Origin of the sequence: Dyadobacter jejuensis, assembly GCF_003149085.1 — a bacterium.
Taxonomy (GTDB): domain Bacteria; phylum Bacteroidota; class Bacteroidia; order Cytophagales; family Spirosomataceae; genus Dyadobacter; species Dyadobacter jejuensis.
The window spans coordinates 1-115,343 of the sequence record NZ_QGDT01000011.1 but is presented as its reverse complement, the minus strand read 5'-3'; the positions used below and the strand labels follow the sequence as shown (position 1 = coordinate 115,343).

Here is a 115,343-nt window from a genome sequence, read left to right as displayed (position 1 = left end):
CCCCGCCCGCCAGCTGCTCGGCCGATAGGCTGGCCATTTTGTTGTAGGCTCCTCGTATTTTATAAGAGCGAACGGTCTGCAGGTCCTCCCTTTTGAGGTAAATATTGGCTTGATATTGCTCGGAAAGGTGCTGGTTATGCAGCAGAGGGGTATGGTTGATAATTCCCCGAAGGCGCTCGGCGGCTTTGAAGATATGGTCCAGCGAAGGGCTGTGATTGGTTTTCATGGTATGAAGCAAAAAGGCCTTACGGTAACCGTAAAGCCAATTTTATTAGAAAAACCCGTAGCAGTAAGTACTGCTACAGGCCAGATAGTCATGCTTAGTTGTTTTCAGGACGTAGGCTACGTACTGTTTTACCAGCTCTCCACATTTCTGATTCGCGAAGTTCGGCAAGCTCTTCTTCCAACTTCACACGGTAGTCGGGCTGAGAGTTACGAGTAATCGATATTTTAGCTTCGTTACCAGTCTTCACAGAGTTGTAAAGTTGTTCGAAAACGGGCTTAGTAGCGTCACGGAAAGGCTTCCACCAGTCTAGTGCACCTCGTTGAGCAGTAGTAGAACAGTTGGCGTACATCCAGTCCATTCCGTTTTCGGCTACCAAAGGCATCAATGATTGAGTCAATTCTTCGACGGTTTCGTTGAAAGCTTCCGATGGAGAGTGGCCGTTCGAACGCAATACTTCATATTGAGCGGCAAAGATACCTTGGATAGCACCCATCAAAGTTCCACGCTCACCAGTAAGGTCAGAAGTTACTTCACGGTAGAAATCCGTTTCGAATAGGTAGCCAGAACCTACGCCAATACCCATAGCGATACATTTTTCGCGGGCTTTGCCAGTAGCATCTTGGAAGATGGCGAAAGAAGAGTTCAAGCCTTTTCCTTCTACGAACATACGACGAAGCGAAGTACCAGATCCCTTAGGAGCTACCAAGAACACGTCTACGTCTGCAGGAGGAACGATACCCGTTTGGTCTTTGTAGGTAGCACCGAATCCGTGAGAGAAGTAAAGAGCTTTCCCAGGAGTAAGGTGTTTCTTAACGGTAGGCCACAATTCGATTTGTGCTGCATCCGAAAGTAGGTAGCAAATAACGGTTCCTTTAGAAAGCGCCTCTTCGATTTCGAAAAGGGTTTCGCCTGGTACGAAGCCGTCGGCAACTGCCTTGTCCCAAGACTTACCGCCTTTACGCTGACCAACGATAACATTGAATCCGTTATCGCGCATGTTAAGGCTTTGGCCTGGGCCTTGAACACCATATCCGATCACAGCGATGGTTTCTGAGGAAAGTACTTCGCGTGCTTTTTCTAAAGGAAACTCTTCACGGGTTACTACTTCTTCTTCGACCCCGCCGAAATTTAATTTTGCCATTGGTTATTGATTGAATTATTGATTACAAATGAATTAAAAAACAATACTACTAAAAATTGTGCACTACTGATAATATTCCAGGTCGGCCTCGGGTAGGTAGTCGACAAGGGTCTGGGGCGATTTGCTCACTGCCACCCTTCCTGAGCGAACGAACTCTAGGATACCATGGGGTTTTATGTAGTCGAAAAACTCGAAAATTTCTTCTTCTGTACCCGTTTTTTGGATAATGACATAATTGAGGTGCCAGTATACCACCCAAGCTTTATGCACCTTGTTGATGGTCTCGATATCGATGGGCTTGGCATCGATAGGGGTAGGGATTTTGAACAGTGCGATTTCGTTATAGGCGATTTCGTCGTTGAGGTAACCGAATACCGCCAGGACTTCTATCACTTTACGAATCTGACGAACGAGTTTTTCAACCACCTCACGGGAGTCGTGGCGGATCACGATGGTAAATCGGGAGATTCCCTTTCGCTCCGTTTCCGAAACCGTAAGGCTTTCTATATTGATGCGTCTACGGGTGAGAATCGTGGTGATTTTGTTCAAAATCCCAAAGGTATTCTCCGTAAATACACAAATGGTGTAGGTAGTCATGTTGTTCTTGAATAAATTTTGAAAATACTGAAGTGCTGGCCTTAAGGGTACACACTCCTGATTATTCCAGTCTGATTTCCGATACACTAGCACCTGTTGGTACCATCGGGAATACATTCTCTTCTTTTTCTACGAGAACCTCCAGCAGATAGGGCTTGTCGGAGGCGATAAGCGTATCTAAAGAGGCTTCCAGGTCTTGGCGGTGGGCACAGGTGTGGCCGTCAATGCCAAAGCCTTTGGCTATGGTAATAAAGTCGGGATTCTGGAGTTCTACAAATGAGTAGCGTTTTTCAAAAAACAACTGCTGCCATTGGCGCACCATTCCCAGGTAATTATTATTTAGGATAATGGCTTTCACGGCCAATCCACTTTGAGCGATGGTACCCAGCTCTTGGAGGGTCATCTGGAAGCAACCGTCGCCGATAATGGCTACCACCTCGCGGTCGGGGGCTCCTACCTTGGCGCCAAAAGCTGCCGGAAGGGCATAGCCCATGGTTCCTAAACCTCCCGAGGTAATAAAGGAATTGGCCTTCTTGAATTCGTAGTACCTAGCCGACATCATCTGATGCTGGCCCACATCGGCCACCACGATGGCCTCACCCTTGGTTTTGTCCGACAGTTTACGAATGACCTCGGCCATTTTTATTTTTTCGGTAGTTGCCGACAGTTCGGGCTGAGTGATTTTTTCAAATTCCTCTTTTTCATATTTCTTGAACTCCGCTCTCCATTCCGAATGGTCGTTGGCCTCTACTAGAGGCAACAATTGTTCGAGCGCTACCTTGGCATCGCCAACAACGGGAGCCTCCGTTTTCATGATCTTGTTGATTTCGGCGGGGTCAATTTCAATATGCACGATCTTGGCTTGCTTGGCATAGCGGCTCAAGTCGCCCGTTACGCGGTCGTCGAAGCGCATCCCCACCGCCACGATCAGGTCGCATTGGTTGGTCAGCACGTTGGTACCGTAGTTGCCGTGCATACCTAGCCAGCCTACATAATTGGGGTGGTCGACCGACACCGACGATAGGCCCAGAAGGGTAGCGGCTGCGGGCATATCCGTTTTTTCTATAAACCGCAAGAGCTCATCTTCCGCTTTGGAAATGTTAACACCATGGCCAAAGAATAAAAAGGGCTTTTTGGCCTCGTTGATCAACTTGGCAGCCGCTTGCAGCTGATCGGCCTTGGGCACAAGCCTCGGGCGATAGCTCCGCAGACTCACGCAAGGCTTATAGTTGAAAGGCTTGCTTAGGAGCTCATTCTGAGCATTTTTGGTGATATCGATGAGTACGGGCCCTGGTTTTCCCGATTTGGCAATATAAAAAGCCTTGGCCATGATCTCCGGGATTTCGTCGGCCCGGGTAATTTGGTAATTCCATTTGGTAATGGGGGTGGTAACGCCTATGATATCAGTCTCCTGAAAGGCGTCGGTACCCAATAAGCCTGCCACTACCTGGCCTACAATGCAGACCATAGGGGTGGAGTCAATAATGGCATCGGCAATGCCCGTCACCAAATTGGTGGCTCCGGGGCCGGAAGTAGCCAAACAAACACCCACTTTGCCGGTGGCTCTGGCAAAGCCTTCAGCGGCATGTGAAGCGCCTTGTTCATGACGTACCAGAATGTGGTTGATCTGGTCCTGGTAGTCATAGATGGCGTCGTACACGGGCATGATGGCCCCACCAGGGTACCCAAATATGGTTTCGACCCCTTCCTTTATGAGTGCTCGAATCACGGCATGAGAGCCGTTGATCAATTCTGGGGTAGTGGTCGATTGGGTTTGTTGTTCCATTTCGGCCGTGGCTATTTGTTTTTCATTAAATTCCATGACTTGCTTATTAATTAGTCTGATGAATTTTCAAATATTATTTTTAAAATCCTTAGGCTTCGTCGGTAACACAGCCTTCGCTGGCCGACTTCACGGTACGGATATAACGTCCTAGCATCCCTTTTGTAAAACGGGGCTCGGGTTGTACCCAAGTGGCTTTCCTGCTGGCGAGTTCCTCATCGGAAACATGCAGCTTGAGCTCGCGGGTATCGGCGTCGATGGTGATTTTATCTCCATCTTTTACTAGGGCTATGGGTCCACCGTCGAAGGCCTCAGGGCAGATATGCCCTACTACAAAGCCGTGTGTCCCCCCAGAGAAGCGCCCGTCGGTGATCAGGGCTATTTTGTCGCCTAGGCCCGCTCCCATAACGGCCGAGGTAGGCTTGAGCATTTCCGACATTCCGGGTCCTCCTTTAGGGCCGGCATTGCGGATCACTACGACATGTCCTTCCTTGATTTCACCTTTGGCCAAGGCCTCAATGATTTCCGATTCATGCTCGCAGATTTTGGCCTCTCCTTCGAAACGCAACCCTTCTTTGCCGGTAATTTTGGCTACCGATCCTTCAGGGGCCAGGTTACCATACAATATCTGGATATGGCCCGAAGGTTTGATGGGGCTAGTAAGGGGGAAAACGATTTTCTGAGCGTCGAAGTCAAGACTTGGAACGTCGGCAAGGTTTTCAGCTACGGTTTTACCGGTTACGGTAATACAGTCGCCATGAATAAGCCCTTGTTCGAATAAGTATTTCATAACCGCCGGTACCCCACCGATTTCCAGCATATCCTCCATGTAATATTTACCGCTAGGCTTCAGGTCGGCAATGAACGGTACCCGATCCGATATTACCTGAATGTCGTCGAGGGTTAAGGGGATTCCCGCAGCCCTTGCGATGGCCAGGTAATGTAAGGTGGCATTCGTAGAGCCTCCTAAGGCCATTACTACCGTCAGGGCGTTCTCTAGCGATTTGCGTGTAATAATTTCTTTGGGAGTGATGTTGAGTTCCAAGAGTTTTTTCATGGCTTCGCCAATCTTCTTGCACTCCTCTTTCTTGCCTTCGTGAGTAGCCGGATAGCTGCTGCCAAATGGAAGGCTTAAGCCCATAGCCTCAATAGAGGATGCCATGGTGTTGGCCGTATACATCCCGCCACAGGCACCTTGGCCAGGGATAGAGTTCTGTATAACTCCTTTATAGTCTTCGTCAGAAATGTTATTGGCAAACTTTTGTCCTAATGCTTCAAATGCCGAAACGATATCGAGTTTTTTACCCTTATAATGTCCCGAACGAATGGTACCTCCGTAGACCATGATGGCTGGTCGGCCTATTCGTGCCATGGCCATGATGGCTCCAGGCATATTTTTATCGCATCCTACCACGGCGATTACCCCATCGTACCACTGCGCAGATACTACCGTCTCTATGGAGTCGGCAATGATGTCGCGGCTGGGTAGGGAGTAACGCATCCCGTCGTTTCCGTTAGTCATACCATCCGATACACCAATGGTATTGAATATAAGGCCAACCATATCGTTATTGGCTTGTACCCCCTGCTTTACGTAGACCGATAGTCCGTTAAGGTGCATGTTACAAGGGTTTCCCTCATAGCCTGTGCTGGCAATGCCTATTTGCGGCTTGGCAAAGTCTTCCTCTTTAAAGCCTATGGCATAGAGCATGGCCTGAGCGGCTGGGTTAGTGACCTCCTGGGTAAGGGTTTTCGAGAATTTGTTTAATTCGTTCGCCATGATATTTGAAAAGGATAAAAGTAAAACACCTCACTCTGGTTGGGGAGTGAGGTGCAAGTATTTGGTACTCGACGATCCCACTCGGCCTTAGTGCGTGACTGTAACGACTGGAAGTGGAATTATCTTAAACATTGTTCAGCGTAAAATATTTTGACAGCGAAATTTCGCTAATTTGTTTTTGGTCTTACAAAGTAGGAGGGTAACTTTTTATTTTCCAAATATTAGGGCACTTTTTTGAATGAAAACTTAGACAAATGCCAAATAATTATTAACAGGCCCACGGTAATAGGAAAAGAATTAATTTTGTTTCAAGCAATAATCAAAGACTATGTTAACAACAGAAGCGAGTTCGTCCTATACGGATCTGGAAAAGATGCCCATCCACGAACTGTTAAGTTCGATTAATAAAGAGGATCAAACCGTTCCTCAAGCGGTAAGCAAAGCGCTGCCGCAGATAGAGGCCCTGCTAGCCCAAATAGTCCCTAGAATGAAGGCCGGTGGACGGCTATTTTATATTGGGGCGGGTACTAGTGGCCGTTTGGGGATCCTCGATGCCTCCGAGTGCCCTCCCACCTTCGGCGTTTCACCCGGCTTGGTAGTGGGGCTTATCGCTGGCGGTGACCAGGCCATCAGGAGTGCGGTAGAGAATGCCGAGGACGATTGGGACCAGGCCTGGGTAGATCTTCAGGCCTACAAGCCTAATGAAAGAGATAGCCTAATAGGGCTAGCCGCTTCAGGGCGTACGCCTTATGTAATTGGTGGGCTTAATGAGGCGCATAAAGCGGGCTTACTTACGGGCTGCATCGTTTGTAACGAAGGCTCGGCAGTAGCCGAAGCGGCAGAGTATCCGGTAGAAGTGGTGGTAGGCCCAGAGTTTTTGACTGGCAGTACCAGAATGAAGTCGGGAACGGCACAAAAACTGGTGCTCAATATGATCTCTACTGCTGCCATGATCCAATTGGGCAGAGTAAAAGGGAATAAGATGGTAGACATGCAGCTGACCAACGAGAAATTGGTGGGCAGGGCGATTCGTATGATTATGGAAGAAGTGGATGTGTCGCCGGATGAGGCCGCTTCTTTGCTCGACGAGCATGGTAGTGTACGGGCGGCGATAGAGGCCCTTCAAGGCAAGAAATAATAATTGGATACTTCTTGCTGGACGGCGAGAGGCTTCCCTCACGCCGTCCAGCAATTCCAGCGCTATATATTCAGCATGATTTTCCCAAACTGCTGACCTGACTCCATATATTGAAGCGCCTCTTCGGCTTGGTCGAGCGTGAAGGTTCTGTCAATGACGGGAACGATCTTCTTTTCGGAGATTAAGGCGACCATGTCGGCGAACTCGGCATCATTACCCATGGTGGTTCCTTTGATATTCAACTGTTTAAAAAATATCTTGGCAGGTACCAGATCGGTGATATTGCCTCGGCCACCTCCGTAAAAGCAAATATTGGCTCCAGGAGCGGCCAGATCGGTGAGGAACGTGAAGCCTGCCCCCCCTGCACTGTCTATGATTACGTTGAAATAGCCAGTTTTGGGCCCTCTGGCCTTTACGAGAAGGTCGCGGTACCAGGTAGGATTTTTATAGTTGATGCCCCCTTTGGCCCCCATATCCATGGCTTTGGCTATTTTGTCGTCGGAGCCCGAGGTAACCCATACTTCGGCCCCAATAGCTACGGCCATCTGAATGGCCAGCAGGGCCACTCCTCCACCCGCACCCGTGATAAGCACCTTGTCGGTAGGCCGGAGCCCACAGCGTGTAAACAAGGCTCGATAACCTGTAAGGCCCGCTAAGGGCAAGGCCGCCGCCTGTTCAAAGGATAAATGTGCTGGCTTTTCTACCAAATATTTGGCTTCGATTTTGATATATTCGGCGAAGGTACCGTTGTCGGGCATACCCAGTATTTTATGATCGGCTCCATAATAGTCTGGATTGTCGCCCCAGTTATGGGAAGGGTTCATGATGACCTCCTTATGAAGCCATTCGGAGGCCACCCCTTCTCCTAGGTCGGTAACTACTCCTGCCCCATCAGAGCCCACCACCAGTGGGGTGACGATACGGGGGTACAACCCCTTCTGGATCCATAAGTCGCGGTGGTTGAGGGAGGCCGACTTTACCTGTACTACCACCTCTCCAGCACCTGCTGTAGGCTTGTCTATATCTTGAATTTCTAGCGCTTCTCTTAAATTTTGCAATACGGCAGCTTTCATATCTCATTTATTTTGTTGACTTAAAATAAAAAACCCTTAGCTAGGCCACTTTCCAGTGATGGTTTGTGGCGCCGACTAAGGGTGGAAATATAGTTAAATACGATTAGATATCGGAATATTCTGTCGGGAAAAGGAACTTCTGAATATTCTTGGAAACGTTGTGCTGAAACTCAGGAATTACTTTTACTTTAGCCCATTCGGCATCGTCGGTAAAGGCTTTCCAATGGGCATCGCGGGAGGCCTTATTGTCGAAGGTAGTCATATACATCAGGTTAGGCATGGTTCCCCCAGATACTACCTCTCCATAAAACACGGCATTGAAGCCTAAGCGATCGAAAATACCTACTTCGTTGCCATCGTTGAACATCCTAACCTTGTTGAGGTGGAGCTTTTCGGTAGCACTTTCATAGCTACGAAGTTCATAGATGCGTTCGGCTTTGCTACCCGATAAGGCCGGTTTGCTTATAAAGGGGTGTCCTTCAAATGCCCGAAGTATGGTGGTTTCTATCCGTTGATAGGGGGCGTTATTGTATGCTGCGTCGAGGTAGTCCTTGCCTGCCGAAAGATATTGCTTGTCTTTCTCCAAAGTGGAGGGGAGCTGTGCCAGCTGATCCAAAGATTTGAAAGGCGTAAGCACATAAATCTGTTTTCCTGAAAGGCTATCGGAAGTTACGGGCTTAAATACCCCGATATTCTTGATGCCTATCCGGTGCATGGCGGGGATATAGGCGTCTTTGAGGTACTTTTCTACTCTATCGCCTTGTTCGCTACTATTAATACGGTAAATTTTTATTTGATAAAATTCTCTTTTGGGGGCCTTAGCCCAGGAGAGGGAGGTTATTAAGGCCAGGAAAAGTAAGGCAAATGGCTTCAGGCTGAAATGGTACATAAAATAGCAGGCTTAATGTTTGTAAAAAAATAAAGACTTTATAAAAAGTCGAAGTAAAGGGACTTATACCCTTATTGGGCAATAGACTTTATAACGACCGGAGGCGTCGGCAGTCGGGTTGGGTGATCAGACATTTTCTGAAAACGATTTTCTAATTTTTGGCGGGGGTATCTATGCCGATGGTGAGCAGGTTGGTTCAAGATTATTCGGGATACGGTCTCCTATAAAATGATCATCATCCAAAAGTTTTAGGTTTAAAATTTAGGACAGGAAAGCTCTCTTTTCCTAGCCTTGGAGCGTTTCTGTTTTGGTGTTAAGGGATCGAAAACATAGGAGAGCGAGATTTCGTGGGCCCCACCACTGCTGGCACCCAAGGTCGAAATGGTGAGGTCATAGCTGTAACCTATAGAAAAACGGTCCTGTCGAAAGCCTGCGAGCAGGATAAGCGCCTCATGGTTGTTGATTCCGGCGTCATATTTTTTGAAGGGGATACCACGGTACCAAGCCCCCAGTACCAAGGGTTCCAGGGTCATGTACATGCCAAGGTCGAGCTGGTCGTATTTTCCTTGTTTCTTGTATAATATGGCAGGAGAAATAGTTTTTTCCTTGTCAATCTCGTTTCCCAAATAGGTGTATCCAGCAAAGGGTATGCGCAAACCGGCCTGAAAACTCGTTTTGATGGGTAAACGGGCCTCTACATTCGAGAAGGCCTGGTTGGGGCGGTTGAGGTGATGCGCGGATAGTCCGGCCCAGTACCAGTCGGAGTAGATCATCATGCCAGCGGAAAAGTCGGCGTAGTTGACGTTAGGGCCCCCTTGGGCGAAGGGGTCGGAAGAGGGGTTGCCGGTGAGTCCGCCGTTGGTAAATTGGTCACCAAAAGTTAAACCATAATAATCGAGCGTCCTAGAGGCAAATCCCCCTTGGATGCCAAATCTTAAGGACGTAACTTCATCCAGCCCTATTTGATAGGAGTATTGCAGGGCCGCTTCTGTCGATTTTAAATTGCCCAGTCCTTGGCTATCCATGGTAACTAATACACCCAGACCACTGTTATAGTTGGGAAGGAAAACGTCGGCACCGAAAGTGGTGGTAACGAAGTTGGCCGAAAGAGAAGGCCATTGGTTGCGGTAATTTATGGTTGCTCTAGGCGCTAAGGCTCCTCCAGCTAAGGCGGGGTTCAGATATAGCGGATTGGCATAAAACTGTGAAAATTGTGGGTCTTGAGCCCAACCTTTCAAAGTAAATAGTGTCAATAAGAGTAACAGCAGTACTTTTTTAAGCATAGGAATGGATATTGCGAACCGTATAGTGAGGTGTATGATATGGATAAACTAAGCCAATTAGAATATGAATATCACAAATTATCATCAATTTGCGTACTATTATTTGAATACCCGGCAATTTTCTAACGCTAGCGGGCAAAATTTACGCCTCTAATTTTCGTTAGATGCTTATATATTCCGCTACTATTGCAATGGGTCTGGTAAGGGGCGCTTGAACTATTAACGAAACATGGGTCAAAATTATATCATATACAGGCAACAATTTTTCACCTTCCTGTTCCTAAGCTTGCTTTCAATAGCTGGTGCAAGGGCGCAGTTTGTGGTGGAGGGGCCATGTGTACAGGATCTCGATTGTGAGGACGATATGACTCTCTTCAGAGATACGTTGAGCACCGGGGTGGCGTGGAGCTGGGAGTTTGGCGATGGAGTGGGTACGGGTACGGGAAAGAATGCCCTATATTCCTATCTGACACCAGGAACTTATACGGTAACTTTAAATCGGACCCTATCCGATGGAACCACTCAAACGGTAAGTAAGCCGGTGGAGATCGGGGAGCTCCCTCCTGCATTTCAGGAGTGGAAAACAGACTCTACCATCTGCCCTGGAGACTCTATCTTACTAGATCCTTATCCCAATGGAGCACCAGCTGGTGCTCGATATATCTGGTATCCTAAAGGCGATACCACCCAGACCATTACGGTCGATAGTTCTGGGTGCTATTCCGTAGAGGTCATTATGCCCAATGGTTGTACCATTCAAGATCGAATTAATGTAAAAATTTGCATGGAACCTTCCAATCAGGAAGGGGCAAAATGGTATTTTGGAGCCAATGCGGGGTTAGACTTTAACAATAATCCCCCAACCCCCCTGACCGATGGAAACTTAAATACTACAGAGGGGACTTCTTCCATATCCAATTCGAAGGGGGAGCTGCTATTTTATACCGATGGGATCACCATTTATAATAAGGATGGGGACAAAATGAATTGCTATGACCTGACCACCTGCGTCGACCTAAAAGGAAGCCCCAATTCTACTCAATCGGTGCTGATTGTCCCACAGCCTACTTGTAAGGGCTGTGAATATTTGTACAACGTCATTACTACCTCCGACATCAACGGGGAGCAATTGTTGACGCTCAGTGTGGTCGATATGCGCCGGAACGACGGGAAAGGAGCGATCATAGAACAGAATACTACCTTACAAAAGCCCACTACCGAAAATATTGCCTCCGTTCGTAACGACCGCGACAGTACCTACTGGGTTATTTCGCATGATTATGGGGACAATACCTTTCGCATTTTTCATGCTACTAACGCGGGTTTTATTCAAGAAAGCACGGTCCAATTAGGAATGCCTAGAGATACTACCACCGAAGCGGAGGGGTATATGAAATTCTCTGCTCCCGACTCATTAACAGGGGAGCGTACCTTGGCCGTGGTGGTACCAGGCCCTCCACAGAACTTTGTGGAATTGTATAGTTTCAATGATTCGACTGGCACCTTGTCGCTAACAAAAACCTTGGACCTTGGCCCTGCTCCACCTACGGCCTACGGGGTGGAGTTTTCGCCTAGTGGTGAAAAAATGTATGTATCCTTCCAAGGAAAGGATGGGGAGAGCAGCTATCTGCTACAATACGACCTCACTTTGCCCGATAGCCTTATTATAGAAACGGCCATCGCCCTCGATAGCTCGGCAACGGAAACCTTCGGTGCCCTACAAATAGGCCCGGATGGTAGGATTTATATGGCTATTGAAGGCAGTGAATATTTGGCGGTTATAGGGGAGCCAGAGGGAAACTCCATTACTGGAGTGGAATATGAACGTGAAGGCGTAAGCCTGGGGGGTAAAGTAAGTGAATTAGGACTCCCCAATATGGTTCAGGACTTTACCCAGGAAAGTTCGGGGCCGGGTTTTGAAGCCGAGGGTTTCTGTACCAATGAACCCACCAGCTTTCAGGCCAGCCCCATCTGTGACCCCATAGAGGATACCTATTCCTGGAGTTTCGACTATCCAACAGGTGGTTTTACTCCTCCTTCTAGCGAACAGCAAACCACTTTTACCTATACCACGCCCGGGACCTATCAGGTGGCTTTGAGAGCCATGAACAAATGTACCGATACGCTGATTATCCAGGAAATTACCATTTACGAAACGCCTACTGGGTTGGACCTTGGGCCCGACAAGGATACCTGCGGGGCCTATGTGCCGCTAAGTGCCAATGTACAAGCACAGGGTTATGTGTGGATCCATGCAGGCAGAGTGGTAGGCCGTGAGAAGGACTATCGGGCCTTAAATACAGGCCAATATATAGCCTTGGCCTATAATGGTCCTCAAGCCGATTGCTATGCTTCCGATACGATTCAGATTACCTTACGCCGCCCACCGGCCATCGATATTGGGCCCGATACCACCCTCTGTAGAGATAGCTCTATAGTGCTTTCCGTGCCTAGTACTAGGTGGATAGAGTTCAATTGGAGCAATGGGGAGTCTACCAAAGATATCACCGTTAGCCAGCCGGGCGAGTATTTTGTGGTGGTAAAAGACCGTAATGATTGTTACAATTCCGACACCCTTGTAGTGGGTGAAAGGCCTTCACCCATTCTGAATCTTATACCCGAGTATTCCTTATGTATACCCGACGGCCAATCGGTAATCGTGGACGCCAATGGGATAGGTTCACTAAAATATCTTTGGTATCCTACTGGAGATACCACACAAACCTTTACCACGAATACGGCTGGCGTGTATACCGTAAGTGCCACCAACCCAGAAGGCTGTGTTACCTCTCAGTCTACAACGGTTATTGACCGTTGCGAGCCCCGATTCTTTATCCCCGATGCCTTTACGCCCGACGGGGAAGGGCATAATGAGACCTTTCAAGTCTTTGGCGCTTATTTTACCAATTTTACCATGCGGATATACAACCGTTGGGGAGAGGTGATATTCGCCACCGAAGATGTCGACAACCTATGGGATGGTACCTATAAGGGCGTTTTGGTGCAGCCGGGAGCCTATCCCTACGTGCTGTCCTATGAGGCCTTGTATTTTCCGGAAAGGGCCCCGATCGTGAAGCGGGGATCGGTCATGCTGATCCGCTAGGCTCTGGGTAATTCGGGAAAAATAGGTTATTTTTGAGCCGTAGAGGGCTCTGTTTGTCCTTAAGAAAAATAGCTAGTGTATGCGCCAAGACTATCTGTCGGGAGATAAGGAGAATCTATCCAATACGGAGAAGGAAATTGAAAAGGCCCTAAGGCCCCTGACCTTCGACGATTTTTCTGGACAGGATAAGATATTAGAGAATTTAAAAATATTCGTGCAGGCGGCCCGTCAAAGGGGCGACGCCCTGGACCATGTCCTGCTACATGGCCCTCCGGGGCTAGGCAAGACCACCCTCTCCAATATTGTAGCCAATGAGCTGGGAGCAGGGATCAAGATCACGTCGGGGCCGGTACTGGACAAACCCAGCGACTTGGCAGGGCTCCTCACCAACCTCCAGGAGTTCGACGTCCTGTTTATCGATGAAATCCACCGGCTCAATCCCGTCGTGGAAGAGTATTTGTATTCGGCCATGGAGGATTATAAGATCGACATCATGCTCGACAGCGGCCCCAATGCCCGGAGTATTCAGATAGGACTCAATCCCTTTACGCTAATAGGGGCTACCACCCGCGCCGGAATGCTTACCTCTCCGCTACGGGCGCGCTTTGGGATTAACGCCCGACTAGAGTATTATGATGCAGCGCTTTTGTCCAAGATTTTAAAGCGGTCAGCAGCCATCTTAGAGACCCCTCTAGGCGACGATGCCGCCTTCGAAATAGCCCGACGCAGCCGCGGTACCCCTCGTATTGCCAATAACCTGCTGCGCCGTACCCGCGACTTCGCCCAGGTAAAGGGCGATGGCAGTATTACCGTAGCCATAGCCGAAATGGCCCTGAAGGCCTTGGACGTAGATCAAAATGGGTTGGATGAGATGGATAACCGTATCCTATCGACTATCGTAGAGAAGTTTAAGGGTGGCCCTGTAGGGCTATCGACCATCGCTACGGCCTGTGGTGAAGAGGCCGAAACGATCGAGGAGGTCTATGAGCCCTTTTTGATCAAAGAAGGCTATATGAAACGTACCGCCCGAGGTAGAGAAGTCACCGAAAAGGCTTTTCACCACCTAGGCGTACTGCCCAGGCACAGGGCCGGGGAGCTTTTTTAGGTAATAGTTTTTTAGGCAATAGGCCGTAGGCATGATGCAGGAAGCCTTCTGGGCTGTATGCCGTAAGCTGTATGCATTAAGCAAAATGCACTAAACTAACGGCCTACAAGGCTTTAAGCCGTAAGCAATAAGCTTTAAGCAAATTTCACCATACAAAAGGCTTACGGCATACTGCCTATCGCCTATTGCCTACGGCCTACAAGGCTTTAAGCTGTAAGCAATAAGCTTTAAGCTTTAAGCAATAAGCTTTAAGCAAATTTCACCATACTAAAGGCTTACCGCATACTGCCTAACGCCTATTGCCTAATGCCTACGGCCTGCAAGGCTTTAAGCTGTAAGCAATAAGCTTTAAGCAAATTTCACGATACAAAAAGCTTACCGCATACTGCCTATTGCCTACTGCCTACAAGGCTTTAAGCTTTAAGCAATAAGCTTTAAGCAAATTGCACCATACAAAAGGCTTACCGCCTACCGCCTATTGCCTACGGCCTGCAAGGCTTTAAGCAATAAGCACTATACAAAAGGCCTACGGCCTATCGCCTGCAAGGCTTTAAGCAATAAGCACTATACAAAAGGCCTACGGCCTATCGCCTGCAAGGCTATAAGCAAACTGCACCATACAAAATGCCTAAAGCCTACGGCCTACTGCCTAAAACCTAAAACCTAAAACCTAAAACCTAAAACCTAAAAAATCCCCAACAACCCTATAATTGGAATAGTTATTGTACTTTTGCGGAGAATTTTGATCGACCGTCTCTGCATGGATACTTATTGTCCAATAAAATTAGTAGTTCGCGTACCTTGTGCTATCATTGAGCATGAGGGGCTGGTACTTGCCGCCCAGCGTAGTGCGCATCTTTCCTTTCCCTTAAAGTGGGAGTTTCCGGGTGGCAAACAGGAAAAAAATGAAACCGATGAGCAGACCCTTTACCGCGAAATCAGGGAGGAACTGGACGTGGACATAGAGATAATCCGCCCATTGCCCGAGACCGTCAAGGACCAAGGCTGGCGTGAAATTGTCCTGGTGCCTTTCATTTGTCGTCTCAAATCCTTTGAAATGACCCTTTCAGAGCATGAAAAGATACTCTGGCTGGGACCGGAAGCCCTCACTGAACTGGACTGGACAGAAGGCGATTGGGATATTATCCGTCATTATAACGAATATTTATCGGTCAAACGATAGCCTCTGGCCTTTTTTAGACTCGTCGAACTGGCCCTTATGATAGGCCAGGTGGCCCGACACAAAGGTATGGGTCACTTCGGAATGGAACTCGGTACCTTCAAAGGGGGACCAGCCACATTTGGCATGGAGGTTATCGGCCTTTACCACCGTCTTAGCATTGAGATCTATTAATGCCAAGTCGGCCCAGTAGCCTTCGCGGATATAGCCTCTGTCGGCAATCTGGAAGCAGTCGGCCACGGCATGGGTCATTTTTTCCACCGCTCTTTCCATTGTTATTTTACCTTGTCGGCTCATCTCTAGCATTACATTTAGCGAGTGCTGTACCAATGGCAGGCCCGAGGGCGACTGCCAATACGGCTGTGCCTTTTCTTGGGCGGTATGGGGCGCATGGTCGGTGGCGATCACGTCGATGCGGTCGTCGAGCAAGGCCTGCAGGATAGCCTCTTTATGATGCGGCGCTTTAATGGCTGGGTTACACTTAATGTTATTGCCCAAGGTCTTATAGTCTTCGGCGTCGAACCATAGATGGTGTACACAGGCTTCGGAGGTTATCAGCTTGGGAGTGCCATTGGCCAAGCGTATTTTCCCTTCTTTCCGAGTGCCCACTTCGAAAAGGGAGGTTTCGTCACCCGTAGAGATGTGTAAGATATGCAGCCGGGTTCCATGCTTGCGGGCAAGGTCGGAGGCAAACCGCGACGATATTAGGCAAGCTTCTTCATTGCGAATCAGCGCATGAATATTATAAGGTACATTTTCTCCATATACTTCTTTAAAGTGCTCCATCCGTTGGCGCACCGTGGCTTCATCCTCACAGTGTGTAGCAATGAGGCAGGGGGCGTTAGCAAATAATTTATTGAGTACTTCAGGAGCATCTACGAGCATGTTGCCAGTAGAGGACCCCATAAACACTTTTATTCCGCATACATTTTTGATGTCGGTGCGCATTACCTCTTCATAGTTGTCGTTGGAAGCTCCCATAAAAAAGGAGTAATTGGCCAGCGACGACTGGGCGGCAATCTGGTATTTATCCTCTAACAAGGGTTGTGTAAGGGCATTGGGCACGGTGTTGGGCATTTCCATAAAGGAAGTTACCCCTCCCGCTACGGCCGCACGTGCTTCTGTAGCGATATTGGCTTTGTGGGTAAGCCCTGGTTCCCTGAAATGTACCTGGTCGTCGATCACCCCCGGAATCAGGTGTAGTCCTTTGGCATCGATGATATGGTCGGCGGGGGTATTTTGCAAATCGGCTCCTAGCTTCAGTATTCGACCATCGGCGATTAGTACGTCTAATTCTTTTGTTGTATTTTCATTTACGACTAAGGCATTCAGGATAAGCGTTTTCATAGGGGCCGATTTGTTTTTTGAGGCTACAAAGGTATTGAGCGAAATTATATTAGCACCAATATAAAGCGTTAAATTATGAAATGGCAAGTTATTTGGTCCGATTTTGTCGATTTACTTTTCCCCCGCTGCTGTGAGGCTTGTGATACCGATTTGGTAGGTAACGAGCAGCTTCTCTGTACCAGTTGCCGGGTGAGCCTACCGAGGGTGGGGCCCGATAGCCTATATGCCGACCAAGCTGCCAACAGGTTTGTACATCTTCCTGCGGTGGGGAGTGTTCAAGCATTTTTGTTATTTGCCAAGAGAGGGAAGGTGCAAAGACTGTTGCATGCATTGAAATACCGTGGTGCTCGTGACTTAGGCCTTGAAGTAGGGCGGTGGTTTGGCCATGAAATGAGCGCCCAAGAGAACTTCCCTTCGGTGCAGCTGATCGTAAGTGTTCCGTTGCATGATAGAAAACGAAGGCGTAGGGGTTATAATCAGAGCGATTTATTAGCGGAAGGCATTTCCCTCGCCACCGGTATTCCTTGGTCGGGGGGGCTTTTGAAAAGGACCAAGTATACCGAAACGCAAACTGGAAAAGATAAGTGGGCCCGCAGGGAGAATGTCCGGGGCGTATTCGAAGTGGCTAAAAGGCTCGATTTTGAAGAATTGATGCTGGTGGACGACGTGCTGACCACCGGAGCGACCCTCGAAGCTTGTGTGGAGGTATTGGTATCGGCTGGGGCCAAGGTCATCCATATCCGAACCCTGGCTTTGGCGCAGCATTAATGCTACAGTAAAAAGGGCGACTCCGTCCGGAATCGCCCTTTTTACTAACAACCTATTAAGACTTACTTGCGACTTCCTGTGGCGATCATCGCACAACGGAAGCCTACCATAGCAGTAGCTGAGTCTTGATCCATATACCGGCGCGTTCCTGGCGACAGCCAGTAGGCTACGTCGGCCCATGAGCCACCTTTGTATACTCTTAGCTTATCGTCTACTAAGGAGTTGTTGTTTTTGGTATCGTAATTTTTTGCCTGATCTTGGTATCCATCTCTACGGAAGGAGTTCAAGTCGTTGACGTCGCTGTTGGACAAGGGGCGGTACACGTCGTATACCCACTCGCTTACATTACCAGCCATGTCGTAAAGGCCATTGTCGTTGGCAGGGTAGGAGCGTATCTCTTGGGTAATAATGGCTCCGTCGTTAGACTTCCCAGCAATACCGGCATAGTCACCAGGGCCCCGCTTAAAGTTGGCCAACATAGTACCTTGCTTACGGCCTCTTGGCTGACGCATGGTAGAGCCATCCCAAGGATAAATCCGTGAATTGGATTGGTTTTCGTCCGAATATTGAGTTCCTATCATCCCCATAGCGGCATATTCGAACTCAGCCTCTGTAGGTAGGCGGTAAGGAGGCATCACATAGCCACTTTCGATGGTTTGTGCTGGCGCCATTTCGGCAGAGGCCACCTCTGCTTGAGCTTCAGCCTTCTTCTTTTTGCCAAAAGAGATTCCTTTTTTCTTTCCAGCGCTTTGTCCCATCGAATTATTGGCCATCTGAACGGCAGCCGTTCTCCAGTTACAATAGTCGTTGGCCTGTACCCATGAAACCCCTACTACCGGATACAACCGGAAGCCTGGATGGCGCAGATACATGGTCACGTAAGAGTCGTTAAAAGAAAGTTCGTTGAACCAGACGTTGGTGTCTGGCAGCGCCCTGCTATAATATTCCTCGGAGGAGTCGCGTTGAACGGCGTTAAGATATTCCAAATAATGGACGTTGGCTACCTCGGTTTGGTCCATATAAAAGGACTGAATACTGACGGTACGTTTCGGATTGTCGCGACGCATCATCACATCCTCTTCCAAGGAGCCCATTGTAAAGCGTCCTCCTTCTATATACACCAAGTCGGGACCTGCGGGCAAAGCTTTATATTGCTTTACCTGAAATCCATCTTTGCCGTTATAGGCCAAGCCGGTTTTAGAGCTCGTTTTACCGGGCTTTAAGCTGGTTGGCTTTTTATTTTTACTACAAGAAGTAGCCGCTAATAACACAATCAGAATCAGCGTGATTGACCGGATACCCATCTTTTGCATGCAAATCATTGCTTTAAAGTGACTTAAGTGTTTCTTAATTATATAGTATGTCAAATGGCAAATGTATGAAATCAATTGCAAATAATTTCTTACAATCCCAGATTAACTCGTCATTTCCATCAGAATTGTCCGGGCTTGTTCTATATTTTTGACGTTTTCACAAATCAGGATCAGCTTACCCTTCTGATCTTTCAGAGAACTGACTTTAGGATAGGTCTTGATATAATCGATCACCTTGCCAAACTTGGCCGACTGAAAGAAGGCATCGTTCTGCGAAGTAACGAAGTATCCTTTTAAAGTATTGTTTTTCAGGGTCAGTTTTTCCATGTATAGGCTCTCTGCCTCCCACCGAAGACGAACCGTCTTGAGCAGATCTTGAACTTCAACAGGCACGGGACCAAAGCGGTCCAATATTTCTTTTTCGAATTTTGCCAGCTCTTCTTCGCTCTCAATATTGTCTAGACGAGTATACAACGAAAGTCTTTCCGAAATATTCTTTACATATCCGTCGGGGATGAGCGTGGCGGAGTCGGTTTCGATCTGGCAGTCGGGCATAAGTTTGCTCGGCAGGGCCATGGAAGTGGCGAATAAATCTTTAAATTCATTGTTTTTGAGCTCTTGCACCGCTTCATCGAGCATTTTATGGTACAGTTCATAGCCGAGGTCGTTGACGAACCCACTCTGTTCGGCTCCGAGCAGATTTCCAGCTCCTCGAATATCCAAATCGCGCATGGCTACTTTAAAGCCATCGCCGAGGTCCGAGAATTCCTCTAAAGTTTGGAGTCTTTTTCGCGACTCACTGGCCAATGTAGAGATACTCGGCGTTAGCAAATAGCAGAAAGCCTTGCGGTTAGACCGCCCCACCCGGCCCCGCATCTGGTGCAAGTCGGACATGCCAAACATATGCGCCGAATTGATGATAATGGTATTGGCATTGGGAATATCGATTCCAGACTCTATGATATTGGTAGAGACCAAAATATCGTATTCCCCTTCTATAAAGTTCACCATCACTTTCTCCAGTTTATCTCCTTCCATTTGTCCATGGGCCACTCCTATGCGTACGTCCGGTACCAGGCGCATGATGATGTTGGCGATCGATTCGATGTCATTTACCCGGTTATGGACGAAAAATACCTGTCCGCCCCGCTGGATTTCGAAGCTGATAGCGTCGCGGATAAACTCTTCGCTAAAGCTATGGACCTCGGTGGTTACAGGCTGGCGGTTGGGAGGGGGCGTGGCGATCACCGACAAGTCGCGGGCGCCCATCAAGGAAAAGTGCAAGGTACGCGGAATGGGCGTAGCTGTGAGCGTCAGCACATCCACATTGACGCGCATTTCTTTGAGCCGATCCTTGGCCTTAACGCCAAATTTTTGCTCCTCATCCACGATAAGCAGCCCTAGGTCTTTGAAATGCACATCCTTATTCAGAATTCGATGGGTCCCTATCAAGATATCAATTTTCCCTTCTGCGGCCTCTTTTAGGGTTGCCTTAATCTCTTTGGTGGTTTTAAAGCGGTTGATATACCCCACTTTGGCAGGGAAGTCGGAGAGTCTTTCGCTAAAGGTTTTGTAATGCTGCATGGCCAAAATAGTGGTGGGCACTAGTACGGCCACCTGTTTGCTGTCGCATACCGCCTTAAAGGCGGCCCTAATGGCAATTTCCGTTTTCCCAAAACCCACGTCCCCACATACCAGCCGGTCCATGGGGTGTGCTTTTTCCATGTCTTCTTTAACGTTGGCTGTAGCGGTGGCTTGGTCGGGGGTATCTTCGTAAATAAACGAGGATTCGAGCTCCGCCTGCAGGTAGTTGTCCAAGGAATAGGCAAAGCCGGGGGCCTGCCGCCGCTTGGCATATAAGGATATCAACTCATGGGCTATGTCCTTTAGCTGTTTCTTAACCCTCGATTTTTTGGCCTCCCAGTCTCCAGAGCCCAATTTGCTCATGGCGGGCGGGGTGCCTTCTTTACCGGTATATTTGGCTATTTTATGCAAATTGTGAACACTTACATATAAGAGGTCGTTATCGCGGTATATTAGCCTAATGGCCTCCTGCTGCTGGCCATTGACGTCCTTACGTTCCAGGCCCGCAAATCGGCCGATACCATAGTCGACATGGGTGACAAAGTCGCCGGGTTGAAGGGTTTTCAGTTCCTTCAGGGTGATGGCCTTGGACTTGCTAAACTTGTCTTTTAACTTGTATTTGAAGAACCGGGCGAAGATCTGGTGGTCGGTGTAGCAAGCTACCTTGAGGTTTTCGTCCAAGAAGCCTTCACGCAAGGAAACGTGCATGGGCTGAAACTTCACGAAGGGGTCTAGGTCTTCAAAAATTCTTTCGAGCCTATCGAGCTGTTTGGGTTGTTCTGAGGCAATAATGTTGACATACCCCTTGGATTGGTTGTCGCTAAGGTCGTCCAAGAGCCTTTTGAAGTCCTTGTTAAAGGACGGTTGGGGCTTGGTCGTATAGGGGAATTTAGAGGCTGTTTTAAAATAAAACCGCTTGCCAAACTCTACCGTTCTGAATTGCTTGATTTGATTGAGAAATCCGCGTCTGGTTTCAAAGAGGTTTTGAGGGTCCGACACGATTTGTACCCCGCCACCAGTAACCTCCAACAAGGCTTTTTCGGCTTTTTCAAAGGTATTTTCGATTACTTCCAATACCAGTTCGGCATCTTTTAGCCAGAGGGTAGCCTTGGTACCTACGAAATTAAGAAACGATTCCCGTGATTCGTTAACGAGCTTCTGCTGAATATCGGGTACAATATTTATTTGTCGGACGGCATCGCTGGATAGTTGGGTGTCGGGGTCGAAGGCACGAATGCTGTCGACTTCGTCGCCAAAGAGCTCGATGCGGAAGGGCTGCTCATTGGCATATGAGAATACATCCAAAATACCTCCCCTGACGGAAAATTGGCCCGCTTCAAAAACGAAATCGGTGATTTCGAACCCATAGCTATTAAGGAATTCGGTCAGAAAAGCGGGATCCAGTTTTTCTCCTACCTTCACCGAAAATGTATTGGCCTGTAAACTTTTTTTGTTGATCACTTTTTCAGAAAGAGCCTCAGGGTAAGTGACGATCTGGAAGGGGCCGGGTTTGGGCACATTGAGCTTATTGAGGATTTCACCCCGCATCAATACGTTGGCATTGTCTACCTCTTCATAATGATAAGGCCTTTTGTAGGAGGTGGGGTAGAACAATACCTCAGCCTTTCCCAGCATATTTTGTAAATCGTTTTGGAAATAGGCGGCTTCTTCCCGGTCGTTGAGGATGTAGAGTGCAGGGCCTGGGTGTTTCTTCTGCACGGCGGCGCATAAGATGGCGTCGGCACTTCCTACGAGGCCTTTGATCTGTACATGCGGATCGGCCTGGTCTTTGGCCGACAACTGGGAAATAATGGTCTCCAGATAGCTATCTCCGGCATAGAGCTTTAGTAAGTCTTGAACTTCCAATGGTTATCTTTATTATGTCATCGGTTCCCTGTCGGGAATATGAATGAATGAGCTATTCTTTAATATAACGCTGTGTTTGTCGTACTTTCCTGTTGGCTATTCCAAACACAAAAAGCCGTACCAGGGCATTTGTCTGGTTCGGCAATTACTGATCAGGGAAACGATAAACCCTGTCGATCCACAAAAATAGGGCTAAAAAAGATAGAGACAAAGTAGGAGATTAAGCAGGGGCTCTAGTATTTGTTCTTATTGAATCCTCGTAACGATTTCAGGAGTGAAAATACTTTCGTTCAATCGTTCACAACTTACTCGTAGCCCGTCTTTAAAGACCTCAGGAAGTCCGTGGGCATCCGTATGGAGCCTACTGGTAACCTGTAAGTCGGCCGCTTGAATGGGGGCATTGTCTAGTCGTAGGACGGTCTGTACCGAAAAGTGTGCATTTAAACGCGCTCTAGGGTTAAGGCCTGGGTCGTTTTGCTCCCACGAAGGGTGAATGCTGGTAAGGATAAGGGTAAGTTCGCGCTCGGGGACGCTATCTACGAAATAGATGGTTTGAAAGTTTTTGGAGAAAGTGGCTGAAAGGGCATCTTTAACTGACATCCGAAAATTGGTGACTCTTAGCTTCTGATCGGAGGTAGCCCCTATGGTCAACTCGTCGGCCACTCCTTTTTGCAAAACGATATACAAAGGGGTGAGAATTTTTTGAGCGTAGGGAGGGGAATCGGGGTTTACCAAAAAATGACCTAAAGGGCGGCTACCACCACATCCTGGGGCCAGCAGTAACGTTGCTAGAACGAGGGTAGCGATTGAACATTTTTTCATAGCGATAGCTGGTTAGGACAAAATGTGTGCAACTCTTTCGATAAAATAAGGGCAGCGTGGCAGGGGGTGGCCTTCTGATGTTGCTTTGAATTTAATATATAAAATGGACAAAAACGGAATATTTTAATTTCTTTTGCCCTCCTAATCACCCTAATGACTGCTAACTAAATGATGGATTGGCTGAACCAAAGCATTGTATTTTTCGGATTTCCTACGAGCCCGCTAGAGATTTTAGGCTTTATTACTGGTGCCATTTGTGTGTACTTAAATACCCGTCAGAATGTCCTAGGTTGGTTCTTTGGTATTATCAATGCGGTGCTATATGCGGTGGTTTTTTGGCAGGTACAGCTCTATGCCGACATGGGTTTACAGGGGTACTATTTCTTTACAAGCATCTATGGCTGGTATATGTGGCGGTTTGGGGGGAAAAGCCACGATGGTATTTCTGTAAGCACAACACCGCCCGGGCTATATGGTGTGTTTTTAGGGATTTTCGTCGTCGTTACCTTGCTTTGGGGCTATTTGCTGGGGACTTACACCAACGCCAGCCTTTCCTACGTCGACTCCGCCCTGACCATCGCTAGCCTCATTGCTCAATGGATGATGGCGCGCAAATATTTGGAAAACTGGCTGATCTGGATCGTCGCCGACGCCTGCTATATGGTGATGTACTGGCACAAAGATTTACACCTGACCGCCTTGCTCTATCTTGTTTTCCTTGTGCTGGCCCTCATGGGCTACGTAAGCTGGAGGAAAGACTACAGAGCCAAAGGGGTAAGTTCTGCTGGCCACTAAGCGTTGGTGTTACCGAGCCGTTGCCCGATTATATTTCACCAAATGGTATTTCTTGTTCTTCCAATAGGGCTCTAATCCTGGGGGAGTCCTCTAGGATTATCTTCAGTTCTTTTTTGTCCACTCCCTCTTCTTCATCCATCCATTTCCAATCTTCGGCGGTGGCATCCATGATGTCGATAATGGTAAGGATTTTATCGATCGACTTTTCGTTGCTTAGCCAATCGTTGGACTGGCTAATGAGGAGTATGACTTGCTCTTGATCGATCCACCCCAAGTCGTTTAACATTTCGTCCAAGGCATCGAGGTTGGTACCGCTCTCCTCTGGGAAGTTTAGTGCCTGGGCAATTTCCTCGAAAAAGGCCTTGGTATGGGTGGCCTTTTTCCCATCCAAAAGGCCTACAAAAGCATTAGGGAACTGGGTGTTTACCGTTTCAGGATTTTTGGTTAATAAAAAATGGGTATTTCTCATGCCCTATAAGGGTTTCAAGATTTGATTAATGGAATGATCGCAAATATAAAATGGTTAATCTGAAACTCTTAACAAAGGCCTTAAAGAATTCTAAAATAGTAATTAAACGAGGATCGCACAGCCTTGGAGACTATTCTATTTCTGTAAAGGAGGCGTAATGATCGGAGGTGTACCAAGCCCTGTTGTTTTTGCTGGTTACCAGCCGTTGAGTGCCTCTGTTTTTGCCTTTTATTTGGGGGTTTACGTCCCATTCGCGGTACTGCATAGGGCGTCCTTGTGCATCTTTTAGCGGCAGCAATTTTTCAAAATTTCCAAAACGACGGCCTCCTACATAGCCGTCAGGGGCCTTGTCGTGGTTTCGTACATACTGCAGCACTTCCAGTACTTTTGGGGGGATGGACGCGTTAGTGGGGGCAATAGCGGCTTGGCTCTGGGTAGTGCTGCTGGCCTGCTGGCTAGCCTGCTCGGTGCGCTGCTCGGAGCGACAAAAAGTGAACATGAAAACCAGTAGGCCCAACAGTAGGCGTACCAGGAAGGAAGGAGTGTTTTTCGGGTGCATAGGACTGGGTCGTTTAAGGGGTAAGAAAAACCCCGAAACGATTCGAGATGAAGGGTTTCGGGGTTGTTTGATTAATCAATTAAAAATTAAATGGGTTAAACAGGACTCCACGGTCCTAATTTAAGGAGAACATGGGTAACCGTAGTGCTACCACGTTGTTAAACATTAATTTGCTGATTTTGGGGTCCATAAAATCGATCAACGGAAACTCCGAAATAACGGTCATGACCTCAAACTCACTCTCTCCTTTTACCACACACCAAAGTTTGGAATAATCGTCGGCTAAGGCATAGGACATTAACAGTCCTTGTTCCATCATCTCGTTGATTTTTTTCCTTTGGGCGGGAATTTTACCAGTAAACTCCTCCGACATCACGGCCGGAAGCATAATTTCAACCATGTATTGGCTCATGATACGATAGAGGTTAGGTGAAACAATAATTACCCTGGCTTTATCTGACTGCCTCTTATTAAAAGGTTAACGGAAAGATAATAGTTCCGAAGCCTTAGGCTGGCCTACATAGATACGAATTAGATTTTATTTTCAAACAATTCCAACTAATTTATTACCAATATTGTCATGCTATGGAACGATAGGTAGAAAATATGTCGGAATTAGCGTTAACAGACGACCCTGAGGTAAGACAAGATAACTTATTGAAAAACCGAAAGAAGCACCCCTTAAATCTTCGGATGACCTTTAATGAACAAGAACTAGTGGCAGGTTGCAAGCGACGCGACCGAACGGCCCAGAAACAGCTTTACGATGTTTTTGGAGGGAAGTTGTTTGCTATTTGTTTACGTTATACTAAGAATAAAATCGATGCGGAAGATGTACTTCAGGAGGCCTTTATCAAGATTTATGAGCATATAGGATCGTTTCGGAGCGACTCGCCGGTAGAATACTGGATGCGGTCGGTGGTGGTTAACACCGCCCTAAACCATCTCCGACAGCAGAAGCATTGGAAGGAGCTCGGCGACTTGGAGACATACGAAGCCGGCCTGGCCGATGGAAATGTTACCTTGGCCGATTTCCAACACCAACAGTTATTAGAAATTGTCCAGGAGCTCCCTACCGGCTGTCGCACCATCTTTAACTTGTATGCTATCGAAGGTTTTCAACATAATGAAATAGCCGAAAAACTAGGAATATCGGAGGGAACCTCCAAGTCACAATATGCAAGAGCCAGAAGTTTACTTCAACAAAAACTAAATAGAGAAAATCGATTGGACAATGAAACCATCCGAAAAAAATAACTTTGAAGAGCAGTGGAAACGGGCCCTCGAGGACGCTTCTGTACCGCCTCCAAAATCGGTTTGGGACGCGATAGAGGCTAAGTTGGAGGAGCAGGAAGAAAAAATTGTTCCCTTGGCTTGGTGGCAGGCGCGCAGGGTGTGGCTGGTAGCGGCGTCCTTAGCTACCCTTATGCTGGTTGGAGGGGGTATATGGTACCAGCAACAAGCTTTTGAAGTGGCCCCTCTCGCTGGGATAGAAAAAGTTACTAAAGCTTCCAAAATGGCGAATTCAGAAACGGATGGGCCAATAGCTTCCTCAGACACCAGGATTGAAGATCCACAGGAAACCTTAGCCCCTTTGGCAAAGGAATCGGCTAGGGCTGCTGTAGCGCTGAAGTCGAACCAGAGTCGTCACCTACAGCCTGAAAGTGATGCTTCGGTCACGCAACCTGCTGGGATCAATGCCTTTGTTCAGGGGGAAAGCCCTACAGATGTTGAGGCCTTTTTAAAAGGGAAAGGGAATGCTCTGGATCGAGTAGCGAGTAGCGAGGGAGTAGGAACCGTACCAGAGCTTTCGGAAAAAGGAGTGACAGACCTAAAAGAAATCGCAATAAAACCTGTTGAGGAGCTGGAGGTACTGATGCAAAAGCGTTATGTATTCTTTAGGCCGGAGCTGCGAGAGGAGCCCGTTCTATTGGCTAAGGAACCCCGAGAATACTGGGCGGGACTAAGTTTTATGCCTGCATCTTTTAACCCCGACCTCAAGGTCGTATCGGCACCGGAGTCCTTTCAGTCGATGTCCTATGCACGTCAGAGTGCCGTGTCGGGAGGTAGCAAAGCGGGGGCTTCCTATGCCTTCCAAACCCAGGCAGGCCTGAAGGTATCCAAGCATTGGTCCCTTGAAATGGGGTTGAGTTATCTACAAGCCAATTCACAATATGAAGGGGGAGGCTATCTGTTGAGTGCATCTTCTACCAACCTATCGACCAACGTAGTAGAGGCGGCCCTTGCCGATGCCAATAGCAATAAAGAGTTTGGTTATAATTCTCCCAACTCCTCTCTGGTCAATAATAATCCCAATAAGCTGTATATCGACGTCAATAATGTTATTTCCAACGACTACCGCTATTTGCAGCTTCCCGTGCAGGCTGGGTTTACCCTTAACCCAGAAGGGAAATGGAATTATGCCATCTTGGGGGGAGTGATGACCAACTTTTTCTTGAAAAATGAGTTGCAGTCGTCCACCGGGGGCATTATCACGACCAAGCCAGGTGATGAGGTATATCGTTCGGTAAACTTGTCTGCTACTACGGGGCTAAGGGTTCAGTATAAGCTCTCGGAAAAGTGGCGCGCCAACCTAACGGGCTCCTATCAACAAGGCCTCACTTCTGGGTTTTATAATACGGTAAGTCTGCAATCGAAGCCTCATTTATATGGCGTTGCCTGGGGAGTTCGCTATAGTTTTTAGGGTCTCGTTTTTTATACATTCACACCATAATCGATTAGTCATGAAAAATATCCTGGTAAAAGGAATCTTTGGTATCGGCCTTTGCACTGCCGTGTTGGCCGGATGTACTAATAATAGCGTAGCACCCAGTACGAAAGTCACCCCTATTGAAATTCCAGAGTCGGTAGCTACGGGGAGTGGTCAGTTTGCCTTCGACTTCTTTAAAAATCTACAAGCTACCCAACCAGCAACCGAAAACCTGTTTGTGTCGCCATTGAGCCTGCATATGGCCATGGGGATGCTCCTTGCTGGAGCTCAGGGAGAGACGGCTAGCGAAATAAAGACCGCCTTAAAGCTTAACGACATTAGTGAAGACGATCTCCAGCAGGCCTATAAGGTGTTGATCAGGGACTTGCCCATAGCCGATTCACGGGTAAAGGTTGGCCTGGCCAACTCGATGTGGTACAAGGAAGGATTCCCCGTCAAGACGGACTATACCCAAGGCTTAAAGGACATTTTTAATGCCGAGGTAACGGGTTTACCATTCGATGCGACTGCATTGGCTAAAATTAATCAGTGGGCTTCTGACAACACTAATAAGAAAATCGATAAAGTTCTGGACAGTATCACCGCCGACCAGGTGATGTTTTTGCTCAATGCCCTATATTTCAAAGGGAGCTGGCAATCGGAATTTGACCCCAAAAACACCAAAGAAGCCGCTTACAATTTGGAAGATGGAACTGGGAAAACGACGACGATGATGTTTCATGAAGGGACCTTCGATGCAGCTAGCAACGATACTTATAAAGCCTTGCGTTTGCCATATGCCAACGGACAATTTAATATGACCCTTATTCTTCCCAACGATGGAGTCAAGATTGGAGATGTTATGAGTGCCATGAAGTATACGGACTGGGAAGACCTGCAGAAGAGTCAACTGCATGGCACTAAAGTAATGGTTGGACTTCCCAAGTTCCAATTGAAATATTCGGTAAAACTAAACAAGACCTTATCGCAAATGGGGATTCAAAAGGTCTTTCTTCCAGGAGCCGAGCTGCAGGGAATTAGTAGTCAGAATAACCTTTTGGTGAGTTTTGTGAAGCAAGATACCTTCCTAGGCGTGGATGAAGAGGGCACCGAAGCCGCGGCCGTAACCACCATCGGCATCGAGGTGACGAGCCTTCCCATGGTTCAAAAGTTTATCTGTAATAAACCATTCGGCTTGGTGATCAGTGAAAATACTTCAAATTCCATTTTATTTATGGGTCGGATTATGAATCCTACCCTCCATTAAAATATTGTAGGAAGGACCAGTATGCGCAGGTCCAACCTACTCAAGAGCACGACGCCGGTTTCGGCTGGCGTCTGGGGTGCGTTATCGTTCGGAGGTTTTACTTCCGGACGATTTTTTTTATTCAGCTACAACGGTAAGAAGGAGTTCTCTAGGCAGGAGGAAGTATCTCGCAGTATCCAAACCTGGGCACCACCGGTATTATGGAATGGCAAGCCATGCAAATTGTAGTGACCGACTAGCGATGGTACACTTTTGAGGATTTATTTTCGGGCATGGGCCTGTTGTGGCTTACCGTGCCATGGCCAAAGTCTTCGATGGCATTCAGAAACATGTTGTCGCCTTGCATATACCAGCTTCTAAAACGGGCCGATTGATCCTGGTGGCGAGGGAGGTAGTCTAATACTATGGATAGGTCAAAAGACTTGGCCGATATACCCGCTCCAGAAATGACCCCGTCCAGGGCGTTGCATTGCTGTTCAAAATGCTTGGGAACTGGAACCATCATTACCGGTTTGCCCAAGTACATCGCTTCACATACCGACTCAAAGCCCGCTGTGGTTACCAATGCCTTGCAGCCCGCTAGCAAATGGAGGTATTTTTCGGCATTTATTTGGTGAAAGACCAAATTGCGGCCGTACTGTACTGTTTCGCCTTCGTGGCGATTGTCCCAGAAACACACAAGCTTTACCTCCGGATGTTTTTGATGCCAGTCGATAATATGCTTGCTTAGGCTGTGGTGAGTCATATACACCAGGAGGTAGTCGCCCTGATGAGGCTCCAGCAACCGAACTTCACGCCGGAGCAGGGGGGGCACTACCAGGTGTTTTTTAGGATCCTGTACGGGCATGGGCCTAAAGGACAACGATAGTTTGCGCTTACAAAGCCAGGAGGTGGCTTGGGTGTTGAAGTTTATAAACTTACGATCGATCGAACTTTTGGGGGGGAAGGTAAAAGTGGGGTTTTGTAGCAGGTACTGATGTGCAATGCATACCATCGGTATTCCGCTGCGGAACAGCACGTTGTATAAGCCTCCATAGATCTCGTAAAAGTTGACGATAAGGTCGGGTGTTAGGGACTCAATGGTCTTGTGAATACCATGCAAACTCTTCAAATAATGAGGCAAAGAACCCAAATGGGTCATGATCGTTTTAGGTAGATTAATACCCCGACCTTTCTTATTATATATGATGTTGGGGGCGTCGTGTAGGAATACCGGAGCGCCTATTTCTCGCTCAAAAAATGATGGGATGGTCCTATCGGGCGATTTCCCTACGAGGGCACCTACTACCTCGTGGCCCGCTTCCGTAAGGATTTGCCCTAGCGATATCGCCTGGGTAAGATGTCCTTTTCCTTCACCTTGAACTAAAAATACGATGCGCATACTTAACCTATTTTTTTATTGGGCTTTGGCATGAGGCCCGTAAAGGCCACTTGCTTGTCCACTACCTTGAAGCTCGTCTCTCGAAAGGGGGCGTCTACTTCGCTTTTTTTTTCGTCTTCGAGCACCTGGTTGTAATAAAGCAGGTTCCAGTTGCCCTCATGATCCTCTACCAAAGCACTGAGCGTCTCTACCCAGTCTCCAGAGTTCATATACATAATGCCGTCGATCTCGCGAATGGCCGGTTGGTGTATATGCCCGCAGATGATGCCATCACAGCCCCGGGACCTGGCTAGCTCGGTCAGCTTTTCTTCAAAATCGGTCATGTAATTCACTGCAAATTTGACCGACTGCTTAATCTTTTGCGAGAGAGAAAAGTAAGGTAGACCCCGCCAAGCTCTGTATTTATTATATTGTTTGTTGACCCATAAGAGGAAAGTGTAGCCGATATCGCCCAGATACGCCAGCCACTTTAGGTGGGTGGTAATGGAGTCGAACACATCGCCATGGGTTACATAAAAACGCTGATCTCCAGAGTTCAGAATGTAATCGGTGCGAATCTGGAAATGCTTTCCCAGTCGCAAGGGCAGGATCTGATCGAGAAAATCGTCATGATTTCCCCGTAGGTAGATCACCTTGGTGTTATTTTGCTCGATCATGCGTAGCACCCGCTTAAAAAACAGGGTATGCTTACGCTTCCATACGCCATATTTTTTGAGCTGCCATGCATCGATGATATCCCCGTTCAGAATAAGTTTCTTACAGGTGTACATCTTTAAGAAGTTGGTCACTTCTTCGGCCTTGGAGCCGCTGGTTCCCAAGTGAATATCAGAAATAATAATCGTCTTGAAATCTGTTTTCTCTGCCATGTTACAAATTTTCACATTTCATATTACCTAGCTGTTATTTGCAGGTTATCAGTTGATTAAGATTTTGTAGAAAACATTATAAACGATTTGTTACTTTAAGTGAATAAATTTAAGTTCAGGACTAATTTTCAAGTTCTGATTTTTGCTGTACATGAAATTGACAGGAATTATTTTAGGCCTCTTGGCATGCCAGTTGAGCTATGGACAAGGGGTATTGGAAGCGCAACAGACCGACTCCCCAGCCGTTCCTGCTGGAGGGATGGAAAGGCTGGGCGCCTATGTACTAGCCAATCTTCAGCTGCCCATCGCCTCGGCTGCTCAGGGCCTTGATGGCCGCGTTTTTGTGCAAGGAACGGTAGAGCCCGATGGGCGGATGACCGACCTTCAGGTCCTACGCTCTATGAGTCCTGAGGTAGACCGCGAGGTTGTGCGGGTCCTTTCATTATATAAGGCCTGGAAGCCAGCAGTGAAAGCAGGGGCTCCTGTAAGGCAAAAGGTGGTGTACCCCGCCTATATTCGGACTGAGGCCATTCCTGGATATGACGGTCAAGAAGGTGTTTTGATCGAGTATTTCAATAAAAAAAATGAGGCTACCCGAGTAGCATCCGATATAAAATACCGCAATTATATTCCGGTGGATGCGCTGGGACATGCCCGGAGCAACCTACTTTATCAACAGAAAAAAGGAGATGGGTGGAAAACCATAAAAACGGTACCATTTTCTAAAGATACCAGCTGGGTCCATTTGGCTGGGGCTGCCGATTCATTATTGGCTATCGTAACGAGCACCAAGGAAACGATGGTAGGCTCCCCGTATGAGAAAATTACCCGATCTGTCGAGGGGGAGCTTCTCGCCTTTGAGGCTTTCGATGGGAAGGCGGCCATGCCCCTATTGGCTCGTTATTACTATCCTAATGGGAGTATCCGCCGTCTGTACCAACGCCAAGAGTCTTTGGTGCAGCGGACCGACTGGTACGAGAATGGACAGATTTGGAGTATGGTACGTGTTTCAGAGAATTTACAGGCCGATGCCGACCGGGAAGCCCTCCGGATCATCAAGCTAATGGAAGGGAAATGGGAGCCCGCTCTATACAAAGGGCGAGCCATCGCCGCACCCATGCGTATCCCCATTAACTTTCAAGTGAATTGACGGCGAGGAATCATAAGAACGAACACGACCTCTATGGTTTAAAAAGCTTCAACGATTTTCGGAAGTCTTCGGCCGATAGTCGGTAGATATAAGTTCCTGAGGGCAGTGCCGATACGTCGATAGCCATGCTATGCCACCCCTTATCATAAACTCCCTGGCTCAAAGCGCGAACCTTAATGCCACGTATATCGAAGAGCTCCAGCTCCATGGGTTGCTCAATGGGCGTGTAAAAATCAATTTTGCTGATGGAAATGGCTGGGTTGGGGCTGTTTTGTAGCAGGGTAATCTGGCTGGGGTGTTCTACGGTAATGGCCTGCTGAGGGGAAATCGCACTGCAGCCTTCGGCATTGGTAATGCGTACCCGATAATTCCCGTCCTCATAAGCCATGAGTATGGCGGCCTTTTCACGTGCCAATAATTCCCCATCCTTAAGCCATTCATATTGAAAACCCTTTCCTTCGGGAGCTAGCAAAGGGGTCGCATAGGGGGAGACAGCTCCTAAGGCAATGGATGCCTGAGGGAGCTGGGATACATAAAACTGCTCACTTACTGGACTTCGTAGGTCCGGATGCTCTAGGACCGTTCTAAGTCTATAGGTCCCAGGGGCTATATCTTCGGAAAGTAAGAATTCAGGAGTTCCGGAACGGCCCCTAAATGGAAACAGCCTGATGGCTTCAGAAGCTAAAATTACTGGGGGCTGCGGTGCCTTTTCGGGTAGCAGTTCTATGCTTAAGTCGGTGGAAGAAGCCTGGGTGGAATTGCTCGTCAGGCTCACGGGTAGCTTGTCGCCTATACAGTAACTAGCTTGAGGGTCAAAGCGTTGAATATTGGATTCGTCGAAGCTATGGAGCTCTGCCCCAGTGGTGAGTATATACAGTTTGTTTTTGAAATAGGCGATATCGAAAGGCTCACGTAAGAAGGCCAGTCCGTCGTTATATACCGTGGTTTGGCCTTGTGAAAGCTTTATAAGGGCCTGATCTTGAACGTTAACACCTACTACCTTGTAGCTAGCGGCCCATAGGCTGGCAGATGAATCGAGCAACATTTTTGCGATGGGGTAATTGGCCAGGCCCGCTACCTGTTCCCAGGCTTGCTGGTTAGGGCTAAGTCGGCTGGCGCCCCAGGTACCATAGGCGTAGGCTTGCCCATTTGGGTCGAATAATAGGCCTTTTATTCCCTGCCATTGGGGTAGGGAGGGCCGCTGTACCCACTGATTCTGTTGGAAGCACCATACCATCCCCCCTTCCATGACCGCCCAAATCCCCGATTCGGAGTTGGCCACCACCAAGGCATTGTCGGAGCCGAGCAGGGCCTTACCATACAATTGCCAACTTCCATTCTTAAAATGGGCAACTCCCTTGGTTCTTGAAGAGAAGAATACCCCATCAGACTCAGAGATAGCGGCATTGGATAGCCCGCTAGTATAGAACCCTTCGGGGCCGGGGAAGTTTTGATAGGTACCTGTCATTCGCCGGGTCAGTACATTGGTTTGGTCCAGGGTGTAAGTAACCGACTCATCGGTGGCAGCGAATTGACGCAGAAAATCGGGGGACTTGCCCTTGGATTTACTTACGGTAACGTCCTCCCAATTCTTCATGTCTGCACTGGCATAATACCCCATATTGGCAGTATATACATAGAGGTACCTATCGGTTTGGAAAAAACGACAAGAATTATTTTCCAGAGAGTAGCTGTTGGTAGGCATGGGCTTGGGGGTTACCGTTCCCAGATATTTGAATCGGCTGTCGTTCCAGCCGGTCTGAAACCGTGTGCTGTCCCAGGGGGTATATTGCCCAGGGGCGTATTGCAGCCTGGTGCGGGCATAATAAACGGTATGTTCGGCTAGCTGCGGACTAAAGTTTATCTTGTTGGAAAACCGTTCCTGCATTTGATTGATGGCGCTGGAGTCGGAGTAGACGAGCCTTTGGAAGTTTTTATCCGTAGCGATTTCAATACTTTGCTGTAGGCCGGCCGAGGTGGTGGGCTGAAAGTACGTGGTGGCAATCAGGGGCCGGGCCGTGGCGTTAGTTAGGGTGTTTCCTTCCAAAAAGCGGCCATTCCAGGGGTTGGAAAGATAGCGCAACTCCCCCCAGTCGGTCCAGACCCCGGCTTTCCCCACACGCAGCTTCACTCCATACCAGCCATAAAGGGGCATGTTGAGGGGTAGGCTAAAATATTGAGGGCCGTTTTCCTGCATCGCCCGTTCGTAGATGGTGAACTGCTGGGTATAATTGAGGTTAATGAACATGACCTGGTAGGAGTCCGTCTCTGGATATCCCTTAAATGTCCCCGTGACCAATCCTTTATTGTCCAATTCGGCTTGCAGCATTAAAGGGGCTTCGCTGCCGGCGCTGAAGGTACGAACAGTAAAAGGCGATGCTGGGGACCAGGCACCCGAGCCATGGGTGGTTTGGATGCGGTAGCGGGCCATGTATTGCCCTTGCCCTAAGCCTGTGGAGCGGTAGAAGGCTTGAGAAAGTAGCGTGTCCGCAACTATGTTGGTGAAGGCACCGTCCTGGGCGATCTGTAGCTGGAAACGATAGGCCCCTAGGGTTGCAGGCCATTGAAAAATGGGCAGATTGTCGTTACTCTGTACGATCTGTAGATCGGCCGGAGGAGGAGAGCTGTCCATGGTTTTCAGCCGGAAGTTGGTAGCGATTTTCCCTTCGGCATAGGAGCGCATTAGGCTTTGGCATAAGGGGTGGAAGCGCAGGACGCTACGGCAATAGGACATCAGGGTGCCATTCGTATATTCTTTAAACTGGCTCTGGCAGTCGGCACCATTGCTCTCTACGATCTCGCAGTAGTCGATGGGGCCTCCCGGCCAGGAACAGCTATGGGTATGTGGGGAGCCCAGGGTATGGCCTAGCTCGTGGGCTAGTAAATCTACCGAAAGGGTAGGGTTGGTGGGGCCGGGGAAATTGGAGGTACACATCCTGTAGCCTCCATAAAACCACCCTCCACGTACCGAAAGACTCACTACAGCATCGCGGGGTTCGCTGCGATGCATGTTCCAATAGGTGAGGATATTGTTGTAATAGTCCATGTCTGTGGAGAGGGCATAGGGCTCAGGGCTTTTCCATATGTGGATAGTACTTACCGTCAGCTTCACTCCGATGTCTCGTTCGAAAATGGCGGATGCCTTGTCGATAAAGCCGTAGGCCACGCTTTTGATCAGGGCGGTGTCTCCCTTATATTGCTGGTAGGTCTGGTAGTTAATGTCTAGTGCCAGGCGGTATTCGAGGAGTTCTTGTTGTGCCGTGCGCAATCGGCTGAGGTCGTGCTGTTGGGAAAAGGTACGTAGGGTAGCGGCATTGGTATCGTCTAAGGTTCCACAGCTAGGTGGTGGAACCTGAGGCCAGGCTACTGGGCTCCACAGCAGGAGTAAATAGCTGACGCAAAGCCGTATGGTGGAGGCTGAGGACATATTCAAATTATTTTTGATGGGTAGGGTTTACTTTATTACGAAAAGTTACGCAATGTTCACTGAATACTACGAAGAATGATTATTAATGTGGGTAAAAAGTTAGTAATCGGTAAGAGGCCCTGTTTACGTATATTCTAGGAGACCCTGATACGAAATAAATGTAGTAGGAAGGAAAACCCCTCAAATGCATGCTTGCTAAGGGGGAATGGTACTATCGGCCATGGGCTTTACTACCCTTCTTCCTTATTTCATTCATCGCTGCAATAAATGGTGAAAATTTTGTAGCTTAACGAAGTAATATTTGACTTTTTGGTATCGATGAGTCCGGCATGGCCGGGTAGTTTTTTATTAAAACCATCAGAAATTATGGAAGACAGTGCACAAAAGAACACGGAAGGGAGCGAAGATCGGTCTACTCCCAAAGTGACGGGGATAGGTGGGATATTCTTCTTTTCGGAGGATCCCGAAAAAACAAGGTCTTGGTATGCTCAGCATTTGGGCTTGGTAACCACCGAGTGGGGCTCTACCTTTGAGTTTAGGAATACACACCGGCCCGAGGAAATCAATTATTTGCAATGGAGCCCTTTTAAATCGGATAGTGCCTATTTTGAGCCTTCCAAAAAGGAGTTTATGATCAACTATCGGGTTCAAAACCTGGAAGCACTCGTCGATAAGCTGAGAAAGGAGGGCGTGACAATTGTGGATGAAATCGAAACGTACGATTATGGTAAATTTGTCCATATCCTCGATGAGGATGGCCATAAAATAGAACTCTGGGAGCCGATCGACCGGGTACTCACTGCCATGGGCGGTGAAACGACCCAATAAATCCTATTCTTTACTTCATCTAAAATGGCCCGATTAAGGAAGTTGACCCACAACAGGAAATAGGTTTTTGTTAACAGGATAGGTGCGGACTCTTTAAGCCGGTTATCGGAATTTGTCGGTCAATTTGTTAACATTGTGGTTTAATATGTGGTCCAACCTTTCAATTAGCCTTTTTTATGAAGATAGTATTTAAATTCATCTTTCTATTTCTGATTTCTTGTCAGATTTTCGCTCAGGTGCCTGCCAACTTTCAGTGGCTGGCCGACGGCTCCGGTTATCGCGATGTGCAGGAAGGTGAAATTGTGCAAGTGAGTATGCCCAGCGGAGAGCAAAAAACCTTGGTAGGCAAACTGTTGCTCACTCCAAGAGGCATGGGGGCTTCATTGCCTATCCGTAGCTATACCATGACGAGCTCTGGCGACAAAGCCCTTATTTATACCAACACCCGCAGGGTATGGCGCTACGATACCCGGGGAGACTACTGGGTGGCAGATTTGAAATCCAAATCTCTCAAGCAATTGGGGAAAGGTCTGCCGGAATCGTCGTTGATGTTCGCCAAGTTTTCGCCCGATGGCCAAAAAGTGGCTTATGTCAGCCAACATAATGTATATGCCGAAGACCTAGCGAGCGGTAAGATTACCCAGCTTACTCAGGATGGTACCGAGCGGATCATCAACGGAACTTTCGACTGGGCTTATGAAGAGGAGTTCGATTGCCGGGATGGATTCCGCTGGAGCGACGACAGCCAGCAGATCGCCTATTGGCAACTGGATGCTCGTAAAATCCGTAACTTTTTGATGATCAACAATACCGACTCCATCTATTCCTTTAATGTACCCGTAGAGTATCCTAAAGTGGGAGAAACGCCTTCGCCTTACAAAATTGGGGTGGTGTCGGCGGCAGGGGGCAAAACCAGCTGGATGGATATCCCTGGCGATCCTCAGAATACCTACTTGCCCAGAATGGAATGGTCGGGTAAGCCCAACGAGCTGGTGGTGCAGCAACTGAACAGGAAACAAAACCATAGTACCTTGATGTACGTGAATACCAAAAATGGTAAGGCCAAAACCTTTTATACAGAATCGGACAAGGCTTGGATCGATATCAAGAGCCGCTGGGACAACGATCCCGTGGGATGGGATTGGATAGCCGACGGCAAGGAGTTTCTATGGGTGAGTGAGAAAGACGGCTGGCGCCATACCTACCGGGTAAGCCGCGACGGAAAGAAGGAGACCTTAATTACCAAGGGCGATTTTGACATGATAGAACCCGTACGCATCGATGAAAAAAATAATACCTACTATTTTATGGCTTCGCCAGACAATGCTACCCAGAGCTATTTGTACAAAACGGCTTTGGATGGTACTGGTAAGGCGGTACGGGTGAGTCCGAAGGAGCTTAGTGGTACCCATCGCTACGAAATAGCTCCCGCAGGGCGCTATGCCATTCACTCGTTCTCCAACGCGCGTACGGCCCCCATGATGGAGTGGATCACCCTGCCCGACCATAAGGCTGTGGATGCAGAAGGCTCCATAGCCAATAATATGGATAAGGTAAATGCCATCAAGAACAATATTGAGTTTTTCCGTGTCACTACGGCCGAGGGCGTAGAAGTGGATGCATGGATGGTTAAGCCCAACGATTTTGACCCCAACAAGAAATATCCTATCGTGTATTTTGTGTATGGAGAGCCTGCGAGCAGTACCGTTAAAGACACCTATGGGACGGGGAGAAATAGAATATATGAAGGAAGTATGGCCGCCGATGGCTACATATATGCTTCCATGGACAACCGCGGAACGCCCTCGCCAAAGGGAAGTGCCTGGAGAAAAGCTATTTATAGGAATATCGGTAGAATCAATATCAGAGATATGGCTGGAGCGGCTACGGCGATGTTCGAAAGGTTCCCTTTTATCGATACCAGCAGAGTGGCTGTACACGGCTGGAGTGGAGGGGGCTCTTCAACGCTGAACCTCTTGTTCCAATACCCTAAAATATTCAAAACGGGTATTTCCGTCGCTGCCGTTGGCAATCAGCTTACCTACGACAATATCTATCAGGAGCGCTATATGGGTATTCCCCAAGAGAATCGGGAAGATTTTGTACTAGGATCGCCCGTTACCCATGCGGGCAATCTAGTAGGTAACTTGCTTTATATCCATGGTACCGGCGATGATAATGTGCATTATCAGAATGCGGAGATGTTGCTCAATGAGCTGATTAAACATGACAAGGTATTCCAGTTTATGGCCTACCCCAACCGCTCCCATAGTATTTCGGAAGGGGCCGGTACCAACCGGCATTTGCGTACCCTATGCACCGAATACTTAAAGAGAAACTGCCCTCCTGGAGGAAGGTAAGATGCTGCTATAGGCAAAAAAATCCCTCAAAGATCCATATCGGTTTTGAGGGATTTTTTTGTTCAGGGATCAATAGCGATATGCTACCCGGCTATTTCGTAGACCCTTTTCATAGACTTTCAATCGGTCGTATTGCTTGGGCGTTAGCACTGCAATGATATCCTTTTGCTTTTGGAGTTCCAATTGCCCCTGATTTTTTGCTCGGCGGTTGCGTGCTAGCAGGTCGTACTCGCGTTCAATTTTAAGGATCTGCGATTCTTGTTGGCGACTCAACTTTACGATACGGTCCAGGGTAGCTACATTGTAATTCACTACCGGCTGACTAACAACCTTAGGCTGCTGCACGACGATCACCTTTGCTGCACGTTGTGCAAAGCTGTTTCCTAATGATAAAATGGTTAGGGCTGCGATGGTTAAGATGGCTTTTTTCATGGCTTATATGGTTTGTTTATGTTTCGTTTGTATAGGTTAGAAGCCCTGGGAAGGGAGAAGTTTAACGCCTTCTAATGCTAATCTACGAATGGCCACTTATACTCGACAGAATTAGGGTTTTTAGGGATTAGGGATTTTTTAGGGGTTAGGGAGGCGCCGTGCGGTTAAAGGTTAAATGTTAAAGGTAGCGCTGGCTTATTGCTTACAGCCTATGGCCTACTGCCATCAGCTACTTCCCATACAAAGCATTCCCTGCTTTTTCATACTTGTCTCCTTCGCTCCAGAAGGGTGCCGTTTCTTTATCGGCAATCAGTCGAGCGGCTAAGCTAAAGGCTTGGGAAAAGCGATGGAGGTAGTCGAAGTTGATACTTTCAGGATTGTCGATAGCCTGATGATAATACTTCATAATATCGCCGCTAAAAGAGGTAAAGCCTGGCGAAAAGGTGGGTGCCGGAATACCTTTTTTAGCGAAAGAAACATTATCGGAGCGGTCGAAGAGCCCCTGTTCGGGAGAGGGGTCGGCGAAGACCCCCAGGCCAAACGTTTTGGCGGCTTTCATAATTTCTTTTTTTGCTCCCGTCCTATCGAGGCCCATAACGGCCACAATGGTGGTATCGCTATAGCCGGCCCCATCCGAGTTTAGGTTAAAGATGCATTTGTTGAGGGGTAGCAAGGGGTGTGCCGAGTAATACTGACTTCCCAAAAGCCCAATTTCCTCGCCCGTAAGGGCCACTACGAGTACCGAGCGTTTTGGAGGGTGCTGCGATAAAGCCTGAGCGGCTGTCAGCAGGGCTACCGAGCCAAAGGCATTGTCGCGAGCGCCGTTGAATATGCTGTCTTCTGGGCTATAAGCCTGTCCACCTTGTTGGCCAACTCCCACGTGGTCATAATGTGCCGATAGCAACACATATTCATCTTTTAGGATGGGGTCGGTGCCGGGGATGTGCCCCACCACATTGGCACTGGAGATAAGCTGCCGCTGCCGACCGCTGGTTTTAAAACGAATATTTTCTACTCCCCGCAAAGAGCGCACAATATTGGCTTCTTTGCCGTTAATCCAGGCGTGGGGAATCACCTTGGAGTCCTTATTTTGGGATTGAGCGAGGGCTATTTTTTCTCCGCTAAAGTAGTTGAGGACGATGTTCCAGGGCATAGGAGCGTCGAAGAGCTCAATGACCCCAATAGCTCCTTTGGCGATGGCCAGGTTTCGTTTTTCTGTTGAGCTAGCGATAATTTCACTAGGAGTTTGGACGTCGGGGGTACCACTTTGTACCAATACGATTTTTCCGGCGACATCGATGCCTTTGTAGTCGTTCCATCCCTTATCTTGGTTTTCGAGGCCAAAGCCGGCATACACCAAGGGTGCTTCCAAGTCGGCCGCCTCCCCACTCATCAGGATCCAGTCTTTACCACTTACGAAACGGTCGGCCTGGGCGAGGATCTCGCCGGAGCCGTTCCTTCCTAATTTTTCGAAGGCCACTTCCTGGAAATAGGCATTAGGAGCATCGGCATCTATGCCTGTAACTGGGACTATGCCTAGTCGGCGGTATTGCTCAGCAATATATCTGGCAGCCACCCGGTTGCCTTGCTCGCCAGTACGACGCCCCTGTAGCTCGTCGGAGGCTAAGAAACGCATATGGGAGGCTGTTTCAGCCTGAGTAATAATGGTCTCGGGGAGTTCCGTTTTCTTCCGTTTCTGAGCGGCTACGGGTTGAGAAATAAGTAGTGCCGTGAAGGCCGCTAGGGCGAAGGATTGTAATTTCATAGTACTGGTATCAGGCAATGACTAGGGATGATAAAGGGTAATTTTGTTTTTGGGGACAGTTAAATTTTGATACCCATCCCATCGAAAGGCCGTATGGGTGCCAGAGTCGGTAACCAAGAAGCATTTCGATGGGTGGAGTGGTACTTTATACCAAAGGGATGAAAGACCTATTATCTTTCGTTTAAGACCTTGGCTGCATCTTTGGCAAAATAAGTGAGTATGCATTTAGCACCAGCGCGACGGATGCTCATCAGGACCTCCATCATGGTTCGTTGGCCATCGAGCCAGCCATTTTGTGCTGCGGCCATTACCATGGCGTACTCTCCCGACACGTTATAAGCCGCAATGGGGATATTGAAGTGGTCGTCCAAGAGTTTGATGATGTCCAGATAAGCCAAGGCAGGTTTTACCATGAGCATATCGGCGCCTTCTTCGAAGTCGAGTTGGGCTTCGAGCAGGGCTTCCTGGACATTGGCAGGGTTCATTTGATACGTTTTTTTGTCGCCGAATTTAGGGGCCGACTCTAGGGCGTCGCGGAAAGGGCCGTAGAAAGCGCTGGCATATTTGGCCGAATAGGACATGATGCTCACGTCGGTATACTGTGCCTCGTCGAGCAGGTCGCGGATATAGCCTACTCGGCCGTCCATCATGTCGCTGGGGCCTAGTATATCGGCTCCTGCCTTGGCTTGTGCCAGGGCCATCTTGCCCAAAATATCGAGGGTGGCATCGTTGAGAATCACGCCATTCTCTACCAGACCGTCGTGTCCGTCGGAGCTATAGGGGTCCATGGCGATGTCGGTCATAATGGCCAGGTCGGGGAACTTCTCTTTAATGGCCGTAATGGCTTTCAAGTAGAAGGTATCTTCTTGATAACCTTCGGTAGCATGGCGGTCTTTTTTGCTCTCCGGATAATTGGGGAAGAGGTCTATAGCCCTAATTCCGAGGTCGGTAACCTCTTTCAATTCTTCCAGAAGAGTGTCCAACGAAAAGCGGTAGATTCCCGGCATGGATTTTACCTCCACCTTTTGGTGGCTGCCTTCTTGTACGAACATGGGGAAAATGAAATCAGAAACCTGTAGGTTGGTTTCCTGAACCAAGTCACGGATGGCCCCGGACTTTCTATTGCGGCGGGGACGGCGCCGGTTTAAATCAATCATTTTATATGGGCTTAAGCCCCGGCGCAGTCAAGGCCTGGGCTGTGATCTAATATTTTTGTAAAAACAACCGGCAAGGTATTCAAGTTCTTTCAATTTACCTGCTTTCACCTTATTTATCCATTTTCAGTTACCCAACCATCAGCTTAAAGCCTTCTCCATGGAGGTTCATGATCTGGATAGAAGGGTCCTCTCGGAGGTATTTACGGAGCTTGGTAATATAGACGTCCATGCTGCGGGCGTTAAAATAGGAATCGTCGCCCCAGATGGTTTTGAGGGCGAAGCTACGGCTGATGGGCTGATTCAGATTCTGACAGAACAGCAGGAGTAATTCCGACTCTTTGGAGGTCAGTTTGGCCGTTTTTTCGGGGCATATTAGCTGCTGGTGGGCATAGTCGAAAGTTAGCGAGCCGATGGGGTATATCTGAGTATCGGGGAGGGGAGCCGATTCTTTTTTATAACGCCTTAGGATAGCCTCTATCCGTAGCACGAGTTCCTGGCGGTCGAAGGGCTTGGTAATAAAGTCGTCGGCACCTACCCGGAAACCTTGTAGGGTATCTTCTTTCATAGATCGGGCGGTTAGGAAGATGATGGGCGTATCCCGACCGCTCATTCTGACCTCTTTGGCCAAAGAGAATCCATCTTTTTTGGGCATCATGACATCGAAAATACACAGGTCATAGCTTTGGTCGACGAAGGCCTGCCAGCCCTTCTCCCCGTCGGTAGCCAAGTCGGTAGGGAACCCCTTGTCTATGAGGTACTCTTGGAGTAGTATTCCAAGGTTTGCGTCGTCTTCAACGAGTAATAGGTTGGCCATAGCGGATGAACTCTTTCGAAATTTTAAAAAATGCGGGACTTGTCTTCTAGGTGGGTTTCACCCCCATCACTAGTACCCTTCGTGGAGGGTGTGAGCAGGAGGCAGGTCCACTGATATCAAAGATAACCCTTTCTTTTTTTGTTAAAATGGTAAATACATTGGATTTTTATCCAATAAAATGCTTAAAACTAGTGAACTTTAAAAAGAAAGAAACTTTTTACGCTCTTAATATATGTTAAAAATAATTCTCTGGGTCATAGGATTCTTCGCCCTATTGGCCGTTGTTTATTTTGTGGGTCCCAAGCCCACACCTGCTCAGTTAGATGCCAGCCTGCCAGCCGTTGCTTCGGATTTGTCCCAGTTAGAGTCGGATATTAATCGTAAAGAAAGGCAGGTTCAGGATCTTAAGCCCGACAATGCGGCCCGAATCGTATGGGCCGATACCGCCAACAAGGTAAAAACCCCGTACAGCATCGTATACATCCATGGCTTTGGGGCGAGCTGGGCCGAAGGAGAGCCCGTGCACAAGGAGTTAGCGGCACGTTATGGGGCCAATCTGTATCTGGCCCGTATGCATGATGCCGGTATTGCCGACTCCAACGCCTTCGACGATCTGACCCCAGAAAATTTTGTGGCAGGGGCCAACGAAGCCTTGGCTATAGGCAAGCAATTGGGCGACAGCGTCATCGTTATCGGTACTTCTGCCGGTGGGCTGCTCACCGTATTCCTGGCCTCCGAGCATCCGGAGCTCAAAGGGGTGGTGCTATACGCTCCTTGTATGGCGGTGGCCAATCCGGCCCTTAAGCTCACCACCGGCCCCTGGGGTAAGCAAATTCTGAAAACCGTGATAGGGGAGCATAGCATTTCGAAGGATGAGGACCCGCTGCAGGCTCAGTATTGGCTGCAGGGCTATAATACCAATGGGTTGCTGACCTTGCAAAAGACGATGGATGCAGTAGCCCGTCCCGACATTTATGAGAAGATTACCGTGCCCTTGTTTTTGGGGTATTATTATAAAAATGAAGAGGAGCAGGACCCCGTAGTTTCGGTAGAAGCCATGCGCAAGATGTTCCCCCTGCTAGGGACTCCCGAGGCCCAGAAGCGCGAAGTAGCCTTCCCCGACGTAGCTGACCATGTGATCGCCTCTTATATTCGCTCCAAGGATGTGGAGAGCGTATATCAGGCTACCGATCAGTTTTTCCAGGAAATATTGGGGCTGACACCAGTAGAAAGGGAGACTGTCCTTCCTTGAAATAGATAGAGCCGATAAAATGGGGGATTTTTTTAGTAGAATTACCTATCAAAAATTCGTTACTTTGCTGGCTCAAATAGGCTTAACATTCAATAACAATAGACAATAACCATGGCTTACGGGTTACTTAAAGGAAAAAGAGGAATTATATCAGGAGCTTTGGACGAAAACTCCATTGCATGGCAAGTGGCCCTTAAAGCAAAGGAAGAGGGCGCCATTTTTACCTTAACCAATGCGCCTATCGCGATGCGTATGGGGGCTATCAATAACTTGGCCGAGCAGTGTGATGCCCAGATTATCCCTGCCGACGCTACTTCTGTAGAAGATATAGAAAATCTTTTCTCCAAGTCCACTGAGATTCTTGGAGGTAAAATCGACTTCGTTTTACATTCTATAGGCATGTCCTTGAATGTTCGCAAGAACAAGGAGTACGGCGACTTGAACTACGAGTGGATGCAAAAAGGGCTGGATATTTCGGCTATTTCGCTTCATAAATTCCTGCAAGTAGCCGAGAAGCAAGATGCCCTCAATGAGTGGGCTTCGGTAGTGGCTTTGTCTTATATTGCCGCTCAGCGGACCTACTCTTTCTACGGCGATATGGCAGAAGCCAAGGCCATGCTCGAGAGCATTGCCCGCAGCTATGGCTACCGCTATGGAAAGGCCAAAAACGTACGGGTTAACACCATTTCACAGTCTCCTACCGTTACCAAAGCCGGTTCAGGAATAGAAGGCTTTGATGCATTTTATGAATTTGCTCAGAAAATGAGTCCATTGGGTAATGCCAAGGCGGAGGACTGTGCCAATTATGCCATTTCGATGTTCTCTGACTTGACACGCTACGTGACCATGCAAAACTTGTATCATGACGGCGGTTATTCGGCAACGGGTATCTCCGAAGATCTTGTACAGATGATCCAGCAACAGAATCAATAGTTTGCATCAGAAAGCTATATAGTCCCCTGGATCTTCGGATTTAGGGGATTTTTTGTTAAGTCCCAAAATAATGCGTTTAAAACCTCGTTTTTTGTGCTAAAGTGACTGATGGCGAGTCTTTTTAGAAAATTATAAGCGATACTCCGATCCTTGGCCTTTGTGGCCAGGTATCTATTTTGAAACCCTACCATTTATTTAGCCCTGAAAAAAAATACCTATGAAGCAAACTAGCAAACTGGCACTCCTCTTGTTGCTGTTGGCCTGGAGCTGTACCTCTAATAAGGACCAGGCGCCCACCACACCCGATGCCCCGTCCTACACCCTTGTTTTTCTAGACAAGACCCAAAGTGTGAATGTAAACAAGGCCTATGTGGCTGAGAAATATGAACAGGCCCTCACCGACATATTGGAGGGGAATATGAAGAACAAGGGCGATAAGCTTGAAGTCTATTTTATACATGAAAACACGGCCAAAGCCAAGGCACTTTCCCTTACCGTACGCAGTGAAAAAGACGATGATTATGGAGCGAGCCCTACCGATAAGGAGGCCATAGAAACGGCCTACGGACTCTCCTTGCAGAAGGAAAAGAGGGTGTACTTAAGACAACTTTTACTAAAGCTCAATCAGCAAAATACCGGGGCGTCTAACCAGTCGACCGACATACTAGCTTCTATTCCTATTATTGCTAAGGCCAATGAGTCGGGAGCCGAGCTGAAGGTATACTACTTTAGCGATATGGTGGAGAGTATGCATGGCCCCGGCCGTCACGATTTTCATAAGTCTCCGCCTGTAAGCGACGAGCAGGCCGCCACCGAAGCCAAGGCCGATGCCAAACGCCTGGAGGAATATTTTATAGGAACGCCACAGGTGACGGTCATCTCGCCGTTTGAGCCTACGGCGTCTAGCCGCGAGCATAGTCCCCATCTTTCCTATTACTGGCAGACTCTCTTTCAGGAACTGGGAGGGGTGTCGGTCGAGGAGCAATAGGCTCCAAAAAAATGACGCCAGCCTGCGAAGTGCAGGCTGGCGTCGTTGATGTAAGCACCGATATAAAACTATTTTAGTTTGACTTCGGCGGTATTAAACTGGTAGGCATCACCTACTACTTTCTGCATGCCTTCTTTCATTTCTTCCAGCTTCTCGGGCATTTCCTGGGCTAGGTTTTTATCCTGACCAGCATCTTTTGTGAGGTCGTAAAGCTGGTATTCAGCGCTAACACCGGTTTCAATATTTACCATCTTGTTGAGGGCCTCTCCCTTATAGGGGGGGATCAACACATAAGCCCCGTTGCGGTAAGCTAAGCGCCCGGTGGCCTCCAGCACCAATTGGTCTCTGCCTTTTTCTGATTTGCCCATTAAGGCATTCAACATATTCATGGAGTCGTCGGAGGGGTTGGATTGGCCCACTAAGTTGGCGATCGATGAGAGGATGTCGATCTGGCTTACGAGGGCATCGGAAACCTGAGGCTTAATTTTTCCTTTCCAGTAGGTAATAAAAGGAACTTTGGTGCCAGCGTCAAATAGGCTGTATTTTCCACCTCGTAACGGACCAGCAGGCTTATGATCGCCTAGTTTTTCTACGGCGTCGTCGTAGTATCCGTCGTTGAGCACGGGGCCGTTATCGCTGGAGAATATCACCAAAGTATTTTCATCTAAGCCTTCGGCTTTCAATTGTTTCATGATTTCGCCTACACACCAGTCGGCCTCTATGATAGCGTCACCTCTAGGGCCCATTCCCGACTTGCCTACGAAGCGCTCGTTAGGCACACGCGGTACGTGGGGTTGTTGCAAGGCATAGTACATAAAGAATGGCTTGCCAGTCTTGGAAGGGTTATTGTCACTGATAAAAGCCTTGGCCTTGTCCAGAAACAAATCGGCCATGTCCTCGTCGTGCCATAGGGCCGACTTACCCCCTTTTTGGAAACCAATGCGGGGGATGCCATTATGTACCGAATTGTTGTGGCCATGATGCCATTTTTGTTTGGTCATCAGTTCGGGATTGGTAATGGCGGTAGGCTCCCCTTCGAAGTTCTCCTTATAGCTAACTTGGATAGGGTCGTCGGCCGACAGGCCTACTACTTTGCGGTTTTCGATGTATACGGTAGGAACCCGGTCGGTGGTGGCAGCCATAATGTAGGAGTAGTCGAAACCAACGTCATTGGGATTTTTTTGTAATTCTTTGTTCCAGTCTACCTGTCCATCGCCTATTCCCAGGTGCCATTTCCCTACTACGGCGGTCTTGTAGCCGGCCTTTTTCAGCATTTTGGGTAAGGTTACTAAGCTGGTATCAATCAGTAAGGGGGCGTCGCCCGGAAGGATACGAGCGTTTTTATTACGCCAGGGGTATATCCCCGTCAAGAAGGCATAGCGGCTGGGGGTACAAGTCGCCGAGGAAGCATACCCGTTGGTGAACCTCACACCCTCATTGGCCAACTGGTCAATATTGGGGGTTAATAAGGTAGTCTGCCCATAGGCACTCACATCGCCATAACCGAGGTCGTCGAGATATATGACCAAAATATTCGGTTTAACGGCCTCTTTTTCTGAGGATTTTGTTGGACTACAGCCCATCAGTCCGAGGATTGCCAGGCAAAAACAACTGATCATTTTTTTCATTTGCGTATTATTTGATGTAGAGAATGCCAGAAGTCAAAGTAAGCTCAAATTTACCGATCCCTTGCCAATAAAATTATTGGAAAAGTCTAAAAAGGAATGAAAGGCCTATTAGCCCGCCCAATTTTCCCGGTCCAGGCTGCGGTATTGTATGGCTTCCGACAGGTGCTCTACGAGGATATGATCGCTTTCGGCAAGGTCGGCTATGGTACGCGACACCTTCAGGATGCGGTCGTAGGCCCTGGCCGAGAGGCCCAGTTTATCCATAGCCGTGCGCAATAGGCCCATTCCTTCCTCTCCAATCTGGCATACTTCCTTCACTATTTCGGGAGGCATCATGGCGTTGGAGTAAATGTCGTCGTGGTCTTTAAATCGCTCCGTCTGGCGCTCCCTGGCTCTGATGACCCGAGCCCTGATCTCGGAACTGCTTTCGGCTTTACGGGTGGAGGCGATCTGGTCGAAGGACACGGGGGTAACTTCTACATGCAGGTCGATGCGGTCGAGCAGTGGGCCGCTTATGCGGTTGAGGTACTTCTGTACCACCCCTGGGCCACAGACACACTCCTTGTCGGGGTGGTTGTAATAGCCACAGGGGCAGGGGTTCATACTGGCGATCAGCATAAAGTTGGCGGGAAATTCCACCGCCATCTTGGCCCTGGATATGCTCACCCGTCGTTCTTCTAGGGGCTGGCGCATCACTTCAAGAACGGTCCTTTTAAACTCGGGGAGCTCGTCCAAAAAAAGGACGCCATTATGGGCCAGGGATATTTCTCCTGGCTGGGGGAAACTACCACCACCTACCAAGGCGGCATCGCTAATGGAGTGGTGGGGGGAGCGAAAGGGGCGGCGAGAGACAAGCGTCGCCCTTTTCCCTAGCTTTCCCGCTACGGAGTGGATTTTGGTGGTCTCTAAGGCCTCTGGCAGGCTCAATGGGGGGAGGATTCCCGGTATACGTTTGGCAAGCATGGTTTTCCCGGATCCTGGTGGTCCTATCATGATGACGTTATGTCCCCCGGCGGCGGCAATTTCTAGTGCTCTCTTGATATTCTCCTGGCCCTGGACATGCGAAAAATCGGAAGGGTAGTCGTTTTGAGTCGTAAAAAATAAGTCACGGGTGTTGACGACCAGGGGTTCTATGCCGCTCCTGCCCTGAAGGAATGTGATGGCGTCCTCCAGGGTTTCTACGGGAATAACATCGATATTGTTCACTATGGCGGCTTCGTAGGCGTTTTCGGCGGGTAGTATAAAGCCCTTGAAGCCCTGTCGACGTACCTCTATGGCAATGGGGAGCACGCCTTTAATAGGCCTCAGGATGCCGTCTAAGGATAGTTCGCCCATGATCACGTATTCGTCAAGGTTTTTGTGGGGTTGTAGTTGTTCGGAGGATTGCAGGATGCACAGGGCAATGGGAAGGTCATAGGCCGAGCCCTCCTTGCGAATATCGGCAGGGGCCAAGTTGACGACTATCTTCTGTCGGGGCATCTTATAGCCGAAATATTTGAGAGATGCCTCTACGCGCTGCTGGCTTTCCTTCACGGCGCTGTCGGCGAGGCCTACCATAAAAAATCCCAGGCCTTGGCCCACCGTTACTTCAATGGTGATCATGGCGGCATCGACCCCATATACGGCACTGCCATAGGTTTTTGCTAGCATGTTGATAAACCCGAAGGTGTTTAACCACTAAATGTATATCAAGCTATTAAAAAAAAGGGAGAAAATGGCACTTTTTTATGGAAAGTATGTAGAGTACCTTTTTTCTTAGGGGCTATCTTCCCCGACGAGCACCCGTCAGGGAAGATAAAAGGGTCGTTTATTCCACTACAGCCGAAGTACAGATATAAGTAGGGATGATGCCCGTGCTTCTAATACGCACCTCGGCGTCCTGTGCTTGGGTATTTCCGGAGAGCACCAGGGCAGTGTCGAGACCAAACTTGTTCCCGCCCAAAATGTCGGTATGCAGGGTGTCGCCTACCATCAATATATCGCGCTTGTTCACGTCGGGATAGTCTTTGATATGCTGATAGGCGAAGATAAACATTTGTGGATCGGGTTTCCCGAAACGGATAAACTGCCGGCCGATGGTATCCTCAATCATTTTGGCCAAAGCACCTACTGCTATCGATAGCCTGTTTTGGGAGGCGGGGTAGGTCTTGTCCGTATTGGCCACGATGACGGGGATGTTACGTTTCCTCAACAAATTTAAGGTTTTGGTAAGATCGGTATTCCAGTCGAAGCCCTCGTCGTCCAAGAATACCAGAGCGGTAATATGATCGACGTCGTCGAGGTCGAGGTCGTTGATAGAAAGGGTGCGCAAGTCGGCGGTTTCTACGTATTTGGCGGAGGCTTCGGTGCCTACATAGGCTACAGTTCCCTTCCGTACCTTGTTTTCGAGGAAGTCGCGGGCCAGCATGCCCGAAGAGATGATCTTATCGGGAGTGACTATGTCTACTCCTAAGCGCACATAGGACTCTGCCAGCTGCTCGGGCCCTCGGGAGGCGTCGTTGGTAACTACGTAGAAATCCTTACCGGTGCGGTTTAGGTAATCAAAAGTCTCTTCTATGCCTGGGATAAGGCCGTTATAATTTTTTAAAACACCAAATGCATCGAAAAAAATAACTTCATATTTGTCTAATACTGATTTAAAATTGTTTAGTTGCATAGGCGGCTTTGCGGAGTGAAAATGTGAATTGTTTATAGATTAAGGGCCTTTAAAATTTTGTCAGCATCGAAACCCTCTATGGCTGGGAAATACAACTCATAGGCTTCCTTCTGCAGTTTATTACAATAGGCCCGGTGGAAAAAATATTTTCCGTATTTAATTACATAATTTAAGATAAAAAAACGATATGCTTCTTTCATGAAGTATACTTCCTTGACAGTCAGCGGGTAAACTTTGTGGTATTCCTGCAAGAAAATTATAAATCGGTCCTCTGTGAGTGTCGACATGAGGTAGCTGAATACCGTACGGTCGCCAACATTGGACACCACCCTACTGAAAAAGTAAAAGTCCATTACCCTCGAAGATACTCGGAACCAGTCGTAATCCCAACGCGAAAACAGTTTTTGATCCTTGGTAACGGAAAAATTTCCTATGTTCCAGTCTACAAAAACAGGCATAAGATCGAACGAACTTACGTTAAGCCGTTGAATATTCTTCATAAAAGTCTCACACTGCTGTTTCAATATATGGATATTTCCTCTATGCTCATATTGACCATTATCGGTCTCTAATATGTCCAATAGGTGGTTAATATCCGTGCGTAGATTCTTGGAAGACTTGGGCAGGGACTTGCTTACCCGGTAGCACGCCAGGTGGAATTTGGCCATTTCGTGACCCAGCTTGCGAATATGGTCTTCATTGAGTCGCTTAGGAAGCCTCTTCATGACCCGAATGGGGTTGTAAAATACGACCCAAGTGTCAATAAAATCTTCCTGATAGCGATAGGTATATACCTGATTATTTTTGACCAAAGACTTGGCCATTACGTTCTCGAATGGATAGAGCAGATTACTGGACATAGCATGTATAATGCGGTGGTCCTCTTTGAAATGCTCATATTTGCCGAAGTAGGATAACTTGGCAATCACTTGGTCGTCGTTCTCGAGGGTAACACGAAAAACATGGTTGGTAGATACTTTGGCACTGATATCCTCAACCAATTTTACTTCGATGGAAGAATCGAAACCGGCCCAGGCTTTCCGGATAATCGCTGGATAGTCTTTAAGACGCATTATAAAATCAACTTTACTGGTACGAATAATTTCGGGGGCTACGGCACGGCTCCTTACATTCCCCTACAAAGGTAAGGGAATGTTGGTGGGCATAAAGAAATACAGGAAATTCTGTATATTTTTTGGAAGGCTGTGCCCCATGATGTACTATAAAAAATCACACCATATCCGGCCATAACAGGAGCGAGACAATTACAGTTTACCGATTTTTAAAACTTTTAAATTATTTTTGCAGCAAAATCTAATGAATTCATCTTGGTATATTATATTTCTCGCTTCCTGATACGTTTGGCCCTGCCTATATTTTTAAAAAGACTTTTGGTCCAAGGCCATAAAAAGTTGCATCCGAAAAGTCCTTATTTGCTCGCTTCCAACCATCCCGATTCCTTTTTCGATGCGGTAGTGATAGGCTCCGTACTCGACCAGCCCATCCATACGCTTACCCGTGGGGATGTGTTCCGGAAGCCTAAAGTGGCCTTTTGGTTACGGCAAATCAACTTGATACCCGTTTTTAGGGGTTCCGAAGGGCGGGAACATGTGAAGAAACACGATATAACCACTCAGGAAAGTATAGAAAGCCTCAAGGGTGGAGGCACGGTGGTGGTGTTTTCGGAAGGGATCTGCAAAAACGAATGGAACCTGCGCTCACTTGGAAAGGGTACGGCACGTATGGCCTATGAGATATGGTACGGCACCGACGGCATCCCCGATATGCGGGTTGTACCTACTGGACTTAACTATGAAACCTTTAGAGGACCTGGCAAAAGGGTCGTACTGAACTTCGGTACTGAAATGTCCCCTAACGATCTTCAAACGGACCCAAAGGAATACGAAAAATGGTTAAGGGAGTTTAACGAAATCCTTACCGAACGTATGAATGAGGGAATATTCTCCGTTTCCGATGACCTGCCCTTGGCCGAGCAAAAACTGGCCGTACGTCAGTATTTCGATCGGGAGTGCCCCGCTCCTGACCGTAGCAATGGATTCCTCAAGGCGATAGGGAGCATTGGCAGGGGCTTGCATGCCCCCCTTTATCGTTTCTTTAGCGCCAAAGCCGCTAAGCTTACGGCTCGCTCGGTCTTTTACGACTCCGTTCTCTTTGGCTTTCTGGTCTATTTATATCCCTTATTGGTGGTGATCCTATCCATGGTGATCGGAGCCCTGGCGGGATGGCCCGCAGCCCTGGCCACCTTTATAGCCCTGCCGACTTTGGCATGGCTGGGGGCGCAGTATCGGTAAGTAAGGGTGAAGCGTGCGAGGGATCCTGTTTTTTATAATTTAATGTGGGGTTGCCATAGTCCGTGTTGGCGCTTCGAAGGGCATGACCTTGCTTAACCTTACCTTGTATTGACTATGCTTCGACAGGCTCAACATGACATTTTTTTGACGTAGTTTCAATAATTCACTAATGTCACCCAGGGCGCTTCGAAGGGCATGACCTTGCTTAACCTTACCTTGTATTGACTATGCTTCGACAGGCTCAACATGACATTTTTTTGACGTAGTTTCAATAATTCACTAATGTCAACCAGGGCCCGTCGAAGGGCATGACCTTGCTTAACATTAGCTTGTATGGACTATGCTTCGACGGGCCTTTAGCCTAAACCAATCTTTAAGGCTAGGTTGGGAGGGGGAATGAGCGAGTTTACTTTTTTCTTAGGGCGTCATTTTCTCTTTGGAGCACCTCGATGATCCGATCTTTGGATTTTAATAGTTGCTCATAAAGCCTTATTACATCCGACATGGTGAGGGTATGTTGGCTATTGGGTACGTTTTCGTCGGGGGAGGGCTGGAGTGTCGTTCCCATATCCAATAGATCCGCCACGCCAACTTTAAGGTATTCGCTTATCTGTATTAAAAGTTGTGGCTTAATAGACTTCGTTCTGTTATTTTCTATTCTGTTCAAAGTGGCCAGATCGATATCCAGATAATCGGCCATTGCTTTGGCAGTAATCCTCCTTTCTTCCCTTATAAGGCGTATTTTATTTCCAAAACTCATCGTGTGTAATAGCTAAGTTAACCTCTAGTTATTTTGCACAAAGTATTGCATAATTTTAGTATTTTTATGCAATTTGTAAGATAAATTGATAGCATTAAAGAAGTAATATTGCAATTGTCCTGAAGTTATTGGTGGCGCTATTTGATAATTTTAGTCCTTTTTTGATATTCAAAAAGTATGAATTTATACCTTATATTAATGCTAGGATTAGGCTTTAGCACGCCCAATTTCCAGGTCCGGTATAGGCTAGTTTATCAGCCCGATTCTACTAACCTCAACAATATCAAAGAGGAGGCTTTCCTTCTTACGATTAAGGAAAACAAACAGTCTTATTTTTGTTCGGAAGGGTTCTGGAAGGCCGATTCCATACAGGGATTGAGACGAACGGGACTTCTGTCGGCTGCTGAATTTATGGGAGACCCCAAATATAGATTCCGAACGGCTTTTAGAAAGTTTATTACGAAGTCGCTTGAAACGAAGGAAAGTCGAATTTTTGAAAAAATTTCCTTCGATCAATTCGAATTTTCAGTACCTAACCATTTGAAATGGGAAATGGGCATGGAGGAGGATACCATTGCCGGGTATGCTTGTGTGAAGGCTACCACCTCCTTTGCCGGTCGGGATTATGTCGCTTGGTTTGCCCCTGAACTTCCAATTCCGGATGGGCCCTATCTGTTTTGGGGCTTGCCGGGGTTGATTGTCAAGATCGGAGATACCCGAAACCAGTATGTATTTACCCTAGAACGATTCGGCGCCTACACGGGACTCATCAAAGAGTGGCCCGAGTATGCGAGTCGCCGTAAGGTTATGGTGGCCAGTGCCTATAAAGTTTTTGACTATCGGGAAAAGGATAGAAAGGATCCTTTTGGAGAAATAGAACGCCGTCTTGGTCCAGGGACCCTTGGTGGAGTGCCTACATCGGACCCCTCGATAAGGAATTCTAGAGCCTGGGATAATAATCCGTTGGAATTGAAGGTAATAGGGGAATAGGTTTTTTGAATTTAAGCGTGCAATTGATAGAAAGACTAAGCTAACCATAGGGGTATTATGAAAAAATATAATTTTAGTCGTGTTTAGTTTATGAACCTATTACTAGCCGTAATCCTATGCTTCTTAATCCCCGAAACCCCCAATTTCAGGGTGCAATACCATCTTGTATTTAGTCCTGACTCCACCAATATCAATCGAAAAATGGAGGAAAATTTCTATTTGGATATCAAAGAAATGAAGGAATCCTATTTCTATTCTGAGAATTTTGGAAAGTCAGACTCCATCAAAGCACTCATTAATTCTGCTCTGCTATCGCCTCAAGAATATATGGCGGATCCTAAATATCGTTACAAAACGATGTTTGATCAGTTTACCACGAAAAAATATGATGATCGCTCCATACAGGTATACGAAAAGCTGGTGCTGCATCAATATGTATATCCCTTAGAAAATACACTAAAATGGACCATTGGAGGGGAGCAGGTTACCCTAGCCGGTTTTAATTGTACTAAGGCTACCACGCATTATGCAGGCCGAGATTATATCGCCTGGTTTACCGAGGAAATTCCCATACCGGACGGCCCGTATGTCTTTTGGGGTTTGCCGGGGCTGGTCGTAAAAGTGAGCGACACCAAGGAAAATTATGTATTTACACTTACAGGCTTCTCAAAAAATGTGTCTAAAATAAAAGAGGCGTGGGTGCCAAGTCGTAAAGGGGCGGTCATTTCCACGCATAGAGATAAGGTATTTAGCATTCGCGAGGCGAACAGAAGGGATCCATTGGAAGCCCTTACCAGGGCAACTGGCCGGTCTATGGAGCATATGACTTTCAATGGAGAAAAGACCGACAAGGAGGCCATGCGGCGTAAAAGAGCCTGGGATAATAACCCATTGGAATTGGAATGATTTGCCATAGTTTTTCCGACCAATTAGGATAAAAGTACCGTTATTTAAAAACATGATCTGAGCTATACCATGCACCTACTCTTTGCGATATTCCTCTTCTTTGCTGTAGATAGCACGCCCAATTTCCAAGTCCGGTATAAGCTAGTTTATCAGCCCGATTCTACCAACCTCAACAATATCAAAGAGGAGGCTTTCCTTCTTTCGATTAAGGAAAACAAACAGTCTTATTTTTGTTCGGAAGGGTTTTGGAAGGCCGATTCCATACAGGGATTGAGACGAACGGGACTTCTGTCGGCTGCTGAATATATGGGAGACCCCAAATATAGATTCCGAACGGCTTTTGATAAGTTTATTGCCAAGTCGCTTGAAACCAGAGAAAGTCGAATTTTTGAAAAAATATCCTTCGATCAATTCGAATTTTCAGTACCTAACCATTTGAAATGGGAAATGGGCATGGAGGAGGATACCATTGCCGGGTATGCTTGTGTGAAGGCTACCACCTCCTTTGCCGGTCGGGATTATGTCGCTTGGTTTGCCCCTGAACTTCCAATTCCGGATGGGCCCTATCTGTTTTGGGGCTTGCCGGGGTTGATTGTCAAGATCGGAGATACCCGAAACCAGTATGTATTTACCCTAGAACGATTCGGCGCCTACACGGGAGTCATCAAAGAGTGGCCCGAGTATGCGAGTCGCCGTAAGGTAAAGGAGGCTAGTGCCCAAAAAATTTATGAATATCGGGAAGAAGTACGAAAAGATCCTTTTGGCGTCATTGAACGCCGTCTTGGCCCAAGCACTTTTAATGGAGTACCTACATCGGATCCATCCATCAAGAATTCTAAGGCTTGGAATAATAATCCGTTGGAGTTGAAGCTTATAGAGTAGGCAGATGGCAGCGTTAGGATGCGACATGCTGCATCCAACTCGGCACAGGCTTATCATCCAAAATATAGTAGCATGATGCGTTTCGTAACTTTTAATGAGGTAAGCCTGTGCGATTAGGTCTATTATTTATATTTCTTGTTTGGGCTCCAGCACCATCATGGGCCCAAGTAATTTTTAGTGGACAGGTGCAGCAAATGGACGGAGAAGCCATTCCCGGCGCCAGTATTACCATTCATGACTTGCGGAGCTCAAAAATTGTTGCTTTTGGGATTTCCGAAAAATCGGGCGCCTATAGCATTCCCTGCAACGAGCGGGTAGACTCCGTTTTGATTAGGGTGCGCACCCTGGGCTATACCCTTGAGGAAAAAAGGGTGGCAAATATTTCTCAGGTTACTATTTTTCGGCTGTCGGAGGAGAGTATAGCGTTGAGAGAGGTAGCCGTGCGGCCCGACCCCATCACACGCCATGGCGACACCCTATCCTACTCCGTGGATGCTTTCAAAAGCAAAGGGGATCGGGTGATTAGCGATATTGTGGGGAAGCTCCCGGGCGTGGAGGTACGTGGAGACGGACAAATCCTATACCAAGGGAACCCCATTAATAAATATTATATTGACGGGTTGGATCTGCTAGGGGGGAAATATAAATTGGCCAACGACAATCTGGCCGTTGATGCCGTAACATCGGTAGAAGTTCTGGAAAACCACCAGCCCATCCGGATGTTGGATAGCCTGGTGTTTTCGGATAAGGCGGCCATCAACATCCGGCTCAAAAAAAAAGTGACCACGAGCGGCTCCGCGCAAGTGGGAGCAGGGGTGGCCCCCATGCTATGGAACGCCAACGTGACGCCCATGCTTTTCACCAAGGCCAACCAGTTTATAGGGTCCTATCAGTCCAATAATATAGGAGCAGACGTGGCCGGCCAAATAAAAATGCTGTCGTCCATGAGCACGATGGGCAGAGAAAACGACGATAGTAAAACCGACCGGGTGCAGCTGGTTCCCATAGCCACCCCCTCCTTTTCCAATACGCGTTGGCTCAACAATCAAGCCCATTTGGGGAGCCTCAATTACCTTAAAAAGATGGGCCGCGATTATCAGATCAGAATCAACAGCTCATATCTGAACGATATTCAAAAACAAAGGGGTAATACAGAGACGGTCTATTATACCGGAGTGGACACGGTGGCCCTATTCGAAGAGAAGTACAACCGACTTTATAACGAATCTCTGGAGGTGACCGTAAACCTGGAAAGGAATACCAAAAATAAATATTTGAAAAATGTGCTGGCCGGAAAGGGGTATTGGGACAAACAAACCGGCATACTGAGTCGGAACCACGTGCCCTTAGAGCAAATGCTCCGCAATCCATATTTTACGATTTCAAATACCCTCAGCAATATATTTAAGGTCGGAAAACAGCTGATGACCTTCGAAAGTTACACCTCCTTGAATAGACTTCCCCAGTCGCTGGCGGTAACGCCAGGCCCCTTTTCCAATTTGATCGCCCATACCGATAGCCTGGAGTCTATCAAACAGCATGTCAATCAGCGTGCATTTTATACCAATAATGCCCTAAGTTTTACCAGAGGGGTTGGCTTTTTTACCTTCATGCCTAAAATAGGGTTTCAATTGGAGCAGCAGAAAATGAATTCATATTTTGAATTACCCCATGGAGAGGAGGAGGTGGTGCTCGGGGGGGAATTGGAAAACGATTTGAATTGGTTGAAAATGAAGCCCTATGGAGAGTTGAAAATACAATGGAAAAAGGAGAGCTGGCGCCTAGGGTTGGACAGCCCAATCAGTTATAATATTTTTAAAATAGAGGATCAAGCGCTTGGAAGAAATGAAAACCTGAACAAGCTGGTCTTCGAACCACGTTTTACCCTACGCTATGAACTGAATTCGTTTTTGGCCGTGCATGCCGCCATGGGTTTTAAGAATCAGTTCGGAGAAATGGAAGACATTCATTATGGCTATCTCCTTAAAAATTACCGAAACATACAGCTTAGAGACGTACCCCTTCAGCAAAGTAAGGTATGGAGTGGCTCGACCGGAGTACAGTACAGAAATCCCCTGAGCGCCATTTTTGGCAGCGTTTCGGTATTGGGTAACTATGGAAGTCGCAATTTGATGTACGGCAGTACGGTGTCCGACGAAGGTTCCATAGCATATACGGCACAGGCCCTGGAGAATACGACTTATGGAGGACTGCTCACTTCCAATTTTGGCAAGTACTTCGCCGACGTGAAGACCAATATCGCTGCTGGCGCGACTGTGAACTGGAATACTAGCCAACAGCTGATCAACGGAGCGCTTAGCCAGGTAGTCAACCGGAGCACCAGTCCATTTGTCCGCATCAATACCAATTTTAACAAGCTGATAGATTTTGACTATTCCTACAAGTTGAACGCCTTCGGCAACAGCGTAGCCGGCAACAAAAATAAGGCGACCGTACAACAGATAGATAACCTGAAGATTTCCATATATCCTTTTACTGGAGCCTATATCACCATTCAGAACGACTATTACAGGAATAACTTTGGCGGTGCTACCCAACGGAATCAAATATTTACGGATGTGGCTCTGCGGTATAAAATCGCTAATTCACGCATTGAACTGCAGCTGAACTGGAACAATGTCTGGAATACGACTTCGCTGTCCACTATGTCGACCAATTCGTTCTCTTATATCCGGTCCGAATACTTTTTGCGGCCCACCCAGGTGCTGGCGAGTGTTAAGTTTGGGTGGTAGAACGGACTGCATCGATTTCCTAACCAAGCGGCCCAACCTTCCTAGGAAAGATTGGGCCGCTTGGTTATTTTGATGAATGGGTCAGTCCTTTACCCGACTAAAGGACATGGTTTTGATCATCCAGTCGGGCAGTGGTTTTTGGTGTTTCCGCTTTTGGATATCCATAAACCATCCGATTTTCTTCAGGATGGGCACCTTATGTGTTTCTACGAGCTCGATGAGCGTACCGTCGGGATCTTCCAGATAGGCAAAGCGGCCGGCCGCCGACTCCATGCCAAAGGACGATTCGCTGTCTACCGTAAAAGGATAGCCCTTTCCTTGTAGCTCGGTCTTGAGGGTATTCATATCGAGGGCATCGAAGCACAGGTGAATATAGCCACAATCGCCCCAGAAACGGTTTTTAAAGAGTTTCTTCGGGCTACGGTCGAGGGCTTGTAAGAGCTCTATTTGGGTGTTGCCCAATAATTTGGAGAACGCACCATAAGGGGTAAAGCTTTTGCGAAGGAGCACGCGTCTATAATGTTGGCCCGCGATGGTGGTGGGCAGGTCGTCGAACACGCCCGATAGGTCGTAGACGGTCTCGAGGCCACCGAGCAGGTCCTCATAAAAGGCGATGGACTTATCCATATCCGAAACGCCGACAACTACCCCAGCTACGCCGCCAACAGGATGGCTGGTTTTTTGAAACCAGGTGCTGTCGCCGGTAACTTGAAAGATATTTCCGTAGGGGTCCTGTCCCCAAAAGCCTTCCCCTTCCGGGAGTTTTAGTAATGGACCTATCGGTTCCTGGGAGTTGGCTTTGATATGTGCATAGGCCTTATGGATGTCAGGAGCCTTAAATCGGATGGCATTGATACCCAAGTCGCCTAGTTCCATCTTAAAAGAGAGGGGCTGGGAGACCCTGCTGGTAAAGGACCATATCTCCAGCCCGCCGCCGCCCGCCATATTCAGGACCAGGGCCGCCTGGCGTTTTTGAACGATTCCCCCCGTATATGGGGTCATTAAAGGGGCTTCCGCTTTTTCGTCGAATACGGGCACATCGAAACCCAGTACCTTCCGGTACCACGTCCATGCCTCGGGTACATTTTGTACGCCAATACCCACCTGTTGGATACCCGCTATTAAAGGATTATTACTCATAATTGATTAATATTACATAGTGTTGGCCTCCCAATTGAAGGGATAAGGGGCCATTTTACGAAAATAGGGAAGAAAATGTGAATCCACTAAGAGAATTGTATGTTTTACTCCCAAAGCGCCCTTCAAAAAAATAGAATATAAGTATTTGAATATATAAAACATTATTTTTTGTATATTTAAACTTGGATTTCAGTATAATATTTTATTTTTCGGGACGCATCCATAACCGATGAGTTTTCGTATTTATTAGGAGCAGGCCTCCATTTTTTTTAGTGTTAATGAACCAATCCGTAGTTATAGCGCCAATTGGCGAGAGTTTGAAGGCGTTTTTAGAGGGAACGGCTTATTCTAAAGTTTTTGTAGTAGCCGATAAACAAACGAAAAAGTACTGCTATCCACATATTAAAGCCCTGCTTCCCAAGCACCCTTTGGTGGTGGTAGAGGCGGGAGAGGAGAACAAGAATCTCGCTTCCTGTGAGCAGATCTGGGAAGCCATGACCGAAGCCGAGCTCGATCGCCATGCTTTGGTGATCAATATAGGAGGAGGAGTCGTTGGGGACATGGGGGGCTTTTGTGCTGCCGTGTACAAGCGGGGAATCGACTTCGTCCAGATCCCTACCACCTTGCTGTCGCAGGTCGACGCTAGCGTAGGGGGGAAATTGGGCATCGATTTCCATGGTTTCAAAAACCATCTAGGGGCTTTTAACATCCCCAATAGTGTGCTGATCGACCCCCTGTTCTTGCAGACACTCCCAGAGAGGGAGTTGCGATCGGGATTTGCCGAAATCGTTAAACACTGTCTGATCGCCGATGCCGAGCGCTGGGGTAAGATCAGGTTTGTAGACTTTGAAAGACAGAATTGGCCGGAGCTGATAGCGCATTCGGTAGCGATAAAAAAGAAAGTGGTGGAACAAGACCCTACCGAAAAAGGGTTGAGGAAGATTTTGAATTTTGGACATACCCTAGGGCATGCTGTGGAGACCCATTTTTTGGGAAAGGCTCCCTCCAAAAAACTTTTTCATGGGGAGGCTATCGCAGTAGGCATGATTATGGAAAGCTATCTTTCGTTCAGTAAAAAGATGATTGATAGGGAGTTGCTTACCCAGATTGAGGAATTCATTTTTGCCACCTATGGCAAGGTGGCTATTGCCGAGGAGGATATTGCGCCTATATTGGCCCTTACCCGCCAGGACAAGAAAAATAAAGGAAAGGAAATCCGGTTCTCCTTATTGAACGGACCCGGAAGTTGTGCATTCGATGTGGTAGTAACGACCTCGGAGATGCGCAAAGCAATAGATTATTATATGGCCTAATAAACCGTCATGAGGTAATTCTGTTGCGCGTTTTTATTTGAAACAACCATTTTATTCACCTCATACTCGATTTATTATGCATAAATTAGTTTTACCTTTCGCCTTGCTGGTTAGTGTTATGTTGGCAGCGGGGTGCTCCAGTAGTCGGAAAGTCTTTGTTGAGCACGATTACAGTTATGAGACCAATTTTAAGGACTACTCCTCCTACACTTTCCTGGAATGTGAAAGGGACACCAATAATCTTTGTACAGAAATATATGAGGCCATTCGCCGTCAAATGCAGGTGAGAGGATATAAACTGACCGCAGAGCGTCCTACCTTATTGGTCAATTATGGGATATTCTACGATAACCTCCGTTATCAGGGCTATATGCAGCCTGTAATACGGAACTGGGTGGATACCGAGAATGATGGGTTCCGCTATGAGCCTATCAAATATGCTTTGGAAAAGGGTACGCTCATCGTTTCTTTGATCGACGCAGAGAGCGACCAGGTGGTATGGAGGGGCTATGCCTCGGGAATTTTCCACGGCGAAGAAACCAATAACCACTACCGGAGCGTAGTGCGCAAGATATTTGATCAATATCCTCTATTCGCCAAGGGCTATGACCCGCGTAGGTATAGCGAGCAGGTAGGGCGATAAATTTAAAATATGTAAAAAAGCGTGTGTACTAAGCCCGATTGGGGAGAGGACACACGCTTTTTATGTGGAAATATTGCTACTATCTATCTCAGTTTCAGCGTTACCAAGGTAACGATGGCCAGGATGATGCCTACAATCCAAAACCTGGTTACGATTTTCGATTCGTGAATACCCTTTTTCTGATAGTGGTGGTGTAGGGGCGACATCAGGAAGATGCGCCGGCCCTCCCCATAGCGCTTTCGGGTATACTTAAAATAGCTGACTTGTAGGATTACCGACACGTTTTCGGCTAAGAAAATACCGCACATAACCGGTATGAGTAATTCCTTGCGTATGGCGAGGGCTATAACGGCGATGACGCCCCCTAGCATCAGGCTGCCGGTGTCGCCCATAAACACCTGGGCCGGATAGGCGTTGTACCAGAGGAAGCCGACACAAGCCCCTATGAAGGCGGCACAAAATATCACCAGCTCGCCAGAGTTGGGGATATACATGATGCCAAGGTATTGTGAGAACTTGGTGTTTCCCGAGAGGTACGCCAGTACCCCAAGGGTAAGGGCTATAATCCCCGACACTCCCGCCGCCAAGCCATCGATGCCGTCGGTAATATTGGCACCGTTAGATACCGCCGTGATGATAATAATAGCCACAATGGTATAAATAACCCAGGTATATTCCTCGGGTAGCCAGCCAAAGAGTAAGGTGCGGTAGTCGAACTCGTTGTTTTTTGTAAAAGGTATGGTAGTAACCGTAGGGTGCAAAACGTCGGTATACCGTTGTACTTCGCCCAGATTGGAGTCGAGCACGGGTTTGTCGTAGACCCTAATCCGAACATGTTCATTAAAAGAGAGGGTAAGGCCCACAATAACGCCTAAGCCTACCTGGCCAACAATTTTAAATCGGCCATGAAGGCCTTCTTTATTATTTTTGAATTTTTTAAGGTAGTCATCTATAAAGCCAATCATGCCGGTCCAGAGGGCTGCAATGATCAGCAGGACAATATAGACATTGGAGAGCTTGGCAAATAGCAATACGGGGATCAGTAAGGAAGCCAAAATGATAAAGCCACCCATGGTAGGGGTTCCCGCTTTTTCCATTTGTCCTTCCAGTCCCAAGTCCCGGATGCTCTCGCCCATCTGTTTTTTACGTAAGTAATTGATGATGGTTTTGCCATAGGTGGCCGCAATAAACAGGGAGAGCACGGTGGCACCCAGTGCCCTGAAAGAGATGTACTGAAACACCCCAGCTCCGGGGAAATTGAATTGTTTGTCGAGATAGTCGAATAGATAATATAGCATGAAGTAGGTAATTGGGGTATCGGGTGCAAAGTTGCCTTTTTTTAAAGACAGTACAAATGCCTCGTATTTAATTTGGCGACATATCTTTCTAAGTTTCTGGTACTATTGTGGCTGGCCAAAAGCCTTCAGTAGTTCTTCCTTATCGTCGAAGTGATGCTTGGTACCGGCTATATCCTGATAGTTTTCGTGACCCTTTCCGGCAATCAGAATAATATCGTCGGGCTGGGCCTCGCTATAGGCTTTCTGAATGGCCTCACGGCGGTCGGGGATCACCAGGGTTTTTTTATAGTCGAGGGGAGGGACGCCTTTCCGCATCTGGTCGAGTATGGTCATGGGGTCTTCGAACCGCGGGTTGTCGTCGGTAAGGATCACCTGGTTGCTGTATTTACAGGCGATGGCTGCCATTTTCGGCCTTTTCTCTTGGTCCCGATTGCCTCCGCATCCCACCACGGTTATCACCTTTTCGTTGCCATGGCGGAGCTGGGCGATCGTTTCCAGCACATTTTCTAGGGCATCGGGGGTGTGGGCATAGTCGATAATCCCTACCACGTTGGTGGGGGATATATGCTGTTCGAAGCGGCCAGGAGGGCTCAATAAGTTGGATAGTTCAGTGAGTACGGTTTCTGGTTTTTCTCCTAATAGCAGCGCCGTGCCATATACCGATAGTAGGTTATAAGCGTTGAAGCGCCCGATAACGCGAAACCAAACCTCCTGATCGTTGATCTCCATATGCATACCCGTCAACGTGTCCGAGATGATCTTCCCTTTGAAGTCGGCCAGGGTCTGTAAAGAATAGGTAGAAGTATGCGCCTTGGTATTCTGTACCATTACGGCCCCCCTGCGGTCGTCGATATTGACCAGAGCAAAGGCCGTTTTCGGTAGGGCGTCGAAGAAGCCTTTTTTTGCCTGGATATAATTGTCAAATGTCTTGTGAAAGTCCAGGTGGTCGTGGGTGATATTGGTAAAAATCCCCCCAGAAAACTCGAGCCCGGTGATTCGGTGCTGCGCCACGGCATGGGAGCTTACCTCCATAAAGACATGGCTGCAGCCTTTTTGCAGCATCTGTGCCAGTAGGCCGTTCAGCGCTACGGCGTCGGGAGTGGTATGGGTAGCGGGTATTACCTGGTCCTCTATTTGGTTCTGTACGGTCGAGAGTAGTCCGCAACGGTAGCCCAAGGCCCTAAACAGTTGAAAAAGGAAGGTCGCTACGGAGGTCTTACCGTTGGTGCCCGTCACACCCACCAGCTTGAGGTGCTTGGAGGGGTGGCCATAAAATGCGGCGGAAAGGTGCCCGAGCGCCTCGGCGGTGTTTGGGACCTGCAAATAGGTAATCTCGGGGCGAAGGACATCCGGTAAGGCTTCGCAAAGGATGGCCGAAGCCCCTAGGCTACTCGCCTTGTCGATATACTGGTGCCCGTCGGTTTGGGTACCCCTCAGGGCTACAAAAAGGCTACCGGGTAAAACTTTCCGGGAATCGAGCTGGATGGCCTGAATCTGGGTTTCCTCGGGGCCCGTCAGGGTGAGGTCCTTGAGGTGTTGTGTTAATGCTTTTATAGGTTTTGCTTTGCTTTGGTCCATAATTGGAATATTACTGTAAGGTTAGTAAGATGGTTTTGGCACCCAATTTATTGGGTCCTGGGGGCAATGATTGTGCCACCACTTTTCCCGAACCCTTAAAATTGACTCTATAGCCTCTGTTTTCCATAAGGGATAGGGCATCTCGCATGCTGAGGCCCTGCAGGTCGGGGACCTCCTTACCATCGATATTCCGACCCTTCCAGCTGGCCATGCCTTTCTTTTTTACTGTTCCTACCAAATAGTCATTTTCGGAGGGGACAGGCGACAGGTTTAACTGCTCGGTAATGATTTTCAGGTCGGCAGTACGTCCGGCTAGCTGCACCTTGCGGGTTTCGGCAGGAGCCTGGTCTTCTATGGGCTTTTGAATGCTGATGTCGTAGGCGTATATCCGATCGGCTACTTCCTTGAAGACCGGCGCGGCTACCGTACCGGCAAAGAGCTGGTATTCGGCCACCTGTCCTCGTGGCGTATCAATAATGACGATGGCACTGTATTTGGGCTTGTCGGCTGGGAAATACCCTGCAAAGGAGGTATAATACTTACCACGGGTGTAGGCTCCATTAAGAAGCTTTTGAGCCGTTCCGGTTTTGCCGGCGATTTTATATAAGTCCGATTTGATATTGGTGGCCGTACCATGATCCACCACCCCTTGGAGCATTTGTTTTAGCTTGCGGATGGTTTCGGGGGAGCATATAGGCTTGTCTTCTACGTAAGGCTCTACCTTGTCTTCTACAGTTTCGGCACTCCTGATTTCCCTTACCAACATGGGGCGTACCCAATAGCCATCGTTGGCTACGGCATTGTAGAAGGTGAGGGTTTGTAGGGGGGTCATGCCCATTTCATAGCCATGCGACATCCAAAATAAGGAGTAGCTACTCCACTGCTTGTGGCTACGGTCCTTGATGAATGGGGGTTTTTCTCCCTTCATATGAATACCCGTAGGCTGGGTCAAATGAAATTGCTTAAGGTAGCTCAGGTATTTGTCGGGCTTCGAAAAGAAGTACCGTTGCATCAACAACAGGATGCCGATATTCGACGATTTTTCGAATACTTGCGTCGCTGAAATGTTTCCGTATCCACCTCTTTTGGAGTCGCTTACCGTGGTGCCCCTATACCGGTAGCTGCCTGTACCCGTATTGACATATACCTGGTCGGGATTTATTTTTGTTTCCTCCAAAATAGCCATCATGGTAGGTAGCTTAAAAGTCGACCCTGGGTCGTTACTTCCTGCCAAAGCATAGTTGTACACCTCTTCGTAGCGGCCTTCTCCCCGACGGGTGAGGTTGGTCATGGCCTTGATGGCTCCAGTGGCCACTTCCATCACGACCACACAGCCATAATTGGCATTGGTGGCTATGAGTTGCTTGCGGAGGGCATGCTCGGCCATATCTTGGTAGTTCATATCCAGAGTGGTGTACACGTCCTTTCCGGCCGAAGGCCTCACGTTGAGGGCGTCGCCAACGGGGATTTTAAGCCCCCCTTCCACGCGCTCCACCCAGCCTATACCCGGGTTTCCTTCTAGTTTTTTGTCAAAGCTGGCTTCTATACCAATATAACCCCTGCCGGTCTTGGGATTGATGCCGCCTATGGTGCGGTCGGCCATAGGGCTAAAGGGCTTATAGCGGCGATAGATGGTTTCAAACTTTCCACCTCCTCCTTTTTTCTCCCTCCTAAAGAAGGGCCATTCCTTAATTTTTTCCCTTTCCAAGTGGCTGATTTCCCTGGTTTTAAGTCGTAGGTAGCGTTTGGTCTTGCTTTTCCGATAGCGGATCATTTTGTTTTTGTAGCCTTCTACCGAGTTTTCACCGAAATTTTTGGCCAAAAAGTTGGCAAGCAATTCTACATTATCGTAAAAGTAGCTGGAGTCGGCTACCTTGGTATCGAGCCCTACGTAATAAAACGGCAGGGAGGTTGCCAGCAGGCTGTTGTCGCTGGAGTAAATATTGCCCCGCATAGCTGGGATGGTATCCAGCTTTAGGTCGTTTTTGACGGAATACTCCTCCCAGGTCTTCCCCTTAAAGGTATCGTAATATTGTACCCTGATTAACTTGATGAATACTGCTATTGCAAATAGGAACAGAAGCACACCTACCAGTCTTGCCCTAAAGATGAGGGCCTTTTTATTGTTTTGTCCGCTTTCCATTTTTCTGGGGATAGCCATATCTTTTTTCGTATGCTGCCTACAAACTGAATATTATTTAGTCGTCACTTCTAACGATGATCTTTTTGGGTGGGGTGAGGTTCTCTTCGAGGCCTATAGACTTCACCTTCTCGATCACCACCGACTGCTTACCGCTTTTCATATAGTCGGCATGTATGGAGGTGTATTCGGCCCGGAGGTCGTCGACTTCCTTTTTGAGCTTAATGCTATTTCGTACATATTGCTCCGACTTGTAGCCTATCCATTCGTAACATACCAACAAAGCGACAACCCAGGCCACATAGTAAAAATATTTGACGGGCACGCGCTCTTCTTTTCCCGGTGCTTTTTCCCCAAAAATTTTATCGAGGGGTAAGAAACGGTTCAGCCAGTTAAAAACATCATAGGTTCGTTTGGGCTTTGCGGCCTTGGGAACCTTGATTTCGGGTTTTGGTTTTCTTCTATTTAGAGACATAGCGTGTATTCATAGGATTAATAGTCTACAGATTGCCTAGCGTGCAACCCGAGATATAGATAACGATTACTTGGTCTTTTGTCTACAAGAATGTTTATTTTTTTTCGGCAATGCGCAATTTGGCACTCCTGGCCCTCGGGTTTCTCTTTACTTCCTCCTCGGTGGCTTCTACGGGTTTGCGGGTGATGGAGGCCAGGGGCTTTATTTCATTTCCAAAGAAATCCTTCTCCACTTCTCCACTGAACTTTCCTTTTTGAATAAAGTTTTTTACCAGCCGATCTTCCAGGGAATGGTAGGACATCACCACCAGCCGGCCGCCTGGGGCGAGCACCTCTGGTACCTGGTTAAGAAACTCTTCCAGCACACTCAGCTCATCGTTAACCTCAATGCGTAGCGCCTGAAACACCTGGGCATAGTATTTGTTTTCCCGGTGGCGAGGCGCGTATTTTTGTAAAATCTGTTTGAGGTCGTTGATGGTCTCGATGGGGGCATTATGCCTTGCCGAAAACAAAGCCTCCGCCAAAGTTTTGGCATTTTTCACCTCCCCATAAAGGCCCAAGATTTTTTGTAAATGAGCAGCTGAATAACTATTGAGGATTTCGGCGGCCGTTTTTTCTATATGTGGGTTCATCCGCATATCCAAGTCGGCATCGAAGCGCGTGGAAAATCCCCGCTCCGGTGTGTTGATCTGGTGCGAAGAGACGCCCAGGTCGGCTAAAATGCCATCTATTTTCTCAAATTTATGCAGCTTAAGGTACCGCTTCAAATGTCTAAAATTCGCCGCCACAAACACCAGATTTTCACGGTTGGGTAAGGTGTCGGCATTTAGGGCGGCGTCGGGATCCTGATCGAATGCAATGAGCTTGCCCGTCGTCAGCTGGTCGAGAATGGCTCTCGAATGTCCTCCGCCCCCAAAGGTGACATCCACATAGATGCCCTCTGGATTGATATTAAGACCTTCCAGACATTCTGAAAGCATTACTGGTTCATGATAACTATTCTGTATATCCATTCACTAAACGCAACGATGTAGGAACTATTTTTTGCCTGATGATAGTTACAAACTTAGCAATTTTCAATGGTAGGATTTGGCTATTGCCGTCTATTTAATTTTAATTCAGTTGTAACAATTAGTCATTAAAATATTGTCTATGAGATTTTTAAGTTTTGCTTTGCTGGTGTTTTCTATGGCATTTATTGGATGCTCCCAACAGAAACCAGCCGAAGTGCTTCAAGAAGGGGTGTGGAGAGGAACCCTCCACCGGGATAGTCAGGAGCTTCCATTCCTGTTTGAGGTAAAAAAGGATGCGGATACCTATTCGGTGGTGGTAGTGAACGGTGAAGAGCGTTTGCAGATGGACTCAGTTTATATGGCCAATGACTCCATACATCTGCCCATGAGCCTGTTCGACTCCGAAATTGTGGCACATCTGGAAGACGGTGTTTTGACCGGGCGATACAACCGATTGGAAAACGGTGAGATTATCGCCTACTTACCGTTTACGGCGAGTCAAGGCAAGGATTATAAGTTTTTTGATACCCAAGCGGCCGAAACTAGCCAGTCCGTTGCCGGGAAATGGGCCACGACTATCAGCTATCCCGATTCCGACAAGCAGATAGCGGCAGTGGGAAATTTCGTTCAAAATGGCACCGAGGTGTCAGGTTCTTTCCTAACTCCCTCTGGCGACTATCGATTTCTGACGGGCTCCTTAAATGGCGATAGCCTGTATTTATCCAATTTTGATGGTTCCAATGCCATGCTATTTAAGGCGGCTATTCAGGCCGACGGAAGCCTGAAAGGTGCCATGTGGACGGGGGTGAGGGGCTTTCGTACTTGGGAAGCCGTTCGGGACGACCAAGCCAAGCTAGCCGACGACACGCAGTTGACGTTCCTGAAGCCCGGAGCCTCCGGAATCGACTTCTCCTTTCCCGATGCCGAAGGGAACCTCGTTTCTCTAAGCGATGAGCGTTACAAAGGGAAGGTCGTGATTGTTCAAATCATGGGCAGCTGGTGCCCGACCTGCATGGACGAAACCAACTTCTTGGTACCATGGTATCGGGCCAATAAGGATAGAGGAGTCGAGATTATCGGGTTGGCCTTCGAGACTTCTGATAAGCCCGAATTGGCTTTTCCTAAAATTACGCGGATGAAAAAACGCTTGAATATCGATTATCCGGTACTCTTGGCGGGCAAGAATTCCGAAGAAGCGACGGCAAAAGCCCTGCCCATGCTCAATAAGGTCTTGTATTATCCCACCACCATCTACGTCGACCGGCAAGGGAAGGTTCGGGAGATTCATACCGGGTTCTCGGGCCCAAGTACGGGCCAGTTTTATGAGGCCTTTAAGGAAGAATTTAAAGCGCTTACCGACACCTTATTGTCGGAAAAATAAGGGAAAGCGCATGAGGCCAGTAGGTTTCATGCGCTTTTTTTATGAAGTAAAATTGGTATGCTTGCATAATATTATTGGGATTTGTTACATTTGTAATAGGTCATCGTACCCATCACTCCCAAAAATAAGGCTGTATGCGAAAGGAAAAAACGGTAGATTTTCAGATCAAGTGGGCATGGCATTCTATATCTAGGATGTACAACACCTATGCCACCCAGTATGATATCACCATGGCGGTGGGCTATGTGTTACTCAATATAGACGTAGAAAACGGTACCCCAGCCACCAAAATAGCTCCTATGCTAGGCATGGAGCCCAGGAGCCTGGTGCGCATGTTGAGCAACCTTGAGAAACGTGGGCTGATAAGCCGTGAATTAGACCCCACCGACCGGCGCTTTGTTCGCATCATGCTTACGGAAGCGGGAAAGGAAAAGCGTGAAATTTCCAAACAGGGGGTTATCGATTTTAATAATATGATCAGGGAGAAGATCCCTCTTGACAAGCTAGCGACTTTTTTTGATGTGATGACCGAAATCAATAAGATTGTCGACGAAGAGAATATAAGAATAAAAGCTGGAGACCTTTCTGATAGTATCGATTAACAGCGTATTACATCCTTAAATAAAATAGTTCTTCCTATAACCAAAAGCTTATAAAATGAATCGTTCCATCCGTAAAGTAGCCGTATTAGGGTCGGGAATCATGGGCTCGCGTATCGCTTGTCATTTCGCTAATATTGGAGTCGAGGTATTGCTTCTCGACATGGTTCCCCGCGAACTCAGCGAAGCCGAAGCTGCCAAAGGACTTACCTTAGAGCACCCGGCGGTAAGAAACCGTCTGGTAAACCAGTCCTTTCAACAAACGCTTAAAGCCAGTCCGGCAGCTTTATATAGTCCCTCATTTGCCAATCGTGTTAAGCTAGGGAACTTCGATGATAACCTGGCCGATATAAAGGGCTACGACTGGGTGATAGAAGTGATTGTGGAGCGCTTGGACATCAAAAAGGGACTTTTTGAAAAGGTAGATGCCCTCCGTAAGCCAGGTACTTTGGTTACTTCCAATACCTCGGGCATTCCTATCCACCTGATGGCCGAAGGGCGGAGCGACGATTTTCGCAAGCATTTTTGTGGGACACACTTTTTTAACCCCCCACGCTATCTAAAACTTTTGGAAATTATTCCTACCGGCGAGACGGACCCCGCCGTACTCGACTTTCTGACCCATTATGGGGATCTGTTCTTGGGGAAAACTACCGTGCTCTGCAAGGATACCCCTGGTTTTATAGCCAACCGGCTGGGGATTTATGCATTAATCCAGACCATCCGCGTAGCGGCCGATATGGGCCTTACCGTAGAGGAAGTGGATAAATTGACCGGGCCGGTGGTAGGCCGTCCTAAGTCGGGGACTTTTCGCTTGTCGGATGTAGTGGGTCTGGACACCACGGTGCATGTCGCCAACAACCTCTATGCTTCTGGCGAAGGTACCGATGAGTCGAGAGAAGGATTTGCCTTGCCCGCTGTCATGCAGCAGCTCTATGACCAGAAATGGCTGGGCGATAAGACTGGACAAGGGTTTTATAAAAAGATTAAGGATGAGAAAGGCAAGTCGGTGATATTGGCGCTGGACTTCGCCAGCATGGAATATAAGCCCACCGAAAAAGTCAAATTTGCTACCTTAGAGGGCACCAAAGCCATTGCCGAAGTCTCTAAAAGGTTCGGCGTTTTGCTGGCAGGGAAGGACAATGCAGGAGAGTTTTATAGAAAGACCTTTTCGGATATATTTAGATATGCCAGTTTCCGTATTCCGGAGATAGCCGACGAAACCTATCGCATCGACCAGGCCATTACCGCTGGTTTTGGCTGGCAATTGGGGCCCTTCGAAACATGGGACGCTATAGGGGTCTCCAAAATGTTGCAGATCATGGAAGCGGAAGGCATGAAGCCGGCCGCTTGGGTATACGATATGGCGGCAGCGGGGCATAACTCTTTTTATAAGATAGAAAAAGGCCAACGCTGGTATTATGACCGCTCTACCAAAGATTATAAGAAAATTCCGGGCCAGGATAGCTTTGTCATTCTGAGTAACTTAGCAGATAAAATAGTCTGGAAAAACGCCGGTGCTAACGTCTATGACCTAGGTGACGGTATCTTGAATCTGGAGTTTAAGTCTAAGATGAACACCATGGGTTCCGAGGTGATAGAGGGGATCCAAAAGTCTATTAGCCTGGCAGAAAAGGACTTCCGCGGGCTTGTGATAGGGAATGAATCGGTGGAGGCTTTCTCGGCAGGGGCTAACTTGGCCATGCTCTTTATGTTTGCCATCGAACAGGAGTTCGACGAGATCAATATGGTGATTGCGCAGTTCCAACAGACGATGATGCGGGCCCGCTATTCGTCTATCCCCGTGGTAACGGCCCCTCATACCCTGGCCTTAGGAGGAGGGACAGAGCTGAATCTGCACGCCGACAAGGTGGTAGCCCATGCCGAAACCTATATGGGTTTGGTGGAGTTCGGGGTAGGGATTATTCCTGCCGGTGGAGGTACCAAGGAGATGGCCCTGCGCTGCTCCGATATGTACCAGGCCGGTGATACCGAACTTAATATTTTACAGACGGCCTTTATGAATATTGCTCAGGCCAAGGTATCTACTTCGGCGCACGATGCCAAGGCCATGAACTACCTGCAAGATAAGGATCAGATCGTCCTTAACAGGAGTCGACTGATCGCCGAGGCCAAGCAGGCCGCCGTGGAGCTAGCCGAAAATGGCTATACCCAACCCAAGCAACGTAACGACATTAAGGTGCAGGGGAAAGCGGGAATGGCGCTGTTTATGGCCGGGATAGCCCAAATGCGCCTAGCCAATTACATTAGCGATCACGATGCGAAAATTGCCAATAAGCTGGCCTATGTCATTAACGGAGGAGACCTTAGCTATGCGCAACAGGTGTCGGAGCAGTATCTGCTCGACTTAGAAAGAGAGGCGTTCTTGTCCTTATGTGGAGAAAGGAAGACCCTCGAAAGAATGCAAGGCCTGCTGAACGGGGGCAAACCTCCACGCAACTAGAGATCAGGAGGGGTTGTATGTCTCACTACTGAGACATACAACCAGATATTGCTGGTCAGTTCATATTGGTATGACTCTCCCCACAGGGTCAAAAAGTCGGTTGGACAGATGGCCCAGTAAATAGGTGTCGGTATTGGCGAAGGTAAGTCCTTCCAGAATTAGCCGAACCTCTTCAGCGGTCACCCGCCTGTAAATGGGCTTCATCGTGCCCCCATAGGCGCCTGCTTGGGCTAGGGGGTTCCATTGGTAGGGGGCGTCTACGAGGCTACCTCGGGCGGCCATGATAGGCGGTGGGCTGCCACTACCCCGGAAGTCGGGGTGGGCGGGGTGATCCAGCCCCAGTCCATGGCCAAACTCGTGGGTGGCCGTGGTGGAGAAGCCCAGCTCGTCGCTGGTGATCCAATGCCCGGCGTTATCGCCCAGCCCGAAGCCCATAAAAGAGCGTGTCAGCAGATTCTGGGCTTCGATTCGAATAAAATTATTTTTGTAATCGGTGTTGTGCCGGGCCAATTGCTGTACTTGATGGAAGTCTACACATTCCTGGGTAACCGTAAAATGGACCGTGGCCTGCTGTCCTCGTACCGGGAAGCTTACCTGAGGTTCATTGAATAGCCGATTGATTTCGGTTTCTATGGCTGCGCCGATTTGGGTGGTGGCCTGCTGGCCATAAAAAAATAAATGCGCTAAAACTTCGATTCGCTGTGTGGATGCCCTATAATGTATTTCTGCTGCCATGGGGGAAATGGGAATTGGTCAGGGTTTTAATTTACAGAATATTAGGAGCTTAATGCCCATGTGCTCAAACTTTTGTAAGTTTGATCCCCATTATTGGGAACCTTGCGGTAGGTACTGACATATTGATCTTTTATTAGGGGAAATTCCTAGCTTTTCTAAGGCCTAAACGATGCTTACAAAGGGAGTCCTTTATATGAAAGTAAAGATTTTTGACGAAAATATATCTTTATATTGGGATTGGGTAGCAAATTATATATATTCATTTTCTTTGTAACCCACTGCCATCTAAAGAATACCAATGGGTTGAATGAAAAAAATTTCATCGACTTGAATACCAGTTATAATGATCTCAAAAAAAGCTAAGTATGCCCTGAAAGCACTTAAAGTGCTCGCCGAACAATATGGAAAGGGTCCAGTTCTGATTTCTTATATAGCAGAAAAGGAACGTATTCCTAAAAAGTTTTTGGAGGCCATACTCCTGGATTTGCGCAATAATGGTGTGCTCCAAAGTCAAAAAGGGAAAGGTGGGGGTTATTTGCTACGCATGGCACCCGAAGAGGTGAGCTTCTCCAAAGTCCTTCGGATCATCGATGGGCCCATAGCCCCGGCACTCTGTGTATCGCTGCTATTCTATGGCAAATGCGACGACTGCAAGGACGAAGAGACCTGTAGCTTAAGAGTGGTGCTTGAAAAATGGAGAGATGCTAATTTAGAGGTTTTGGATAGTACTACGCTGAGCGATCTGCTGAAGGTGGATGCCGACAGTAAAAACGATCCCTTAATTCTATCGTAAGCGGTCGGTCCTCACATAGAGCCGGGTACCGTCGTAAATGCCTAAGTCGGTGTAATGCTGGCTTACATAACTGGCTAAGGGTGCAAAGGAGGGTATTCCTTGTGTGGGTACATCTTGCACCCACGCACTATTTTTGCCTACCGCATCCAATATAATAGCTGGCTGGGTCCGGGCTAGGTCCTTCATGTAGCGCTCCCTATATTTATCCCGCATTTCGTGCAAGAATATGGACCTTTCGGTATGGTTTTCAGCAGTAGCCTGGGCTAATTGTGCTTCCACATAATACAGACAATTCCAACCCCATACGGCCATATAATCGCCTTTTACAGCATACTTTTTAAGGGCTTTTACTACAGGGCTTTCGCTGAGGGTCGTATGTCCTACAGAGTCGAAGGCGTTGAGGCGATGTTCGCTACGATACATTTTGGCGTCGTTGACGGCAAACCAAGCCAATAAAATGACGGGGATCAGGGGGGTGTATTTTTCAAAAGAAGCCATACCCCAAGTGGCTAACAGGAGTAAGGGAATCGTTAAGAAATGCAGATAATGCACGAAGTCGTTGCCCGACTTGGTTACCGCATATACATTGGCCAGTAGAAAAAGAAATAGGGTGAGTAAAAGCAGTCCGTCGCGCTGATGATTGCGAAGCGCTCCAGGCCTAATAATGCCGTATACGAACAAACCGATAGGAAGTGCCAGTAGGAAGAGGTAAGCTTGGAAATCGGGGCTAAGCGTTAGTATATCGATGATTTGCCCAAAAATACTACTCTCATTCCCCCCCGCATAGATAACATTCCCCAGCAGATAAAAATCGATCAGGTCGGTGAACACCCCGAAATATACGGCCCAAAGGGCTACTATAACTGGGAAAGTTATCGCCCCTAGCAAAAGGGCTAATAGGGGTTTGGGCGCTTTATGTTTACGGAAATAGCCCCAACAAATCCAGGCTGCGCTGGCCCCAAGAACCACCGCCGGAGGTACCGCTTGTAGCTTGGCAAAAGGGATGAGGCCGGCTGCGAAGCCTAGGGCATAGCCATGGCTGGGTTTTAGGACGGCCTGGGTGTGTAGCTTCGAAAAAAGCCATAAACATAGGGATAACAGGAGCAAAGGCACCTGTTCGCTCGAATAATGTACCAGGTCGACCTCCTGGGTAAATCCCAATAATAAAAGGGGCATCATCCACATGACCCTCGATAGGCGGTGGGAGAACCAGTTTCGAAGGCAAAGCCATAAGAATAACAAGGTGCATAGGTTGGCCAGCAGCCCCATGACTCTGGCCGCAGTGAAGTCGATGGGGAGGCCTATTAACCCCGGAAGCGTCAGAAAATAATTGTCCAGAGGGCCTATGGTAGTACCATCCACCGACCGCCAGTATACGGGGTCCTGTAGTAGGGTGATGGCATGGCCGATCATCTGGCTTTCGTCGGGGTTTAGCTCCCTGTTGAATACGATAACGGGGAGGCGTATCGCCACAAACAGGGTGAGCCCCAAAAGGATAAATAAAGCCGTTGGGACTTTTTTGTGATACGCGGACACGACCACCAGTCCCGCTAAGGCAAAGCCAAGTAGCCAGTAAACAGTGGGTGTGGTATCGAAGTTGATCATGGGTTATCCGATGGTATCGACCGTGTCAACAAAGTCACGGTAATGAATGGCGGGTATAAAATGTTGCTGGGAACGGTACTGCAAAACCATAAATACCAGAAACAAAGATATCATAAAGGATTGTAACATCAGGATCATCAGCGTGCTGCCTAGGGTAGAAGCCCAGCCTGGAGTAGCATTGCCGATCACTTTGAGGAATAAAATTACGAATATAAATGCCACCGCCACGATAGACATCAGGATAGAGAATATCAGTATGCGTACCGCTGTGGTATCGACCATCACCGATATCGCACTCAGTCCATGAAGGATCAGCGATACGAAGTTCATCTGGCTATTTCCGGCCAAGCGCTTGGCCCGGTCTGTAGGCACCGAATCGTAGGGGATCCTAGAGCGGATGATCCCCCCCGGGTAATTGTTCCAGATCTCGGAAACTCTTACCAGATTTTGTAGTCGGCGTTGTGGTACCAGGCTGAAATTCCCGAATGTAATGACCTTGCCAGTTAGCTGCTTGAATAGGTGCTTATAGATCACATAAAAGAACCTAAAAAGGAAGCTTTCATTTCGCTTCTTCCTTTCAGCAAAAATAATTTTACCGGGCTCCTGCATCGATTTGGCCACCATTAAGTTGATGTCGGCCGGCGCATCCTCTCCGTCGGCATCCATCACCACCACCTTGTCGCAAGGGATATGCTCGGCCACATAGGAAAGGCCAATGGCAATAGATTTCTGGTGCCCCAGATTTCTATAAAGCCTCAATAGCTTCACCTCCTTGCCATTAAATGGAGGGAAAGGGGTCGTTTGATCCTTTGAGGAGCAGTCGTCTACTATGAGTAATGTGGTGTTGCTAAGCGTTTCTGGAGCCAGATCCTGGTTGATTTTGACAATCAACAGATTCAGCGCCTCCCAGTCGTTGAATTGGGGAATGACAATAACGAAGCTTTCGGCCATGGGGGAGGTAGAGTAGGCCACCCCACCAAGGCGGGGTGGCTAAGTGTTTTTTAACTATTTTGTAAGCGCAGACGGGACGAAATACCGTCATGAATCTGGGTAAGGGTCTCGGTGAGGCCATACTCCCAGTTCCAGCCTGGATAATGTTCTTTGAATTTGGTAAGGTCACTCACATACCAGATATGGTCACCAATGCGGTTGGTGTCGGAATACGAGTAGGAAAGTTTGTTGCCCGTAATTTCCTCACAAAGGGCGATAGCCTCCAGCATAGAGCAGTTGGCAAAACGACCTCCTCCAGCGTTATAAACCTCTCCTGCACGAGGATTTTGGTAGAAATGCCAGAACATATTCACCAGGTCATGGCTATGGATGTTGTCGCGAACTTGCTTTCCTTTATATCCGAAAATGGTGTAATGGTTGCCCGTGATGGCACATTTCATCAAATAGGCTAAGAAACCGTGTAGCTGGGCTCCCGAGTGGTTAGGACCCGTAAGACAGCCACCACGGAATACACCGGTTTTCATGCCGAAATACTTGCCATATTCCTGAACCATAATATCGGCCGCTACCTTAGAAGCACCAAAGACTGAATGCTTGGTATGATCGATGCTGTGCTGCTCGTCGATTCCATTCTTGAAATAAGCATGGTTCTCGTCGATCTCCCAACGCGTCTCCAGCTCTACCAATGGAAGGTAGTTAGGGTTATCGCCATATACTTTGTTGGTAGATGTAAAGATAAATACCGCATCAGGAGCGTTCAGGCGCGTCATCTCAAGCATATTGAGCGTTCCCACGGCGTTTACTCCAAAGTCGGTAAATGGTTCCTTGGCGGCCCAGTCGTGGCTAGGCTGCGCCGCTGCATGGACGATTAGCTTGATATCGCTGCCATATTCCTTAAATATAGGCTCCAATTGACTTACCTCCCTGATATCGGCAGCATAATGCTTATAATTGGAATATGCGTCCTGGATACGGCTTTTGTTCCAGTCTGTATTGCCATCGGCCCCAAAAAAATACTCTCTTAAATTATTGTCGATTCCGACTACAAGGTCAAACTTTTCAGAAAGAAAGGCGACCGATTCACTCCCAATCAGGCCGGCAGAGCCCGTTACAATGGCGATGTTCATATAGTGTAATTTGTCTTGATCTAAAAATATTTCTTTGGACGTGCTAAGCCTCTAAAATGTAAAGTAACTTAAAAATGGTGAGTTTCACCAAAATCTGACCTAAGTCTTTGTGTTGTTATATACTCACCGGTATCGTCGTATGTTCCAATAAGTAATGGAGATGGGCTGTAACCAGCCTTCAATCGGTGGTTGCAAAAGGCCATACTACTATTTCATTTTCCTATTACTCAGAATGGGGTATCTCTTCTCTAGCATGCTTTATGAATGGGATGTGCCTGGACTCCCATTCATAATACGCACCAAGACCCTATGGATTCTTCCTTTAAAGAACTAAATTCGTCATGGTTTTATGCATTTTAAATAGAAAATCCAATTTATGCAGGGTCATCCAATGACGAGGTTAGCGATACTGTTCACCTTTATATACGTTTCCATCATAGGGTCAGGGTGTCATCGAGCTTCAAATTCGGGCTTGACCATCTATCCTAGCAGGCCTGGCACTGAAATAAAAGTGGAAGAGGATCAGCTGTATTGGGAACTGGTGAATGGGGAAAATAATATCGATTGGCGACGACTTGATGGGACCTTAGAGTACATTAAAAAGGAATATGATTGTTCCGACTTTAGGATGGTTAACCTCATTCGGATTCTATATGAATTTGAAAATGATATACCGTTGCATTATAAAACCAAAATAGAAGATGTGCTCTTCCATTTTCGCTATTGGTTAGATGAACCCGGTGAAAATTCGATGTGCTACTGGAGCGAAAACCACCAGATACTTTTTGCCTCAGCTGAGTACCTTATTGGTCAAAAATATCCGACAAGCATCTTCCCAAATAGTGGATTAACAGGTCGGGATCATATGCTCAAAGCCCAAAAGCGTATCCTGGAGTGGTTGTCGATGCGCTGGAATTATGGGTTCACCGAATTCTATTCGAATGTGTATTACAAAGAAGATATTGGGGCATTGATCAACTTGATTGACTATGCAGCGGACGAGGAGATAACATCAAAAAGTAAGATCATCCTGGACTTACTCTTCTACGACATCGCGGCCCAAAGTTCAAAAACCATGTTTATTTCGGCAAGTGGGCGCGCTTATGAAAGAAATAGAAAGGGTGGAAAGGAGGCCAATCTAAGCGGTGTCACCCAATATTACTGGGGTAATGGTGAAAAATTGGATGCAGGGATGATGTATGGATTGATGGTCTCAAAAAAATATGAACTGCCTCCCATATTTAAAGAAATCGCTAGGGATAGCTCTAACTTGGTCATCAAGCAAAGCAATGGACTTGATATCGCTGAGCTAAAATCGGAAGGATACTTTGGCACAGACACCCGTAGCCTGATGATGCAGTGGGGGATGGAAGCCTTTGTCAATCCCAAAATCGTGCGCAACTCACTGGCTCATATTCGCTCCTATAGGATGTTCTCCAATGCGTTTACCGCCGATTTTAAGAAACTCGACAACCCGCTGTTGCGTTTTTTTCACCTGGAACCTCTAGCCGTCAATATCCTGAAACCACAACAAATTGGAACGGCTATTCAAAAAGGGAATACCTACACCTATAAGACTAATGACTACTCCATGTATACGGTGCAAAGCTATGATGTGGGTAATTATGCCGATCAGCACCATGTTTTTGGAATGAATATCAAGGATGAATTTGCTATATTTCACTGTCACCCTTATCTAGAAAAGGACGTGAAGTTTCAGTCTCCGAATTACTGGGTGGGCTATGGCCATCTTCCTCATTCGGTACAATACAAACATGTAAATCTTTCTATCTATCGGATACCAGCTAAAAAAGGAATGATGGAAAAGGATTTATTAAACTATACCCATGCGTATTTCCCAAAGGAAAAGTTTGACAGTACGATTGTCGAGGATCGCTATATCTTCGGAAAAAAAGGCGATAGCTACTGTGCGATGATTGGGGCTAACGATTTGATATTTAGAGAAGGTGATGCTGAAGACCTTATCCAACAAGGAAAAAGGGTATATTGGGTAACCGAAGCGGGATCAAAGTCGGAAGATGGGCCTTTTGAAGAATTTGTTAATCGTATTAAAACCAATAAAATTCAATTTAATGAGCGCAAGCTTACTTTAACCTATCAGAGCCAAGGGCATGTGTATGATCTGAAATACGACGATGCCCTCAAGGTCGATGGAGCTTTGTTGAATACCGCTTACAAAAGATTCGATTCGCCCTATATTCAAGCGGAGAAAAAAGCCAAAACGTTTGAATTTAATTTTAATGGAAAGACGCTTTTTCACGATTTTGAAAATAATGTTAGAACCTATTAATTGTTTATAATCATTTCGGGATTTATGGATGGATGGTTGTGGGCAGGTATTGGCTAACCACAAGGTGAGGAACGAGGAGCCTGGTCAAGAGGGAGATTGTCGAAACCCAGAATGAGTGAGTTTATATGATTCCTTCCCGACTCAAATATACCACTGCCTTGTCTACGACGGTAGTATGCCCCCCTGGGAGTATTAAGAAATGGTCGTGGGGAAGGAGCTTGGCTAGGGGTTTTACGGCTGAGGGCTTTAGTAATTTGTCGTATTCTCCGACGATCAAATACAATTCAACTGGCTGTCGGGCGATCTGCACGTACCAGGCAGGGATATCGAAACGTAGCCGTCGGAACCCTACCCAGGCGTTATAAAGTCTTAGACGCTTGGTGTTGGTATTCATGATTTGTTCCGTAAACCGCAATAGGCTCTTGTTTACCAATCCGATATTTTTGAGACCTCGCACCAATTTAAAGAATAATTGGGGGTGCGTCATTTGCCGCTTCAATATCAGTCGGCCGAGGGGCCAACGGGTTGCCATATGGTAGACTGGGTGCTCGGAGACACCGTCGGGTGCTATCAGGTAGGCCTTGTCGATACGGTCGGCGAAGGCTTCGAGGGTGGCCATAGCAAAGCGGCCTCCTATGCTAAACCCGATGACGTCGAAACGGTCGATGCCTTCTTTCTGTAAGAAGGTGCTAATCTGCTCGGCAAGCTGCTTTTTGCTGATCGCTTGGGAGGCGTCGATGGGAGCGGTGCTAGCCTGCCGACCATGAAAGTAAAGGTCGAAGGCATATACGGTGTAGTGCTCACTCCATTGCTCAGCTAGCGGGGCATAGCATTCGGGGCCCGTTTGACCGATGCCATGAAAGGCCAGCAGAGGCCTGGTGCCAGCAATAGGCTGAGGGGGAAGGACCGTTACGTGGAGCATAAGGTATTGGTAATGCCCTCCGAAAGAAAATGTTCCGAAGGGCATCGACGATATAAAGCAATAATTAAGATTCCATTAGGTAAGCCTTGATAAAATCGTTGATATCACCATTTAACACGGCATCGGTGTTAGAGGTTTGGTGATCGGTGCGGTGGTCTTTCACCCTCCGGTCGTCCAGTACATAACTCCTGATCTGCGAGCCCCATTCGATTTTCCGTTTGGAGGCCTCTACTTCTGCCCTAGCAGCATTCCGCTTTTCGAGCTCGATTTGGTACAGGCGCGATTTCAGAAGTCGAATAGCCACCTCCTTGTTCATCAGCTGAGAGCGTTCCTGCTGACAAGCGATAATAATTCCAGAAGGCTTATGGTGTAGGCGCACGGCCGTTTCCACCTTATTGACATTCTGCCCACCGGCACCTCCCGATCGATAGGTGTCCCAGGTGATATCGGCCGGATTGACGTCGATCTCGATATCGTCGTTGGCCAATGGATACACATATACCGAAGTAAAGGAGGTATGCCTCCTGGCATTAGAGTCGAACGGAGAGATCCTTACGAGGCGATGAACTCCATTTTCGGACTTTAAGTTGCCATAAGCATATTCTCCATCGATTTCCAAGGTCACCGACTTGATTCCCGCCACGTCGCCATCTTGCAGGTCTACCTCACGGACTTTATAGCCGTTTTTCTCGGCCCACATGATGTACATCCGCATAAGCATGGATGCCCAGTCTTGAGACTCGGTGCCCCCGGCTCCGGAGTTGATCTCGATAACGGCAGGTAGGTCGTCGCCTTCTTCACCCATCATTTTCCGGAACTCGATTTCATCGAGCTTGTCGGAGAGTTTTTTGCCCTCCTCGTCCACCTCTTCTTCGGTGGCTTCGTCGGCCTCGTAAAATTCCCAGATGGTATCCAGGTCGTCACGTAGTCCTGAGAGCTCTTCGAAACCGTTGGTCCAGAATTTCAATCCACGGATTTCGCGCATGGTTTTTTCTGCCCGCTTGGAGTCGTTCCAAAATTCGGGTTGAACGGTCTGTTGTTCTAAATCGTCTAGTTGTCTTTTTCGGTTATCGTAGTCAAAGATACCTCCCCAAAGCCTGTACACGGGCTTTCAAGTCTTTCAATTGCTCAAGTGTCATTTGAAGTTTGAATTTTAGTGAAAAAAAATATTTAAAGCGACCGTGCTCATATGCATTAGCGTAGAGGCCAACAAGGGCTTGGACGCTACGGTCTGTGGATTGGTAGCTTGCGAGTAGGACAAAAAGCACAATCCATTGAACTGCAAAGCTACAACTTTTCCTTTTATGGTAAGAAGCTATTAAATACCACCCTTTGTCGGTGCAGTGTTTCTCGTAAATCGTCTTACATTTGTAACAAATTTATGACAACCCATTTCTTTACCAATAAAAACAATAGAAAATGGCTCAAACTTATGACGTGATCGTGATTGGAAGCGGTCCCGGTGGTTACCCCGCTGCAATTCGTGCCTCCCAACTTGGTTTAAAAGTAGCAATTGTTGAAAAGGAAAGTTTAGGTGGTATCTGCCTGAACTGGGGATGTATCCCTACCAAAGCCCTTTTGAAGAGTGCGCAGGTATTCGAATATATCAAGCATGCCAAGGATTACGGTATCAATGTAAGCGAATCGTCTGCGGACTTCGGTGCAGTGATCAAAAGAAGCCGCGGTGTGGCCGAAGGTATGAGCAAAGGGGTCGCCTTCCTGATGAAGAAGAATAAGATCGACGTCATCATGGGGGCTGGAAAGGCCAAAGGGGTTAAAACCGTTGAGGTTACCGATAAAGATGGTAAAAAGGTGGATTATACGGCCAACAAAGGGGTGATTATCGCCACCGGTGCCCGTGCCCGCGAATTGCCAAATATTAAAATTGACGGACAAAAGGTAATTGAATACCGCAAGGCCATGAGCCTTGAAAAGCAGCCTAAGTCGCTACTCGTAGTAGGGTCGGGTGCTATCGGGATGGAGTTTGCCTATGTATATGCAGCTATGGGAACGAAGGTTACCGTGGTTGAATTTATGCCCAACCTGGTTCCTGTAGAGGACGAAGATATCTCGAAGGAAATCGCCAAGCAATACAAAAAACTGGGCGTGGATACGTATGTAAACTCTTCCGTGGAGAAAGTAGACACTAGCGGTGAGGGATGCAAGGTGTTGGTGAAAACGCCAAGCGGAGAGAAAACTTTTGAAGTAGATGTAGTACTCTCGGCTGCCGGAATCGTTTCGAATATCGAGAACATCGGTTTGGAAGAAACGGGTATCAAGACCGATAAAGGCAAAATTGCCGTTAACGAATGGTACGAAACTAGCGTTCCTGGATTCTATGCCATCGGCGACTGTACCCCTGGGCCTGCCTTGGCACACGTGGCGACGGCCGAAGGAATTATCTGCGCCGAGAAATTGGCCGGACATAAGACCGAAGCCCTAGACTATGGCAACATCCCTGGATGTACCTACTGCCAGCCTGAGATCGCTTCCGTTGGCTTTACCGAGAAAAAAGCGCGGGAAGCAGGTTATGATATTAAGGTCGGCAAATTCCCCTTCATGGCTTCTGGAAAAGCATCTGCTGCCGGAGCGAAAGAAGGTTTTGTAAAAGTAATCTTTGATGCCAAATATGGTGAATTCCTAGGAGCGCATATGATTGGTATGAACGTAACTGAGATGATCGCCGAGGTGGTAGTGGCCCGTAAGCTAGAAACCACTTCTCATGAGATCCTCCGTTCAGTACATCCTCACCCTACCATGTCGGAAGCGGTGAAAGGTGCTACCGAAGCGGCTTATGGAGAGGCTATCGACTTGTAGTCGTTGAGGATATTACAAAAAGGTGTGGGGCGTTCCCCCACACCTTTTTTATGGGTTTTCTATTTTATCTTTTTACGCCGTTCCATGGCCTCTCTCCAAGTGGTGAGGATGATTCCTTCTTTTTCTATATAAGCCTTCAGCTTAGGGTCGATCATCGCCAAGAAATCGCCCTGGCGCGTTGGCCAGGAGTCGGAGATATGAGGGAATATTTCGGAATGAATGGTGCAGTGCATAATCACCATGGTCAGGCCTGGTTTTACATTCTCCAGGGCCTGAATGTACTTTTCAGTTTTATAAGCCTGCAATGCCTCTGGGCTTTTGTCGCCCGACTCGGGCTCTTTCCAACCATAGCTACTGTTTTCTAGGTCGTCGAGTACGGGTAAGCCTGCCGCCCACAACATTTGCCCTACCTTGCGGGTCATTTGCAGCTGCTCGGCTACGAGCTCTTCCTGCGACTGGGCCACGGTGTTATGGCCACCAGGAAACATCACCGGGATTTTCTCTTCCATACCTACTTTTAGATACCGCTCTATATATTCGGGAGTGGCGAAGAGGGTACCCATATGCGAGTCCATATGGGTGGGTTCGAAGCCCATTTCCCGGGCCCGGGCCAGTTGGGCGCGAATCTCGATCTCGATCTCGTCGGGCGTGGCGTTTTTGACTACATCGCGTACTCCTTTCCGCAATGCCCCTTCCGAGTCGACCAACCCCTTTACCTGAGGTTTGCCGGCTAAGGGCCCCCAGCGGTAGTCTTTGAACTCCGAGGTCATGGTCAGGTGCAAGCCGGCATCGACGGTGGGGTTCTCCTTTAGATAATGCACGAAACCCGGTACCCAAGGACAGGGCATCATCACACTTAGCGAATTGGCTACCCCTTCTTCCATGGCACGAATGGCCCCCTGGTTCGACTCGTAGGACATGCCTACGTCGTCTATATGCATAATGATGATTTTTTTCCCTTTGGGGTAGCCGAGCTTTTCGGCAAAGGTGGTGGCGGGCGATTGGGCCTGAGACATATGACCTAGCAGCGTCAATACTGCAATAAACGCGATTCTTTTCATTTGTTTGTTGGATTGTAGGATGGTTAATAGTAGCCTATAGTACGCTGTCCTTAACCAATGGTACTAATGTCCCGACAGAAAAACAATTCGATCGTGACTTTTTGGTCGCTTACTTCACCCACCCAGGCCCTCTTGGCCTGCACTCCGTTGGCCTTGCTGAGTACCACCTAATACATGCTCGCCGCATGCCCAGGAAGGGTTATGTTTTCGCAGTGGAAGCCTGCTCCTATTATCGAACGACTGTGGGTTATTAGAAACATCACAAGGTTTACCACCAATCCGCTCCTATTTACTCCTCTACAGACTCCTACTATCGATATTGAAGGGCCTATCGGTGATCCTGACTTTCGAAGTTTTGCTAGCCTTGTCCCTGATTTGGGGATAAAATATTTGTAGGGCTAACCTTAAAGTTTGATTTGTTTTTATAATTATTTCCCATTCACTACTACTCAAGACTATCTGGCATAACAGGAAATGTTGAGAAAATTACTTTGGCAGTTTTTATGGCATGAGCATAAATATAACATGCAATTGTCCGAATTTGACAGTTTACAAGAAGGCCTGCGGATGATAGAGAGAGCGATAGGCGGACTGAAATCTCTTAAAGGTGCTTGGAGGAGCTGTCCTAAGCCATCCTCAGTATTTTCAAAAACAGCCATCTTCTATCCGCACTTAGTATAATAAATAGCCACTTGCTATAATCTGTTTTTGATTGGATTGGTGTATCGACTCAATACTGACGCGAATAGGATGACCTCTCCAAACCCCATTGAAGGTCAGCTGACTGGGAGGAACCATGTTGTTCTCGTCTCCATACGTCTGATTTAGGCTTTGGATTTTTTGGGGAAGGTCGCAGGTTAGGACCTGTTGGCCTTGCCTAGCGACTAAAAGTTTGTTTTGGTGCATGGTTATTTTCCAGCCTTCCGTCTCTAAAGGTACGTCGATGGAAGTATTGAATGAAAGCAAGGTTGAAAACCCTTCGATATCCATCAAAGCCTTCGGTCCTACACTGTAAGTGAACTCTTGAAATGGGGTATTTTGGTTCGCTATTTTTTTGAGCAAGTACTGGTGTTGGTCGTATCGGGAAGCCAGTTTATTGTCTGTCGGTTGGGGGAAATAGGAAGCCAGAACTGTAGTATCCCTATCCCTGAAATAGTCCACGATAGACAGTAACTGTTCATAGTCGTCGGCAGGAAGGGTTGCCTGATGCGTGATGACCCCTTCGGTGTTGAGGAGTTGATGGTTCACTACCAGCCGTTGGAAAGTTTTAAGCTGGCTTTTCTCCGACACTTCAAAGATATTCCAAGGGCCTAATACCAAAAAGACGCAGATTAGGGAGAGACTGATGGGTATCCAAATGATCTCTTTTCTTCGACTGAATAAAAAATAGAGGGCAAGAGCCGCCAGCCACAGGGCGAGCGTGACGACGATGTAGCGATTTTCGGTGATGCCATAATCGTTGATTCTTCGGAGAATCCCTACAAATAATAGAATCAGCAGGGGCAACAGGGCCAGGTAGAACCTGCGACTGAAAAGAACGATCCATCTTTCGGTAAGCACCTGCCGCAAGGGATACAAAAGTAATAAGGCAAAAATACCCGCCACAGAAAAGGCAAGAACCAAATAGGCCACACCTCCTGAAGGGAGGCTCCACTCCAAGAGGATCTTACCCGTGTAGGCATAGAGAATCACTAGGTATACGATTTCTAGGGGTAGTAACACATATTGGGTAAATATTTTGAGTCCCTTGGGGTAAGCCGTTTCCAAGTCTAAGGCGGCCAGGTCGGTAGGGATTTTGCTTAAGAAAAATACGCTATGGAAGAAAGAGAGGATTAAAACTGCTACGTCGGCTTCGATCTCGAAAAGGTATTCGATATTGAAAAGGAAACGGACGGTTTGCACGGCGACCATCAGCCCAATGTACAGGGTGACGGCATAAAGGGTAGCATTTAGGAATTGGAGGAATAGGGCCTTATTGAATTGCCAAAATCCGTTGGATTCTCTATAGTTCAAAAACGGAGCATAGGCTACTAGCAAATGGGCCGCTAGGAAAAGGATGCCAAATCGGTAGTAGTCGATCAAGGAGGGCTTGGCATTGATTCCGAAAAAGTAATACGTCAGCAGAATGACCGATAATGCCAGGAACCCTAGTAGTTTGGATCGGAAGCGGGAGGAGGTCCTTTCGGCGGCCAGAGATATCCCTATCATAAGCGGGCAGGCGAGCAGCAGGACTAGGATCAGCTTGTCTAGGACATCTCGGTATCCCGGCGACTGGTGTTGACTCTCTATCCGCCACACCATCAGGATAGAACGCCCCAAGACGAGCCCAAGGACCCATTGAAACCTTGAGATGGTTTGTAGGGTGCTGGTTTTTAGTGCTCCAAAAGAGATTGATTGAAACATACTACTGAGAATTTAAGATAGCGTGCGTGTAAAGTAACTTAATTTTCAAGACAATACCTGTTACCTTTGCACGTTTTAATGCCCAAGCTACCTCTTTTCGATTATATGCAATATAGACTACCCCTTTTAGTGGCCGTATTGGCCCTGGCCGTGCAACCGACACTAGCTCAGCATTTTTCGCTGAGTCGACTGTTCTATCCGAATGTGACCCTTAAGGCCGAATACGCCGTTCCCTCTCCCATGGGCAACAGCCAGGAGTATGGCTTGAGTAAGGCGGGGTTTTTGGGTATTATTCCCTTGCAAAGTGAGGTGCAGCTCGGTTTTAGCCTTAAGAAAAAGCTAGACCTTAGGGCCGTTCATACCGTGATGCTGGCGCAGTATAACCAGCTTCAGCCAACGATAGGGGGTATTGACAATCCTGAAAATGGTTATAAAACCCTTTCATTGGGGGTGCTACGCATGCAGGCGAGTATAAAGGACAAGCTATGGGTATATGGGGGTGGCTTAGGGATCACAGAGACCAACGAAACGTTGTTTACGCCTCAACCCTTTATATGGGGTGGGGGAGCTCGTATGCATATTTTGGGCCTGAAAACTCAAATTCTATACGGATCCATTTTGGCCTATAACCAGAAAATAAAATTTGTTCCTGTTTTTGGAATCAACAAGGGGATCGGGAAACAATGGCGTATATCGGCCCTATTGCCTTTTATGGTTAATGCCAATTACAAAGCCACCAAATGGTTTAATATGGATATGTTTGCCGGATTGAATGGCTATTCGGGGGGCTTTCAGGTACAAACCCCAGAGGAAAAATTATTGAGAAGGGAGAACTACCGACAAATCAAGCTAGGATTGTCGGGCAATGTGCATGTATTTTCGGTGTTGAATGTATCGGTGGAGGCGGGATTGTCCACCTTCCGTCAGGTTAGGACCTTCAACAGCGCCCGGGAGAACCTTACCTCGTATACGCCCCAGGCCACTCCTTATATCGGTGCCAGCGTGCGGTATATCACGCATCGCTCCAAATTCTCGTCCAAGTTTATCCGTAAAATGGGCATAGGCCAAACGGGTATCAATTGGTAATATCCGGTTGGCCTATGGGTTGTTTTTTAACCTAACTTTTCCGCTAGGGTATCGAGCTTTTCGGCTTCTATCTGGAGGCGGGCCTTGTCGATAGGCACCACGCCTATGCGCTCGCATACCAGTCCTCCTCCCAGGTTAGAGATGGCGGCTATAAGCGTGGGGGGTAGCTGCAGGGCCACACAGCAGGCGGCGATGCTGATCACCGTATCGCCTGCGCCCGATACGTCGGTGATTTGACGAATATGGGCCGGCAAATGGCACTGTTCCTGTTGGTAGTCGATATAGACGCCTCTTTCGGAGAGGGTGATAAGGGCTCCATCTGCTTGCAGGCGTTCCTTCAATAGGACCACGGCATTGGCGAGTTCCACAGGGTTATCCACATTGAACTCAATTTTAAGGCCTTCCCGCAGTTCTTTCAGGTTGGGCTTGAAAAGTGTGGTGCCTTGGTAGGCTAGAAAGTTTCTTTTCTTAGGGTCTACTACGGTAGGTACACCGTGCTGTTTGGCTAGGGCGATCATCCCGGCGATGGTCTTGCTGGTGAGCACGCCTTTGTCATAGTCTTCAAATATGATCACCTGGCAAGAGGGAATCAGCTCTGCGGCTTTTTGAAGAAGGAGCTCTTGTTCCTGATCCGAAATATCCTTTTCCGTTTCGGTATCGATGCGAACTACCTGCTGAGAGCCGGCGATAATGCGTTCTTTGATGGTGGTGATGCGCTGGGGGCTTCTGATGAGGCCATCGCAGTTGAGGCCCTTTTGCTTTAGGCTTTCCTCCAACAGGTCGCCGGGGCCGTCGGTACCAATCACCGAGCAGACGATTGCCTCGGCACCCAAGGCCTGGACGTTCAGCAATACGTTGCCGGCACCACCCAGGCGGTACTCCCTTCGGGTAACCTGCACCACCGGGACAGGGGCTTCGGGGGATATTCTTTCCGCCTTTCCCCATACATAGGAGTCCAGCATGACGTCGCCTACTACTAATACTTTTAGTTGATTGAATGCTTCAAATAACTGCGGGATTTCCATGGATTAACTTTTTTGACGTAAATAGTGCGGTGGAGGAGATGGTCCTTACTACCGACAAGTTACTGAACTTGATGTGTGAAATGTAGGCTCGAAACCTGAAATCTCTTGTTTAAATAGAGCCTATGTGCATCGGTTCGAGCCACATTGACACTCGAATCCAGATGGACCTGGTCTATGTTTTTTGTTTTCGCATATTCCAATATCCAGTCTATCAACTTGCCCGCATGGCCTTTGCCACGGGCGGCTGGGAGTGTCGATAGGTCGTCGATATAGATGTATTTGCCGCGGATAAGGTTATAACCCGTTTCAAATACGGCCACCGAAATGGCTTCTCCTTCTTCTTCGATGAAGATAACTTGCCTACGGTCGGCCAGGGTTTGGTGCATAGCCGGTAAATACTGCTCGTCGGTGATGGCGGGCCGCAGCGCCTGAATGGCCTTTCGGCATTTCAGGGCGTCTGCATCCGTTTTTACGCATTGTATAGTACTCATGCCTTGGTCGATGGGAAGGTCAGGTTAGATAGGCTATGGCCTAATTTATCTCTTTTAGTCCTCAAATAGTCTTCGTTATGGGGGTTAGAGGGAATTTCTATCGCAATGGTGTCGACAATCTCTAGCCCATAGCCGATCAGGCCGGCGCGTTTTTTGGGATTGTTGGTAATGAGTTTTAGTTTGGACACTTCCAAATCCCGGAGTATCTGAGCCCCTACGCCATAGTCGCGTTCGTCGACGGTAAACCCTAACTCTAGGTTGGCTTCTACGGTGTCGCGGCCCATTTCCTGTAATTTATAGGCCTTTAGCTTATTGAGTAAGCCAATTCCCCGGCCCTCCTGATTCATATATACGATGACCCCTTTGCCGACCTTGTCGATCATGTCCATGGCGGCATGCAGCTGAGGACCACAGTCGCAGCGGCAGGAGCCGAAGATATCGCCAGTTACGCAGGACGAGTGCACGCGTACCATCACTTCTTCGTCTTTTTCCCAGCTTCCTTTTACCAAGGCCAGGTGAAGGGCGCCATTATTAACTTGTCGGTAGCAGATCAACTCAAAATGTCCCCAATTAGTAGGCATATCGACGCCTATTTCCCTTTTTATAAGGCTTTCTTTTTTTAGGCGGTATTCGATCAGATCTTTGATCGATACTAGCTTTAACGAGAGTTTGTCGGCAATTTGGCGTAGCTCTGGTAGGCGGGCCATGGTACCATCTTCGTTGAGAATCTCTACTAATACCCCAGCTGGCGACATACCCGCCAGCCTAGGAAAGTCGATCGCCGCTTCCGTATGACCCGTCCGCCGCAGTACACCGCCGGCTTTGGCTTTCAAGGGGAAAATATGTCCAGGACGCCCGAGGTCTTCGGGCTTGGTGTCGGGATTGACTAAGGCCAAAATGGTATTGGCGCGGTCGCTTGCCGATATGCCGGTGGTACAGCCGTGGCCCAGCAAGTCCACCGATACCGTAAAGGCCGTTTCGTGTAGCGCCGTATTGTTGCCTACCATCATTTCGAGGTTTAGGGCTTCACAGCGCTCTTCGGTGATGGGGACACAGATAAGGCCCCGGCCCTCGCGAGCCATAAAATTAACAATTTCGGGGGTGATGGACTCGGCGGCGCAAACGAAGTCCCCTTCGTTTTCCCGATCTTCGTCGTCGACTACTATGATGACCTCGCCTCGTTGGATGGAGGCGATGGCGTCCTCGATGCTATCTAACTTTATCGAATTACTATTATTATCCATTAGTCTGGTAGGTGAAAAATAGTTTCACTGAATTACGCGTTAAAGGTGCAAAGTTAAAGCCTTAAACTGTAAAAGTTTTAATTTTACATTGGTAATGAAGCAACAAAGGAAAAACGCCTAACGTTTCATCACGGGGGCAAGGGCCTGCTTTTTACTGAAATTTCTAGGTTATCGAGAAGAAAGGAAAAGTAATGAAGCCCCATAAGCTTGAACAGCACGACAAATGAAAAACTTCTATACCGTACTTCTAGGGCTTATATTGCTGCAGATCGTGCCAGCTGCGGCTCAGTATTGTCCACAGACAGGCGGTGGAGGCGGCTTTAGTTTCAATCCTTCTCATGGATGTGCTCCCTTGGAGGTGCAGGTGGCCAACGAGGTGGCCGGTGGGGACCTCATTAAATATGCCTACGATTTCGACAGAACGAGTATCGACCCACCCGCCGAGGCCGTTTTAACGGAAGATACACGGCATATCTATCCCGAAGCCGGGACTTTTACCATCGTACAAGTAGGGAGTGCCCATGGAACGGGTTTTCACTACTGCAACGATATTACCGTTTACGAGACGGCGGCTCCTGAAGCCCAATTGGTACTCTGTCCGGACGGTAAGGCATTATTGACCCTCCTGGAGAATAAGGCTACTAAGGTGTTCGATGGAATTATCGTTAATTGGGGAGATGGTAGCCCCCATGACACCTGGAAAAAAGGCGACGACTACGCTCTGGAGCACCAATATACCGTGCCTTTTTCAAAAATTACGGTGTATGGAAGCTATCAGGATGGCCGATGCTCCGGACTCACCCAGCCCCTGGTGTTAACTGCTGCCAATAGCGCCACCTCCTTGGCCGATATAAAAATTAGTAGCCTCGAAATGCTTTCCAATGGAAGAGCGAAGGTGACTTTCCAGGGCATGCAAGGCATAAAAACGGCCGTATGGCTGGACGAAGGTACTGGTACTTTCGTCGACACAGGAAAGGCAACCCAAGGTGCAGGAGTACAAATTGCCTACATCGAGAACTTGGACCCTACCAAGAGGTATCGATTTGCCCTAGTGTCGAGGGATATTTGCGATAACCCCGTGCAGAGTGAGATCGTCAGCAATATGGTGCTGGAAGAAGGAAGTGTGACCTTGGACGAAATCGTGTCGGTAACTTGGAAGAGTTTGCCTCACTCCAGCAAGCTGAGCCAATACCAGTTGAAAAGAGATGGTAAGGTGATATTCAGTAGTCCGAACGCCGTTTCCTATATCGACAATGCGGTACAGTGTGGGAAAACTTATCGCTATGAACTTTTGGCTGTACTGGAGAATGGTGCCGTATCGCATTCCAATGAGCTCGATTTGGTGCCTACCTCCTCAGCGCCCGAAAAAATCATTAATGGATACGTTTCGGTGCTGGACCCCGGGCAGGTAGAAACGCGTGTAAGCTTAACGGGAGTGGGGCTAACCAGCACCTACGACCTGATTGTGGAACGCAGCGAGGCCGGAGGTGCTGGTTTTGTGCCCGTTTCTCCAGACAACAATCAAGCTTTGAAGTTTTTGGACAGCCAGGTTCACCCAGCTCAAAGGAGCTATTGTTATCGATTTATTTATGAGAATGCCTGTCAGCTTCGGTCGCCACCCAGCGATGCGGTGTGTACCGTCTTGCTCAATGCGAGTGCTGCTGGATTAGAATGGACGACCTCCTCTCCGTTTTTAGAAGGGATCGACACTTATTTTTTAGAAGTAATCGATGAAAGTGGTTCCGTGATCGATGCAATCCCGAAGGGTAAGCTGCATAATCACCTGGTGAGCTTGAACGACCAGTCTATGACCAGCTATCAGTATAGGGCTAAGGTTTTGGGAGCGGGTGGGGAATGGAGCTATTCGAACGTCTTGATGTTCAGCAGGGACCCTATTCTACTGGTTCCCGATGCTTTTTCGCCCAACGGGGATGGTATCAATGAGTATTTCGAGGTGAAGGCCTATTTTACTACCCGCTTTGTCCTGTCCGTCTTCGATCGATGGGGAGGGGTGGTATTTCGGTCAGAAGATCCTGCCAAAGGCTGGGATGGATATCGGGATGGTAGCCTAGCGGCGGAAGGGTATTATACCTATAAAATTGAGGTTACCGATATAGGGGGACAGGTTCAGGTCCGTAAAGGGGGCTTTCTGCTGCTGCGATAGGAGACTTGACGGCTTAATATGGGAATCTAAATGGGTAATAGATGGTTTTAATAGCAGTAGATAAGGGGCCGCCTACCTACTTTACGCGACTAAAAGATACAAATAAGTAGAAAAAAGTGGTACTTTTATGCGTTCAAATGGGCTGTTATGACTGGTAAAAGTGCCAGAAAGATAGCCTCCCCTAGGGGGTAAGGTCCGAGTATTTAACAATACCAAAAAAATAGAGCGATGTTTGGAAATATGGGTGATATGATGGGCTTGATGGGTAAGATGAAGGACCTTCAAGCGAATATGAAGACGGCACAAGAGCAGCTGTCGGGGATTGTGGAGACGGCAGAGTCGGGTGGTGGCATGGTAAAGGCGACCGTCAATGGTCAAAAAACCTTGGTGGGCCTAGAGATAGATCCTGAGCTGGTCAATCCCGACGACAAGGAAATGTTACAAGACCTAGTGGTAGCGGCCGTCAATAAGGCTCTTGAGAATATTGAACCCAAGGTCAAGGAACATCTTCAAAAGGCCACAGCCGGGGTAATGCCCAATATACCTGGGTTCGACTTGAGCAGTTTAATGAAATAATGGAGTATTAATGAGCTCAGGCACGGCAGTAGTAATACTCAACTTTAATGGCAGGCATTACCTAGAAAAGTTTCTTCCAACTATTGTGGCGAATTCTGTTGGCTATCCTATTTGGATTGCCGACAATGCCTCTACAGACGAATCGATGGCTTGGTTACGGGAGCATCATCCGGAGATCCATACCATCCAAATCGCCGAAAACTTAGGCTATGCCGGCGGGTATAACTATGCACTTAGCAGGATCGATTCGAAATATTTTGTGTTGCTCAATTCGGATATTGAGGTTACCAAAAACTGGATCGATCCGGTAGTCCGTTTTATGGATTCCGATGAGAAAATTGCCGCCTGCCAGCCAAAAATAAGGGCATATGATCTACCTTCCCATTTCGAATATGCCGGAGCGGCAGGGGGTTATATGGATTATTTGGGCTATCCCTTTTGCCGAGGAAGAATATTCGATACACGAGAGGAGGACTTAGGCCAATACGACGACGAAGTCGATGTGTTTTGGGCCACTGGAGCCTGCCTGTTCGTGAGGGCCGAGGCCTTTAAGGCCGCCAAGGGGTTCGACGAAAGGTTTTTTGCCCATATGGAAGAGATAGACCTCTGTTGGCGACTGCTCAATGCAGGCTACCGCGTCACCTACTCGGGCCGGTCCACCGTATACCATGTGGGGGGAGGGACTTTACATAAGTCCAATCCTAGGAAAACCTTTTTGAATTACCGCAATAACCTGATTATGCTCTTTAAAAACCTCCCTAAAGGAAGGCGATGGAAGACCATTTTCTATCGGTTAATATTGGATGGGATATCCAGTGTACGGTTTATGGCCACTGGTGCCTGGCCCGACGTATTGGCCATTATCAGGGCGCACTTCGCTTTCTATGCCATGGTGCCCCGGCTCATAAGGCACGAGAAACGTACCCGTTATAGGGCTCCGCTATATTATAAAAGTGTAGTTTGGGAGTATTTTGTAAATGGTCACCATCACTTCCCTGATCTGCCCGGAATCCATACGGCTAAAGTTCCCAAACCGTAGGGTTATGATGCCGACGCCAGTGCTGCCGTACTTGCATCCAGAAGGCCATGACCAAATAGAGAATAATGGGCGAGCCAAAAGTCATAAAAGTAGCGTAAATAAAATAGAGCCGAATGCTACTGGCCGGTATCTTGAGTACTTCTCCCAAATTGGCACATACACCAAAGATTCGGTCTTCAACGAAATACCTCAGCTTATTCATGATCCTTGGGCCATTGGTAGCCTCATAATTTAGTATTTTCATGGTAATATACAATTTATGAGTAAATTTCAGTACAAATGAGCAAGAAGGAGCAAAATACCGTTAACTATTAAATATTCAAATTATTACCACAATTAAATTGTTTTCCCAACAATTTTTGTTTCTTTGTGATATAAGAATTTATGAAGGCTTCATTACTTTCAAGATGTTCTGATGCATAACTCCAAAATTTATATGGCTTCTTGACTGATATCCCTCTGTTTATATTGGAATCGCAAAGGTCTTCGAAAGAATGAATCTCCAATAAGTTCTTGATGTATATTCACCTTATTTCATTATTTATTACACTATTATGCCAACAGGTACTGTAAAATTTTTCAATGAGGCCAAGGGATACGGCTTTATCGTTGAAGACGACACCAACAGGGACATTTTCGTCCATGTGACAGGATTGGGCGGGCTCACGATCCGTGAAAATGACCACGTGGAGTTCGAAGTTGTAGAAGGTAAGAAAGGCTTAAATGCCGTTCAAATTAGAAAAATATAATTTTCTGATTGGTTAGCCTAAAGCCAAAACCGGTGTGTTATCCGGTTTTGGCTTTTTTTATTTAAGCTTCTATCCACTCCTTCACATGATCCAGGGTGGGCATTTTTTCGTTGATTTTAAGTTTCTTCCTCAAACCTCCCAAGTCGTTAAAAACCTTATTAGGGTTGGCCGATTTTAACTGCTCAATCGTAAATAGATTCATCTTTTGAAGGGCCGGTATCCATACCGCCGGAACTCCAGCGGCCACATAGTCGGCATCCTTGGCTAGTTCCACTTTCTTCTCTGGGCGCATCTGGGGGAAGAATATCACTTCCTGTATGCTGGCGTTATTGGTAAGCATCATGGTAAGGCGGTCGATGCCGATGCCTATACCCGAGGCAGGGGGCATGCCGTACTCCAGCGAACGTATAAAGTCGTCGTCCATTTCCATGGCCTCATCGTCTCCTCTTTCTTTTAATACGAGTTGGTCTTCGAAGCGTGCTTTTTGCTCGATGGGGTCGTTTAGCTCCGAATAGGCGTTGGCAATTTCTTTGCCATTGACGAATAACTCAAAGCGTTCGACCATCCCGGGCTTCGAACGGTGCTTTTTGGTAAGAGGCGACATCTCCACAGGGTGGTCAATAATAAAGGTAGGCTGTATGATATTCGATTCTACCTTCTCGCCAAATATCTCGTCGATCAGTTTTCCTTTGCCCATGCTGTCGTCCACCTCCATGCCCCATTCGCGGCACTGGGTCCTGATAGCCGCTTCGTCGAGTAGGTCTACATTCAGGCCTGTATATTGAAGGATGGCGTCGGTAATGCTGAGCCTAGGGTATGGTCCTGCAAAATCCAGCTCTACCTCGCCAAAAGTCGCTTTGGTAGTTCCATTTACGGCCAAGGCTACTTTTTCTAGGAGTTCTTCGGTCATTTGCATCATCCAAAGGTAGTCCTGATAGGCTACATAAAGCTCTACGGTAGTGAACTCTGGATTATGCGTGCGGTCCATCCCTTCGTTTCTGAAGAGCTTACCAAACTCATACACTCCTTCGAAGCCACCTACGATGAGGCGTTTGAGGTGGAGTTCCGTGGCGATACGGAGATAAAGCCCCATATCGAGGGCGTTATGATGGGTAGTAAAAGGCTTGGCAGCGGCACCACCATGGATCGACTGCAATACGGGGGTTTCCACTTCCAGCCAGCCACGGGTGTCAAAAAACGACCGCATGGTGCTGATGATCCTGGCCCGTTTAATAAATATATCGCGCACTTCTGGGTTCACGATCAGGTCCACGTACCGCTGGCGGTAGCGGAGTTCGGGATCGGTGAAGCCGTCATGTACTTTGCCATCCTCGTCGCGTTTTACCACGGGCAAGGGGCGTAGCGACTTGTTGAGAAGCTTAAACTCCTGAACATGAACGGATATTTCGCCAGTTTGGGTGGTGAATACAAAACCCTGCACGCCAATGATATCCCCAATGTCTAGCAGTTTTTTGAAAACAGTATTGTAGAGGGTCTTATCTTCGCCCGGGCATAGGTCGTCGCGGCGGAAGTAGAGTTGAATTCGGCCCGTGCTATCCTGGAATTCGGCAAAAGCGGCACTCCCCATGATCCGGAACCCCATGAGCCGGCCTGCCATGCTCACGTTCTTATAGTCAATCTTACGGTTTTCGTAATTTTTACTAATGTCGTCGGCATAGGCATTTACCGGAAAGGCCTCTGCCGGGTAGGGCTCGATACCCATTTTTATCAAATCTTCCCGCTTCTGACGGCGTAGTATTTCCTGTTCGCTCAGTAACATCTGTATGTTTCGCTTGTTTTGGCTAAAATCGCCTCCTAAATATCCTTTTTCTTTTCATTAGGAATTTAAAAGAGACCGCAAAACTAACATTTTTTACGCTCATTCCCGCAAAATGCCTCTTCTTGGCTATGTTCCTTCCTGAATTATTCTTTACCTAAGATATTGAGGTATAAAAGGAGCTGCGGGGAGAAGTGTATCGGTTGTATCCTAATTCGTAAGCTTCGTTTAGGAATAGTTTTTGATAGAAGGGTTTATTTATTCGGGATATTCATTTAAGTTTAAAGGAATATCTTTATACTTCTATGACCATCATGTTAGGCAGAATTTTAAAAGCTTTAGGGATTGCCTGTCTGGTGATAATTTTCTTGTTTGGGGCCATTGAGGTATGGGTGCTCAAGCATAGGCAGGAGATTTTTAGGGAGATTCAAACGCAAGTTTCCGGGCAGATTCACGGGGATCTGGCCATTGGCGACTTCAAATTCCGGCCATTTAGTGGGGGCTTCGGACTCAACTTTACCTTATCCGACGTCGTGCTGACCGACAGCCTGTACGCTCAACATCAGACGCCCCTTCTAAAAGCGGAGTTTATACATGTGGCTCTCGATTTTAGCAGCTTGTACAAAGGGGTAGTAAAAGTGAGGAATTTGGTTTTTCAGGATGGAGCCTTCTTGGTTTTTGTCCGAAAGGATGGCTATACGAATGCTACCGTATTTCAGAAGTCCAGAGCTAGTGAGGAGGAGGAACGTAAAGAACAGGCCAATTTGGAGGACGCCATAAGTCGGCTGCAACGGCTCAGGTTTATGAACTTCAAAATTCAGTATACCGACTCCCTGACCGGCAAGCGGTATGGGGCGCTGTTTCAGGATGCCATTAGTGGGTTGGTCAAGCATGATACCGCTGCGGTGGTAAGTCTGAATGGCCGCGCTCTATTCGACGGACTGGTGTTCAAACCGGAAAAGGGTGGTTTTTTGGTCGATCAGCAGACTACCCTTCAGCTAAACATAGCTTTTCAGGAGCGATCGGTAGTGCTATTACCTTCTACCCTGCAGACGTCCTTCCAGGACCAGATTAAGCTACAAGGCCGTTTCGATCTTGAGGATTCGATCAAAAGTTTTAGCATGAATTTCCAGGCCGCAAATATAGCCGTATCACATGCTCTACCCTTACTCACCCAACGCATACGTGAACAAATAGACTCTATCGGGATAAAGACCCGAGTCGATGCCGACGTCAGCGTTTCTGGTCAGCTGGGGCTTGCGCCGCCTCTAGTAGCGCTGAATTTCGAAACCAAGACTTTCGATTTTAATTTACCACTAGGTACTATCAAGAATGTGCGGGCGGCAGGTACCTTTACCAATCAGGCCGATACGACCCAGTTGCCAAGTGTGCACAACAGTAGGCTTACCTCCAAAGCCGTGAAGGGACAGTTCAACTCTTTGCCTTTCGATTTTCAGCTGACTGTCACCGACTTTAAGGACCCCTATGCCGTGCTGGATGGACACTTTCGGGCCGATTCGGTCCATAATTTGGACGAGTTATTGGATCCCAAGCGGTATAGAATCACGAAGGGGCGGGTCAATATAGAATTTCATTTCGATGGGCGTCTTAAGAAATTTTTCGATCCCCAGAAGGAGAAGTTTAACGGCAGCCTTTGGGGGACCGCCTCTCTTCACGACCTGTCGGTGGACTATATTTCACGTGGCGTGCATCTGAGCAAATTGACCGGAAAGTTTGTATTCAACGAATCAGCCTTGGTCTTTCCCTCACTTTCTTTTAATGATGGCCAAAACGATCTTTTTTTAAAGGGTAGACTTATCGATTTGTTGCCCTACCTGTTTGGTTCCGCCAAGCCTTTGCAAGCGGTGGTGGACATTAACATCCCCAACTGGAAACTGACCTGGATAGAGGCCTTGTTGGCATCTAACCGAAAGGCACGACCCGTGCGGAGGAAGAAAGTAAAGCTAACCGATGTACTGGAGGATGTGATCGATAATATGACTATCGCCGCCCGTCTAACCGCTAATAACCTTACCTATAAGCGATTTAGTGCCAAACAGGTGCAAGGAGATTTTATCGTGAAGGACAACAGTATCAGCATCAAAAATTTTCAGATGAATGCCTTTGGGAAAGGGCGGTTTGAGATATCTGGCGAATTGGACAACAACAATCCCCAGACCTACCCGCTTGTCAAGATGAAGGGGCATTTGTCCAATGCCAATGTGAGCACGGTGTTGAGTTCTTTTAATAATTTTGGGCAGAAAACCGTTACTAGTGAGAACCTGAAGGGCTTGCTTACAGCCGATTTTCAGTTTCAGTCGGGGCTCAATAATGCCGCTAAGTTGATGCCCAAGACCATGCAGGGGGCTGTAAAGGTCAATTTGCGGAATGGTCATTTGATAGACTTCGAGCCTTTTTTAAAAATGAAAAGGTTGATATTTAAAAGGAGAAATTTCGAGAATGTACGGTTTGCTCCTATTCATGGGGACTTCTTGGTGAAAGGGGAGGAGATAGAGGTACGCAAAATGGAGGTGGAGTCCAGTGTGATGACCCTGTTCGTAGATGGGGTCTATAGCTTTGGCAATAAAACCAATATCAATATTCAGATCCCCTTGAGTAATCTTAAAAAGAGAGACTCTACCTATGTGTTGAACCCCAACGACCCGTCGAGTCGGGAAGGATCCAATATTTATTTGAGAGCCGAAGACGATGGTAGTGGGGAGGTCAATATCAAGCTTGCCTTTCGAAAAAAGAAAGACAAGCCTCAAGACCAAAAATCGGTAAAATAGCTAGGAATTAATATTTTGGGTGGCAAACATATAGCCCACGCCCTTTAGGGTTTTAATATAGCTCTCTCCGAGTTTTTCACGCAATTTGCGGATATGTACATCTACCGTTCTCTCGAGCACATAAATGTCGGCACCCCATATTTTTTGCAGCAATTCATCGCGGCTAAATACCTTGTTGGGCGTCTGTGCTAGGAAGAAAAGCAGTTCAAATTCTTTTTTGGGGAGGACGATGGCATTAGCCTGGCCTTGGGTTACGGTGTAGTTTTTTCTGTTGATAGAAAGGTCCAACACGTCGATCTGGTCGCCCGATTCCGCTTTTTGAGCCTCTCTACGGAACAAGGCGTTGATTCGGCTCATCAGCGCACGGGGCTTAATGGGCTTGGTGATATAGTCGTCGGCCCCTACCTCGAAGGCGGCTACTTCAGAATATTCCTCCGACCTCGCAGTAAGGAAAAGAATATAGGTGTTCTTTAATTCAAGGTTCTGTCTGAGTATGCGTCCCGTTTCGATCCCATCCATTTGAGGCATCATAATGTCGAGTAAGATCAGGTCGGGGATATAAGTTTTTGTGATCTCGATAGCTTGCTTTCCATTGGAGGCCGTTTCTACGGTATATCCTTCCTTTTCCAGATTATACTCCAGAAGCTCCACGATATCGGAATCGTCGTCCACTACCAATACCTTGGGCGCCGTAGTATTTGCTTTTGCCGTGCTCATTTGTGTTTTCGTTTAAACTGGCTCGAAATTAGTATTTGTGATTTTCACATTATATGCGCCGCTTCAATCATAACAAAATCATAATATTAACGGCGTGTGATTTTGAAAATCTGTCCTTGTTCATTAGTGGCTAAAAGGTCCGTATTATTCAGAAATACCAATGCCTCTGACTGTTTATGAAAAAATTTGAAACATCCGTTTGGGGTATCAAAATTAACACGACCAGACGGGATTGCGAACAATAGAACCTTGCTGTAGGTCAACAGTGCAAAGGTTTTGCCGTCGGGGCTCCTGTCGGCAGCGGTGATTTGGCTATTCATGGCTAGGCTGTCGACCAAGGTGGCAGTATATTTTCCAGGGGTAGCGGGTATTCGATACAATTTTACAAAAAGCTTCGTCTTGCTCCTATTTTTTGAAAATAAATACAGGCTGTCGTTCGAATAAAAGAAGGCCTCGCAATCGAAGTTAAAATCTTCTGGAGCTGGGGGGAATGTTTTTTGGTCGGGATAGGAAAACTCTATCTTCTCGGCGGGGGGGATTGGCTGTCCCGCTCTAGGACTTTGTATTTTGTAGATAGTCAGGTCTTTACGGCTGTTTCCATTATTGCCCATATCGCCTATAAATAGGGCTCCATCGGGCCCCTGAGCGAGTTCTTCCCAGTCGCGATTGGTGGCATGGGGGATGTCCCTGCGCTCGATGAGTGCGCCTTTTTGGTCGATACGGAAGAGGCTGGCCTCCCCTCCGCTGTCGTTATGCGTCCAGAAACTGGTGCCGTCGCGGTGCATTGCTAAGCCTGAACTTTCGGGGACGGCTGTGGGGAGTCTGCCAATTTTTCTAATTTTGTATTGTGAACCAACCTTTTCCGTATGATTTACCTTTTGATCAAATTGGCAAGTGGTAAACAAGGACTTCACAGCAATCCATATATATACTAACTTACTCATGAAACTCAATTTACGTTCGGATCAAAACAAAGATAAGCAAAGAGATCCCTATTATTACAAGCTGGCCAGCATACTGGTTGCCCTCGTAGCGGGGGTCATGATCCTGGATACCTTACAAGAAACCATCATTCCTCTGGCTTTTTCGGTCTTGCTCGCTATCCTCCTGCATCCCTTTTGTGCGTGGATGGAGCTCCGTAAAATCCCCCGTATTGCAGCTATTTTGCTCAGTATTTTTGGGTTGGTGGTGGTGCTGGCTGGGTTGGTCAGCCTGGTGTCCATGCAGATAGGCAGCCTCGCCGAAGAGCTACCTCGTATCTCCAAAAAAGCCGATGCTTTTATAGACCAAGGACTCACGATGGGAGAGCAATACCTCGACATCAGCAGGAGCGAGCAGGTGAGCCAAGTAAAAAAATACCTGATAAACACCTTGAGCGAAGGCAAAACCGTCATACTGAATACCCTGCTGTCTACCACCGGGGCTATATCGACCTTCGTGTTGATTCCACTATATGTGTTTTTCTTTTTGCTCTACCGCGACTTCTTCCGGCGCTTCGTCCATAAAGCCTTTCACCGCATCGAAAAAGTGAAGCTGGATCAGCTCCTAAAGAAAATCTATGAGGTAATTAGGAGTTATCTTTCGGGCCTCTTTTTAGTAATTCTTATTGTAGGTGTTCTTAATAGCATCGGCCTGCTAATACTAGGCATTCCCCATGCCATATTCTTTGGCTTTTTGGCGGGCTTCTTGATACTGATCCCCTACATTGGAATACTGATCGGCTCGGTGCTACCGGCCCTATTGAGTCTCGTTACGATGGATTCACCCTGGTATGCCGTAGGGGTCATAGGGGTCATGAGCTTTGTGCAGTTTTTGGAAGGTAACTTCATTACTCCCAATATTGTAGGTTCTAAGGTGAGCGTCAACCCCTTGGCGGCTATCGTTGCTTTATTTTTGGGTGGGCAGCTATGGGGGCTCTCGGGCTTGATCCTGGCGCTGCCATTGACGGCCATCATCAAGGTCATTATGGATGCGATTCCGAGTATGGAGCCTTACGGGTTTTTGCTTGGTGAGCCAGAGTACGAGATTAAAGAAGAGCTGGCATTGGAGCAAGAAAAGGCTCAGCAACGGCCTCCTCGTCGCAAGCCGCGCTATCGCAAGCCTCGTAACAAGCCTACCGATGGCGATGGGCCAATCCAGAAAGCGCCCATTCCAGGGGCTGATTAAGGGGTTTGAACGGCCTTTTCCACGCTGATTCCCACGCTCATCACGAAGGGCAGTGGGTTTTGGCGCATCGACTGCGTAAGGGTGAAGGTGTATTCACCCTTACGGTCGAAAGTATAGTTCTGAAGTACCGGAATCTTGTGATCGAAAAGGTCGCCTAGGCCCTTGCCAAAAGGCTTTCCGGTGGTTTGGTTCGACATAAATAATTCGTCCAACATACTTGAAATAGGCTGACCATCGGGGCCCGTGATCTTCTTGGAGATGTATAGGTTGTAGTAAGGGTATTGCAAAGAATTGCGAATCAGGTAGTATACATGATAGCGTTGGGTGGTATCGTCTATGCTCACTTTGAAGGTGGGCTTATTGTCCAGATACCACATCCCGTCGGGAATGTCCTCATAAGCACTGTAAACGACGTTTTCGTTACATGCAAACATACAACAGCCCAAAATGGCCCATGCTATAGCCCTTATCACTTTCATACTTGATATTCCGATTTAACTTGTAGACAAAGCTACTGGTCAGGGGTTAGGTTTCAAAACTAAACCGACAATTGCCCAGAGAAATAACGTTTCAGCCAAGTATGGTCGGCGGGGACTTTCCATTTGGTCATCCACTGTGCTTTGGTGCTTACCTGGTTGTCGAAGACGGTGGTATAGCGGCCAATAATTTCGTTAGCTACGGCCTGCTTAATGCCAGGTACGGGTACGGTTTGTAGACCACCCTGGGCATCGAGATAGGCTAGGGAGCGGTCGAAGAAGTCGATCTGCAATTGGTGGCCTATTTCTTGCACCCAATGGGTGAGCTTATCGATAGAACAGCCACTAGGCAGCTCATCCCGTTCGTCGACGGCCACCACCACGAAGCGGTTTTCAAAGAGCTTGACGGAAGCGGTAAGTGCTTTGCCATGGGCCTCCCAATTTTCTACCGACGACTTTAGGGTCTCGGTTATGGTGTCGTTTTCGCTTTCTGTTAAAGAGCGGTTGGCCTGGAATATCCAAATTCGGGAGTTAAGATCTATTTCGTTGAATGGTACGTACATGGTCGTTGTGGTTTATGCCGGTATCAAGGCGCTATATTGCCTTCTAGCTTTAACAGCCTAAGGGCTGTCAAAGTTCTAGGGGTGTTTTTATTCCTTATCAAAACGTGGTCAATGTTTTTTTGGTATACCTTATAATTCATTGGCTTGCACGAGCAGCTCGGCAAGGTCATATACTCTGATACTGTCCTCCTTCTCTTTATTTTTAAGGCCGTCGCTCATCATCACCATGCAAAAAGGGCAAGCTACGGCGATGGTGGTGGCTCCAGTGGCAATAGCCTCTTCTACCCTTTCGATATTGACATCCTTTTTGCCGGTCTCGGGCTCTTTAAACATCTGCCCTCCGCCTGCTCCACAGCATAGGCCCTTGGTCTTGCAGCGTTTCATTTCCACCAATTCGGCGTCGAGCGTTTCGAGAACTTGGCGGGGAGCCTCGTATATGTCGTTGGCTCTGCCCAGATAGCAGGAGTCGTGGTAGGTGATCTTTTGTCCCTTGAAGCTACCACCCCCCTGAAGGCCTATCTTTCCGTCGTCGATCAGCTGTTGTAAGTAGGTGGAATGGTGTATCACTTCATAATGGCCTCCCAGCGCGGGGTATTCGTTTTTGAGCGTGTTGAAACAATGGGGGCAAGCCGTCACGATTTTCTTGACCCCATACATATTGAGCACCTGGATATTGCCCAAAGCGAGCATCTGAAAGGTAAACTCATTGCCTGCCCTGCGTGCGGGATCGCCGGTGCAGCTTTCCTCGGTTCCGAGTACGGCAAAGCGTACCCCTACTTTATTGAGGATTTTGGTAAAGGCCAGGGTGACTTTCTTGTACCGGTCGTCGAAGGACCCGGCGCAGCCTACCCAGAACAGCACTTCTGGACTTTCATTTTTGGCGGCCATTTCGGCCATCGTGGGGATCATCAATTCTGTATCGGGCATAGTCTGTTTTTCTTAAGGTTGGGAAATAAGCGGAGCCGTTTCTGTTAACTGCTACGGCCAGAGGCCCAGTTGAAGCGGTCGGCAGGGGAGAATTTCCATGGCGCTTGGTTAGTCTCCAGGTTTTGGAACATGGCATTCCAAGAGGCCGGGGCTTGGGCCTCTTCCATGACCCTATACCGGCGCAGCTGCAGAATGATATCCAGTGGGTTGATTAGGATGGGGCATTCTTGCACACAGGCATTGCAGGAGGTACAGGCTAGCAGTTCTTCGTCGAGGATATAATCGCCTAGGAGGCTTTTGCCGTCGTCGACTACCTTGCCTCCATTTTGCTGCATATTGCGACCCAAGTCCTCGAGGCGGTCGCGGGTGTCCATCATAATTTTCCGTGGCGAGAGTAGCTTTCCCGTCATATTGGCCGGACATGCCGAGGTGCAGCGCCCACATTCGGTACAGGAATACGCATCCATGAGGCTTTTCCAGCTAAGGTCCGATACATCTTTGGCACCAAAGCGGTCGGGGACTACGGCGGCCTGCCCGGGGTTGTCGGTAGGCAGGCCGAGCATCGCCTGCACTTCACCGGTTATCTCGGGCATGTTTTGCATGGTGCCCATGGGCGTCAGCTTAGCGAAATAGGTGTTGGGAAAGGCCAAGGCGATGTGTAAATGCTTTGAATAGGTGACATAGACGGCGAACCCTAGAATGCCGACGATATGCAGCCACCAGGCTATTCTTTCGAAGAGGATGAGGTTGGCTTCGTTCCAGTTTGTAAAAATGGGCAACAAGGCCTGGCTGATTAGGAAGGGCCCTGTGGGTGTATAATGACTACTTCCTAAGCGTTGCAAGGCTAAGTCGGCCCCGTTCATCGATAGGATGGCGATCATCAACACGATTTCTAGTATCAATATGACCGAGGCGTCCAGCTCTGGCCAGCCGTTCATCTCCCGGTGCCTGGAAGCCTGCAGCCGGTCGACTTTCAGGATCCAGCGTCTTACCAAAAAGAGCAGACAGGCTAGGAGGACTCCCAGGGCCAGGATTTCGAAGAATCCAATGAGTACCGTATAAAAACCGCCTAATAGGGGAGCTAAAATACGGTGCTTCCCTAGGAGGCCGTCGAGGACGATCTCCAGCACTTCGATGTTGATGAGCAAAAAGCCTGCATATACCACAAAATGCAGCAAACCGACCACCGGCCTGTCGAACATTTTCTTTTGACCAAAGGCTATGCGGAGCATGGTGGAGAGCCTGCGGCTGGGTTGGTCGAGCCGGTCTTCTGCTTTGCCGAGCCTAATGGTGCGGCTTATCAGGGTTACCCGCTGGTAGATCAGCCAGCAGGCTGTACCGAAAATGGCTAGAAAAAGTATTTGTTGGGCTAGGACCATATATCAGGAGTCTTTAGGTGGGAACCACTAGTTAGTATGCTTGCATAATATAAACAAATATGGTAAAAATGCCGCATAGCTCCGAATTTGGACACTTAATTTTTTTATAAAAGGGTAACTGATAGATAATCAGAAGGTTTGAAGAATTTGAAAGAAAACAGTAAAAAAAAATAAATTTATTTTCAGAAAAAATTTGGAATCAATTCCGATCCAACTACCTTTGCAGTCCCGAAAGGAACCAATTGAGCCTGGTGATGTAGCTCAGTCGGTAGAGCAAAGGACTGAAAATCCTTGTGTCGGCGGTTCGATTCCGTCCATCACCACAACGACAATATTAAAGCCCCTGACTATTAATTAGTTAGGGGCTTTAGTCGTTTTGGGGGGGATTATTTTTTAGCTATAGGCATTAGGCCGTAAGCTATAGGAATTCCGTTTTCGAGCACAGGGGGCAAGATGGATTTAATCTCCAATAAGTATCTTGATCGTATTTAGCCGACAGCTGAAAGCCGACGGCCGACAACCCTAAAATCACCCTTTTAGGGATCACCTCTGTTATAGACCAAGATATGGTAGGGCTAAGCTGGTACAAACACTTGACGATCATTCTACCAGGTTGCTCCTTATCAGCTTGTTTTGATCCGTTAAAATCACATTTCTTTGTTTATAATTCGATATATTTGTAATACTATAATGTTATTAATAACACATTATAGTTCTTAAATAATGCCATGATATCACTTATAACTCCCTCAAAGGCCCTTCGAAAACTTGCTGAAAATGTCCGTTCCAGGCGTTTAAGTGTGGGTCTTACTCAGGAAGGCCTGGCAGAGCGCTCGGGGGTTGCCCTGCCAACTTTAAGGAAATTTGAGCAGAAAGGGGTGATCTCGTTGGAGTCATTCCTTAAGCTTCTATTGGTGGTTGGTGGCCTGGAGGAAGTGTTGGAGGCTGTCAAACCAGAAAAGCCAACTTTTAATTCTATCGATGAGGTATTGAAGGAAGATAAGGTAATCCGTAAACGAGGCCGTCACAAATGAAACGACCCATCACAGAACTCAAAGTAGGATTGGATTTCGGAAGTAAGATTCTTCCGGTCGGGCGTTTGGCTATGCGCGACCATACCGTTTATTTTGAATATCAAGCCTCAATTATTCAAACAAGATTGGAGATTTCTCCACTACGTTTGCCTATCAAAACAGGCGTTACCGCTTTTAAAGCGAGACCGTTCGAGGGATTGGCAGGGGTTTTTAGCGACAGCCTGCCTGACGGCTGGGGTCGTTTATTATTTGACCGCCTTTTGCGTTCTCAAAACATGTTGCCGTCAGATATTACTCCACTGGACCGTTTGGCATATGTGGGGTTTCACGGAATGGGAGCCTTAGTATATGAACCGGATTATAGTCCGTCTGATGTAAAAGATGGCTTGATCGATCTGGACCATCTTGCTCAGCAAGCCGGCGAGGTTCTTACAGGAAGTTCAGAAGAGATCATTCAGGAACTTCTGTCTTTAAATGGGTCATCTGCCGGGGCAAGACCTAAAGCACTTATAGGGGTTGATGAGACCCGTCAGAACATTTCTCATGGAGCGAAGCAACTCGCCCAAGGATTTGAACCTTGGCTGGTCAAATTTCCGAATTCTCAAGACGGGCTGGATTCCGGCGCTATTGAATACGTGTATGCGCTCATGGCCAAGGATGCGGGCGTTGTAATGTCTGAAGCTTATTTATTCACAGCCAGTAAGGGAAGCGGATATTTTGCGGCAAAACGTTTTGATCGGGATGGAACAAAACGGTACCATATGCATACCGTGAGCGGGTTGTTGCATAGCGATTTTCGGACACCGTCATTGGATTATGAAGATTTGCTGATGTTAACAGCGCAGCTTACAAAAGACATCCGGGAAGTTGAGAAAATGTATAGATTGGCTGTTTTCAATGTCCTGGCGCATAACCGGGATGACCATGCCAAAAATTTCAGTTTTCTGATGGATGAAAAAGGCGAGTGGAAGTTATCGCCAGCTTATGATCTGACGTTTTCTAATGGCCCTGGGGGAGAACAAAGCACCATGGTTATGGGCGAGGGGAGAATTCCCGGTGACAAGCAGCTTGTAAAGCTGGGTCTTGAAGCGGGTCTGTCAAAAGCACTTGTCGAAGAGTGTATAGCCCAAACCAGGTCTGCCTTGGGCCTGTGGAAGACTTTGGCAAAAGAATACGGCGTAAGTCAGTCAAATATTGATTTGATAAATAAAAGACTGGCATGAAATGGCTCACCGACCCCCTAAATGCTTGGACAGCGATTAAAGTTTTTTTCAAACATTAATTGTCTATAACTGCGATACTGCGCCGGTCATTATGGTAATCAAGGGGCCACTTTTCAGCTACCAGTATAAGTTTTTAATGCCTTAACTGTTTTTTCTCTTACAGGGGCTCACCGGGTGGCGAATGTTAAGAATGAAACTGTAAATTTGTCAGACCATTGGAGCTAACACTCCAAAACCATTTATGGAGGGGTCAATATCAGTAGAAGGGGGTCAGCATTGAGCAGCATATGCCCCTGTTCTATTTTCACCAATTTTTGAATGCAGGTGACGTATCTTATCAGAGGTTATATTGCTAATTTTATGATTGCCAAATATAGGGAATACCTGATGTTCCATCATTTTTTTATTGTCCTGAGGTCTTTTGGTGAACTTCAGGGCGTGATGTCGGTAGTATTCATTATATAGATCCTTAAAGGTTATTTCCCTTCTTTCCGCAATTTTATCTTTATGCGGATTTCCACCTAATGTGATGACGGAGGCTAATTTTTGCGCTTGGTTTCGAGCTTGCTCGATTGTAATGTCCGGATATCTACCAATCTTTACTCGCTCAGGAATTCCTTGAATTTTACGATACAGAACAAAAGTATGGACACCATTAGGGTAGATAACCAACTATAGACCTGGAATTTTGCTATCAGTTATATGATAGCGTTTTTCAGAAGGTACAAGTTGATTAATGGATTCTTTCTTAAATGTTACGTTGTTTCGGCTCATTAGTCTTTAGCGCCAGTGCTATCCTAGTGCTACCACGAGGGTTAAATAACGACAATTTAAGTTTACCTTGTTTGACCTGTGTTTCAAGCAAAAACAACGTTTTATAATGACTGTTTATCAGGGTTAATATCACATAATACGGCTGGGATATCCTTGACATGGAAGGGGTCACAGGTTCAAATCCTTTTACGCTCACCAAATTTCAAATACTTATTTGAAATTTTTGATTGCTCCGAATTTCCAGTCCTACCGCAATACTACCGTTAGCATTAATGTTTGGTAATACTTTTTTTAGTTAATATTGGTTCATCCCCAATTTAATCGCCTCCTGATAGCTTTCATACGCTGATTTGAGGACAATTAGTCGCCACGTATTAACAACTTCGTCTTTGTCACTATCTACAAAACGTTTGGGCGCTATCAAGCCATCACAGGTGCGAGCTTGCAGATAATAGGGAAAAGTTTGGGGCACAAATCGCCACACTTCCATTGAATCCAATAGATCGTGTTGATTTTATTGAAACAGCAAATGAGGCTTTCGAGGATGTCATGGAACGGATAGAACCAGATAGTCCAGACCTAGCGCGCGAGCTTTGGGATGTTGAGGTTTATGTGGACACCATGCTGACGCCAGATATGTCGCCGATAAACAAGGGTCATGCCCTGTCACTGGTTGAGGATTTCCTTGTTCATCATGTGATCGACTTAGCAACGCAGGCGGACAGGACGGCAGCGAAAGCTTAGTCGTGCGGCAAAGAAACTAATAAACCTTGGGGCTTATCTAGCCTAATGGATATCAGCCCCAAGAAGAATGAACATTCTACCGCTGGAATATATTCAAAACGGCTCTGTTTTCCGGCTCAGGAAAAAAGAGGCACATACAAAAAGGTTTACCAAACATATTATTTATAAACTATTAGTTTATAAATTGTGGTAATTATAAACTTTACGCTTTATAAAGTTTGTTTTATTCTGTATAGATAAACTATGAGTATATCAAGTGAGACAAAAATAAACCTTTTGTTGCAAGACTGGCCCTTAGGAACGGTCTCTGCCACCTCGTGGCTTAATCAAAAGGGATATTCTAATCAGTTGCTCAACCGATACAAAAAGAGCAGGTGGCTGGAATCTTTTGATACGGGAGCTCTGAGGCGTGTCGGCGATTCCGTAAGTTATGAAGGCGCTATCTATACCTTACAACACCAACTCGCTCTCTCCATCCATCCAGGGGGCAGAGCAGCCTTATCCTTGTTGGGCAAAGCCCATTATTTGGAATTGGCTCAGTCCAAAGTCGATTTATTCGGCGCAGAGAAAGAAGTATTGCCAGCCTGGTTCAAAAACACAGATTGGGGCATAAAGCTGGACTATCATCAATCCTCTTTTCTACCTGCTGAGATCGGGATGACAGAAGTGACAGTTAAATCTTTTTCCATCAAAGTGTCGTCGGCAGCCAGGGCGATGATGGAATGCCTGTATCTGGCCACTAGCAGCCTGGATTTAGTAGAATGCTATCAGTTGATGGAAGGCATGAATAACCTGCGCCCTAATTCAGTTCAGCAGCTTTTAGAGCAATGTAATTCTATAAAGGTAAAACGCCTATTTCTATACATGGCAGAAAAGGCAGATCACCAATGGGTTCAGTATCTGACAATCGAAGAAATCGACATGGGAAAGGGGAAACGCAGTTTCGTTAAGAACGGAAGTTATGTTTCTAAGTATCAAATAACAGTGCCTAAAGAAATGGAAAAGAATGGAAAACAGACTTTATAAACGACAGGTCGGGTTACTTCTGGATGTATTGCCAGAAGTTGCAAAAGAAAATTGTTTTGCATTGCATGGCGGCACTGCTATCAATCTATTTGTTCGCAATATGCCTCGGCTATCAGTTGATATCGATTTAACCTACCTTCCGATTGAAGACAGGGAAACATCCTTACGCAATATCGGGGAAGCTTTGGAAAGAATACAGGGCAGGATAGAAAATACAATTACATCTGTCCGTGTGCAGCATAAAAAGGAGATTGCAAAGCTTCTGATCTCTTCACAAGGGGCGGAAATAAAACTGGAAGTCAATTTGGTCGGGCGAGGCTCATTCAAGGAACCGGTAAAAATGCGCCTTTGTGAAAGGGCTCAGGAAGAATTTGATGTATTTGCTGCTATTTCGGTTGTTCCATTCGGACAACTTTTTGGCGGAAAAATATGTGCCGCCCTTGACCGCCAGCACCCACGGGATTTATTTGATGTCAAATATCTCTTGAGCAATGAGGGATTTTCTGATGAAGTCAGACAGGGTTTTCTCTTCTGCCTACTTGGTAGTGACCGACCAATAAATGAAGTGATCATGCCGAATTTTCAGGATCAGCGTCTGGCTATGGTGAACCAATTTTCAGGAATGAGCGCTGAGGAGTTTAGTTACGAGGAATATGAAGCCGTAAGAGAGCAACTTGTAAAGACTGTCAACGAGAAGCTAACCAAATCAGATAAAGCTTTCCTCCTCAGTTTTAAAAATGCAGAGCCCGATTGGTCCATTTATGATTTTGAGAGGTTTCCCTCGATTCAATGGAAACTCCGTAATTTGAATATCCTAAAGCAACGCAACCCTGAAAAACATCGAGAACAGTATGAGTTACTAAAAGAAAAGCTTGGCTAGTCGTGTATTCATAATATGGAGTATCCGAAATACTTTTTATCCTGCACAATCAATGTCACCGTTAACTAATAATGCTTGTATCTAGTTGTAGCGTTCAAATAAATGTTGTAAAATTGCTATTTACGCATTTTTAGAAACCCTCTGAATGATCACAAAATTTAAAAGCATTAAAAACCTTGCAGTGTTTCAAAATTTTCTTTGGGACACCCATCTTCGAGATAAAGGGAACAATATTTGTTCCTTCAAGAAAATCAATATTCTCTACGGAAGAAATTATTCAGGTAAAACAACTCTTTCTCGTGTGTTGCGTGGACTGGAAACGGGAAATATTTCAGAACGTTACGAGTCTCCTGAATTTACCGTGCTGCTAAGCGATGCAACAGAAATAAATCATGGGAATTTAAACACGTGCACAAAGACTATCAGAGTTTTTAATGAGGACTTTATTCGGGATAATCTCAGATTTATAAACAATCCTGATGAGAACATCGAGCCTTTCGCTATTCTGGGAGGTAACACTCAAATTGAAGATGAGATTAAAGCTCTTAAAGATGCACTTGGAAATAATGAAGACAAAAAGGAAACAGGACTTTATCTGGAGTTAGTAGCTGCCGTTGAAAAGCTAACAGATACTGATAAAAATTATCAATCAGCTTTCAAGAAACTTGATAATCAGTTGACTGAAAAGGCCACTAATAGAAAAATTGGAATTAAATATAAGCCGGAGCGATTTGGTGATGTAAACTATACAAAACCCAAGTTAGAGGCTGATATTCTGTCCATTTTGAGTAGTAAATACAGCCCGGTATCAACAGTTAGGCAGAGTGAACTCGAAAGATTACTAATTGAGACCCCAAATGCGCCCATTCCTGTTGGAACTACATTTGATAGTAAATTTCATGAACTTGTACGGAAATCAAAGGAACTTATAACAAGGGAAATAGGGGCTTCTGATAAAATCGACGAACTTGTAAAAGACGCAATTCTGAATCGCTGGGTAAAAGAAGGCAGATTGCTTCACAAAGAGAAGCGGTCTGATTGCGCGTTTTGCGGAAATATTATTGATGAGGCGAGATGGGAGAAACTCGATAAGCATTTCGATGAAGAATCTAAGGCCTTGGAGGATAACATCGATTCATTAATTGCAGAGATAGCTATTGAAAGAAAGATAGTTGAAGGTTGCGGCAAATACGATAAAGGACTTTTCTACTCAAAATTCCAACATCGTGTTTCTCGAATCCGTGTTCTTGCAACTGGAAGAGCGAAGCAATATATCAATGAGCTTAACAGCTTAGAGGAACAACTGAAGAAGCGAAAAGATGACCTTATAAATTCAGCGATTTTCAGTACATGTGTCGATTATTCCGATCACTTGCAACGAGCCTCTAAAATGTATGAGGAGGCTCGGCAATTATCCAACAAATACACGGCCTCGCTCACTACTGAGCAAACGGAGGCAAGAAAATTACTTCGTTTGAAAGAAGTTCATGACTTTTCTTCTGTGATAAAATATTCCGAGACATCAAAATCATTGAAAGATCTTGAAAAAAAATTAACCGATGCGAAAAAGTCTCGTGATGATATCAAGACGGATATATCTAAAAAAGAACGTGAAATCGAGGCGAAGAAGAGACTTCTAAATGATGAAGAGAAGGGAGCAATTCAGGTCAATAAATATCTGAACGATTTTTTTGGACATGATTTTTTATCGCTACAGGCAGTAAGTGGAGAAGATCAGCTTGACGCAAATAAAAAAGCTAGATTTGAAATTATACGAGGTACAAAAAAGGCACATCATTTGAGTGAAGGAGAATGTAGTCTTATCGCTTTCTGTTATTTCATGGCTAAGCTTGATGATATTGAAACAAAAAATACTAAGCCAATTATTTGGATAGATGATCCAATATCAAGTTTGGATAGTAATCATATCTTCTTTGTTTACAGCTTAATTAACGCAGAAATAGTGGCGAAGGAACTGTACGACCAGTTGTTCGTTTCTACGCATAATCTTGATTTTCTAAAATATTTAAAACGACTTCCTGGTGCATTGAATAAAAATAATTCTGAATATTTCATAATTACGAGAGAGGGTGCAAGTAGCAAAATCAAGCTAATGCCAGCATATTTGAAGAACTATGTAACAGAATTTAATTATTTGTTTCATCAAATTTATAAATGTTCTGTTGCGGATGATGATAACGAAGAAGATCATCACTTGTATTATAATATTGCTAATAATACTAGAAAGTTCCTAGAGGCATTTTTATTTTATAAATATCCAAATGCAATCGAAAAGGATGATAAACTAGGTAGATTTTTTGGTGGAAATAATCCTGGTGCTGCTTTGACAGATCGAGTTAATAATGAGTATTCTCATTTGGAGGCGTTATTTGAGCGTAGTATGCGACCAATCGACGTTCCGGAAATGAAAAAAGTAGCGTGCTTTATACTTAGTAAAATTGCGGAGAAAGATAATGACCAATACGAGTCACTCTTAAAGAGCGTTGGAATTGAGATTAACAACGTCGCAGTCGTGGCATAGTAAAATGCTTTATAACGGTATGCGATCAAATTGCAACGAGCCATAGATTATTATAATACTCCCCAGAATTAGGGCCACTGTTAAAATTTAATTTTTAATCTTAAATTAGTGGAACTATGAGAGCAAAAAGGAGAAAATTCAGTTCA

The 115,343-nt window shown here is 47.3% G+C and carries 94 protein-coding genes and 1 tRNA gene (1 of these 95 running past the window's edge); 42 read left to right on the top strand and 53 right to left on the bottom strand.

Annotation, left to right across the window (positions count from 1 at the left end; genetic code table 11):
- The 5 genes from ilvA to ilvD all read right to left on the bottom strand — a co-directional run.
- Positions 1 to 226, bottom strand: partial view of a threonine ammonia-lyase IlvA gene (gene ilvA, locus CLV98_RS18090; RefSeq protein WP_109676544.1) — the start only. The gene continues 1,028 nt to the left of window position 1, outside the view; 226 of the gene's 1,254 nt are visible here — the first part of the coding sequence; its start codon is at positions 224 to 226; the stop codon falls past the left edge of the window.
- A gap of 94 nt (positions 227 to 320) precedes the next feature.
- Positions 321 to 1,367: a ketol-acid reductoisomerase gene (gene ilvC, locus CLV98_RS18085; protein WP_109676542.1), complete on the bottom strand. Its 1,047-nt coding sequence runs from the start codon at positions 1,365 to 1,367 to the stop codon at positions 321 to 323.
- A gap of 63 nt (positions 1,368 to 1,430) precedes the next feature.
- On the bottom strand, positions 1,431 to 1,964 hold the full coding sequence (gene ilvN, locus CLV98_RS18080) for an acetolactate synthase small subunit (protein ID WP_109676540.1): 534 nt from the start codon (positions 1,962 to 1,964) through the stop codon (positions 1,431 to 1,433).
- Between the two features lie 61 nt (positions 1,965 to 2,025).
- Positions 2,026 to 3,786: a biosynthetic-type acetolactate synthase large subunit gene (gene ilvB / locus CLV98_RS18075; protein WP_109676538.1), complete on the bottom strand. Its 1,761-nt coding sequence runs from the start codon at positions 3,784 to 3,786 to the stop codon at positions 2,026 to 2,028.
- Positions 3,787 to 3,838: 52 nt separating this feature from the next.
- On the bottom strand, positions 3,839 to 5,527 hold the full coding sequence (ilvD, locus tag CLV98_RS18070; protein ID WP_109676536.1) for a dihydroxy-acid dehydratase: 1,689 nt from the start codon (positions 5,525 to 5,527) through the stop codon (positions 3,839 to 3,841).
- 328 nt (positions 5,528 to 5,855) lie between these two features.
- Here ilvD and murQ point away from each other — a divergent pair, with 328 nt between their 5' ends.
- A complete protein-coding gene (gene murQ, locus CLV98_RS18065) occupies positions 5,856 to 6,665 on the top strand; it encodes an N-acetylmuramic acid 6-phosphate etherase (protein ID WP_109676534.1) in 810 nt (269 codons plus the stop codon).
- Between the two features lie 62 nt (positions 6,666 to 6,727).
- On the opposite strand, the gene CLV98_RS18060 is transcribed toward murQ, so the two are convergent.
- The 3 genes from CLV98_RS18060 to CLV98_RS18050 all read right to left on the bottom strand — a co-directional run bounded on the left by CLV98_RS18060 (position 6,728) and on the right by CLV98_RS18050 (position 9,910).
- Positions 6,728 to 7,738 (bottom strand): quinone oxidoreductase family protein, encoded by a 1,011-nt coding sequence (locus CLV98_RS18060; RefSeq protein WP_109676532.1) that lies wholly within the window; start codon positions 7,736 to 7,738, stop codon positions 6,728 to 6,730.
- A 103-nt stretch (positions 7,739 to 7,841) separates the two neighbouring features.
- Positions 7,842 to 8,627 (bottom strand): NIPSNAP family protein, encoded by a 786-nt coding sequence (locus CLV98_RS18055; RefSeq protein WP_109676530.1) that lies wholly within the window; start codon positions 8,625 to 8,627, stop codon positions 7,842 to 7,844.
- Between the two features lie 254 nt (positions 8,628 to 8,881).
- A complete protein-coding gene (locus CLV98_RS18050; protein WP_109676528.1) occupies positions 8,882 to 9,910 on the bottom strand; it encodes a PorP/SprF family type IX secretion system membrane protein in 1,029 nt (342 codons plus the stop codon).
- 229 nt (positions 9,911 to 10,139) lie between these two features.
- On the opposite strand from CLV98_RS18050, the gene CLV98_RS18045 reads away from it, so the two are divergent.
- The 3 genes from CLV98_RS18045 (at position 10,140) to CLV98_RS18035 (ending at position 15,301) form a co-directional block, all read left to right on the top strand.
- Positions 10,140 to 13,013, top strand: coding sequence for a T9SS type B sorting domain-containing protein (locus tag CLV98_RS18045; protein WP_109676526.1), 2,874 nt, complete (start codon positions 10,140 to 10,142; stop codon positions 13,011 to 13,013).
- Positions 13,014 to 13,092: 79 nt separating this feature from the next.
- Entirely contained in the window at positions 13,093 to 14,118 is a 1,026-nt protein-coding gene (gene ruvB / locus CLV98_RS18040) for a Holliday junction branch migration DNA helicase RuvB (protein ID WP_109676524.1), read from the top strand.
- A gap of 760 nt (positions 14,119 to 14,878) precedes the next feature.
- On the top strand, positions 14,879 to 15,301 hold the full coding sequence (locus CLV98_RS18035) for a (deoxy)nucleoside triphosphate pyrophosphohydrolase (RefSeq protein WP_109676522.1): 423 nt from the start codon (positions 14,879 to 14,881) through the stop codon (positions 15,299 to 15,301).
- On the opposite strand, the gene CLV98_RS18030 is transcribed toward CLV98_RS18035, so the two are convergent.
- Positions 15,284 to 16,645, bottom strand: a complete 1,362-nt coding sequence (locus CLV98_RS18030) for a dihydroorotase (RefSeq protein WP_109676520.1) — start codon at positions 16,643 to 16,645, stop codon at positions 15,284 to 15,286. The two genes, CLV98_RS18035 and CLV98_RS18030, sit on opposite strands and share 18 nt — an antisense overlap.
- Positions 16,646 to 16,720: 75 nt before the next feature.
- On the opposite strand from CLV98_RS18030, the gene CLV98_RS18025 reads away from it, so the two are divergent.
- Entirely contained in the window at positions 16,721 to 17,413 is a 693-nt protein-coding gene (locus CLV98_RS18025; RefSeq protein WP_109676518.1) for a ComF family protein, read from the top strand.
- Between the two features lie 62 nt (positions 17,414 to 17,475).
- Here CLV98_RS18025 and gldJ read toward each other — a convergent pair whose 3' ends face one another.
- From gldJ to CLV98_RS18010, 3 genes are all read right to left on the bottom strand, one after another.
- Positions 17,476 to 18,726 carry a gliding motility lipoprotein GldJ gene (gldJ, locus tag CLV98_RS18020; RefSeq protein WP_109676516.1) on the bottom strand — a complete coding sequence of 417 codons (1,251 nt, stop codon included), beginning with the start codon at positions 18,724 to 18,726 and terminating at the stop codon, positions 17,476 to 17,478.
- Positions 18,727 to 18,828: 102 nt separating this feature from the next.
- On the bottom strand, positions 18,829 to 22,176 hold the full coding sequence (mfd, locus tag CLV98_RS18015; RefSeq protein ID WP_109676514.1) for a transcription-repair coupling factor: 3,348 nt from the start codon (positions 22,174 to 22,176) through the stop codon (positions 18,829 to 18,831).
- Between the two features lie 246 nt (positions 22,177 to 22,422).
- Entirely contained in the window at positions 22,423 to 22,998 is a 576-nt protein-coding gene (locus CLV98_RS18010; protein WP_109676512.1) for a hypothetical protein, read from the bottom strand.
- Positions 22,999 to 23,166: 168 nt separating this feature from the next.
- Between CLV98_RS18010 and pnuC the strand changes: the two genes are divergently transcribed.
- Complete coding sequence (gene pnuC / locus CLV98_RS18005) at positions 23,167 to 23,793, top strand: nicotinamide riboside transporter PnuC (protein ID WP_109676510.1); 627 nt, start codon at positions 23,167 to 23,169, stop codon at positions 23,791 to 23,793.
- 28 nt (positions 23,794 to 23,821) lie between these two features.
- Here pnuC and CLV98_RS18000 read toward each other — a convergent pair whose 3' ends face one another.
- The 3 genes from CLV98_RS18000 to CLV98_RS17990 all read right to left on the bottom strand — a co-directional run bounded on the left by CLV98_RS18000 (position 23,822) and on the right by CLV98_RS17990 (position 25,233).
- Positions 23,822 to 24,262, bottom strand: a complete 441-nt coding sequence (locus CLV98_RS18000) for a barstar family protein (RefSeq protein ID WP_109676508.1) — start codon at positions 24,260 to 24,262, stop codon at positions 23,822 to 23,824.
- Between the two features lie 130 nt (positions 24,263 to 24,392).
- Positions 24,393 to 24,821, bottom strand: coding sequence for a guanyl-specific ribonuclease (locus CLV98_RS17995; RefSeq protein WP_229203447.1), 429 nt, complete (start codon positions 24,819 to 24,821; stop codon positions 24,393 to 24,395).
- 115 nt (positions 24,822 to 24,936) lie between these two features.
- Entirely contained in the window at positions 24,937 to 25,233 is a 297-nt protein-coding gene (locus CLV98_RS17990) for a hypothetical protein (RefSeq protein WP_109676506.1), read from the bottom strand.
- 281 nt (positions 25,234 to 25,514) lie between these two features.
- Here CLV98_RS17990 and CLV98_RS17985 point away from each other — a divergent pair, with 281 nt between their 5' ends.
- From CLV98_RS17985 to CLV98_RS17975, 3 genes are read left to right on the top strand one after another with little or no spacing between them, the layout of a single operon-like run.
- A complete protein-coding gene (locus CLV98_RS17985) occupies positions 25,515 to 26,078 on the top strand; it encodes an RNA polymerase sigma factor (protein ID WP_109676684.1) in 564 nt (187 codons plus the stop codon).
- On the top strand, positions 26,056 to 27,525 hold the full coding sequence (locus tag CLV98_RS17980) for a hypothetical protein (protein WP_109676504.1): 1,470 nt from the start codon (positions 26,056 to 26,058) through the stop codon (positions 27,523 to 27,525). The genes CLV98_RS17985 and CLV98_RS17980 overlap by 23 nt, the downstream gene beginning before the upstream one ends.
- A gap of 40 nt (positions 27,526 to 27,565) precedes the next feature.
- Positions 27,566 to 28,798, top strand: coding sequence for a serpin family protein (locus CLV98_RS17975; RefSeq protein WP_229203446.1), 1,233 nt, complete (start codon positions 27,566 to 27,568; stop codon positions 28,796 to 28,798).
- A gap of 235 nt (positions 28,799 to 29,033) precedes the next feature.
- On the opposite strand, the gene CLV98_RS17970 is transcribed toward CLV98_RS17975, so the two are convergent.
- Positions 29,034 to 30,179 carry a glycosyltransferase family protein gene (locus CLV98_RS17970; RefSeq protein ID WP_109676501.1) on the bottom strand — a complete coding sequence of 382 codons (1,146 nt, stop codon included), beginning with the start codon at positions 30,177 to 30,179 and terminating at the stop codon, positions 29,034 to 29,036.
- 2 nt (positions 30,180 to 30,181) lie between these two features.
- The gene (locus CLV98_RS17965; protein WP_109676499.1) at positions 30,182 to 31,045 is read right to left on the bottom strand and encodes a UDP-2,3-diacylglucosamine diphosphatase; all 864 of its coding nucleotides are present in this window, start codon (positions 31,043 to 31,045) and stop codon (positions 30,182 to 30,184) included.
- A gap of 151 nt (positions 31,046 to 31,196) precedes the next feature.
- Between CLV98_RS17965 and CLV98_RS17960 the strand changes: the two genes are divergently transcribed.
- On the top strand, positions 31,197 to 32,195 hold the full coding sequence (locus tag CLV98_RS17960; RefSeq protein ID WP_109676497.1) for a TonB family protein: 999 nt from the start codon (positions 31,197 to 31,199) through the stop codon (positions 32,193 to 32,195).
- 31 nt (positions 32,196 to 32,226) lie between these two features.
- On the opposite strand, the gene CLV98_RS17955 is transcribed toward CLV98_RS17960, so the two are convergent.
- Complete coding sequence (locus CLV98_RS17955; protein ID WP_109676495.1) at positions 32,227 to 35,622, bottom strand: M12 family metallo-peptidase; 3,396 nt, start codon at positions 35,620 to 35,622, stop codon at positions 32,227 to 32,229.
- Between the two features lie 366 nt (positions 35,623 to 35,988).
- Between CLV98_RS17955 and CLV98_RS17950 the strand changes: the two genes are divergently transcribed.
- On the top strand, positions 35,989 to 36,450 hold the full coding sequence (locus CLV98_RS17950; protein WP_109676680.1) for a VOC family protein: 462 nt from the start codon (positions 35,989 to 35,991) through the stop codon (positions 36,448 to 36,450).
- A 176-nt stretch (positions 36,451 to 36,626) separates the two neighbouring features.
- Positions 36,627 to 38,810 (top strand): S9 family peptidase, encoded by a 2,184-nt coding sequence (locus CLV98_RS17945; protein WP_109676493.1) that lies wholly within the window; start codon positions 36,627 to 36,629, stop codon positions 38,808 to 38,810.
- 69 nt (positions 38,811 to 38,879) lie between these two features.
- Here CLV98_RS17945 and CLV98_RS17940 read toward each other — a convergent pair whose 3' ends face one another.
- The 4 genes from CLV98_RS17940 to CLV98_RS17925 all read right to left on the bottom strand — a co-directional run bounded on the left by CLV98_RS17940 (position 38,880) and on the right by CLV98_RS17925 (position 42,978).
- Positions 38,880 to 39,242 (bottom strand): hypothetical protein, encoded by a 363-nt coding sequence (locus CLV98_RS17940; protein ID WP_109676491.1) that lies wholly within the window; start codon positions 39,240 to 39,242, stop codon positions 38,880 to 38,882.
- Positions 39,243 to 39,471: 229 nt separating this feature from the next.
- Positions 39,472 to 41,007 carry a M28 family peptidase gene (locus CLV98_RS17935; RefSeq protein WP_109676489.1) on the bottom strand — a complete coding sequence of 512 codons (1,536 nt, stop codon included), beginning with the start codon at positions 41,005 to 41,007 and terminating at the stop codon, positions 39,472 to 39,474.
- 170 nt (positions 41,008 to 41,177) lie between these two features.
- Positions 41,178 to 42,164: a porphobilinogen synthase gene (gene hemB / locus CLV98_RS17930; RefSeq protein ID WP_109676486.1), complete on the bottom strand. Its 987-nt coding sequence runs from the start codon at positions 42,162 to 42,164 to the stop codon at positions 41,178 to 41,180.
- A 127-nt stretch (positions 42,165 to 42,291) separates the two neighbouring features.
- A complete protein-coding gene (locus CLV98_RS17925; RefSeq protein WP_109676484.1) occupies positions 42,292 to 42,978 on the bottom strand; it encodes a response regulator transcription factor in 687 nt (228 codons plus the stop codon).
- Between the two features lie 232 nt (positions 42,979 to 43,210).
- Here CLV98_RS17925 and CLV98_RS17920 point away from each other — a divergent pair, with 232 nt between their 5' ends.
- From CLV98_RS17920 to CLV98_RS17910, 3 genes are all read left to right on the top strand, one after another.
- Positions 43,211 to 44,230 (top strand): alpha/beta hydrolase, encoded by a 1,020-nt coding sequence (locus CLV98_RS17920; RefSeq protein WP_109676482.1) that lies wholly within the window; start codon positions 43,211 to 43,213, stop codon positions 44,228 to 44,230.
- Between the two features lie 111 nt (positions 44,231 to 44,341).
- Entirely contained in the window at positions 44,342 to 45,163 is an 822-nt protein-coding gene (locus tag CLV98_RS17915) for an enoyl-ACP reductase FabI (RefSeq protein ID WP_109676480.1), read from the top strand.
- Between the two features lie 217 nt (positions 45,164 to 45,380).
- Positions 45,381 to 46,151 (top strand): hypothetical protein, encoded by a 771-nt coding sequence (locus CLV98_RS17910; protein WP_109676478.1) that lies wholly within the window; start codon positions 45,381 to 45,383, stop codon positions 46,149 to 46,151.
- Positions 46,152 to 46,219: 68 nt separating this feature from the next.
- Here the strand turns inward: CLV98_RS17910 and CLV98_RS17905 are convergent, their stop codons facing one another.
- The 4 genes from CLV98_RS17905 to CLV98_RS17890 all read right to left on the bottom strand — a co-directional run bounded on the left by CLV98_RS17905 (position 46,220) and on the right by CLV98_RS17890 (position 51,508).
- Positions 46,220 to 47,779, bottom strand: a complete 1,560-nt coding sequence (locus CLV98_RS17905; protein ID WP_109676476.1) for a sulfatase family protein — start codon at positions 47,777 to 47,779, stop codon at positions 46,220 to 46,222.
- Between the two features lie 108 nt (positions 47,780 to 47,887).
- The gene (locus tag CLV98_RS17900; protein ID WP_109676474.1) at positions 47,888 to 49,429 is read right to left on the bottom strand and encodes a YifB family Mg chelatase-like AAA ATPase; all 1,542 of its coding nucleotides are present in this window, start codon (positions 49,427 to 49,429) and stop codon (positions 47,888 to 47,890) included.
- Between the two features lie 157 nt (positions 49,430 to 49,586).
- Positions 49,587 to 50,435, bottom strand: a complete 849-nt coding sequence (locus CLV98_RS17895; RefSeq protein WP_109676472.1) for a TIGR01459 family HAD-type hydrolase — start codon at positions 50,433 to 50,435, stop codon at positions 49,587 to 49,589.
- A 32-nt stretch (positions 50,436 to 50,467) separates the two neighbouring features.
- On the bottom strand, positions 50,468 to 51,508 hold the full coding sequence (locus CLV98_RS17890) for a hypothetical protein (RefSeq protein ID WP_109676470.1): 1,041 nt from the start codon (positions 51,506 to 51,508) through the stop codon (positions 50,468 to 50,470).
- A gap of 255 nt (positions 51,509 to 51,763) precedes the next feature.
- Here CLV98_RS17890 and CLV98_RS17885 point away from each other — a divergent pair, with 255 nt between their 5' ends.
- The gene (locus CLV98_RS17885; protein WP_109676468.1) at positions 51,764 to 52,747 is read left to right on the top strand and encodes a 1-acyl-sn-glycerol-3-phosphate acyltransferase; all 984 of its coding nucleotides are present in this window, start codon (positions 51,764 to 51,766) and stop codon (positions 52,745 to 52,747) included.
- Positions 52,748 to 53,153: 406 nt separating this feature from the next.
- Here the strand turns inward: CLV98_RS17885 and CLV98_RS17880 are convergent, their stop codons facing one another.
- Positions 53,154 to 53,507 (bottom strand): helix-turn-helix domain-containing protein, encoded by a 354-nt coding sequence (locus tag CLV98_RS17880; protein WP_109676466.1) that lies wholly within the window; start codon positions 53,505 to 53,507, stop codon positions 53,154 to 53,156.
- Between the two features lie 177 nt (positions 53,508 to 53,684).
- On the opposite strand from CLV98_RS17880, the gene CLV98_RS17875 reads away from it, so the two are divergent.
- The 4 genes from CLV98_RS17875 (at position 53,685) to CLV98_RS17860 (ending at position 59,038) form a co-directional block, all read left to right on the top strand.
- Positions 53,685 to 54,497, top strand: a complete 813-nt coding sequence (locus tag CLV98_RS17875) for a GLPGLI family protein (RefSeq protein ID WP_109676465.1) — start codon at positions 53,685 to 53,687, stop codon at positions 54,495 to 54,497.
- Positions 54,498 to 54,587: 90 nt separating this feature from the next.
- Positions 54,588 to 55,403: a GLPGLI family protein gene (locus CLV98_RS17870; RefSeq protein WP_109676462.1), complete on the top strand. Its 816-nt coding sequence runs from the start codon at positions 54,588 to 54,590 to the stop codon at positions 55,401 to 55,403.
- Positions 55,404 to 55,472: 69 nt separating this feature from the next.
- Positions 55,473 to 56,285: a GLPGLI family protein gene (locus tag CLV98_RS17865; RefSeq protein WP_109676460.1), complete on the top strand. Its 813-nt coding sequence runs from the start codon at positions 55,473 to 55,475 to the stop codon at positions 56,283 to 56,285.
- 107 nt (positions 56,286 to 56,392) lie between these two features.
- Positions 56,393 to 59,038, top strand: a complete 2,646-nt coding sequence (locus CLV98_RS17860; RefSeq protein WP_146202307.1) for a peptidase associated/transthyretin-like domain-containing protein — start codon at positions 56,393 to 56,395, stop codon at positions 59,036 to 59,038.
- Positions 59,039 to 59,119: 81 nt separating this feature from the next.
- Here CLV98_RS17860 and CLV98_RS17855 read toward each other — a convergent pair whose 3' ends face one another.
- The gene (locus CLV98_RS17855; RefSeq protein WP_109676456.1) at positions 59,120 to 60,178 is read right to left on the bottom strand and encodes a VOC family protein; all 1,059 of its coding nucleotides are present in this window, start codon (positions 60,176 to 60,178) and stop codon (positions 59,120 to 59,122) included.
- A gap of 278 nt (positions 60,179 to 60,456) precedes the next feature.
- Here CLV98_RS17855 and aroB point away from each other — a divergent pair, with 278 nt between their 5' ends.
- Positions 60,457 to 61,491 (top strand): 3-dehydroquinate synthase, encoded by a 1,035-nt coding sequence (gene aroB / locus CLV98_RS17850; protein WP_109676454.1) that lies wholly within the window; start codon positions 60,457 to 60,459, stop codon positions 61,489 to 61,491.
- Between the two features lie 76 nt (positions 61,492 to 61,567).
- Positions 61,568 to 62,134, top strand: coding sequence for a DUF4136 domain-containing protein (locus tag CLV98_RS17845; RefSeq protein WP_109676452.1), 567 nt, complete (start codon positions 61,568 to 61,570; stop codon positions 62,132 to 62,134).
- 83 nt (positions 62,135 to 62,217) lie between these two features.
- Here CLV98_RS17845 and mraY read toward each other — a convergent pair whose 3' ends face one another.
- From mraY to rsmH, 5 genes are all read right to left on the bottom strand, one after another.
- Positions 62,218 to 63,432 carry a phospho-N-acetylmuramoyl-pentapeptide-transferase gene (gene mraY / locus CLV98_RS17840; RefSeq protein ID WP_109676450.1) on the bottom strand — a complete coding sequence of 405 codons (1,215 nt, stop codon included), beginning with the start codon at positions 63,430 to 63,432 and terminating at the stop codon, positions 62,218 to 62,220.
- Positions 63,433 to 63,534: 102 nt separating this feature from the next.
- The gene (locus tag CLV98_RS17835; protein WP_109676448.1) at positions 63,535 to 65,010 is read right to left on the bottom strand and encodes a UDP-N-acetylmuramoyl-L-alanyl-D-glutamate--2,6-diaminopimelate ligase; all 1,476 of its coding nucleotides are present in this window, start codon (positions 65,008 to 65,010) and stop codon (positions 63,535 to 63,537) included.
- A gap of 10 nt (positions 65,011 to 65,020) precedes the next feature.
- Positions 65,021 to 67,153 (bottom strand): PASTA domain-containing penicillin-binding protein, encoded by a 2,133-nt coding sequence (locus CLV98_RS17830; RefSeq protein WP_229203444.1) that lies wholly within the window; start codon positions 67,151 to 67,153, stop codon positions 65,021 to 65,023.
- 55 nt (positions 67,154 to 67,208) lie between these two features.
- Entirely contained in the window at positions 67,209 to 67,625 is a 417-nt protein-coding gene (locus CLV98_RS17825) for an FtsL-like putative cell division protein (RefSeq protein ID WP_109676446.1), read from the bottom strand.
- A gap of 94 nt (positions 67,626 to 67,719) precedes the next feature.
- The gene (rsmH, locus tag CLV98_RS17820; RefSeq protein ID WP_109676444.1) at positions 67,720 to 68,637 is read right to left on the bottom strand and encodes a 16S rRNA (cytosine(1402)-N(4))-methyltransferase RsmH; all 918 of its coding nucleotides are present in this window, start codon (positions 68,635 to 68,637) and stop codon (positions 67,720 to 67,722) included.
- Between the two features lie 139 nt (positions 68,638 to 68,776).
- Between rsmH and CLV98_RS17815 the strand changes: the two genes are divergently transcribed.
- The 3 genes from CLV98_RS17815 (at position 68,777) to CLV98_RS17805 (ending at position 73,081) form a co-directional block, all read left to right on the top strand.
- Positions 68,777 to 70,018: a peroxiredoxin family protein gene (locus tag CLV98_RS17815; protein WP_109676442.1), complete on the top strand. Its 1,242-nt coding sequence runs from the start codon at positions 68,777 to 68,779 to the stop codon at positions 70,016 to 70,018.
- Positions 70,019 to 70,152: 134 nt separating this feature from the next.
- The gene (locus CLV98_RS17810; protein ID WP_109676440.1) at positions 70,153 to 70,620 is read left to right on the top strand and encodes a MarR family winged helix-turn-helix transcriptional regulator; all 468 of its coding nucleotides are present in this window, start codon (positions 70,153 to 70,155) and stop codon (positions 70,618 to 70,620) included.
- A 55-nt stretch (positions 70,621 to 70,675) separates the two neighbouring features.
- Positions 70,676 to 73,081 carry a 3-hydroxyacyl-CoA dehydrogenase/enoyl-CoA hydratase family protein gene (locus CLV98_RS17805; RefSeq protein WP_109676438.1) on the top strand — a complete coding sequence of 802 codons (2,406 nt, stop codon included), beginning with the start codon at positions 70,676 to 70,678 and terminating at the stop codon, positions 73,079 to 73,081.
- A 60-nt stretch (positions 73,082 to 73,141) separates the two neighbouring features.
- Here the strand turns inward: CLV98_RS17805 and CLV98_RS17800 are convergent, their stop codons facing one another.
- Complete coding sequence (locus CLV98_RS17800; protein ID WP_109676436.1) at positions 73,142 to 73,816, bottom strand: peptidase M10; 675 nt, start codon at positions 73,814 to 73,816, stop codon at positions 73,142 to 73,144.
- A gap of 343 nt (positions 73,817 to 74,159) precedes the next feature.
- On the opposite strand from CLV98_RS17800, the gene CLV98_RS17795 reads away from it, so the two are divergent.
- Positions 74,160 to 74,609, top strand: a complete 450-nt coding sequence (locus tag CLV98_RS17795) for an RrF2 family transcriptional regulator (RefSeq protein WP_109676434.1) — start codon at positions 74,160 to 74,162, stop codon at positions 74,607 to 74,609.
- Here CLV98_RS17795 and CLV98_RS17790 read toward each other — a convergent pair.
- Genes CLV98_RS17790 through CLV98_RS17780 form a run of 3 tightly spaced genes read right to left on the bottom strand, consistent with a single transcriptional unit; the run spans position 74,601 to position 78,292 of the window.
- The gene (locus CLV98_RS17790) at positions 74,601 to 76,214 is read right to left on the bottom strand and encodes a hypothetical protein (RefSeq protein ID WP_109676432.1); all 1,614 of its coding nucleotides are present in this window, start codon (positions 76,212 to 76,214) and stop codon (positions 74,601 to 74,603) included. The two genes, CLV98_RS17795 and CLV98_RS17790, sit on opposite strands and share 9 nt — an antisense overlap.
- A gap of 3 nt (positions 76,215 to 76,217) precedes the next feature.
- Positions 76,218 to 77,165: a glycosyltransferase gene (locus CLV98_RS17785; protein WP_109676430.1), complete on the bottom strand. Its 948-nt coding sequence runs from the start codon at positions 77,163 to 77,165 to the stop codon at positions 76,218 to 76,220.
- 50 nt (positions 77,166 to 77,215) lie between these two features.
- Positions 77,216 to 78,292 (bottom strand): NAD-dependent epimerase/dehydratase family protein, encoded by a 1,077-nt coding sequence (locus CLV98_RS17780; protein ID WP_109676428.1) that lies wholly within the window; start codon positions 78,290 to 78,292, stop codon positions 77,216 to 77,218.
- Between the two features lie 472 nt (positions 78,293 to 78,764).
- On the opposite strand from CLV98_RS17780, the gene CLV98_RS17775 reads away from it, so the two are divergent.
- Complete coding sequence (locus CLV98_RS17775; RefSeq protein WP_146202306.1) at positions 78,765 to 80,603, top strand: hypothetical protein; 1,839 nt, start codon at positions 78,765 to 78,767, stop codon at positions 80,601 to 80,603.
- A gap of 121 nt (positions 80,604 to 80,724) precedes the next feature.
- Here the strand turns inward: CLV98_RS17775 and CLV98_RS17770 are convergent, their stop codons facing one another.
- Together CLV98_RS17770 and prfB are read right to left on the bottom strand one after the other, a co-directional pair.
- Positions 80,725 to 81,525, bottom strand: a complete 801-nt coding sequence (locus tag CLV98_RS17770; protein WP_109676676.1) for an alpha/beta fold hydrolase — start codon at positions 81,523 to 81,525, stop codon at positions 80,725 to 80,727.
- Positions 81,526 to 81,589: 64 nt separating this feature from the next.
- Positions 81,590 to 82,664 (bottom strand): peptide chain release factor 2 gene (prfB, locus tag CLV98_RS17765; protein WP_109676424.1). Its coding sequence is split into 2 segments (ribosomal slippage): positions 81,590 to 82,603 and positions 82,605 to 82,664, totalling 1,074 coding nucleotides; the frame shifts between segments, so codons are not numbered across the junction.
- Positions 82,665 to 82,944: 280 nt separating this feature from the next.
- Between prfB and lpdA the strand changes: the two genes are divergently transcribed.
- Positions 82,945 to 84,342: a dihydrolipoyl dehydrogenase gene (lpdA, locus tag CLV98_RS17760; protein WP_109676422.1), complete on the top strand. Its 1,398-nt coding sequence runs from the start codon at positions 82,945 to 82,947 to the stop codon at positions 84,340 to 84,342.
- 59 nt (positions 84,343 to 84,401) lie between these two features.
- On the opposite strand, the gene CLV98_RS17755 is transcribed toward lpdA, so the two are convergent.
- Together CLV98_RS17755 and CLV98_RS17740 are read right to left on the bottom strand one after the other, a co-directional pair.
- On the bottom strand, positions 84,402 to 85,403 hold the full coding sequence (locus CLV98_RS17755) for a polysaccharide deacetylase family protein (protein WP_109676420.1): 1,002 nt from the start codon (positions 85,401 to 85,403) through the stop codon (positions 84,402 to 84,404).
- A 672-nt stretch (positions 85,404 to 86,075) separates the two neighbouring features.
- On the bottom strand, positions 86,076 to 87,806 hold the full coding sequence (locus CLV98_RS17740; protein ID WP_109676414.1) for a DUF4153 domain-containing protein: 1,731 nt from the start codon (positions 87,804 to 87,806) through the stop codon (positions 86,076 to 86,078).
- A 105-nt stretch (positions 87,807 to 87,911) separates the two neighbouring features.
- Here CLV98_RS17740 and CLV98_RS17735 point away from each other — a divergent pair, with 105 nt between their 5' ends.
- Positions 87,912 to 88,892, top strand: a complete 981-nt coding sequence (locus CLV98_RS17735; protein ID WP_109676674.1) for a hypothetical protein — start codon at positions 87,912 to 87,914, stop codon at positions 88,890 to 88,892.
- A gap of 26 nt (positions 88,893 to 88,918) precedes the next feature.
- Here CLV98_RS17735 and CLV98_RS17730 read toward each other — a convergent pair whose 3' ends face one another.
- From CLV98_RS17730 to CLV98_RS17720, 3 genes are read right to left on the bottom strand one after another with little or no spacing between them, the layout of a single operon-like run.
- Entirely contained in the window at positions 88,919 to 89,917 is a 999-nt protein-coding gene (locus tag CLV98_RS17730) for a bifunctional heptose 7-phosphate kinase/heptose 1-phosphate adenyltransferase (protein WP_109676412.1), read from the bottom strand.
- Positions 89,918 to 89,976: 59 nt separating this feature from the next.
- The gene (locus tag CLV98_RS17725) at positions 89,977 to 90,408 is read right to left on the bottom strand and encodes a GNAT family N-acetyltransferase (RefSeq protein ID WP_109676410.1); all 432 of its coding nucleotides are present in this window, start codon (positions 90,406 to 90,408) and stop codon (positions 89,977 to 89,979) included.
- Positions 90,405 to 91,652 carry a bifunctional 3,4-dihydroxy-2-butanone-4-phosphate synthase/GTP cyclohydrolase II gene (locus CLV98_RS17720; RefSeq protein WP_109676408.1) on the bottom strand — a complete coding sequence of 416 codons (1,248 nt, stop codon included), beginning with the start codon at positions 91,650 to 91,652 and terminating at the stop codon, positions 90,405 to 90,407. Before CLV98_RS17720 ends, CLV98_RS17725 begins: the two co-directional genes overlap by 4 nt.
- A 223-nt stretch (positions 91,653 to 91,875) precedes the next feature.
- Between CLV98_RS17720 and CLV98_RS17715 the strand changes: the two genes are divergently transcribed.
- The 3 genes from CLV98_RS17715 (at position 91,876) to CLV98_RS17705 (ending at position 95,431) form a co-directional block, all read left to right on the top strand.
- Entirely contained in the window at positions 91,876 to 93,816 is a 1,941-nt protein-coding gene (locus CLV98_RS17715) for a T9SS type B sorting domain-containing protein (RefSeq protein ID WP_109676406.1), read from the top strand.
- A gap of 228 nt (positions 93,817 to 94,044) precedes the next feature.
- The gene (locus CLV98_RS17710; RefSeq protein ID WP_109676404.1) at positions 94,045 to 94,392 is read left to right on the top strand and encodes a YbaB/EbfC family nucleoid-associated protein; all 348 of its coding nucleotides are present in this window, start codon (positions 94,045 to 94,047) and stop codon (positions 94,390 to 94,392) included.
- 10 nt (positions 94,393 to 94,402) lie between these two features.
- Positions 94,403 to 95,431: a glycosyltransferase family 2 protein gene (locus tag CLV98_RS17705; protein ID WP_109676402.1), complete on the top strand. Its 1,029-nt coding sequence runs from the start codon at positions 94,403 to 94,405 to the stop codon at positions 95,429 to 95,431.
- Here CLV98_RS17705 and CLV98_RS17700 read toward each other — a convergent pair.
- Positions 95,412 to 95,633, bottom strand: coding sequence for a PspC domain-containing protein (locus tag CLV98_RS17700; protein ID WP_109676672.1), 222 nt, complete (start codon positions 95,631 to 95,633; stop codon positions 95,412 to 95,414). The genes CLV98_RS17705 and CLV98_RS17700 overlap by 20 nt on opposite strands.
- A gap of 352 nt (positions 95,634 to 95,985) precedes the next feature.
- Between CLV98_RS17700 and CLV98_RS17695 the strand changes: the two genes are divergently transcribed.
- Entirely contained in the window at positions 95,986 to 96,180 is a 195-nt protein-coding gene (locus CLV98_RS17695) for a cold-shock protein (protein WP_109676400.1), read from the top strand.
- Positions 96,181 to 96,241: 61 nt separating this feature from the next.
- Here the strand turns inward: CLV98_RS17695 and lysS are convergent, their stop codons facing one another.
- Positions 96,242 to 97,960 carry a lysine--tRNA ligase gene (gene lysS / locus CLV98_RS17690; protein WP_109676398.1) on the bottom strand — a complete coding sequence of 573 codons (1,719 nt, stop codon included), beginning with the start codon at positions 97,958 to 97,960 and terminating at the stop codon, positions 96,242 to 96,244.
- 302 nt (positions 97,961 to 98,262) lie between these two features.
- Here lysS and CLV98_RS17685 point away from each other — a divergent pair, with 302 nt between their 5' ends.
- Positions 98,263 to 100,746 carry an AsmA-like C-terminal region-containing protein gene (locus CLV98_RS17685; RefSeq protein ID WP_229203443.1) on the top strand — a complete coding sequence of 828 codons (2,484 nt, stop codon included), beginning with the start codon at positions 98,263 to 98,265 and terminating at the stop codon, positions 100,744 to 100,746.
- Here CLV98_RS17685 and CLV98_RS17680 read toward each other — a convergent pair whose 3' ends face one another.
- Both CLV98_RS17680 and CLV98_RS17675 read right to left on the bottom strand, forming a co-directional pair.
- Positions 100,747 to 101,463 carry a response regulator transcription factor gene (locus tag CLV98_RS17680; protein WP_109676396.1) on the bottom strand — a complete coding sequence of 239 codons (717 nt, stop codon included), beginning with the start codon at positions 101,461 to 101,463 and terminating at the stop codon, positions 100,747 to 100,749. It lies immediately after the preceding gene.
- Between the two features lie 86 nt (positions 101,464 to 101,549).
- Positions 101,550 to 102,407 carry a hypothetical protein gene (locus tag CLV98_RS17675; protein ID WP_109676394.1) on the bottom strand — a complete coding sequence of 286 codons (858 nt, stop codon included), beginning with the start codon at positions 102,405 to 102,407 and terminating at the stop codon, positions 101,550 to 101,552.
- On the opposite strand from CLV98_RS17675, the gene CLV98_RS17670 reads away from it, so the two are divergent.
- Positions 102,406 to 103,629, top strand: coding sequence for an AI-2E family transporter (locus tag CLV98_RS17670; RefSeq protein ID WP_109676392.1), 1,224 nt, complete (start codon positions 102,406 to 102,408; stop codon positions 103,627 to 103,629). The genes CLV98_RS17675 and CLV98_RS17670 overlap by 2 nt on opposite strands.
- On the opposite strand, the gene CLV98_RS17665 is transcribed toward CLV98_RS17670, so the two are convergent.
- The 4 genes from CLV98_RS17665 to CLV98_RS17650 all read right to left on the bottom strand — a co-directional run bounded on the left by CLV98_RS17665 (position 103,626) and on the right by CLV98_RS17650 (position 106,974).
- The gene (locus tag CLV98_RS17665; protein ID WP_109676390.1) at positions 103,626 to 104,108 is read right to left on the bottom strand and encodes a gliding motility lipoprotein GldH; all 483 of its coding nucleotides are present in this window, start codon (positions 104,106 to 104,108) and stop codon (positions 103,626 to 103,628) included. The two genes, CLV98_RS17670 and CLV98_RS17665, sit on opposite strands and share 4 nt — an antisense overlap.
- Positions 104,109 to 104,167: 59 nt before the next feature.
- Positions 104,168 to 104,668, bottom strand: a complete 501-nt coding sequence (locus CLV98_RS17660; protein WP_109676388.1) for a hypothetical protein — start codon at positions 104,666 to 104,668, stop codon at positions 104,168 to 104,170.
- A 129-nt stretch (positions 104,669 to 104,797) separates the two neighbouring features.
- Entirely contained in the window at positions 104,798 to 105,595 is a 798-nt protein-coding gene (locus CLV98_RS17655; protein WP_229203442.1) for a (Fe-S)-binding protein, read from the bottom strand.
- A gap of 44 nt (positions 105,596 to 105,639) precedes the next feature.
- Positions 105,640 to 106,974, bottom strand: a complete 1,335-nt coding sequence (locus tag CLV98_RS17650; RefSeq protein WP_109676386.1) for a 4Fe-4S dicluster domain-containing protein — start codon at positions 106,972 to 106,974, stop codon at positions 105,640 to 105,642.
- Between the two features lie 250 nt (positions 106,975 to 107,224).
- Here CLV98_RS17650 and CLV98_RS17645 point away from each other — a divergent pair.
- The 3 genes from CLV98_RS17645 (at position 107,225) to CLV98_RS17635 (ending at position 109,231) form a co-directional block, all read left to right on the top strand.
- A tRNA-Phe gene (locus tag CLV98_RS17645) sits at positions 107,225 to 107,297 on the top strand.
- 405 nt (positions 107,298 to 107,702) lie between these two features.
- Complete coding sequence (locus tag CLV98_RS17640; protein WP_211320062.1) at positions 107,703 to 108,008, top strand: helix-turn-helix domain-containing protein; 306 nt, start codon at positions 107,703 to 107,705, stop codon at positions 108,006 to 108,008.
- Complete coding sequence (locus CLV98_RS17635) at positions 108,005 to 109,231, top strand: type II toxin-antitoxin system HipA family toxin (protein WP_109676384.1); 1,227 nt, start codon at positions 108,005 to 108,007, stop codon at positions 109,229 to 109,231. Before CLV98_RS17640 ends, CLV98_RS17635 begins: the two co-directional genes overlap by 4 nt.
- Positions 109,232 to 109,501: 270 nt before the next feature.
- Here the strand turns inward: CLV98_RS17635 and CLV98_RS17630 are convergent, their stop codons facing one another.
- Entirely contained in the window at positions 109,502 to 109,903 is a 402-nt protein-coding gene (locus CLV98_RS17630; protein WP_109676382.1) for an integrase arm-type DNA-binding domain-containing protein, read from the bottom strand.
- Positions 109,904 to 110,494: 591 nt separating this feature from the next.
- On the opposite strand from CLV98_RS17630, the gene CLV98_RS17620 reads away from it, so the two are divergent.
- The 4 genes from CLV98_RS17620 (at position 110,495) to CLV98_RS17605 (ending at position 115,197) form a co-directional block, all read left to right on the top strand.
- Positions 110,495 to 110,749, top strand: coding sequence for a hypothetical protein (locus CLV98_RS17620; protein WP_109676377.1), 255 nt, complete (start codon positions 110,495 to 110,497; stop codon positions 110,747 to 110,749).
- 243 nt (positions 110,750 to 110,992) lie between these two features.
- Positions 110,993 to 111,775, top strand: a complete 783-nt coding sequence (locus tag CLV98_RS17615) for a type IV toxin-antitoxin system AbiEi family antitoxin (protein WP_109676376.1) — start codon at positions 110,993 to 110,995, stop codon at positions 111,773 to 111,775.
- The gene (locus CLV98_RS17610) at positions 111,756 to 112,655 is read left to right on the top strand and encodes a nucleotidyl transferase AbiEii/AbiGii toxin family protein (protein WP_109676374.1); all 900 of its coding nucleotides are present in this window, start codon (positions 111,756 to 111,758) and stop codon (positions 112,653 to 112,655) included. Before CLV98_RS17615 ends, CLV98_RS17610 begins: the two co-directional genes overlap by 20 nt.
- Before the next feature lie 145 nt (positions 112,656 to 112,800).
- Entirely contained in the window at positions 112,801 to 115,197 is a 2,397-nt protein-coding gene (locus CLV98_RS17605; protein ID WP_109676372.1) for an AAA family ATPase, read from the top strand.
- Positions 115,198 to 115,343 lie beyond the last annotated feature (146 nt).

Bases quoted from the DNA above. Each gene is read 5' to 3' on its own strand.
- ilvC (WP_109676542.1), bottom strand. From the start codon at position 1,367: ATGGCAAAATTAAATTTCGGCGGGGTCGAAGAAGAAGTAGTAACCCGT.
- ilvN (WP_109676540.1), bottom strand. From the start codon at position 1,964: ATGACTACCTACACCATTTGTGTATTTACGGAGAATACCTTTGGGATT.
- ilvB (WP_109676538.1), bottom strand. From the start codon at position 3,786: ATGGAATTTAATGAAAAACAAATAGCCACGGCCGAAATGGAACAACAA.
- ilvD (WP_109676536.1), bottom strand. From the start codon at position 5,527: ATGGCGAACGAATTAAACAAATTCTCGAAAACCCTTACCCAGGAGGTC.
- murQ (WP_109676534.1), top strand. From the start codon at position 5,856: ATGTTAACAACAGAAGCGAGTTCGTCCTATACGGATCTGGAAAAGATG.
- CLV98_RS18060 (WP_109676532.1), bottom strand. From the start codon at position 7,738: ATGAAAGCTGCCGTATTGCAAAATTTAAGAGAAGCGCTAGAAATTCAA.
- CLV98_RS18055 (WP_109676530.1), bottom strand. From the start codon at position 8,627: ATGTACCATTTCAGCCTGAAGCCATTTGCCTTACTTTTCCTGGCCTTA.
- CLV98_RS18050 (WP_109676528.1), bottom strand. From the start codon at position 9,910: ATGCTTAAAAAAGTACTGCTGTTACTCTTATTGACACTATTTACTTTG.
- CLV98_RS18045 (WP_109676526.1), top strand. From the start codon at position 10,140: ATGGGTCAAAATTATATCATATACAGGCAACAATTTTTCACCTTCCTG.
- ruvB (WP_109676524.1), top strand. From the start codon at position 13,093: ATGCGCCAAGACTATCTGTCGGGAGATAAGGAGAATCTATCCAATACG.
- CLV98_RS18035 (WP_109676522.1), top strand. From the start codon at position 14,879: ATGGATACTTATTGTCCAATAAAATTAGTAGTTCGCGTACCTTGTGCT.
- CLV98_RS18030 (WP_109676520.1), bottom strand. From the start codon at position 16,645: ATGAAAACGCTTATCCTGAATGCCTTAGTCGTAAATGAAAATACAACA.
- CLV98_RS18025 (WP_109676518.1), top strand. From the start codon at position 16,721: ATGAAATGGCAAGTTATTTGGTCCGATTTTGTCGATTTACTTTTCCCC.
- gldJ (WP_109676516.1), bottom strand. From the start codon at position 18,726: ATGCAAAAGATGGGTATCCGGTCAATCACGCTGATTCTGATTGTGTTA.
- CLV98_RS18010 (WP_109676512.1), bottom strand. From the start codon at position 22,998: ATGAAAAAATGTTCAATCGCTACCCTCGTTCTAGCAACGTTACTGCTG.
- pnuC (WP_109676510.1), top strand. From the start codon at position 23,167: ATGATGGATTGGCTGAACCAAAGCATTGTATTTTTCGGATTTCCTACG.
- CLV98_RS18000 (WP_109676508.1), bottom strand. From the start codon at position 24,262: ATGAGAAATACCCATTTTTTATTAACCAAAAATCCTGAAACGGTAAAC.
- CLV98_RS17995 (WP_229203447.1), bottom strand. From the start codon at position 24,821: ATGCACCCGAAAAACACTCCTTCCTTCCTGGTACGCCTACTGTTGGGC.
- CLV98_RS17990 (WP_109676506.1), bottom strand. From the start codon at position 25,233: ATGAGCCAATACATGGTTGAAATTATGCTTCCGGCCGTGATGTCGGAG.
- CLV98_RS17985 (WP_109676684.1), top strand. From the start codon at position 25,515: ATGACCTTTAATGAACAAGAACTAGTGGCAGGTTGCAAGCGACGCGAC.
- CLV98_RS17980 (WP_109676504.1), top strand. From the start codon at position 26,056: ATGAAACCATCCGAAAAAAATAACTTTGAAGAGCAGTGGAAACGGGCC.
- CLV98_RS17975 (WP_229203446.1), top strand. From the start codon at position 27,566: ATGAAAAATATCCTGGTAAAAGGAATCTTTGGTATCGGCCTTTGCACT.
- CLV98_RS17970 (WP_109676501.1), bottom strand. From the start codon at position 30,179: ATGCGCATCGTATTTTTAGTTCAAGGTGAAGGAAAAGGACATCTTACC.
- CLV98_RS17965 (WP_109676499.1), bottom strand. From the start codon at position 31,045: ATGGCAGAGAAAACAGATTTCAAGACGATTATTATTTCTGATATTCAC.
- CLV98_RS17960 (WP_109676497.1), top strand. From the start codon at position 31,197: ATGAAATTGACAGGAATTATTTTAGGCCTCTTGGCATGCCAGTTGAGC.
- CLV98_RS17955 (WP_109676495.1), bottom strand. From the start codon at position 35,622: ATGTCCTCAGCCTCCACCATACGGCTTTGCGTCAGCTATTTACTCCTG.
- CLV98_RS17950 (WP_109676680.1), top strand. From the start codon at position 35,989: ATGGAAGACAGTGCACAAAAGAACACGGAAGGGAGCGAAGATCGGTCT.
- CLV98_RS17945 (WP_109676493.1), top strand. From the start codon at position 36,627: ATGAAGATAGTATTTAAATTCATCTTTCTATTTCTGATTTCTTGTCAG.
- CLV98_RS17940 (WP_109676491.1), bottom strand. From the start codon at position 39,242: ATGAAAAAAGCCATCTTAACCATCGCAGCCCTAACCATTTTATCATTA.
- CLV98_RS17935 (WP_109676489.1), bottom strand. From the start codon at position 41,007: ATGAAATTACAATCCTTCGCCCTAGCGGCCTTCACGGCACTACTTATT.
- hemB (WP_109676486.1), bottom strand. From the start codon at position 42,164: ATGATTGATTTAAACCGGCGCCGTCCCCGCCGCAATAGAAAGTCCGGG.
- CLV98_RS17925 (WP_109676484.1), bottom strand. From the start codon at position 42,978: ATGGCCAACCTATTACTCGTTGAAGACGACGCAAACCTTGGAATACTA.
- CLV98_RS17920 (WP_109676482.1), top strand. From the start codon at position 43,211: ATGTTAAAAATAATTCTCTGGGTCATAGGATTCTTCGCCCTATTGGCC.
- CLV98_RS17915 (WP_109676480.1), top strand. From the start codon at position 44,342: ATGGCTTACGGGTTACTTAAAGGAAAAAGAGGAATTATATCAGGAGCT.
- CLV98_RS17910 (WP_109676478.1), top strand. From the start codon at position 45,381: ATGAAGCAAACTAGCAAACTGGCACTCCTCTTGTTGCTGTTGGCCTGG.
- CLV98_RS17905 (WP_109676476.1), bottom strand. From the start codon at position 47,779: ATGAAAAAAATGATCAGTTGTTTTTGCCTGGCAATCCTCGGACTGATG.
- CLV98_RS17900 (WP_109676474.1), bottom strand. From the start codon at position 49,429: ATGCTAGCAAAAACCTATGGCAGTGCCGTATATGGGGTCGATGCCGCC.
- CLV98_RS17895 (WP_109676472.1), bottom strand. From the start codon at position 50,435: ATGCAACTAAACAATTTTAAATCAGTATTAGACAAATATGAAGTTATT.
- CLV98_RS17890 (WP_109676470.1), bottom strand. From the start codon at position 51,508: ATGCGTCTTAAAGACTATCCAGCGATTATCCGGAAAGCCTGGGCCGGT.
- CLV98_RS17880 (WP_109676466.1), bottom strand. From the start codon at position 53,507: ATGAGTTTTGGAAATAAAATACGCCTTATAAGGGAAGAAAGGAGGATT.
- CLV98_RS17875 (WP_109676465.1), top strand. From the start codon at position 53,685: ATGAATTTATACCTTATATTAATGCTAGGATTAGGCTTTAGCACGCCC.
- CLV98_RS17870 (WP_109676462.1), top strand. From the start codon at position 54,588: ATGAACCTATTACTAGCCGTAATCCTATGCTTCTTAATCCCCGAAACC.
- CLV98_RS17865 (WP_109676460.1), top strand. From the start codon at position 55,473: ATGCACCTACTCTTTGCGATATTCCTCTTCTTTGCTGTAGATAGCACG.
- CLV98_RS17855 (WP_109676456.1), bottom strand. From the start codon at position 60,178: ATGAGTAATAATCCTTTAATAGCGGGTATCCAACAGGTGGGTATTGGC.
- aroB (WP_109676454.1), top strand. From the start codon at position 60,457: ATGAACCAATCCGTAGTTATAGCGCCAATTGGCGAGAGTTTGAAGGCG.
- CLV98_RS17845 (WP_109676452.1), top strand. From the start codon at position 61,568: ATGCATAAATTAGTTTTACCTTTCGCCTTGCTGGTTAGTGTTATGTTG.
- mraY (WP_109676450.1), bottom strand. From the start codon at position 63,432: ATGCTATATTATCTATTCGACTATCTCGACAAACAATTCAATTTCCCC.
- CLV98_RS17835 (WP_109676448.1), bottom strand. From the start codon at position 65,010: ATGGACCAAAGCAAAGCAAAACCTATAAAAGCATTAACACAACACCTC.
- CLV98_RS17830 (WP_229203444.1), bottom strand. From the start codon at position 67,153: ATGGAAAGCGGACAAAACAATAAAAAGGCCCTCATCTTTAGGGCAAGA.
- CLV98_RS17825 (WP_109676446.1), bottom strand. From the start codon at position 67,625: ATGTCTCTAAATAGAAGAAAACCAAAACCCGAAATCAAGGTTCCCAAG.
- rsmH (WP_109676444.1), bottom strand. From the start codon at position 68,637: ATGGATATACAGAATAGTTATCATGAACCAGTAATGCTTTCAGAATGT.
- CLV98_RS17815 (WP_109676442.1), top strand. From the start codon at position 68,777: ATGAGATTTTTAAGTTTTGCTTTGCTGGTGTTTTCTATGGCATTTATT.
- CLV98_RS17810 (WP_109676440.1), top strand. From the start codon at position 70,153: ATGCGAAAGGAAAAAACGGTAGATTTTCAGATCAAGTGGGCATGGCAT.
- CLV98_RS17805 (WP_109676438.1), top strand. From the start codon at position 70,676: ATGAATCGTTCCATCCGTAAAGTAGCCGTATTAGGGTCGGGAATCATG.
- CLV98_RS17800 (WP_109676436.1), bottom strand. From the start codon at position 73,816: ATGGCAGCAGAAATACATTATAGGGCATCCACACAGCGAATCGAAGTT.
- CLV98_RS17795 (WP_109676434.1), top strand. From the start codon at position 74,160: ATGATCTCAAAAAAAGCTAAGTATGCCCTGAAAGCACTTAAAGTGCTC.
- CLV98_RS17790 (WP_109676432.1), bottom strand. From the start codon at position 76,214: ATGATCAACTTCGATACCACACCCACTGTTTACTGGCTACTTGGCTTT.
- CLV98_RS17785 (WP_109676430.1), bottom strand. From the start codon at position 77,165: ATGGCCGAAAGCTTCGTTATTGTCATTCCCCAATTCAACGACTGGGAG.
- CLV98_RS17780 (WP_109676428.1), bottom strand. From the start codon at position 78,292: ATGAACATCGCCATTGTAACGGGCTCTGCCGGCCTGATTGGGAGTGAA.
- CLV98_RS17770 (WP_109676676.1), bottom strand. From the start codon at position 81,525: ATGCTCCACGTAACGGTCCTTCCCCCTCAGCCTATTGCTGGCACCAGG.
- lpdA (WP_109676422.1), top strand. From the start codon at position 82,945: ATGGCTCAAACTTATGACGTGATCGTGATTGGAAGCGGTCCCGGTGGT.
- CLV98_RS17755 (WP_109676420.1), bottom strand. From the start codon at position 85,403: ATGAAAAGAATCGCGTTTATTGCAGTATTGACGCTGCTAGGTCATATG.
- CLV98_RS17740 (WP_109676414.1), bottom strand. From the start codon at position 87,806: ATGTTTCAATCAATCTCTTTTGGAGCACTAAAAACCAGCACCCTACAA.
- CLV98_RS17735 (WP_109676674.1), top strand. From the start codon at position 87,912: ATGCAATATAGACTACCCCTTTTAGTGGCCGTATTGGCCCTGGCCGTG.
- CLV98_RS17730 (WP_109676412.1), bottom strand. From the start codon at position 89,917: ATGGAAATCCCGCAGTTATTTGAAGCATTCAATCAACTAAAAGTATTA.
- CLV98_RS17725 (WP_109676410.1), bottom strand. From the start codon at position 90,408: ATGAGTACTATACAATGCGTAAAAACGGATGCAGACGCCCTGAAATGC.
- CLV98_RS17720 (WP_109676408.1), bottom strand. From the start codon at position 91,652: ATGGATAATAATAGTAATTCGATAAAGTTAGATAGCATCGAGGACGCC.
- CLV98_RS17715 (WP_109676406.1), top strand. From the start codon at position 91,876: ATGAAAAACTTCTATACCGTACTTCTAGGGCTTATATTGCTGCAGATC.
- CLV98_RS17710 (WP_109676404.1), top strand. From the start codon at position 94,045: ATGTTTGGAAATATGGGTGATATGATGGGCTTGATGGGTAAGATGAAG.
- CLV98_RS17705 (WP_109676402.1), top strand. From the start codon at position 94,403: ATGAGCTCAGGCACGGCAGTAGTAATACTCAACTTTAATGGCAGGCAT.
- CLV98_RS17700 (WP_109676672.1), bottom strand. From the start codon at position 95,633: ATGAATAAGCTGAGGTATTTCGTTGAAGACCGAATCTTTGGTGTATGT.
- CLV98_RS17695 (WP_109676400.1), top strand. From the start codon at position 95,986: ATGCCAACAGGTACTGTAAAATTTTTCAATGAGGCCAAGGGATACGGC.
- lysS (WP_109676398.1), bottom strand. From the start codon at position 97,960: ATGTTACTGAGCGAACAGGAAATACTACGCCGTCAGAAGCGGGAAGAT.
- CLV98_RS17685 (WP_229203443.1), top strand. From the start codon at position 98,263: ATGACCATCATGTTAGGCAGAATTTTAAAAGCTTTAGGGATTGCCTGT.
- CLV98_RS17680 (WP_109676396.1), bottom strand. From the start codon at position 101,463: ATGAGCACGGCAAAAGCAAATACTACGGCGCCCAAGGTATTGGTAGTG.
- CLV98_RS17670 (WP_109676392.1), top strand. From the start codon at position 102,406: ATGAAACTCAATTTACGTTCGGATCAAAACAAAGATAAGCAAAGAGAT.
- CLV98_RS17675 (WP_109676394.1), bottom strand. From the start codon at position 102,407: ATGAGTAAGTTAGTATATATATGGATTGCTGTGAAGTCCTTGTTTACC.
- CLV98_RS17665 (WP_109676390.1), bottom strand. From the start codon at position 104,108: ATGAAAGTGATAAGGGCTATAGCATGGGCCATTTTGGGCTGTTGTATG.
- CLV98_RS17660 (WP_109676388.1), bottom strand. From the start codon at position 104,668: ATGTACGTACCATTCAACGAAATAGATCTTAACTCCCGAATTTGGATA.
- CLV98_RS17655 (WP_229203442.1), bottom strand. From the start codon at position 105,595: ATGCCCGATACAGAATTGATGATCCCCACGATGGCCGAAATGGCCGCC.
- CLV98_RS17650 (WP_109676386.1), bottom strand. From the start codon at position 106,974: ATGGTCCTAGCCCAACAAATACTTTTTCTAGCCATTTTCGGTACAGCC.
- CLV98_RS17640 (WP_211320062.1), top strand. From the start codon at position 107,703: ATGATATCACTTATAACTCCCTCAAAGGCCCTTCGAAAACTTGCTGAA.
- CLV98_RS17635 (WP_109676384.1), top strand. From the start codon at position 108,005: ATGAAACGACCCATCACAGAACTCAAAGTAGGATTGGATTTCGGAAGT.
- CLV98_RS17615 (WP_109676376.1), top strand. From the start codon at position 110,993: ATGAGTATATCAAGTGAGACAAAAATAAACCTTTTGTTGCAAGACTGG.
- CLV98_RS17610 (WP_109676374.1), top strand. From the start codon at position 111,756: ATGGAAAACAGACTTTATAAACGACAGGTCGGGTTACTTCTGGATGTA.
- CLV98_RS17605 (WP_109676372.1), top strand. From the start codon at position 112,801: ATGATCACAAAATTTAAAAGCATTAAAAACCTTGCAGTGTTTCAAAAT.